Annotated in this window: 96 protein-coding genes and 1 riboswitch (1 of these 97 only partly in view); of the genes, 49 read left to right on the forward strand and 47 right to left on the reverse strand. The window is 72.8% G+C overall.

What is annotated here, in order from left to right; all coding sequences use genetic code 11:
- Nucleotides 1–269: 269 nt before the first annotated feature.
- Nucleotides 270–1094 carry a Bax inhibitor-1/YccA family protein gene (locus ACGFI1_RS07615; RefSeq protein ID WP_364549640.1) on the forward strand — a complete coding sequence of 275 codons (825 nt, stop codon included), beginning with the start codon at nt 270–272 and terminating at the stop codon, nt 1092–1094.
- Between the two features lie 142 nt (nt 1095–1236).
- Here the strand turns inward: ACGFI1_RS07615 and ACGFI1_RS07620 are convergent, their stop codons facing one another.
- From ACGFI1_RS07620 to ACGFI1_RS07630, 3 genes are all read right to left on the reverse strand, one after another.
- On the reverse strand, nt 1237–1464 hold the full coding sequence (locus ACGFI1_RS07620; RefSeq protein WP_089325573.1) for a DUF4287 domain-containing protein: 228 nt from the start codon (nt 1462–1464) through the stop codon (nt 1237–1239).
- Between the two features lie 190 nt (nt 1465–1654).
- Nucleotides 1655–2875 (reverse strand): acetyl-CoA C-acetyltransferase, encoded by a 1221-nt coding sequence (locus ACGFI1_RS07625; RefSeq protein WP_392783981.1) that lies wholly within the window; start codon nt 2873–2875, stop codon nt 1655–1657.
- A 338-nt stretch (nt 2876–3213) separates the two neighbouring features.
- Nucleotides 3214–4326, reverse strand: coding sequence for an SGNH/GDSL hydrolase family protein (locus tag ACGFI1_RS07630; protein WP_392783983.1), 1113 nt, complete (start codon nt 4324–4326; stop codon nt 3214–3216).
- Nucleotides 4327–4509: 183 nt separating this feature from the next.
- Here ACGFI1_RS07630 and ACGFI1_RS07635 point away from each other — a divergent pair, with 183 nt between their 5' ends.
- On the forward strand, nt 4510–5886 hold the full coding sequence (locus ACGFI1_RS07635; protein ID WP_364549645.1) for a cystathionine beta-synthase: 1377 nt from the start codon (nt 4510–4512) through the stop codon (nt 5884–5886).
- Between the two features lie 142 nt (nt 5887–6028).
- On the opposite strand, the gene ACGFI1_RS07640 is transcribed toward ACGFI1_RS07635, so the two are convergent.
- Nucleotides 6029–8194: an MMPL family transporter gene (locus ACGFI1_RS07640; protein WP_386872724.1), complete on the reverse strand. Its 2166-nt coding sequence runs from the start codon at nt 8192–8194 to the stop codon at nt 6029–6031.
- A gap of 152 nt (nt 8195–8346) precedes the next feature.
- Between ACGFI1_RS07640 and ACGFI1_RS07645 the strand changes: the two genes are divergently transcribed.
- Both ACGFI1_RS07645 and ACGFI1_RS07650 read left to right on the forward strand, forming a co-directional pair.
- Nucleotides 8347–9495, forward strand: coding sequence for a cystathionine gamma-synthase (locus tag ACGFI1_RS07645; protein ID WP_392783986.1), 1149 nt, complete (start codon nt 8347–8349; stop codon nt 9493–9495).
- A 91-nt stretch (nt 9496–9586) separates the two neighbouring features.
- A complete protein-coding gene (locus tag ACGFI1_RS07650) occupies nt 9587–10726 on the forward strand; it encodes an alpha/beta hydrolase (protein ID WP_240807884.1) in 1140 nt (379 codons plus the stop codon).
- A 40-nt stretch (nt 10727–10766) separates the two neighbouring features.
- On the opposite strand, the gene ACGFI1_RS07655 is transcribed toward ACGFI1_RS07650, so the two are convergent.
- Genes ACGFI1_RS07655 through ACGFI1_RS07665 form a run of 3 tightly spaced genes read right to left on the reverse strand, consistent with a single transcriptional unit; the run spans nt 10767 to nt 14925 of the window.
- Complete coding sequence (locus tag ACGFI1_RS07655; protein WP_387069702.1) at nt 10767–11306, reverse strand: hypothetical protein; 540 nt, start codon at nt 11304–11306, stop codon at nt 10767–10769.
- Nucleotides 11307–11333: 27 nt separating this feature from the next.
- The gene (locus ACGFI1_RS07660) at nt 11334–13433 is read right to left on the reverse strand and encodes a vWA domain-containing protein (RefSeq protein WP_392783987.1); all 2100 of its coding nucleotides are present in this window, start codon (nt 13431–13433) and stop codon (nt 11334–11336) included.
- A gap of 58 nt (nt 13434–13491) precedes the next feature.
- Nucleotides 13492–14925, reverse strand: coding sequence for a sigma 54-interacting transcriptional regulator (locus tag ACGFI1_RS07665; protein WP_301177672.1), 1434 nt, complete (start codon nt 14923–14925; stop codon nt 13492–13494).
- A 243-nt stretch (nt 14926–15168) separates the two neighbouring features.
- Here ACGFI1_RS07665 and ACGFI1_RS07670 point away from each other — a divergent pair, with 243 nt between their 5' ends.
- The 3 genes from ACGFI1_RS07670 to ilvA are packed head-to-tail and all read left to right on the forward strand — an operon-like array spanning nt 15169 to nt 18568.
- Nucleotides 15169–16371, forward strand: a complete 1203-nt coding sequence (locus tag ACGFI1_RS07670) for an FIST signal transduction protein (protein ID WP_386872716.1) — start codon at nt 15169–15171, stop codon at nt 16369–16371.
- Nucleotides 16368–17318 carry an ROK family protein gene (locus tag ACGFI1_RS07675; RefSeq protein WP_392783989.1) on the forward strand — a complete coding sequence of 317 codons (951 nt, stop codon included), beginning with the start codon at nt 16368–16370 and terminating at the stop codon, nt 17316–17318. The genes ACGFI1_RS07670 and ACGFI1_RS07675 overlap by 4 nt, the downstream gene beginning before the upstream one ends.
- A 26-nt stretch (nt 17319–17344) precedes the next feature.
- Entirely contained in the window at nt 17345–18568 is a 1224-nt protein-coding gene (ilvA, locus tag ACGFI1_RS07680; protein ID WP_387069696.1) for a threonine ammonia-lyase, read from the forward strand.
- An 18-nt stretch (nt 18569–18586) separates the two neighbouring features.
- Here ilvA and ACGFI1_RS07685 read toward each other — a convergent pair whose 3' ends face one another.
- The 5 genes from ACGFI1_RS07685 to hppD form a co-directional block, all read right to left on the reverse strand.
- Nucleotides 18587–20011, reverse strand: a complete 1425-nt coding sequence (locus ACGFI1_RS07685; RefSeq protein ID WP_392783990.1) for a M1 family metallopeptidase — start codon at nt 20009–20011, stop codon at nt 18587–18589.
- Between the two features lie 134 nt (nt 20012–20145).
- The gene (locus ACGFI1_RS07690; RefSeq protein WP_387069693.1) at nt 20146–21756 is read right to left on the reverse strand and encodes a M1 family metallopeptidase; all 1611 of its coding nucleotides are present in this window, start codon (nt 21754–21756) and stop codon (nt 20146–20148) included.
- A 61-nt stretch (nt 21757–21817) separates the two neighbouring features.
- The gene (locus tag ACGFI1_RS07695; protein WP_392783992.1) at nt 21818–22774 is read right to left on the reverse strand and encodes an RDD family protein; all 957 of its coding nucleotides are present in this window, start codon (nt 22772–22774) and stop codon (nt 21818–21820) included.
- Nucleotides 22775–22851: 77 nt separating this feature from the next.
- On the reverse strand, nt 22852–23700 hold the full coding sequence (locus tag ACGFI1_RS07700) for an RDD family protein (protein WP_387069690.1): 849 nt from the start codon (nt 23698–23700) through the stop codon (nt 22852–22854).
- A 119-nt stretch (nt 23701–23819) separates the two neighbouring features.
- Complete coding sequence (gene hppD / locus ACGFI1_RS07705; protein WP_392783994.1) at nt 23820–24911, reverse strand: 4-hydroxyphenylpyruvate dioxygenase; 1092 nt, start codon at nt 24909–24911, stop codon at nt 23820–23822.
- Between the two features lie 134 nt (nt 24912–25045).
- Here hppD and ACGFI1_RS07710 point away from each other — a divergent pair, with 134 nt between their 5' ends.
- On the forward strand, nt 25046–25522 hold the full coding sequence (locus ACGFI1_RS07710) for an Lrp/AsnC family transcriptional regulator (RefSeq protein WP_392783996.1): 477 nt from the start codon (nt 25046–25048) through the stop codon (nt 25520–25522).
- Between the two features lie 71 nt (nt 25523–25593).
- Here ACGFI1_RS07710 and greA read toward each other — a convergent pair whose 3' ends face one another.
- Entirely contained in the window at nt 25594–26094 is a 501-nt protein-coding gene (gene greA, locus ACGFI1_RS07715; RefSeq protein WP_138637015.1) for a transcription elongation factor GreA, read from the reverse strand.
- Between the two features lie 211 nt (nt 26095–26305).
- Nucleotides 26306–26689 (reverse strand): DUF4307 domain-containing protein, encoded by a 384-nt coding sequence (locus tag ACGFI1_RS07720; RefSeq protein ID WP_138637014.1) that lies wholly within the window; start codon nt 26687–26689, stop codon nt 26306–26308.
- Nucleotides 26690–26865: 176 nt separating this feature from the next.
- Between ACGFI1_RS07720 and mca the strand changes: the two genes are divergently transcribed.
- The 3 genes from mca to ACGFI1_RS07735 all read left to right on the forward strand — a co-directional run bounded on the left by mca (nt 26866) and on the right by ACGFI1_RS07735 (nt 28709).
- Nucleotides 26866–27729: a mycothiol conjugate amidase Mca gene (gene mca, locus ACGFI1_RS07725; RefSeq protein ID WP_392784558.1), complete on the forward strand. Its 864-nt coding sequence runs from the start codon at nt 26866–26868 to the stop codon at nt 27727–27729.
- Complete coding sequence (locus ACGFI1_RS07730; RefSeq protein ID WP_386872706.1) at nt 27729–27965, forward strand: hypothetical protein; 237 nt, start codon at nt 27729–27731, stop codon at nt 27963–27965. Before mca ends, ACGFI1_RS07730 begins: the two co-directional genes overlap by 1 nt.
- Before the next feature lie 78 nt (nt 27966–28043).
- Complete coding sequence (locus ACGFI1_RS07735; protein ID WP_392783998.1) at nt 28044–28709, forward strand: hypothetical protein; 666 nt, start codon at nt 28044–28046, stop codon at nt 28707–28709.
- A gap of 29 nt (nt 28710–28738) precedes the next feature.
- On the opposite strand, the gene ACGFI1_RS07740 is transcribed toward ACGFI1_RS07735, so the two are convergent.
- The gene (locus ACGFI1_RS07740; RefSeq protein WP_240807680.1) at nt 28739–29212 is read right to left on the reverse strand and encodes a pyridoxamine 5'-phosphate oxidase family protein; all 474 of its coding nucleotides are present in this window, start codon (nt 29210–29212) and stop codon (nt 28739–28741) included.
- An 80-nt stretch (nt 29213–29292) separates the two neighbouring features.
- Between ACGFI1_RS07740 and ACGFI1_RS07745 the strand changes: the two genes are divergently transcribed.
- The 4 genes from ACGFI1_RS07745 to ACGFI1_RS07760 all read left to right on the forward strand — a co-directional run bounded on the left by ACGFI1_RS07745 (nt 29293) and on the right by ACGFI1_RS07760 (nt 35036).
- Entirely contained in the window at nt 29293–30246 is a 954-nt protein-coding gene (locus ACGFI1_RS07745) for a ribonuclease Z (RefSeq protein ID WP_392784001.1), read from the forward strand.
- A gap of 7 nt (nt 30247–30253) precedes the next feature.
- The gene (locus ACGFI1_RS07750) at nt 30254–31612 is read left to right on the forward strand and encodes a dihydrolipoyl dehydrogenase family protein (protein WP_392784003.1); all 1359 of its coding nucleotides are present in this window, start codon (nt 30254–30256) and stop codon (nt 31610–31612) included.
- A 42-nt stretch (nt 31613–31654) separates the two neighbouring features.
- Nucleotides 31655–33640, forward strand: a complete 1986-nt coding sequence (locus ACGFI1_RS07755; protein ID WP_392784005.1) for a thioredoxin domain-containing protein — start codon at nt 31655–31657, stop codon at nt 33638–33640.
- Nucleotides 33641–33845: 205 nt separating this feature from the next.
- Nucleotides 33846–35036, forward strand: a complete 1191-nt coding sequence (locus ACGFI1_RS07760; RefSeq protein WP_392784007.1) for a C40 family peptidase — start codon at nt 33846–33848, stop codon at nt 35034–35036.
- Between the two features lie 185 nt (nt 35037–35221).
- Here ACGFI1_RS07760 and ACGFI1_RS07765 read toward each other — a convergent pair whose 3' ends face one another.
- Together ACGFI1_RS07765 and ACGFI1_RS07770 are read right to left on the reverse strand one after the other, a co-directional pair.
- On the reverse strand, nt 35222–35860 hold the full coding sequence (locus ACGFI1_RS07765; RefSeq protein ID WP_240807677.1) for an acyl-CoA-like ligand-binding transcription factor: 639 nt from the start codon (nt 35858–35860) through the stop codon (nt 35222–35224).
- Complete coding sequence (locus ACGFI1_RS07770; protein ID WP_240807675.1) at nt 35841–37379, reverse strand: MFS transporter; 1539 nt, start codon at nt 37377–37379, stop codon at nt 35841–35843. Before ACGFI1_RS07770 ends, ACGFI1_RS07765 begins: the two co-directional genes overlap by 20 nt.
- A gap of 116 nt (nt 37380–37495) precedes the next feature.
- On the opposite strand from ACGFI1_RS07770, the gene ACGFI1_RS07775 reads away from it, so the two are divergent.
- The 4 genes from ACGFI1_RS07775 to ACGFI1_RS07790 all read left to right on the forward strand — a co-directional run bounded on the left by ACGFI1_RS07775 (nt 37496) and on the right by ACGFI1_RS07790 (nt 42030).
- A complete protein-coding gene (locus tag ACGFI1_RS07775) occupies nt 37496–38017 on the forward strand; it encodes a hypothetical protein (RefSeq protein WP_138637007.1) in 522 nt (173 codons plus the stop codon).
- A 181-nt stretch (nt 38018–38198) separates the two neighbouring features.
- Nucleotides 38199–39086, forward strand: a complete 888-nt coding sequence (locus ACGFI1_RS07780) for an isoprenyl transferase (protein WP_138637006.1) — start codon at nt 38199–38201, stop codon at nt 39084–39086.
- A 75-nt stretch (nt 39087–39161) separates the two neighbouring features.
- A complete protein-coding gene (locus ACGFI1_RS07785) occupies nt 39162–40574 on the forward strand; it encodes a PhoH family protein (protein WP_138637005.1) in 1413 nt (470 codons plus the stop codon).
- A 526-nt stretch (nt 40575–41100) separates the two neighbouring features.
- Complete coding sequence (locus ACGFI1_RS07790; protein ID WP_392784011.1) at nt 41101–42030, forward strand: aggregation-promoting factor C-terminal-like domain-containing protein; 930 nt, start codon at nt 41101–41103, stop codon at nt 42028–42030.
- Between the two features lie 67 nt (nt 42031–42097).
- On the opposite strand, the gene ACGFI1_RS07795 is transcribed toward ACGFI1_RS07790, so the two are convergent.
- From ACGFI1_RS07795 to ACGFI1_RS07810, 4 genes are all read right to left on the reverse strand, one after another.
- Nucleotides 42098–43519, reverse strand: a complete 1422-nt coding sequence (locus tag ACGFI1_RS07795) for a class II fumarate hydratase (protein ID WP_392784013.1) — start codon at nt 43517–43519, stop codon at nt 42098–42100.
- A gap of 138 nt (nt 43520–43657) precedes the next feature.
- On the reverse strand, nt 43658–44920 hold the full coding sequence (locus ACGFI1_RS07800; protein ID WP_138641983.1) for a serine/threonine-protein kinase: 1263 nt from the start codon (nt 44918–44920) through the stop codon (nt 43658–43660).
- 166 nt (nt 44921–45086) lie between these two features.
- The gene (locus tag ACGFI1_RS07805; protein ID WP_301178082.1) at nt 45087–46727 is read right to left on the reverse strand and encodes a fumarate hydratase; all 1641 of its coding nucleotides are present in this window, start codon (nt 46725–46727) and stop codon (nt 45087–45089) included.
- Nucleotide 46728: 1 nt separating this feature from the next.
- Complete coding sequence (locus tag ACGFI1_RS07810; protein WP_138641981.1) at nt 46729–47670, reverse strand: EamA family transporter; 942 nt, start codon at nt 47668–47670, stop codon at nt 46729–46731.
- A gap of 113 nt (nt 47671–47783) precedes the next feature.
- On the opposite strand from ACGFI1_RS07810, the gene pdxR reads away from it, so the two are divergent.
- On the forward strand, nt 47784–49337 hold the full coding sequence (pdxR, locus tag ACGFI1_RS07815; RefSeq protein ID WP_392784014.1) for a MocR-like pyridoxine biosynthesis transcription factor PdxR: 1554 nt from the start codon (nt 47784–47786) through the stop codon (nt 49335–49337).
- Nucleotides 49338–49366: 29 nt separating this feature from the next.
- Complete coding sequence (locus tag ACGFI1_RS07820; protein WP_387069667.1) at nt 49367–49597, forward strand: hypothetical protein; 231 nt, start codon at nt 49367–49369, stop codon at nt 49595–49597.
- A 101-nt stretch (nt 49598–49698) separates the two neighbouring features.
- Here ACGFI1_RS07820 and ACGFI1_RS07825 read toward each other — a convergent pair whose 3' ends face one another.
- The 3 genes from ACGFI1_RS07825 to ACGFI1_RS07835 form a co-directional block, all read right to left on the reverse strand.
- Nucleotides 49699–50928: an MFS transporter gene (locus ACGFI1_RS07825; RefSeq protein ID WP_392784016.1), complete on the reverse strand. Its 1230-nt coding sequence runs from the start codon at nt 50926–50928 to the stop codon at nt 49699–49701.
- 93 nt (nt 50929–51021) lie between these two features.
- Nucleotides 51022–51822, reverse strand: coding sequence for an ABC transporter permease (locus ACGFI1_RS07830; protein ID WP_387069664.1), 801 nt, complete (start codon nt 51820–51822; stop codon nt 51022–51024).
- Complete coding sequence (locus ACGFI1_RS07835; protein WP_392784017.1) at nt 51819–52772, reverse strand: ABC transporter ATP-binding protein; 954 nt, start codon at nt 52770–52772, stop codon at nt 51819–51821. Before ACGFI1_RS07835 ends, ACGFI1_RS07830 begins: the two co-directional genes overlap by 4 nt.
- Before the next feature lie 85 nt (nt 52773–52857).
- On the opposite strand from ACGFI1_RS07835, the gene ACGFI1_RS07840 reads away from it, so the two are divergent.
- Nucleotides 52858–53472 carry a DUF1707 SHOCT-like domain-containing protein gene (locus ACGFI1_RS07840; RefSeq protein ID WP_392784018.1) on the forward strand — a complete coding sequence of 205 codons (615 nt, stop codon included), beginning with the start codon at nt 52858–52860 and terminating at the stop codon, nt 53470–53472.
- Between the two features lie 9 nt (nt 53473–53481).
- Here ACGFI1_RS07840 and glpX read toward each other — a convergent pair whose 3' ends face one another.
- Nucleotides 53482–54516, reverse strand: coding sequence for a class II fructose-bisphosphatase (glpX, locus tag ACGFI1_RS07845; RefSeq protein ID WP_138639172.1), 1035 nt, complete (start codon nt 54514–54516; stop codon nt 53482–53484).
- 194 nt (nt 54517–54710) lie between these two features.
- On the opposite strand from glpX, the gene ACGFI1_RS07850 reads away from it, so the two are divergent.
- Together ACGFI1_RS07850 and ACGFI1_RS07855 are read left to right on the forward strand one after the other, a co-directional pair.
- Entirely contained in the window at nt 54711–55376 is a 666-nt protein-coding gene (locus tag ACGFI1_RS07850) for a TetR/AcrR family transcriptional regulator (protein WP_392732945.1), read from the forward strand.
- A gap of 20 nt (nt 55377–55396) precedes the next feature.
- Nucleotides 55397–56251, forward strand: coding sequence for a DUF4245 domain-containing protein (locus ACGFI1_RS07855; RefSeq protein ID WP_392784019.1), 855 nt, complete (start codon nt 55397–55399; stop codon nt 56249–56251).
- 37 nt (nt 56252–56288) lie between these two features.
- Here the strand turns inward: ACGFI1_RS07855 and ACGFI1_RS07860 are convergent, their stop codons facing one another.
- Both ACGFI1_RS07860 and xseA read right to left on the reverse strand, forming a co-directional pair.
- Nucleotides 56289–56522, reverse strand: coding sequence for an exodeoxyribonuclease VII small subunit (locus ACGFI1_RS07860; protein WP_392732942.1), 234 nt, complete (start codon nt 56520–56522; stop codon nt 56289–56291).
- A gap of 10 nt (nt 56523–56532) precedes the next feature.
- Nucleotides 56533–57747, reverse strand: coding sequence for an exodeoxyribonuclease VII large subunit (gene xseA / locus ACGFI1_RS07865; protein WP_392732940.1), 1215 nt, complete (start codon nt 57745–57747; stop codon nt 56533–56535).
- 40 nt (nt 57748–57787) lie between these two features.
- Here xseA and ACGFI1_RS07870 point away from each other — a divergent pair, with 40 nt between their 5' ends.
- Nucleotides 57788–58213: a MarR family winged helix-turn-helix transcriptional regulator gene (locus tag ACGFI1_RS07870; protein ID WP_338072601.1), complete on the forward strand. Its 426-nt coding sequence runs from the start codon at nt 57788–57790 to the stop codon at nt 58211–58213.
- Between the two features lie 72 nt (nt 58214–58285).
- Here the strand turns inward: ACGFI1_RS07870 and ACGFI1_RS07875 are convergent, their stop codons facing one another.
- A complete protein-coding gene (locus ACGFI1_RS07875; RefSeq protein ID WP_392784020.1) occupies nt 58286–59299 on the reverse strand; it encodes a hypothetical protein in 1014 nt (337 codons plus the stop codon).
- A 155-nt stretch (nt 59300–59454) separates the two neighbouring features.
- Here ACGFI1_RS07875 and ACGFI1_RS07880 point away from each other — a divergent pair, with 155 nt between their 5' ends.
- Nucleotides 59455–60420, forward strand: a complete 966-nt coding sequence (locus ACGFI1_RS07880) for a 4-hydroxy-3-methylbut-2-enyl diphosphate reductase (protein WP_392784022.1) — start codon at nt 59455–59457, stop codon at nt 60418–60420.
- Nucleotides 60421–60446: 26 nt separating this feature from the next.
- Here ACGFI1_RS07880 and ACGFI1_RS07885 read toward each other — a convergent pair whose 3' ends face one another.
- Nucleotides 60447–60932, reverse strand: a complete 486-nt coding sequence (locus ACGFI1_RS07885; RefSeq protein WP_301177711.1) for a DUF6542 domain-containing protein — start codon at nt 60930–60932, stop codon at nt 60447–60449.
- A 125-nt stretch (nt 60933–61057) separates the two neighbouring features.
- Nucleotides 61058–62455: a DNA recombination protein RmuC gene (locus tag ACGFI1_RS07890; RefSeq protein WP_392784024.1), complete on the reverse strand. Its 1398-nt coding sequence runs from the start codon at nt 62453–62455 to the stop codon at nt 61058–61060.
- A 143-nt stretch (nt 62456–62598) separates the two neighbouring features.
- On the opposite strand from ACGFI1_RS07890, the gene ychF reads away from it, so the two are divergent.
- The 10 genes from ychF (at nt 62599) to ACGFI1_RS07940 (ending at nt 76784) form a co-directional block, all read left to right on the forward strand.
- Nucleotides 62599–63690 (forward strand): redox-regulated ATPase YchF, encoded by a 1092-nt coding sequence (ychF, locus tag ACGFI1_RS07895; protein ID WP_138639179.1) that lies wholly within the window; start codon nt 62599–62601, stop codon nt 63688–63690.
- Nucleotides 63691–64164: 474 nt separating this feature from the next.
- The gene (locus ACGFI1_RS07900) at nt 64165–65190 is read left to right on the forward strand and encodes a conjugal transfer protein (RefSeq protein ID WP_301177713.1); all 1026 of its coding nucleotides are present in this window, start codon (nt 64165–64167) and stop codon (nt 65188–65190) included.
- A gap of 60 nt (nt 65191–65250) precedes the next feature.
- Entirely contained in the window at nt 65251–65535 is a 285-nt protein-coding gene (locus ACGFI1_RS07905) for a hypothetical protein (RefSeq protein ID WP_386872674.1), read from the forward strand.
- 42 nt (nt 65536–65577) lie between these two features.
- Entirely contained in the window at nt 65578–68763 is a 3186-nt protein-coding gene (locus ACGFI1_RS07910) for a TcpE family conjugal transfer membrane protein (RefSeq protein ID WP_392784026.1), read from the forward strand.
- A 223-nt stretch (nt 68764–68986) separates the two neighbouring features.
- Nucleotides 68987–71476, forward strand: coding sequence for an ATP-binding protein (locus tag ACGFI1_RS07915; protein ID WP_138636887.1), 2490 nt, complete (start codon nt 68987–68989; stop codon nt 71474–71476).
- Nucleotides 71473–73875 carry a type IV secretion system protein gene (locus tag ACGFI1_RS07920; RefSeq protein WP_392784028.1) on the forward strand — a complete coding sequence of 801 codons (2403 nt, stop codon included), beginning with the start codon at nt 71473–71475 and terminating at the stop codon, nt 73873–73875. Before ACGFI1_RS07915 ends, ACGFI1_RS07920 begins: the two co-directional genes overlap by 4 nt.
- Nucleotides 73875–74513 carry a hypothetical protein gene (locus ACGFI1_RS07925; RefSeq protein ID WP_392784030.1) on the forward strand — a complete coding sequence of 213 codons (639 nt, stop codon included), beginning with the start codon at nt 73875–73877 and terminating at the stop codon, nt 74511–74513. The genes ACGFI1_RS07920 and ACGFI1_RS07925 overlap by 1 nt, the downstream gene beginning before the upstream one ends.
- Nucleotides 74510–75574 (forward strand): C40 family peptidase, encoded by a 1065-nt coding sequence (locus tag ACGFI1_RS07930; protein ID WP_392784032.1) that lies wholly within the window; start codon nt 74510–74512, stop codon nt 75572–75574. Before ACGFI1_RS07925 ends, ACGFI1_RS07930 begins: the two co-directional genes overlap by 4 nt.
- 56 nt (nt 75575–75630) lie before the next feature.
- Nucleotides 75631–76392, forward strand: a complete 762-nt coding sequence (locus tag ACGFI1_RS07935) for a Mut7-C RNAse domain-containing protein (RefSeq protein WP_392784034.1) — start codon at nt 75631–75633, stop codon at nt 76390–76392.
- 5 nt (nt 76393–76397) lie between these two features.
- The gene (locus ACGFI1_RS07940) at nt 76398–76784 is read left to right on the forward strand and encodes a (deoxy)nucleoside triphosphate pyrophosphohydrolase (RefSeq protein WP_392784560.1); all 387 of its coding nucleotides are present in this window, start codon (nt 76398–76400) and stop codon (nt 76782–76784) included.
- Nucleotides 76785–77272: 488 nt separating this feature from the next.
- Here the strand turns inward: ACGFI1_RS07940 and ACGFI1_RS07945 are convergent, their stop codons facing one another.
- On the reverse strand, nt 77273–78286 hold the full coding sequence (locus ACGFI1_RS07945) for a C40 family peptidase (protein WP_301175223.1): 1014 nt from the start codon (nt 78284–78286) through the stop codon (nt 77273–77275).
- A gap of 7 nt (nt 78287–78293) precedes the next feature.
- Nucleotides 78294–78438, reverse strand: a riboswitch (cyclic di-AMP (ydaO/yuaA leader).
- A 192-nt stretch (nt 78439–78630) separates the two neighbouring features.
- Between ACGFI1_RS07945 and typA the strand changes: the two genes are divergently transcribed.
- Nucleotides 78631–80484 carry a translational GTPase TypA gene (gene typA, locus ACGFI1_RS07950; RefSeq protein WP_392784036.1) on the forward strand — a complete coding sequence of 618 codons (1854 nt, stop codon included), beginning with the start codon at nt 78631–78633 and terminating at the stop codon, nt 80482–80484.
- A gap of 79 nt (nt 80485–80563) precedes the next feature.
- Here typA and ACGFI1_RS07955 read toward each other — a convergent pair whose 3' ends face one another.
- On the reverse strand, nt 80564–80956 hold the full coding sequence (locus ACGFI1_RS07955; RefSeq protein ID WP_067632796.1) for an FHA domain-containing protein: 393 nt from the start codon (nt 80954–80956) through the stop codon (nt 80564–80566).
- 42 nt (nt 80957–80998) lie between these two features.
- Between ACGFI1_RS07955 and ACGFI1_RS07960 the strand changes: the two genes are divergently transcribed.
- Nucleotides 80999–82015 carry a hypothetical protein gene (locus ACGFI1_RS07960; protein WP_392784575.1) on the forward strand — a complete coding sequence of 339 codons (1017 nt, stop codon included), beginning with the start codon at nt 80999–81001 and terminating at the stop codon, nt 82013–82015.
- On the opposite strand, the gene ACGFI1_RS07965 is transcribed toward ACGFI1_RS07960, so the two are convergent.
- The 5 genes from ACGFI1_RS07965 to ACGFI1_RS07985 are packed head-to-tail and all read right to left on the reverse strand — an operon-like array spanning nt 81919 to nt 88590.
- Entirely contained in the window at nt 81919–82668 is a 750-nt protein-coding gene (locus tag ACGFI1_RS07965) for a 4Fe-4S single cluster domain-containing protein (RefSeq protein ID WP_138636895.1), read from the reverse strand. The two genes, ACGFI1_RS07960 and ACGFI1_RS07965, sit on opposite strands and share 97 nt — an antisense overlap.
- Complete coding sequence (locus ACGFI1_RS07970; RefSeq protein ID WP_138636896.1) at nt 82665–84572, reverse strand: AAA family ATPase; 1908 nt, start codon at nt 84570–84572, stop codon at nt 82665–82667. The genes ACGFI1_RS07965 and ACGFI1_RS07970 overlap by 4 nt, the downstream gene beginning before the upstream one ends.
- Before the next feature lie 41 nt (nt 84573–84613).
- Nucleotides 84614–85744 (reverse strand): response regulator receiver protein, encoded by a 1131-nt coding sequence (locus ACGFI1_RS07975; RefSeq protein WP_392784037.1) that lies wholly within the window; start codon nt 85742–85744, stop codon nt 84614–84616.
- Nucleotides 85741–88101 carry a protein kinase domain-containing protein gene (locus tag ACGFI1_RS07980; RefSeq protein WP_392784039.1) on the reverse strand — a complete coding sequence of 787 codons (2361 nt, stop codon included), beginning with the start codon at nt 88099–88101 and terminating at the stop codon, nt 85741–85743. The genes ACGFI1_RS07975 and ACGFI1_RS07980 overlap by 4 nt, the downstream gene beginning before the upstream one ends.
- A 12-nt stretch (nt 88102–88113) precedes the next feature.
- Complete coding sequence (locus ACGFI1_RS07985) at nt 88114–88590, reverse strand: DUF4282 domain-containing protein (protein WP_392784041.1); 477 nt, start codon at nt 88588–88590, stop codon at nt 88114–88116.
- Nucleotides 88591–88911: 321 nt separating this feature from the next.
- Here ACGFI1_RS07985 and ACGFI1_RS07990 point away from each other — a divergent pair, with 321 nt between their 5' ends.
- Nucleotides 88912–89532, forward strand: a complete 621-nt coding sequence (locus ACGFI1_RS07990; protein WP_392784043.1) for a prepilin peptidase — start codon at nt 88912–88914, stop codon at nt 89530–89532.
- Between the two features lie 6 nt (nt 89533–89538).
- Here the strand turns inward: ACGFI1_RS07990 and ACGFI1_RS07995 are convergent, their stop codons facing one another.
- Nucleotides 89539–90858: an LCP family protein gene (locus tag ACGFI1_RS07995; protein ID WP_392784045.1), complete on the reverse strand. Its 1320-nt coding sequence runs from the start codon at nt 90856–90858 to the stop codon at nt 89539–89541.
- A gap of 718 nt (nt 90859–91576) precedes the next feature.
- On the opposite strand from ACGFI1_RS07995, the gene ACGFI1_RS08000 reads away from it, so the two are divergent.
- Entirely contained in the window at nt 91577–92434 is an 858-nt protein-coding gene (locus ACGFI1_RS08000; RefSeq protein ID WP_301175230.1) for a serine/threonine-protein kinase, read from the forward strand.
- Between the two features lie 13 nt (nt 92435–92447).
- Here the strand turns inward: ACGFI1_RS08000 and ACGFI1_RS08005 are convergent, their stop codons facing one another.
- From ACGFI1_RS08005 to ACGFI1_RS08015, 3 genes are read right to left on the reverse strand one after another with little or no spacing between them, the layout of a single operon-like run.
- The gene (locus ACGFI1_RS08005; RefSeq protein WP_392784048.1) at nt 92448–94037 is read right to left on the reverse strand and encodes an OmpA family protein; all 1590 of its coding nucleotides are present in this window, start codon (nt 94035–94037) and stop codon (nt 92448–92450) included.
- Nucleotides 94038–94091: 54 nt separating this feature from the next.
- Nucleotides 94092–94649 (reverse strand): OmpA family protein, encoded by a 558-nt coding sequence (locus tag ACGFI1_RS08010; RefSeq protein WP_392784050.1) that lies wholly within the window; start codon nt 94647–94649, stop codon nt 94092–94094.
- Between the two features lie 5 nt (nt 94650–94654).
- The gene (locus ACGFI1_RS08015; RefSeq protein ID WP_138638107.1) at nt 94655–95215 is read right to left on the reverse strand and encodes a hypothetical protein; all 561 of its coding nucleotides are present in this window, start codon (nt 95213–95215) and stop codon (nt 94655–94657) included.
- Between the two features lie 98 nt (nt 95216–95313).
- Between ACGFI1_RS08015 and ACGFI1_RS08020 the strand changes: the two genes are divergently transcribed.
- The 6 genes from ACGFI1_RS08020 to ACGFI1_RS08045 all read left to right on the forward strand — a co-directional run bounded on the left by ACGFI1_RS08020 (nt 95314) and on the right by ACGFI1_RS08045 (nt 101987).
- Nucleotides 95314–95937, forward strand: a complete 624-nt coding sequence (locus ACGFI1_RS08020; protein ID WP_240807917.1) for a hypothetical protein — start codon at nt 95314–95316, stop codon at nt 95935–95937.
- A gap of 351 nt (nt 95938–96288) precedes the next feature.
- Nucleotides 96289–97119, forward strand: coding sequence for a hypothetical protein (locus tag ACGFI1_RS08025; protein ID WP_301175235.1), 831 nt, complete (start codon nt 96289–96291; stop codon nt 97117–97119).
- Nucleotides 97120–97130: 11 nt separating this feature from the next.
- Nucleotides 97131–99143, forward strand: coding sequence for a fumarate reductase/succinate dehydrogenase flavoprotein subunit (locus ACGFI1_RS08030; RefSeq protein WP_392784053.1), 2013 nt, complete (start codon nt 97131–97133; stop codon nt 99141–99143).
- Entirely contained in the window at nt 99140–99910 is a 771-nt protein-coding gene (locus tag ACGFI1_RS08035; RefSeq protein WP_138638110.1) for a succinate dehydrogenase/fumarate reductase iron-sulfur subunit, read from the forward strand. Before ACGFI1_RS08030 ends, ACGFI1_RS08035 begins: the two co-directional genes overlap by 4 nt.
- A gap of 344 nt (nt 99911–100254) precedes the next feature.
- Nucleotides 100255–100962, forward strand: a complete 708-nt coding sequence (locus ACGFI1_RS08040) for a Crp/Fnr family transcriptional regulator (protein ID WP_138638111.1) — start codon at nt 100255–100257, stop codon at nt 100960–100962.
- 44 nt (nt 100963–101006) lie between these two features.
- Nucleotides 101007–101987, forward strand: a complete 981-nt coding sequence (locus ACGFI1_RS08045) for a LysR family transcriptional regulator (RefSeq protein WP_138638112.1) — start codon at nt 101007–101009, stop codon at nt 101985–101987.
- 3 nt (nt 101988–101990) lie between these two features.
- Here the strand turns inward: ACGFI1_RS08045 and ACGFI1_RS08050 are convergent, their stop codons facing one another.
- The 5 genes from ACGFI1_RS08050 to ACGFI1_RS08070 all read right to left on the reverse strand — a co-directional run bounded on the left by ACGFI1_RS08050 (nt 101991) and on the right by ACGFI1_RS08070 (nt 107806).
- Nucleotides 101991–102734, reverse strand: a complete 744-nt coding sequence (locus ACGFI1_RS08050) for an arginase family protein (protein ID WP_392784055.1) — start codon at nt 102732–102734, stop codon at nt 101991–101993.
- A 178-nt stretch (nt 102735–102912) separates the two neighbouring features.
- On the reverse strand, nt 102913–103665 hold the full coding sequence (locus ACGFI1_RS08055; protein WP_138638114.1) for a succinate dehydrogenase/fumarate reductase iron-sulfur subunit: 753 nt from the start codon (nt 103663–103665) through the stop codon (nt 102913–102915).
- A 20-nt stretch (nt 103666–103685) separates the two neighbouring features.
- Nucleotides 103686–105623: a fumarate reductase/succinate dehydrogenase flavoprotein subunit gene (locus ACGFI1_RS08060; RefSeq protein ID WP_301175253.1), complete on the reverse strand. Its 1938-nt coding sequence runs from the start codon at nt 105621–105623 to the stop codon at nt 103686–103688.
- Nucleotides 105624–105625: 2 nt separating this feature from the next.
- Nucleotides 105626–106315 (reverse strand): succinate dehydrogenase cytochrome b subunit, encoded by a 690-nt coding sequence (locus tag ACGFI1_RS08065; RefSeq protein ID WP_387069629.1) that lies wholly within the window; start codon nt 106313–106315, stop codon nt 105626–105628.
- 258 nt (nt 106316–106573) lie between these two features.
- A complete protein-coding gene (locus ACGFI1_RS08070; RefSeq protein ID WP_392784057.1) occupies nt 106574–107806 on the reverse strand; it encodes a PP2C family protein-serine/threonine phosphatase in 1233 nt (410 codons plus the stop codon).
- Nucleotides 107807–108116: 310 nt separating this feature from the next.
- Here ACGFI1_RS08070 and ACGFI1_RS08075 point away from each other — a divergent pair, with 310 nt between their 5' ends.
- Both ACGFI1_RS08075 and ACGFI1_RS08080 read left to right on the forward strand, forming a co-directional pair.
- Complete coding sequence (locus tag ACGFI1_RS08075) at nt 108117–109862, forward strand: ABC transporter transmembrane domain-containing protein (protein WP_392784059.1); 1746 nt, start codon at nt 108117–108119, stop codon at nt 109860–109862.
- On the forward strand, nt 109859–111583 hold the full coding sequence (locus ACGFI1_RS08080; RefSeq protein WP_392784061.1) for an ABC transporter ATP-binding protein: 1725 nt from the start codon (nt 109859–109861) through the stop codon (nt 111581–111583). The genes ACGFI1_RS08075 and ACGFI1_RS08080 overlap by 4 nt, the downstream gene beginning before the upstream one ends.
- An 80-nt stretch (nt 111584–111663) precedes the next feature.
- On the opposite strand, the gene ACGFI1_RS08085 is transcribed toward ACGFI1_RS08080, so the two are convergent.
- Nucleotides 111664–113745 carry a S9 family peptidase gene (locus tag ACGFI1_RS08085; protein ID WP_392784063.1) on the reverse strand — a complete coding sequence of 694 codons (2082 nt, stop codon included), beginning with the start codon at nt 113743–113745 and terminating at the stop codon, nt 111664–111666.
- A gap of 172 nt (nt 113746–113917) precedes the next feature.
- Between ACGFI1_RS08085 and ACGFI1_RS08090 the strand changes: the two genes are divergently transcribed.
- Nucleotides 113918–114573: the 5' end (the start) of a serine/threonine-protein kinase gene (locus ACGFI1_RS08090; RefSeq protein ID WP_138639861.1), read on the forward strand. It continues 799 nt past the right edge of the window; 656 of the gene's 1455 nt are visible here — the first part of the coding sequence; it begins with the start codon at nt 113918–113920; its stop codon lies beyond the right edge, outside the window.

Genomic DNA, 114573 nt, shown 5'->3' on the forward strand with positions numbered 1-114573 from the left:
TCCCCCCCCCCTACGGCCACAGAGTATATAAACCCGCCCGCGGGCCCCCCCCCCAAACCCCCCCCCCCCCCGGCGGGACGTGCGGCCTCCGGGCGCTAGGGCGCCCTCCGGCCGCACGTCCCGTGTTCCTGTGGCCGGGGTTCGAGCATTGGATGTGTTCGGGATCGGCTTTGTGCGTTTCGGGGTGGTGTGGGGGCCATCCACCCTGATCATGCGGGGGGTTCGGCGTTTACACTGGAGGGCCACCTCGGCCGAAAGTGGAGACTCTGATGGAGAGTAGAAACCCCGCGTTCCGGGGGAACGCCTTCGATCAACGGGGCGCGGCGTACGGCGCTGCCGGATATGGAGCGCCCGCGTACGGGGCGCAGCAGTACGGGGCGCCCCCGGGTTACCAGGCGCCCGGGTATGCGCCGCCGGCCACTCGGCCGATGACCATGGACGACGTCGTCGTCCGCGGGTTCCTCAGCCTTGCCGTTCTGGTGCTCGCCGCGGCGGTCTCGTGGGTCGCGGTTCCCACCTCGATCGCGGTCCCGGTTCTGGTGCTCGCGCTCGTCGCCGAGCTCGGGATCTGGGCGTTCATCACGTTCGGCCGCAAGGCGAACGCGCCCCTGGTGCTGTCGTTCGCCGCGGTCTACGGGGTCGCGGTCGGCATCATCAGCCACTCCTACAACGACCTGTACCACGGCGTGGTCTTCCAGGCCGTGATCGGTACGGCGCTGGCGTTCGCCGCCACGCTCGCCGCGTACGCGCTGCGCATCGTCCGGGTCACGCCGAAGTTCGCCAAGTTCGTCATCGCCGCGGGCGCCGCGCTCATCGGGCTGATGTTCATCAACCTGCTCGTGCACCTGTTCGGCGGCGACCAGGGCATCGGCATCCGCGACCCGGGCAGCCCGCTCGCCTACGTCTTCAGCGTGGTCGCGATCCTCGTCGGCTGCTTCTTCCTGCTGCTGGACTTCGACGCCGTCGAGCAGGGCGTCCGCCAGGGGGCGCCGGAGAAGTTCGCCTGGTACTGCGCGTTCGGCCTGGTGCTGAGCCTGGTGTGGATCTATCTGGAGATCCTGCGGCTGCTCAGCTACTTCAGCGGGCGGGACTAGCCCGCGCAATGATCAGCCCCGCGCCGGACGGTGCGGGGCTGATCCGTGTGGGGATCTCTGCGCCGAGGTCGTGGCGGACGATGCGGCACGACTGCGGGGGCATCCGCCGGCGGGACCCCACCGGGTCCGAGGGTGTGCTTCGTCAGTAGTGGCGCGCGCGCCGGGTGCGCTCGTGCTCGCGCACCAGGGCCGCGGCGTAGCCGTGCGAGAGGTTGTGCTCCTCGGCCAGCCAGGTGCTGCGCTCCTCGCAGCGGGTGAACGAGGGGCCGTTCTCGATGGCGGTGAACCACTCGGGGATGTCACGTCCTGTGACTTGCGGAATCCGGGCGATCAGCTTGCTGTGCGTCTCCGGCGAGTGGTTCAGTGACAATTGGCACCTCCAGGTCGCGGGGCTCTTCCTGCTGACTCTGCAACACCTCTCCGCATGTGACAAGACCCTAACGGGGACCTATCTTTTGCGTTACGTAGATCATTTGTAACGGGGATATTCCCCGGAAAAGCGCAGGTGGCCCGCGTGCCCGCCCCATGGGGGCGTGCCGCACGGGCCACCCGGAGAGTGACTAGGAGAGGCGCTCCAGAACCATCGCCATGCCCTGGCCGCCGCCCACGCACATCGTCTCCAGACCGAACTGCTTGTCGTGGAACTTGAGCCCGTTGATGAGCGTGGAGGTGATGCGGGCGCCGGTCATGCCGAACGGGTGGCCGACCGCGATCGCGCCGCCGTTCACGTTCAGCTTGTCGTGGTCGATGCCGAGGTCCTCGGCGGACGGCAGCACCTGCGCCGCGAACGCCTCGTTGATCTCGACGAGGTCGATGTCGCCGATCGTCATGCCGGCCTTCGCGAGGGCCTTGCGGGACGCCTCGACCGGGCCGAGGCCCATGATCTCGGGGGACAGGCCGGTGACGCCGGTCGACACGACCCGGGCCAGCGGCGTGATGCCGAGCTCGGCGGCCTTGGTGTCGCTCATCACGACGACCGCGGCGGCGCCGTCGTTCAGCGGGCAGCAGTTGCCCGCGGTGACCGTCCCGTCCGGGCGGAACACCGGCTGGAGCTGCGACACCTTCTCGTAGGTGGTGCCGGGCCGGGGGCCGTCGTCCGTGGCCACGACGGTGCCGTCCGGCAGCGTCACGGGGGTGATGTCCTTCTCCCAGAAGCCGTTGGCGAGGGCCTTCTCGGCGAGGTTCTGCGAGCGGACGCCGAACTCGTCCTGCGCCTGCCGGCTGACGCCGCGCAGCCCGGCCACGTTCTCGGCGGTCTGCCCCATCGCGATGTAGATGTCGGGGAGCGTGCCGTCCTCGCGCGGGTCGTGCCACACCGGCGCGCCGCCCTCGCCCGCCGTGGCGGTGCGGGCCTGCGCGTCCGCGAACAGCGGGTTCTGGGTGTCGGGGAGGCCGTCGCTGCTGCCCTTGGCGAAGCGGCTGACGGTCTCCACCCCGGCCGAGACGATCACGTCGGCCTCGCCGGCCTTGATCGCGTGCAGCGCCATCCGGGTCGTCTGGAGCGAGGACGAGCAGTACCGGGTGATGGTGGCGCCGGGCACGTTGTCCCAGCCCAGCAGGACGGACACGACGCGGGCCATGTTGTAGCCCTGCTCGCCGCCGGGCAGCCCGCAGCCGAGCAGCAGGTCGTCGATCTGGTCCGGGCCGAGCTGCGGGACCTTCGCCATCGCGGCGGTGATCATCTGGGCGGTGAGGTCGTCGGGCCGGATGTCCTTGAGCGACCCCTTGAACGCGCGGCCGATGGGCGAGCGCGCGGTCGCGACGATGACTGCCTCGGGCATAGCGGGTCTCCTGTCTCAGCGGCCGTAACGGTGTCAACTTACTCACCGGTCACCCGGTCAATCTAACCGCTGGCGACCGCCCCGTACACGGCGGCCCCCGGGCTTAGTCGACGGCGCGTCCAATAAGTGTCGACTTACCCCGGTGCGGCGAATCCCGGCGCCGCGGTGACGGCCGCCCCATGCGCCCGGGACGTGCATCGTCCGAGGCTGTGAGCCGTGCCACCGGCCGGGCCGCCGCAAGCGCGGGCGGTGGGCCGGCCGGACGGCGCTCCGCGGCGCCGGGGCCCGCCTACCGGTGACCGGGCGGGCTCCGGTCGGCTCAGCCACCGCAGGCCGTTTCAGCCACCGCCGGTCTCCGTGACCGGGCGCCGCGCGCGGCGGTCCCGCAGGCGCTGCCGGGCCTGGGCGATGCCGGTCGCGCAGCGCGCCAGCCGGCGCGCCGGAGCGACGGCCGCGAGCGCGGCGGCGCCGGTCGACAGCGGGCGGACCAGCGCCCGCCGCAGCGGGCGGTGCAGCGGGTACCGCAGCGTCGCCCAGCGGCCCCGCGGGCCCCGGTCGTCGCCCGCGACGGAAGCGCCGCTGACCTCGGTACCGGCCCGTTCGGCGGCCTCGGCGGCGGCCTGGGCGACCGGGCGGGCGGCCGCGCCGGGCAGGTCCGGCTCCAGGCCGAGCGCCGCCGCCATCGACGGCAGGACGGCCGCGGCCGCGGCGGCGTAGCCGCGGGCGGACGGGTGGTAGCGGTCCTCGCTGAACATCGACAGCGGATCCGCGGCGAACTCGCGCCCCAGCAGGTCGCCGAGGGAGACCGACCGGCCGCCGTGCTCGACGACGGCGATGGTCTGCGCGGCGGCGAGCTGGCGGCAGGCGCGCCGCGCGAACCAGCGGAGCGGCTGCATCAGCGGTTTCACCGAGCCGAGGTCGGGGCAGGTGCCGACGACGACGTGGGCGCCCGCGGCGCGCAGCCGCCGGACGGCCTCCGCCAGGTGCCGGACGGACTCGGCGGGCCCGATCCGGCCGGTCACGTCGTTCGCGCCGATCATGATGACGGCGAGGTCGGGGCGGGTCTGCAGGGCCCGGTCGACCTGGCCGTGCAGGGCCTGCGACCGGGCGCCGGAGAGGGCCACGTTGGTCAGCCGGACGGGACGTCCCGCCGCGGCGGCGAGCCAGCCGGCGAGGAGGGCGGCGGGCGTCTCGGCCGGGGTGTGGACGCCGAGGCCGGCGGCGGTCGAGTCGCCGAGCATGACCAGCGACAGCGGGTCGCCGCCCGCCTGCGCGCCGTAGAGGCCGTCGGCGGCGGGCGGGTCGCCGTTGGGCGTCGCCTGGATGATCCGGCGGGCGAGCCTGGCCTCGACGACGATGAGGCCGAAGGTCATGCCGCCGAGGGCGGTGATGCCACCGCCGCCGTAGGCCGCGGCCGCCGCGATCCGGCGCGCGGTGAATGCTCTCAACATGCTGCCTTGACCCTCCGTGATCATCTTTCTACCCGCGCGATGACGCTTTGATGCCTGCCCGCTGGATCTCGGCTAACGTCGGAAACGGGAAACCTTCCGGAGCCGCGCCCGCTCCGCCGCGTTACCGGCGGCGCGACCGAGGCGCGGCGCTCAGATCAATCACTGAACGACAAGGATGTCGCGGTGCACGTACACGACTCGCTCGTCGAACTGATGGGCAACACCCCGCTCGTTCGGCTGCGCAAGGTGACGGGGGACCTGCGGCCGCAGGTGCTCGCCAAGGTGGAGTACTTCAACCCGGGCGGGTCGGTGAAGGACCGCATCGCGGTCCGCATGATCGACGCGGCGGAGCAGTCCGGCGAACTGCGCCCGGGCGGCACGATCGTCGAGCCGACCTCCGGGAACACCGGGGTGGGCCTCGCCATCGTGGCGCAGGAGCGCGGCTACCGCTGCGTCTTCGTCTGCCCCGACAAGGTCGGCAAGGACAAGATCGACGTGCTGCGCGCGTACGGCGCCGAGGTCGTCGTCTGCCCGACGGCGGTGAACCCCGAGCACCCCGACTCCTACTACTCGGTCTCCGACCGGCTCGCCGCCGAGATCCCCGGCGCCTGGAAGCCGAACCAGTACACCAACCCGCAGAACCCGCGGTCGCACTACGAGACGACCGGGCCGGAGCTGTGGGAGCAGACCGAGGGCCGCATCACCCACTTCGTCGCGGGCATCGGCACCGGCGGCACGATCAGCGGCACCGGCCGGTACCTCAAGGAGGTGTCCGGCGGCCGGGTGCAGATCATCGGCGCCGACCCGGAGGGCTCGGTCTACTCGGGCGGCTCGGGTCGCCCCTACCTGACCGAGGGCGTCGGCGAGGACATCTGGCCCGAGACCTACGACCGCGACATCTGCGACGACGTCATCGCCGTGTCCGACAAGGACTCCTTCCTGATGACCCGGCGGCTCGCCCGCGAGGAGGCGCTGCTCGTCGGCGGGTCCTGCGGGATGGCGGTGGTCGCCGCGCTGCGCGTCGCCGAGAAGGCCGGCCCGGACGCGGTGATCGTGGTGCTGCTGCCGGACGGCGGCCGCGGCTACCTCGGCAAGATCTTCAACGACGGCTGGATGGCCGACTACGGGTTCCTCACCCCGAACACCGAGGAGGCCCGGGTCGGCGAGGTGCTCACCCGCAAGGGCGGCACGCTGCCGGAGTTCGTGCACGTCCACCCGCACGAGAGCGTGCAGACCGCGATCTCCATCATGCGCGAGTACGAGGTGTCGCAGGTCCCGGTGATGAAGGAGGAGCCGCCGGTGATGGCGGCCGAGGTGGTCGGCTCGGTCGGCGAGAGCGACCTGCTCGACATCATGGTGAAGGGCGAGGCCAAGATGTCCGAGCCCGTCGAGCTGCACATGGCGGCGCCGCTGCCGACGCTCGGGTACGGCGAGCCGGTGAGCAAGGCCGTGGGCGTGCTGGAGAAGTCCGGCGCGGCGGTCGTCCTCGTGGACGGCAAGCCCAAGGGCCTCGTCACCCGCCAGGACCTGCTGTCCTTCCTGGCGTCCTCCACCGGCTGACAGACCGCCGACGGAACGCCGAAGGCCCGGAGACCTCGACGGTCTCCGGGCCTTCTCTTTTCTTGCGGGGTGTCGGATTGCGGAGCCCGACCGGTGGGCGGCGTTTCGGGCCGGGCTCCGCAACCCGACGATCTGGGGGCTCCTACTGGCGGAACCCGGACGGGACGAAGTCCTCGCGCGTGTCGGCGGGGCCGACCGGCTTCTTCTGCTTCTTCGCCACGTCGCCGTGCCCCGGCCACCAGGCCCGGTGGCCCAGCAGCGCGGTGAGGCCCGGCACGAGGAAGATCGCCATGACGAAGGCCGACAGCGCGATGCCGAGCGCGATGGAGAAGCCCATCTGCTGGAGCATCGAGACCTTCGCCAGCAGCATCACCGAGAACGTGCCCGCCAGGATCAGCCCGGCCGCGGCGACCGTCGGGCCGCCGTGCTCGACCGCCAGCGCGGCGGCCTTGCGCGGCTCGTGGCCCTCCTTCGCCTCCTCGCGGAGCCGCGCGGTCATCAGGATGTTGTAGTCGGTCCCGATGGCCAGCACGAACAGGTACAGCATGATCGGCAAGTGGAAGATCTCACCGGGTTCGCCCATCAGCCCCTGGAAGACGTACACCGCGGAGCCGAGGGTCGCGGCGAAGCCCAGCAGCACCGCCGGGACCAGGTACAGCGGGGCGACCACCGAGCGCAGCAGCATCAGCAGGATCAGCGCGATGAGCACGCCGGCGACCGGCAGGATGACCGACAGGTCCCGGTTCACCACCCGGTTGATGTCGCTGTAGATCGCGGTCTCGCCGCCCACGTACAGCTGGGTGCCCTCCGGCGCGATCTTGTGGACGGCCGGCCCGAGATCGTTCTTCACCAGGTTGATCGAGTCGTTGTCGCGCGGGTTGCCGTTCAGCACCAGGTCGACGCGGCCGAGCTTCGGGTCCTTGCCGAGCTCGGCGGGCTGCACGCCGCCGACGCCCGGCAGCGACTTGGCCTGCTGCCCGAACGCGTCCAGCTTCTCCTTGGTGAGCGGCTGCCCGTCGGTGGAGCGGACCATGACCTGCACCGGCACGGTCTGCCCGGCCGGGAAGCCCTTCTGCAGGTCCTTGGTGGCCTGCGCGGACTCGGTGTCCTGCGGGAAGCTGGACTGGAAGTCGTAGTCGGACTTGAAGCCGAGCGCGCCGGAGGCCAGCGCCACCAGCAGCGCGCCCGCGCCGAGGGCGACCAGCGCCGGGCGGGCGCCGACCATCCGGCCGAGCCGGTTGGACACGGTGGCCTTGGGCTGCTTCTTCCAGGACTTGGACGGCCAGAAGACCGCCGGGCCGAGCAGCGACAGGATCGCCGGGAACAGCGTCAGCGAGGTGACGCCCATCACCAGCACGCCGATGGCGAGGGACGGGCCCCACGCGGCGAAGATGCCGAACGACGCGAGCATCAGCACCAGGAACGTGACCGCGATGGCGGCCGCGGCGGAGGTGATGACCTCGCCGACCCGCTCGACCGCCGAGATGAGCGCGGTCTTGCGGTCCTCGCCGGCGCGCAGCCGCTCCCGGTAGCGGAACAGCAGGAACAGGTAGTAGTCGGCGCCGATGCCGAACAGCACGATGGTCAGGATGATCTGCAGGCTGTCGTCGCCGGAGAAGTCGAGCAGCTTGGACGCGGCCCCGATGAGGCCCATCGACACCTGCTCGGTGGCGATGATCACGATGATCGGCAGGATCGCCGCGAGCGGCGCCCGGAAGATCAGCAGGATCAGCCCGATGATCAGCGCGAAGGTGGCGACGGTGATGAGCGCGAAGGACTGGGTGAAGGAGTCCTCGTTGTCGACGAACGCGGCGACCTCACCGCCGACCTTGGCCTCCAGGCCGCCGCCCAGCTCCTTCGGCAGCTGGGTGCGGATGTCCTTGATGGCCTGGCTCTGATCCTTGGCCGCGTCGCCGGTCGCCTGCTCCATCGGCACGGTGATCAGCTGGATGGACTTGTTGGGCGCCACCGCCTGCGGGCCCGTCACGAAGCCCTGGACCGTCGGGTACTTCTTGGCCGTCAGGTTCTTGGCCGCCGCCGCCACCTTGGTGCTGTCCGCGGGGGTGATCTTCCCGCCGTCGGACCGCTGCACCACGATCAGCGCGGACAGGTCGGCCTGCTCCGGAAACGCCTTCTCCGCCAGCTCGGCCGCCTGGACGGACTCGTACTTCGACGGCAGGAACTCGCCCTGGTCCGACTCGGTGGTCAGCTTGGGGGAGAAGGCGATGATCACGACCGCGGCGGCGAGCCACGCCACGATCGTCCACCACGGGTGTCTCACGACGAAGCGCGCGAGCCGAGCGAACATGGGCTTCCTTAATCAAGGTCGTTGGGATACCTCTAAAACGGTAGAGATCGCGAAGCCCGATGGGGTCACCCGCTGCGCTGAAATGGGGGCTGATACCTCCGGGGGAGTGCCTCCTCCTCTAGGAGGGGCGGCGGGTGGATAGCCTCGTACCCATGGACAACGAGGTTCAGCACGGGTTCGAGACCCTGGCCATCCACGCCGGGCAGGAGCCCGACCCCGCGACCGGCGCGGTCGTCCCGCCGATCTACCAGGTCTCCACCTACAAGCAGGACGGCGTCGGCGGCCTGCGCGGGGGCTACGAGTACTCCCGGTCGGCCAACCCGACCCGTACCGCGCTGGAAGTATGCCTGGCCGAGATCGAGGGCGGCGCGCGAGGACTGGCGTTCGCGTCCGGGCTCGCCGCCGAGGACGCGCTGCTGCGCGCGGTCTGCAAGCCCGGCGACCATGTGATCATCCCGGACGACGCTTACGGCGGCACCTACCGGCTGTTCGCGAAGGTCGCCGAGCCGTGGGGCATCGCGTTCGACCCGGTGCCGCTCGGCGACATCGCCGCGGTGCGGGCCGCGGTGCGCCCCGAGACGAAGATCATTTGGGTGGAGACGCCGACGAACCCGCTGCTCGGCATCGCCGACATCGCGGCGCTCGCCGCGGTCGCGCACGACGGTGGCGCGCTGCTCGTCGTCGACAACACCTTCGCCTCCCCGTACCTGCAGCGCCCGCTGGACCTCGGCGCCGACGCCGTCGTCCACTCGACCACCAAGTACATCGGCGGGCACTCCGACGTCGTCGGGGGCGCGCTCATCACTGCCGACCCGGCGCTCGGCGAGCGCCTCGCCTTCCACCAGAACGCCATGGGCGCCGTCGCCGGGCCGTTCGACTCCTGGCTCACCCTGCGCGGCATCAAGACGCTCGGCGTGCGGATGGACCGGCACTGCGCGAACGCCGAGCGGATCGTCGAGATGCTGACCCGGCACCCGGCCGTCCGGCAGGTCCTCTACCCGGGGCTGCCCTCCCACCCGGGCCACGACATCGCCGCCAAGCAGATGAAGGCGTTCGGCGGCATGGTCTCGTTCCGGATGGAGTCGGAGGAGGCCGCCGTCCAGGTGTGCGAGCGGACGAAGCTGTTCACGCTCGGCGAGTCGCTCGGCGGCGTCGAGTCGCTGATCGAGCACCCGGGCCGGATGACGCACGCGTCGGCCGCCGGATCGCCGCTGGAAGTGCCCGCCGACCTGGTGCGGCTCTCCGTCGGGATCGAGGACGTGCACGACCTGCGGCGCGATCTGGAGCAGGCGCTCGGCTGAACGCCGGCTGAGAGTCCCCCGCCCGTTCCCGCCCCCACTTGATCAAAACATCTATACTCAGCGCGCCAGGTTCGTAAAGGAGGGGCCCGGGGTGCGCAAAGTACTGGTCTGTGGGGCGGCGTTCGCCGCGGCGTGCGTGTCCGCCGTCGCGATCCCCGGGGGCGCCCATGCGAACGCCCCGGCGCCGACACCGTCCGTGGACGTCCCGTCGGCGCCGCCGGGCGGCCCCTCCGCGGGCACCGGCTCCGGCGGCACCGGGAGCGGGTCGCCGTCGGCGCCGTCCACCGCGTCGCCCGGCGACGGCGCGACCGGGCAGGACGGGGAGCCCGACGACGCGACCGCCACGGCGCACGCGGTCATGGTCACCCCGGAGCTGCCGAAGTTCCGCACCTACGCCTACGGAACCGACACCGCGCAGAAGATCGACGCCTACTGGCGCGACAAGGGCGCGGGCGCCGAGGCGCGCCCGGTCGTGCTGTTCCTGCACGGCGGCTACTGGCTGCACGGCGACAAGGGCGGCGGCTGGAAGTACGTCGCGCGGCGGCTGACCGAGGAGGGGTTCGTCGTCCTGTCGGCGAACTACCGGCTCGCCCCGCGCGCGCACTGGCCCGCGCAGCGCGACGACGCGCTGTCCGCGCTCGACTTCATCCGCAAGCACGCCCGGCTGTGGAACGCCGACCCGTCCCGCGTCGCGGTGATGGGCTCGTCCGCCGGCGGGCAGCTCGCGACCCAGCTCGGCACCCTCGGCAAGGGCACCCAGCGGGTGCGCGGCGTGGTCGCGCTGTCGCCGCCGAACAACCCGTTCCTCGCCTTCAAGGACGGCGCGAAGCCCGGCGCCACCGCCACCCAGCGCAAGTTGCGGCGGGCCGTGGTCGACCTCCTGGACTGCACGCCGGGCGCCGCGCCCGGCACCGGCGCCGAGACCGAGACCGGTCCGGGCGCGGAGCCCGGCGGCGAGCCCGGCACCGGCACGGACTGCTGGCCGCGGGTGGACGACGCGAGCACGCTCACGCACGTCTCGCGCGGGGACGCGCCGATGCTGCTGATGCACGGCTCCGGCGACTTCGTCCCCGTCACCCAGAGCACCGGGCTGGCGTCCGCGCTGCGGGCGGCGGGCGTCAAGACGACGGTGAAGACGGTGGACGGCCGGCTGCACGCCTCGCAGCTGCTGACCGACCCGGACACCTACCCGACGATCGTGAGCTGGCTCAAGAGCCACCTGAAGAAGTAGCGGGCGGGCCGCCCCGGAGCGGGCGGCCGTTCCGGGCGGCTCAGCCGTTCCAGACCATCAGCACGAGGATCACCAGCCACAGCAGCGCGACGACCCCGGAGAGGGCGGCCAGCCGGCCGCGCTCCACCTGCGCGATCTCGCCGCCCGCCGCGGCCGCCGGGGCGGGGGACGCGCCGTCCGCCTCGGGCTCGCTCTTCTCCGCCTCGGCCTCCGTCGCGGTGGCGGGCTGCGGGGCGGGCGCCGTGCCCGCGCCACCGGCCGCCTCCTCCAGCAGATGCGCCGCCTTCCGCTGGTCGCGCTCGATGATCAGCAGCAGCGCCAGCGCGACGATGAACAGCGTCATCGACACCGTCAGCCACGCCTGCGCGAAGTTCCCCTCCGCGAGCCCCAGCCCGAACAGGAAGATGCCCAGCGTCGCGAGGCCGTAGACCCGGGTCGTCCAGTTGAGGAACCGGACCACGGGCGCGTTCCGCTTGCGGATGTAGCGGGGCGTGGACATGGTCGCGGCGGTCAGCGGGCCCAGCGTGAAGATCGCGAAGCCGATGTGCAGGATCAGCAGGATGCGATCGGAAGTCGACATGACGCCGACCCTAGCCCCTGCCCGCGGTCAGCGGCGGCCCCGCCGCACCCGGAGGTAGTCGCTGACGACGTACTCGCCGAGCCGGTCGGCGTCGGGCGCGAACACCCGGCCGCCGTTGCGCCGCGCGACCTCCTCCACGAACGACACGAGCCGCCGGTCCTCGGCGAGCATGAAGAAGTTCATGCCGGCGCCGCGCCGGGTCATCTTGTCGACCTCGGCGAGGGTGAGGACGAGCGTGTCGGTGGACGGCGGGTAGTCGAACAGCGAGCTGCCGTCCGGGCGCAGGTGCGCGGTCGGCTCCCCGTCGGTGACGACGAGCACGATCGGCTCGAAGTCGGGGTGCCGGTCCAGATGCCGTCCCGCGATCATCAGCGCGTGGTGCAGGTTCGTGCCCTGCACCATGTCCCAGTCGAGGCCGGCCATCTCCTCGGGGTGCAGCACCCGCGCGTAGTTGGAGAACCCGATGATCTGGATCGCGTCCTGCGGGAACTTGCTGGTCACGAGCGTGTGCAGGGCGAGCGTGGTCTGCTTGGCGACCGCCCACGTGCCGCGCAGCACCATCGAGTACGACAGGTCGACCAGCAGGCAGACCGCCGCGCCGGTGCGCCGCTCGGTCTCGTGCACCTCGAAGTCGTCGACGCCCAGCCGGACCCCGTTCGGCCGCGGGCCCGCGGCGGTGCCGGCGCCGGCGCCGGTGATCTCGGCGACGTCGGCGGTGCCCGGTTCGACCAGACCCGGCTCGGCGGGCGCCGGCTCGACGACGCGCGCCGTCGCCGCTGGACGCGTCACGAGGCCCGTGCCGCCCTCCATGGCGCTGCGCCGGATCGCGTTGCTCACCGTCCGGACGACGTCGAGGGGCTGCTCGTCGCCGAACCGCCACTCCCGGCTCGCCCCGGTCAGCTCGCCCGCCTGGCCCGCGTCGCGCTGGTCGTGGTCGCCCGGCCGGCCCGAGGCGAGCTGGGAGAACACCCGGCGCAGCGCGGTCTCGCCGAGGCGGCGCACCGCCTTCGGGGTGAGCTCCAGCTTGCCGCGGTTGCGGCGCAGGTAGCCCTGCCGCTCCAGCTCCTTCTCGATGCGGCGCAGCGCGTCCAGGTCGTCGACGGCCTGCCGGCCGAGCGCCCGCCGGACGGCGTCCTCGTCGATGTCGTCGAGCCGGGCGCCGGGGTAGTCCTGGCCGAGCGCCGCCTCCAGCTCGCTCAGGTCGGCCAGCTCCGCGAGCGCGGTGGTGGCGTCGCCCATCCCGAGCGGGTCGTCGCCGGTCATCTGCTCGGGCCGCCCCCAGCCGAGGTCGGGGCGGCGGGTGCGCAGCGCGTCGCCGAGCCGGGCCATCTCCATGGCGAGGCCCGCGTCCTGCATGGCCTGCTCCATCAGCCCGCCCAGCTCGGCGCGCTGCTCGGGGCTGAGCGAGGCGAGCAGCCGGTCCATCGCGGCGGCGCGGCGGGCGAGGGAGTCGACCAGCTCCTCCAGGTCGCGCGGCTCGTCGGGGAACATGTCCCCGTACCGCTCCATGAAGCGGTCGAAGTCCTCCTGGGTGTGCTCGCCGCGGGCGTCGCGGTCGAGCATCCCGTTGAGCTCGGCCATCATGTCCTTGACCCGCTGCATGGCGGCCGGGTCCTGGTTCTCCAGGGCCTGCTTCATGCCCTGGAACTGCGCGTCCAGCACCTCGCGGCGCAGCAGGTCCTTCAGCTGCTCGAAGGTGCGGCGGGCCGCGCCGGACCGCCAGTCGTAGTCCGACAGCCGGCGGATCGCCTGCGCGGTGTCGGACGGCAGCGTGTCCAGCTCCGCCTCGCGGAGCCGCGCCTCGTCGCCCGGGTCGGGGAACAGCTCGGCCCGCTCCTGGCCGATCGCGGTGTCGAGCAGCGCGCGCGCCTGCTCCAGGGTGCCGTCGAGGCGGCCCCGGTCGCGCAGCGCGCGGCGCCGCTCCCGCACCTGGCGGAGCAGGTCGTCGAGCCCGCGGCGGTTCCGCGCGCCCGGCAGGCCGCGCCGCAGCAGCTCGCGCAGCGCGTCGTCGGCCCGGGTGCCCTCCAGCACCGAGTCGCCCAGCGCGTCCAGGGCGTCGCGGACGTCGTAGGGCGGGGCGAGCGGGTCGGGCCCGTCCTCGTAGGCCCCGTAGCGATATCGGCTCATCGATGTTCCTTACGCGTGGAGACCGGCTGAGCGGACGACCGGGTCGAGGGGCTCGGGGTCAGGTGCGGTAGGTGGCCGTCCCGTCGGGCCGGCCCTCGGCGACGTCCTTGGACAGCCGGCGGGTGAGGAACAGCCCCTCCAGGGCGAACTCCAGCGCGGCCGCGGCCTGCCCGGGGGACTCCCCGCTGAGGCCGAGCCGCTCCATGATCTTGGCGAGGCCGGGGACCTGGCCGACGCGGCGCAGCAGCTCCGCCGCCGGCACCAGCTCGCCCGACTCGACGCGCTCGCCGGAGTCGAACTTGTCGAGCAGGCCGGTCAGGTCGGCGGCGCCGAGCGTGCGCCGGTAGGTCTCGGCGATCGCGCGGCGCAGCAGGTGCTCCAGCACCTCCTGCTCGCGGCCCTCCTCGCTGACCTCGAACTCGACCTTGCCCATCAGCGACGGGACGACCGCGGGCAGGTCGCAGACCCGCGCGACGGCGTGCTCCTCGCCGGTGAGCGCGGCGCGGCGCACCGCGCCCGCCGCGACGGTCTCCGCGCCCGCGAGCGCGAACCGCGCCGACACGCCGGACCGCGCGTCCACCGCCGTCGACTCCCGGACGAGCCGGGTGAACCGGCCGATCACCTCGATCAGGTGGTCGGGCACCTCGGCGGGCAGCCCGGCGAGGTCGGCGAAGTCGGACTCCTGCCGGATCAGCGCGAGCTCGGCGTCCAGTTCGAGGGGGTAGTGGGTGCGGATCTCGGCGCCGAAGCGGTCCTTCAGCGGGGTGATGATGCGGCCCCGGTTGGTGTAGTCCTCGGGGTTGGCGGACGCGACGAGCAGCACGTCCAGCGGCAGCCGCAGCGCGTAGCCGCGGATCTGGACGTCGCGCTCCTCCAGCACGTTGAGCAGCGCGACCTGGATGCGCTCGGCGAGGTCGGGCAGCTCGTTGATGGAGAAGACGCCGCGGTTGGTGCGCGGGACGAGCCCGAAGTGCACGGTCTCGGGGTCGCCGAGGGTGCGGCCCTCGGCGACCTTGATCGGGTCGACGTCGCCGATGAGGTCGCCGACGCTGGTGTCGGGGGTGGCGAGCTTCTCGCCGTAGCGGTCGTCGCGGTGCAGCCACCCGACCGGGAGCTCGTCGCCGAGGTCGGCGGCGAGCCGGCGGCAGCGCACGCACACCGGCGCGTACGGGTGGTCGTTGATCTCGCAGCCGGCCACCACCGGGGTCCACTCGTCCAGCAGCCCGGCCAGGGTGCGGATCAGCCGCGTCTTGCCCTGGCCGCGCTCGCCCAGCAGGACCAGGTCGTGCCCGGCGAGCAGGGCGCGCTCCAGGTGGGGGAGGACGGTGTCGTCGAACCCCAGGATGCCCGGGAAGCGCGGCTCGCCGGATCGCAGCCGGTCGAGGAGGTTGCGGCGGATCTCGGCCTTCACGGAGAGCTGGACGTGGCCGCCGGCGCGCAGCTCGCCCAGTGTTGTCCCAGAGGGAGTGGTTTCACGGGTGGATGGACGCACGAGATCGACACTACGTCGCAGTCGCCGGGACTCGCACCCTCGCCCCGCGGATTCCCGCCGGACCGCGGATCGGCCTGCGGATCCGCCCGGAATCCTCCCGGAAGGGCCTGGAATGCGGCCGAGGGCGAGCCTGGGGAATCGTCCCGCCATGCCCGTCCCGCCGGTGTTTGGGTGGACGGCGCGCCGCGGGGGACACTGGGAGTGTGAACGGAGCCGGTGAATGCGGTGAGGGAGGCGGCGCCGATGGCGCGATTCGGTGATGGCCTGGCCCTCGGACCCGATCTCTCCAGCGCCGCCGCGTCGGCGGTCGAGCAGGCGCTCGCCCCGCTGAGCGCGGCGCCCGACCTGGTGTGCGTGTTCGTCACCGGGGACGACCCGGACGAGATCGAGGCGGCGGTCGTGGCCGCGGAGCAGGCGGCGGGGCCGACGATGCTGCTCGGGTGCAGCGCGTCCGGGGTGATCGGCGCCGGGCGCGGGGTGGAGGAGCGCGGCGCGGTGAGCGCCTGGGCGGCGGTGCTGCCGGGCGCCCGGCTCGACGCGTTCCGGCTGGAGACCCTCAAGGCCGACGACCGCCTCGTCGTGGTCGGGATGCCCGAGGGCCAGGACGACGACGTGGTCGGCGTCCTGCTGGCCGACCCCTACAGCTTCCCGGTGGACGCGTTCGTCGAGCGCTCCGACGAGGCGCTGCCGGGCCTGCCGCTGGTCGGCGGGCTCGCCGAGGGCGGCGGCCCCGGCGACGGCGGGCAGGGCGACGCGCGGCTGTTCGTCGGCGGCGAGGTCTACCGGGACGGCGCGGTCGGCGTGGTGATCGGCGGGTCCGTCGCCGCCGCGACCGTGGTCAGCCAGGGCGCCCGCCCGATCGGGCCCGACATGGTGGTGACCAAGGCCGAGGAGAACGTCCTCTACGAGCTGGCGGGCGTGCCCGCGCTGGAGAAGCTGGAGCAGATCGTCCTCGGGCTGCCGGAGGAGGAGCAGGAGCTCGCCGGGCGCGGGCTGCTGATCGGCGTCGCGATGGACGAGTACGCCGACGAGCACGAGCACGGCGACTTCCTCGTCCGCGGCGTGGTGGGCGCCGACCCCGACAGCGGCGCCATCGCGATCGGCGACGTGGTCGACGTGGGCCGCACCGTCCGGTTCCAGGTCCGGGACGCGGGCGCCGCCGAGGAGGACCTCGCCGCGCTGCTCGAACGGTTCGACCTGACGCCGGTCGAGGGCGCGCTGCTGTTCTCCTGCAACGGGCGAGGGCAGGCGATGTTCCCCGACTCCGACCACGACGCGAAGGTCCTCGACCGCGCGTTCGGCCCGGCCGGGGTGGGCGGCTTCTTCGCCGCCGGCGAGATCGGCCCGGTCTCGGGGCGCAACCACGTGCACGGGTTCACCGCGTCGATCCTGGCGTTCGGCCGCGCCGGGGACCGGCTGGGCGACCGGGTGGAGGACGCCCGATGACCGCGGGCCCCGTGCTCGCGGTCGACATCGGCGGGACGAAGCTCGCCGCCGCCCTCGTCGACCCGGACGGGCGGGTCACCGCCCACGACCGCGCGCCGACCCCGAACGCGCCCGGCGTGGACGGCGAGGAGCTGTGGCGGGCGCTGGACGCCCTGCTCGGCAAGCTCGTCGCCGGCGCCGGGAACCCGCCGCTCGCGGGCGTCGGCGTCGGCTGCGGCGGCCCGATGACGTGGCCAGCCGCCGAGGTGTCCCCGCTGAACATCCCGGCCTGGCGGGGGTTCCCGCTGCGCGAGCGGCTGCGCGCCCGCCATCCGGGGCTGCCCGTCCGCGTCCACAACGACGCGATCTGCGTGGCGGTCGGGGAGCACTGGCTCGGCGCCGGGCGCGGGCACGGCAACGTCCTCGGGATGGTGGTGTCCACGGGCGTCGGCGGCGGGCTGATCCTGGACGGCCACCTCGTCGACGGCGCCAGCGGCAACGCCGGGCACATCGGCCATGTCGTCGTCGAGCCGGACGGGCCGCCGTGCGCCTGCGGCGGCCGCGGCTGCCTGGAGGCGATCGCGCGCGGCCCCGGGCTGGTCGCGTGGGCGCGGGAGCAGGGGTGGCGGCCCGGCGACGGCGCCGCCACCGGCGTGGAGCTGGCCGCCGACGCGCGCCGCGGCGACCCGGTCGCCGGGTCGGCGATGCGGCGCGCCGGGCGCGCCATCGGGATCGCGCTCGCGTCCGCGACGCACCTGTGCGACCTGGAGGTCGCCGCGATCGGCGGCGGCCTCTCGCAGGCCGGGCCGCTGCTGTTCGACCCGATGCGGGCGGCGTTCGCGGCGCACGCCCGGATGGAGTTCGCGACCCGCGCCCGGATCGTCCCGGCGGCGCTCGGCCAGACCGCGGGGCTCGTCGGCGCCGCCGCGCTGATCCACGAGCAAGATCGTTACTGGAGTGCGGACTGAGGGGCGGGGGGTGCGAGGATCGGACCATGACCTCCGTCAGCGTCGACGACGTCCGTGCCGCCCGCGAGCTGCTGCGCGCGGTGGCCGTCCCCACCCCCCTCATCCCCTCCCGGGTCCTGTCGGAGCAGCTCGGCGGGCCCGTCATGCTCAAGTGCGAGAACCTGCAGCGCACCGGATCGTTCAAGATCCGCGGCGCGTACGTGCGGATCGCCCGGCTCAGCGAGGCCGAGCGGGCCGGCGGCGTGGTGGCGGCGAGCGCCGGCAACCACGCGCAGGGCGTCGCGCTCGCCGCGTCCATGCTCGGCTGCAAGGCCACCGTGTTCATGCCGACCGGCGCCCCGCTCCCCAAGATCGCCGCGACCCGGGGCTACGGCGCCGAGGTCGTGTTCCCCGGCCCGACCGTCGACGACTGCCTCATCGCCGCGCAGAAGTACGCCGACGAGTGCGGCGCGGTGTTCATCCACCCGTTCGACCATCCCGACGTCGTCGCCGGGCAGGGCACGATCGGGCTGGAGATCATGGAGCAGTGCCCGGCCGCCCGGACCATCGTGGCGCCGGTGGGCGGCGGGGGCCTGCTGTCCGGCATCGCCGCGGCGGCCAAGGGCGTGCTGAAGGAGGCCGGCGGCCGGGAGGTCAAGATCCTCGGCGCGCAGGCCAAGCGCGCGGCGGCGTTCCCGCCCTCGCTCGCCGCCGGCAGGCCCGTCCAGGTCGAGATCGAGCCGACCATGGCGGACGGGATCGCCGTCGGCCGCCCGGGCGACCTCACCTACGACCTGTTCACGGGCCTCGTGGACGCCGTCGTCACCGTGACCGAGGAGTCGATCTCGCAGGCGCTGCTGCTCTGCCTCGAACGCGCCAAGCAGGTCGTCGAGCCGGCCGGCGCGGCGGGCGTCGCGGCGATGCTGGAGCACATGTACGCGTTCGAGCCGCCCGTCGTGGTGCTGCTGTCCGGCGGCAACATCGACCCGCTGCTGCTGTCGAAGGTGCTGCGGCATGGCCTCGCCGGCGCCGGCCGGTACCTCGTCGTCCGCTGCCGGCTCAAGGACCGTCCCGGCGCCCTCGTTACGCTGCTGAGCGAACTCGCCGAGCTGGGCGTCAACGTCCTGGACGTGATGCACGAGCGCGTCGCCGCCCGGCTGCACGTCGAGGAGGCCGAGGTGCTCATGCACCTGGAGACGCGAGGGGCCGACCACTCCGAAGACGTGATCGGCCGCCTGCGCGAGAAGGGCTACACGCTCACCCTGAGCTGAGCCCGGACGGGGCCCGGCTCACAGGGCCGGCTTGCCCTCGGAGTAGAGCCACGCCTTGGCCCAGCCGTCCAGGTTCTCTCCGGACAGCCGCGCGGCGAAGCGGACGAAGTCCGCCGTGGAGGCGTTGCCGTCCCGGTGGGCGGCGGGCCACGCCTTCAGCAGCCGGAAGAAGTCGCCGTCGCCGATGGTCGTGCGCAGCACGTGCACCGCCATCGCCCCGCGGTCGTAGACGAGCCCGTCGAAGATGTGGTCGCGGCCCGGGTCGGCGACCCTGCCCTTCCACAGGCCGTCGTCCGCCGGGGTCGCGTACACGCCGTCGAAGCTCTTCTGGACGGGCACGCCGTCGGCGTGCTCGGACCACATCCACTCGGCGTAGGTGGCGAAGCCCTCGTTCAGCCAGATGTCGGCCCACTTCGCCGGGGACACCGAGTCGCCGAACCACTGGTGGCCCAGCTCGTGCGCGAGGAGGGTGCCGCTCGGGATGCTGCCGGGCCGGCGCCCCAGGTCGTACACGGGGCGGCCCTGCGTCTCCAGCGCGTAGCCGACGCCGGCCTTGACCACGATGCCGCCCGTGGAGGTGAACGGGTAGCGCCCGTAGACCGACGCCTGGAAGTCGGTGACCTGGGCGGTCTGGTCGTGGAACTTCTTCGCGTCCGCCGGCTTGATCGCCATGGCCTGGTCGGTGGCCGTCAGGTTCGGGATGCCCGACCCCGTCCGGCCCTTGAGCACGTCGTACCTGCCGATCGCGAGCATGGACAGCTCGCTCGCCATCGGGTTGCGGACGTCCCAGCGGGTGGTCGTCCAGCCGCCCTTGGCCCAGGTGCCGCGCAGGTCGCCGTTGGCGAGCGTGTTGAGGCCCTTGGGCGCCGACAGGGTGAAGGTGTACGTCGCCTTGTCGGTCGGGTGGTCGTTCACCGGGAAGACGGTGGCGGCGCCGAACGGCTGGTTCAGCATGACCGCGCCGTCGGGCGTCGGCACCCAGCCGGACGTGCCCAGCGTCGCGTCGTCGATCGTCTGCGGGACGCCCGAGTACGCGACCGTCACGGTGAAGTGGCGGTGCTTGCGCAGCCCCTTGGGCGGCGTGATGACCAGCTCCTGCGCGCCGGCGCGCGTGAAGGACGCCTTGCGCCCGTCCACCGTCAGCGACGAGATCTTCAGCGGGCCGAGGAAGTCCAGGTCGAACCGGGACAGGTTCTGCGTCGCCTTCGCCTTGATCTTCGTGACGGCCTGGATCCCCTTCGTGGCGGGGTCGTACTTCAGCCCGATGTCGTAGTGGGCGACGTCGTAGCCGCCGTTGCCCATGTCCGGGAAGTAGGGGTCGCCGGCCCCGGGCGCGCCCGGGGTGAAGCGCGCGGCGGCGGCGCCCGCGGGCGCCGCGGTCACCGCGAGGCTCGCGGCGACGCCCAGCGACACGGCGGCCAGGGCTCGTGGAGTTCTGCTCATCGACCTCGTCCTCGGTTACCTCGGTAAGCCGTCACTACCGTGATCAAGACTTTCTCGCGAGGTGGGCCGGGGCAAGCGCGATTTGGTATCGAATTCGCCTGATCATGGCCGATCCCGTGGCCGGGACCGGCCGTTCACTTCGCCGGGCGGCCCTTCTTGTACAGCCAGTCGTCGAAGAACGCGTCGAGCTTCTTGCCCGACACCCGGTTCGCCAGCGCGACGAACTGCTTCGTCGTCCCGCTGGAGTGGGCCCGCTCCTTCGTCCAGGTCTGCAGGATCTTGTAGAAGACGTCCTCGCCGACCCGGTTCCGCAGCGCGACCAGCGCCATGCCGCCCCGGTCGTACACCGAGCGGCCGAACATCTGCTTGCGGCCGGGGTCGCCCGGCGGGACGTTCCACAGCTCCTGCCCGCCGATGCCCTCGTAGGCCTCGTCGAAGTGCTCCTGGACGGTCTGGCCGCCCGTCTTCTCGTCCCACAGCCACTCGGCGTAGGTCGCGAAGCCCTCGTTCAGCCAGATGTCCTGCCAGCGGGTGAGGCTGACGCTGTCGCCGAACCACTGGTGCGCCAGCTCGTGCGCGACGATCGTCGGCTGCAGCCCGAACGCCCCGTACACCGGGCGGGTCTGCGTCTCCAGCGCGAAGCCGACCTCGGCGTTGTCGATCAGGCCGCCGGTGGAGGAGAACGGGTAGGGGCCGAAGAGCCTCGACCACTCCTCGGTGATGTCGCCGTTCAGCTTGTGGAACTGGTCGATGCTGACGCCGGGCAGCGTCGGGTCGACCGCGGTGATGACCGGGATCCCGCTCGGCGTCTTGCCCGTCCGCACCGCGAACCGGCCGACGTCCACGGTCGCGAGGTAGGTGGCCATCGGCTTGTTCACGCGCCACTTCGACGTCGTCATCGCGCGCTTGGCCGTGCCGTGCCAGGCGACCGGGTCGATCCCCGGGCCGCCGTCGCCGGGGCCGCCCGAGCCGGGGCCGCCGCCGGGCGGCACGCCGGGCGCCGTGGGCGCACCCGGCGCACCGGGCGTCCCGTCCGTGCCGGTGACCGGCGACTCGGGCTCGCCGTTGGCGATCGCCGTCAGCCCCTGCGGCACCGTGATCTCGAAGTCGAAGGTGGCCTTGTCGCTCGGATGGTCGTTGCTCGGGAACCAGGTGTGCGCGCCGCTCGGCTGGCACGCCACGAACACGCCGTCCCGGGTGCGGATCCAGCCGTAGGTGCCGAGCACCGGGTCGTTCGTCGGCTCCGGGGTGCCCGAGTACTCGACGACCGCGGTGAACTCCGCGCCCTTCGCCAGCGGCTTCGCCGGGGTGATCTCCAGCTCCTCGCCGCCGCGCTGGTGCCGCGCGGCCGCCCCGTTCACCTTGATGGACGCGACGTCCAGGCCGGTGAGGTCGAGGTTGAAGCGGGCGAGGCGCTCGGTCGCGGTCGCGGTGATCGTCGCGGTGCCGGCGAGCTGCTTCGGCCCGTCCGGGGTGATGGTGAGCTTCAGCCCGTAGTGCTTGACGTCGTACCCGCCGTTGCCGTCGCCCGGCACGTAGGCGTCGCCCGCGGTCGTCGGGCCCGCCGGCCCGGTCACGGCGCCCGTCGGCGAACCGCCCGGCCCGCCGGGGTCGTCGCCGCCGAGGGGGCCCTGGCAGGCTGCGGTCAGCGACCCCGCGACGGCGAGGGCGGCCAGTCCCGCGGCACCGCGGACGGCCCGCGACCCGTGAGGGCGGGGACTGGGGGAGTTTCCGGCCGTATGCACGCGCCCAGCCTGCCCGTAGCGAAGCCCGCCGGGCAACTCGGACGCCCGCCCCGGACCCCGGTCAGCGGAAGTCGTAGGGGTTGGGCGCGTGCGGTTCGGCCTTGACGACGACGGTCTGCGCCACCTTGCAGTGCAGCGCCTGCTTGCGCTGGTCGAACAGGATCCACAGGATGTCGATGAGGCCGATGCAGCCGCAGATGCCGCCGAGCACGCTGTAGAACGCCGAGCGTCCGACGGCCTGGCCGGTGGTGATCGCCTGCCCGTCGTCGGCGCGGACGACGCGGATCCGCAGCAGCATCTTGCCGAGCGTCTGCCCCCACTTGGCGTGCATCAGCCAGAAGTAGAGGAACGCGAGCACGACGCTGACGGCGTTCGTCCCGACCTGGGCGCCGTTGTAGAAGGACGAGCCGGGCTCGGGGTCGACGACGCGGTCCCAGTCGATGAACGGGATGGAGACGAGCCCCGCCACGATCCCGATGATGATGAGGTCGAGGATGCCGGCGCCGAGCCGCGCCCACCGGCTCGCCAGCTCGGCCGGGGCCCCGTAGCCGCCCCCGCCGTACCCCGGCACGCTCCCGTACCCGGCCTGGCCCCCGTAGGGCTGCTGCCCGTAGGACGGCTGGCCGTAGGGCTGATGCCCGTACTGCTGCTGCTCGCCGTAGGGCTGCTGGCCCGGCTGGCCCTGCTGCCCGTAACCCTGCTGCTGGCCATAGCCCTGTTGGCCGTAGCCCTGCTGTTGCCCGTAACCCTGTTGGCCGTAGCCCTGCTGTTGCCCGTAACCCTGCTGGCCGTAGCCCTGCTGTTGGCCGTAGCCCGGCTGCTCCCAGCCCTGCTGCTCGCCCTGGCCCTGCTGCTCTCCGTACGGTCGCTGCCCCTCCTGGGGCTGCTCCCCGTACCGCGGGAGGCCGCCGTAGGGACCCCCTTCGTACGGTCCCGGCCGTCCGGGCTCCTCGTGCCCCTGCGGCCGGTCGTCCTCCGGCTCTCCCCCGGACGCGGGGTCTCTCGGCGGTTGCGTCATGTCGTCAGCGTGGCCACGCGACCGCCGTCCAAACATCGTCGCGTCCGGGAGCGCCCGAAACGTTCACCTTCAGATGATCAAAACTTGCCGGGCGGCCGCGCGTACGGGTTCGGCGTCCACGGCGTCGCCTTCATGACCATCGTCCCGGCGACCTTGTCGTGCACGGCCTGCCGCCGCTCGTCCCACAGGATCCAGGCGTTGTCGAGCAGGCCGACGAGGCCGAGGATGCCCGCGGCCGGCGTCAGGAAGTTGAGCACCAGCGTGACGATCGCGATGGCGTAGACGAAGCCCTGCCGGGCGAACGCCTGGCCCCAGGTGATCGCGGAGCGGTCGGACGCCTGCACCACCCTGATGCCGAACGCCTTCTTGCCGAGCGTCTGGCCCCACTTCACGTGCAGGACGGTGTAGTACGCGAAGCCCACCACGAAGACGACCGCGTACCCGGCCAGCAGCACCGGGATGTTGTAGAGGTCCATCGGGTTCGTGATCGGCTCGCCGGAGTCGATGGACTCCTGCATCTTGTCCCAGCGGATGGCGGCCAGGGCGGCGGGCATGGCGAGGATGCCGAGCAGGATGCTGTCCAGGATGCCCGCGCCGAGCCGCGCGAGGCGTCCGGCGAGCTGCTCCTGGGGGCCGCCGGGGACGCCGTAGCCGGGCAGGGGCGGCGCCTGCGGCAGCGGCCCGCCGGGCACGCCCTGGCCGTAGCCGGGCTGGGGCGGGCCGTAGCCGGGCGCCGGCGCGCCGCCGGGCGGTGCGAAGCCGCCCGCCGGGGGAGGCGGGGCCGCGCCGGGCTGGGTGCCGTACGTGCCCTGGTAGGGCGGCGGACGCTCGGGGGAGGGAGGCGCTTCCGGAGCCTGCGCGTCCGGTGCGCCCTGCGCGGGTGTCTCCTCGTCCGGGGGCTGGGGGTTCTGTGGTGGTTCGCTCATGGCCCCACAGTGTGCCCGCTGGTGGTCACGTCCAGGACACCGGAAAGCCCGGGGCCGGTCCCGTCCGCTCTCCCGGAGCGGGCGGAACCGGCCCAGGACCCCCGAGTCCGGAGCGGGCGTCACAGGTTGCCGCGGCGCTCCTGCTCCCGCTCGATCGCCTCGAACAGGGCCTTGAAGTTGCCCTTGCCGAACCCGAGCGAGCCGTGCCGCTCGATCAGCTCGAAGAAGACGGTCGGACGGTCCTGGACGGGCTTGGTGAAGATCTGCAGCAGGTAGCCGTCCTCGTCCCGGTCCACCAGGATGCGGCGCTTCTGCAGCTCCTCGATCGGCACCCGCACCTCGCCGATCCGCTCGCGCAGCGCGGGGTCCTCGTAGTAGGAGTCCGGGCTCTCCAGGAACTCCACCCCGGCGGCGCGCATCCGGTCCACCGACGCGAGGATGTCGCCCGTGGCGAGCGCGATGTGCTGCACGCCCGGCCCGCCGTAGAACTCCAGGTACTCGTCGATCTGCGACTTGCGCTTGCTCTCCGCCGGCTCGTTCAGCGGGAACTTCACCTTGCGGCTGCCGTCCGCGACGACCTTGGACATCAGCGCCGAGTACTCGGTCGCGATGTCGTCGCCGACGAACTCGGCCATGTCGGTGAAGCCCATGACGCGGTGGTAGTAGTCGGCCCACTCGTCCATGCGCTCGACGTTGCCGACGCAGTGGTCGACGGCCTGGAAGAAGCGCTTCTCTGGCGGCGCGACGATCGGGTCGGCGGCGGCGAACCCGGGCAGGTAGGGGCCGGAGTAGTTGGAGCGGTCGACCAGCGAGTGCCGGGTCTCGCCGTAGGTGGCGATCGCGGCGATCGTCACCTTGCCGTGCTCGTCCGCGAGGACGTGCGGCTCCTCCAACCCGGTGGCGCCCTTGGCGAGCGCGTGCCGGTAGGCGTGCTCGACGTCGGGCACCTCGATCGCGAGGTCGACGATCCCGTCGCCGTGCGCGGCGATGTGCCGGCCGATCTCCGTGCCCGCCTTCACCGGGCCGCGGAACACGAACCGGGCGCTGCCGGACTCCAGCACGTGCACCGCCTCGTCGGGGCTGCCGTTCTCCGGGCCGCGGTAGGCGACCCGGCGCATCCCGAACGCGGTCGAGTAGTAGTGGGCGGCCTGTTTGGCGTTGCCGACGGCGAAGACGACGGCGTCCATACCCTTGACCGGAAACTCATCCATGCCCACCAATCTCGGCATACGACTACAAGGTGCGCAAGAGTGGTGCGAATCACTGGACAATCTGTATAGTGACCCCCCGAACTGGCCGGTAATTCTGTGCAGGGTGACCACGGTCACGGACGACGGGAGGCGCGGTGGCGATCGACGAGCTGGACGCCCGCCTGATCGAGATGTTCACCGCCGAGCCGCGCGTCGGCGTCCTGGAGGCCTCCCGCCGGCTCGGCGTCGCGCGCGGCACCGTCCAGGCGCGGCTGGACCGGCTGGCCCGGGACGGCGTCGTGGCGGGGTTCGGCCCGGAGATCGACCCGGCGGCGCTCGGCTACGGGGTGACCGCGTTCGTCACTGTGCAGCTGCGGCAGGCGGGCGGGCACGACCCGGTGGCCGCCCGGCTCGCGCAGGTCCCCGAGGTGATCGAGGCGCACACCATCACCGGCCCCGGCGACATGCTGTGCCGCATCGTCGCCCGCAGCAACACCGACCTGCAGCGCGTCATCGACGTCATCGTGGACGTCGCGGGCGTGGAGCGCGCCTCCTCGGTCATCTCCCTGGCCACCCAGATCCCGTACCGGACCCTCCCGCTGGTCAAGGCGGCCGCCGCGCAGCGGGGCTAGCGCAACGAAAAACCGCCGGGCGGATCGCTCCGTCCGGCGGCTCTCACCTCCGCAGTGGCCCGGCCGGGGGGCTACGCGCCCCCGTACGGCGTCGCGTCGAGGATCTCGACGCTCATGGAGCGCCCGTTCGGCAGGGTGTAGCTGGCCTTCTCGCCGACCTTCTTGCCGTCGATGGCGGCGCCGAGGGGCGACTTGGGCGAGTAGACGTCGATCGGGGCGCCGACCTCCTCGCGGGAGGCGAGCAGGAACGTGACCTCCTCGTCGTCCCCCTCGAAGGAGATCGTGACGGTCATGCCGGGACCGACCACGCCCTCCGTGCGCGGGGCCTCGCCGACGCGCGCGTTCTCCAGGATGCTCTGGAGCTGGAGGATACGGCCCTCGATCTTGCCCTGTTCCTCCTTGGCCGCGTGGTAGCCGCCGTTCTCGCGCAGGTCCCCCTCCTCCCGCGCCGCCTCGATCTTCTGAGCGATCTCGATGCGGCCCGGGCCCGACAGGTGGTCCAGCTCGTTCTTGAGCCGGTCGTACGCCTCCTGGGTGAGCCAGGTGACGTTGTCAGCGCGGGTCTCGGTCACGGGTACTCCTCATCCACATGTTGCGATCCTCACCCGCCCACAGCGGGTGGGTGTCACATCTACATGAAGTGCGGCCGGGTGAAACCTCTAGCCTATCCGGTGTGTGCGGGTAAAGGTTCCCTGAACTCGGCGTCCGCAATCCGCCAATCGCGGTTCGCCGCTCACCCGGCGCGCCGGGCGGCCGGCCGGGCGTCCGCCGGTCCCGGCCGGGTCATTCCTTGACGCAGTCGTGGATCCGGGCGCCGGTGGCCCGCCGCGGCGTCGTCAGCGTCTCCGTCCCCGAGACGCCGGACTTCCCGGCCGGGGCGGAGACCGTCGTCTCCGCCAGGATCGCGAAGTCGGTGTCGTAGGCGTCGACCGTGCAGCGGACCGCGTCGCCCTTCCCCTTGGCCACCGTGTAGTTGATCTTCACCGAGGTGTCGGTGATGTCGTAGGAGACGGTCTGCGGGACGATCCCCGGAGTCTGCCCCGAGTGCATCGCGAGAACCCCGATGCCCACCGCCATCAGCGCCGCCAGGAGCCCGGCGACCACCATTCCGGCGCGGCCGCGCCGGGGCTCGGCCGGGGCCGCGGGTTTCGACACGCTCGTCGTCATGGCGGGGAATCTCCGTGCGGTGTGCGGACGTTGTCAGGGACAATTCTCGTCTGTGCTGGCGCATGCCTCGAACCGGGGGCCGCCAAGAGTCCGGAGAGGGAGATCCCCACGTGTCCGAGGTCATCGACGGTACGACGCTCGACCGGCCCTGCGGCGGCGACGAGCCGCTGCGCCTCATGGCGGTGCACGCCCACCCCGACGACGAGTCCAGCAAGGGCGCGGCCACGATGGCGCGGTACGTCGCCGAGGGCGTCGAGGTGCTGGTCGTCACCTGCACGGGCGGTGAGCGCGGCGACATCCTGAACCCGGCGATGGACCGGCCGGAGGTCAAGGCCGACATCGGCAAGGTCCGCGAGGCGGAGATGGCGCGGGCCCGCGAGATCCTCGGGGTGGAGCAGCGCTGGCTCGGCTTCGTCGACTCCGGCTTCCCGGAGGGCGACCCGCTGCCGCCGCTCCCGGAAGGCTGCTTCGCGCTGGAGTCGCTGGAGACCGCCGCCGAGCCGCTGGTGCGCGCCGTCCGCGACTTCCGCCCGCACGTGATCCTCACCTACGACGAGAAGGGCGGCTACCCCCACCCCGACCACGTGAAGTGCCACGAGGTGTCGGTGGAGGCGTTCGAGGCCGCCGGCGACCCGGAGCGCTACCCCGGCGCGGGCGAGCCCTGGCAGCCGCTCAAGCTCTACTACCACATGACCTTCAGCAAGGAGCGCATCCTCGCCCTGCACACGGCGATGGAGGACGCCGGCCTGGAGTCGCCTTACGGCGACTGGATGAAGCGCTTCGAGGACGGCGACGACACCCGCGCCACGTGGGAGGTGACCACGCGCGTCGAGTGCGCCGACTACTTCGAGACGCGGGACCGCGCCCTGCTCGCCCACGCCACCCAGATCGACCCCAACGGGTTCTGGTTCGTCGTCCCGATGGACGTCCAGCGCGAGGCATGGCCGACCGAGGACTACCATTTGGCCAGGTCCCTCGTCGACACCGAGGTGCCGGAGGACGACCTGTTCGCCGGCATCCGGGAGAAGGTGTGTCTGTAATGCCTCCCCTCTACGCCATGCCGCTGAACGATGACACGGTCAGTCCCGGCGTCCTCGGCTTCGTGGTGTTCCTCGCCCTGGTGGCCGCGACGGTCTTCCTGATCCGCTCGATGGGCAGGCAGATGAAGAAGATCCAGGCGCCCAGCGAGGCCGACCTGAAGCAGCAGGCGTGGGAACGCGCGCAGGCGGCCGACAGCGCCCCGGCGGCGAAGTCCGCCGCCGACGACGACGCCTGAGCGGGCGGCGGGCGCCGCGCCCGAGCGCGGCGCCGCCTCCCCGGTTCGATCCGGTCGCGGCCGGGGAGGACCCTCGACGTGCGCGCGAACTTCGAGGACGCCTACCGGGAACTCGCTCCGGCGGCGGCCCGGCTGCTCAGGCTGCTGAGCCTGCCGCCCGGCGACGACATCGGCCCGGCGGCGGCCGCCGCCCTCGCCGACATGCCGGAGAGCCAGGCGCGCGGGCTGCTGGAGACGCTGGCCGCGCACGGCCTCGTCGCCGCGTCCGGTGACCGGTTCCGGCTGCCCGGCCCCGTCCTCGGCTTCGCGCGGGAGCGGGCCGAGCACGAGGAGACCGAGGACGCCCGCAACGCCGCGCTGCGCCGCCTCCTCGACCACTCCCTCGTCCAGGCGGGCGGAGCGGCGGAGCCCGGCGGCCTCGGCGCGGCCCTGCTCGACCGCGAGCGCTGGTCGGAGGCCGCCGAGGTGCTGGGGGAGCGGCTGACCGAGGCCGAGGACGAGGCCGAACGCGCGCGCGTGCTCGCCGCGCTCGGCGACGCCTACCTGCGCGCGCACCGGCCCGTCGCGGCGATCAACTTCTTCGGCCAGGCGCTGGACATCGTGCGGCGGCGGGGCGAGGTCGGCGAGCAGGCCGGCATGTTCGTGCACATCGCCGACGCCGCCCGCGAGCGCGGCGACCACGCGGCCGAGGGCGCCGCGCTCGGCCGCGCCGCCGTGCTGGCCCTGGAGGACGGCGCCCCCTAGGGCCTTCCGGTGCCTCCCGGGGCCCGCGGCTACACCTTGCGGTGGTCCCAGCTGACGACGCGGTCGGGCTCCATGACGATCAGGACGCGCTTGGCCAGCGCCTGCTCGATGCCCTCGGCGATCACCGGGTCGACGGGCTCGCCGATCTCCGGGACGGGCAGCCCCGCCATCCGCGAGCCGACGACCATGCCGACCTTGCTGCGCGGCCCGGGGTCCTCGATGACGAGGCCGCGCCCGTAGAGCGCGACGCCGCGCAGCTCGTTGTACTCGACGCCGTCCTCGACCAGGCACGTCATGGTCGGGTCGCGGCGCAGGTTCAGCACCTTCTGCGACGCCTTGTACGTGGTGAAGGCGATCTTGCCGTCGAGCAGCGTGTAGAACATCGTGACGAGGTGCGGCTCGCCGTCCTTGCCCACGGTGGCGACTTGGACCTTGAAGTTGTCCGCGAGGTAGGACGCCACCTCCTCCGGCGTCATCTTGATCTTGTCGCGCTTGCCGGCCAACGGGCCCTCCCTGGGTCGCGTGTATCGCGCACAGAATAACCAAGCGCTTGCACGGCTCCCGCACCCGGCACCATGGGGGCATGTCGGTGCGCGAGTTGATCGTCCTCGGGTCCGCCAGCGCGGTGCCCACCAAGAACCGCAACCACAACGGGTACCTGCTGCGCTGGGACGGCCACGGCGTGCTGTTCGACCCCGGCGAGGGGACGCAGCGGCAGATGTCGCGCGCCGGGGTCGCCGCGAACGACGTGACCTGGATCTGCGTGACGCACTTCCACGGCGACCACTGCCTCGGCGTGCCCGGCGTCGTCCAGCGCATCGCCCGCGACGGCGTCGAGCACCCGGTGGACGCGGCGTTCCCGGCGAGCGGCGCCCCGTACTGGGAGCGGCTGCGGCACGCCGCCGTCTTCCGCGACACCGACGTCGTCCGCGAGCGGCCCGTCTCCGGCGAGCGGATGCGGCTCGACACCGGCGACGCCCCGTTCACGCTGACCGCGCGGCGGCTGTCGCACCCGGTCGAGGCGTACGGGTACCGGCTGGAGGAGCCGGACGGCCGCACCATGCTGCCCGGCGAGCTGGCGGCGCGGGGCGTCCGGGGGCCGCTGATCAGGCGGCTCCAGGAGGAAGGCCGCGTCACCGCGCCGGACGGCCGCACGGTGACCCTCGACGAGTGCAGCGTGCCCCGTCCCGGGCAGAAGGTCGCGTTCGTCATGGACACCCGGCTCTGCGACGGCGTCCGGGAACTGGCGGACGGCGTGGACATGCTCGTCATCGAATCGACGTTCCTGCACGAGGACGCCGCGCTGGCGGCCGAGTACGGCCACCTGACGTCGGCGCAGGCGGGAGCGGTCGCGGCGGAGGCGGGCGTCCGGCACCTCGTCCTCACCCACTTCTCCGAGCGGTACCGCGCCGAGGACGAGCACCGCTTCACCGACGAGGCGTCCGCCCACTTCGGCGGTGACGTCACCCTGGTCCACGACCTGGACCGGATCCCGCTGCCGCCGCGCCGCCTAACAGGACGGGATCAGGGGCAGTAACCACGGCATGGCTGACGAAGTCGATGTCGTGGTGATCGGGCTGGGCCCCGGGGGAGAGGACGCGGCCGGGCGGCTGGCGGAGGCGGGCCTGTCCGTCGCCGCCGTGGAGTCCCGCCTGGTCGGCGGCGAATGCCCGTACTACGCCTGCGTCCCGACCAAGATGATGGTGCGCGCCGCAGGGCTGCTCGAAGAGGCCCGCCGCGTCCCCGGGATGGCGGGGGAGTCGACCGTCACTCCCGACTGGGGTCCGGTGGCCGCCCGCATCCGCGACGAGGCGACCGACTCGTGGGACGACAAGGCCGCCGCCGACCGCCTCACCGGCATGGGCGTGCGGTTGGTGCGCGGTGAGGGCCGCATCACCGCGCCGGGCGAGGTCACGGTGAACGACCAGGTGTTCCGCGCGCGCAGGGGCATCCTGCTCAACACCGGCACGGCCCCGGCCGCCCCGCCCATCGATGGGCTCGCGGACACGCCGTTCTGGACGAACCGGGAGGCCGTCCAGGCGACCGAGGTCCCCGCGTCGCTGATCGTCCTCGGCGGCGGTGTCGTCGGCGCGGAGATGGCGCAGGTCTTCTCCCGGTTCGGCACCCGCGTCACGGTCGTGGAGGCGGCCGACCGGCTCCTGCTCAACGAGGAACCGGAGTCGAGCGCCCTGATCCGGGACGTCTTCGAACGCGAGGGCATCGGCGTCCGCACCGGCGTGGACGTCACCGGCGTCGGCCACGACGGCACCGAGTTCACGATGCGCCTCGGCGACGAGGCCCTGCCCGCCGAACGCCTCCTCGTCGCGACCGGCCGTCGCCCCAACCTGAAGGGCCTCGGCCTCGTGCACGTCGGCCTGGACGAGGACGCCCGCCGGCTCTCCGTGGACGGCCACATGCGCGCCGCCGACGGCGTGTGGGCGATCGGCGACATCACCGGCATGGGCGCGTTCACGCACGTCTCCATGTACCAGGGGGCGATCGCCGTCCGCGACATCCTCGGCGAGGAGGGGCCGCCCGCCGCCTACCGCGCCGTGCCCCGTGTCACCTTCACCGACCCCGAGATCGGCTCTGTCGGCCTCACCGAGGCCCAGGCCCGCGACCAGAACCTGCCCGTCCGCACCGGCACTGCGCGGATTCCCGACTCGACGCGCGGGTGGATCCAGAAGGCCGGCAACGACGGCTTCATCAAGCTCGTCGAGAACCCCGAGTGGGGCACGCTGGTCGGCGCCACCGCGGCGGGCCCGGCCGGCGGCGAGGTCCTCGGCTTCCTGGCCGTCGCCGTGCACACCGAGACGCCCACGGCCGTCCTGCGCGACATGATCTACGCCTACCCGACCTTCCACCGCGCCATCGAGTCCGCCCTGGCCGATCTGTCCGCGTAGGCGGGGGGTGAGGCGCAGGCCGGATCGGGCAGGATCGGGGGCATGAACCGGCTCAAGGACGCGACAAGCCCGTACCTGCTCCAGCACGCCGGCAACCCGGTGGACTGGTGGGAGTGGACCGACGAGGCGTTCGCCGAGGCGCGCCGCCGCGACGTCCCCGTCCTGCTGTCCGTCGGGTACGCCGCGTGCCACTGGTGCCACGTCATGGCTCATCAGTCCTTCGAGGACGACGAGGTCGCCCGGGTCATGAACGAGCTGTTCGTGAACATCAAGGTGGACCGCGAGGAGCGGCCGGACATCGACGCCGTCTACATGGAGGCGACCCAGGCCATGACGGGCCAGGGCGGGTGGCCGATGACGGTGTTCATGACCCCGGAGGGGCATCCGTTCTACTGCGGCACCTACTTCCCGCGCGCTCAGTTCCGGGCGCTGCTGCAGGCCGTCCACAAGGCGTGGACGGAGCAGCGGGACGAGGTGGCCGGGCAGGGGCAGCAGGTCGTCGCGGCGCTCACCTCGCGCGGGTCGGGCCTGGCCGGGGACGAGGCGCCCGGCGAGGAGGCGCTCGCCCGGGCGGTGGCGGCGCTCGACACCGCATACGACCCCGAGCGCGGCGGGTTCGGCGGCGCGCCGAAGTTCCCGCCGTCGATGGCCCTGGAGTTCCTGCTGCGCCACCACGCCCGCACGGGCGGCGAGCGGGCGCTCGAGATGGCGTCGCACACCCTGGAGGCGATGGCCAGGGGCGGCATGTACGACCAGCTCGGCGGCGGGTTCGCGCGGTACTCGGTGGACGCGGGCTGGGTCGTCCCCCACTTCGAGAAAATGCTCTACGACAACGCGCTCCTGGCGCGCGTCTACGCGCACTGGTGGCGGCTCACCGGGACGCCGTTCGCGCGGCGCGTCGCGCTGGAGACGTGCGACTGGATGCTCCGCGATCTGCGAACCACCGAAGGCGGTCTCGCCTCCGCACTCGACGCCGACAGCGAGGGCGCCGAGGGCAAGTACTACGTCTGGACGCCGGCGCAGCTCCACGAGGTGCTGGGCGACGAGGACGGCGCGTTCGCCGAGCGCCTCTTCAACGTCACGGGCACGTTCGAGCACGGCACGTCGGTGCTCCAACTCCTGACCGACCCGGAAGACGCCGACCGTTACGAGCGCATCCGAACGACCCTGCTGGCGGCGCGCGCGCACAGGATCCCTCCCGCGCGGGACGACAAGGTCGTGGCCGCATGGAACGGCCTCGCCATCGCCGCGCTGGCCGAGTGCGGCGCGCTGTTCGACCGTCCCGACCTCGTCCGGGCGGCCGAAGAGGTGGCGCGCCTCCTGATGGACGTCCACGAGCGCGACGGACGCCTGACGCGCACGTCCAAGGACGGGGTCGCGGGCGCCAACTCCGGCGTCCTGGAGGACTACGCCGACGTGGCGGAGGGCCTGATCGCGCTGCACGGCGTCACCGGCGACCCGCACCACGTGCGGATGGCGGGCGAGCTGCTCAACACCGTCCTCGAACGGTTCGCGGACGGCTCCGGCGGCTTCTACGACACGGCCGACGACGCGGAGCGGCTGTTCCGCCGCCCGCAGGACCCGACCGACAACGCGACGCCGTCCGGCCAGTTCGCGGCGGCGGGCGCACTGCTGTCCTTCGCCGCGCTCACCGGGTCGGACTGGCACCGGCAGGCCGCCGAGGCCGCGCTGGCCCCCGCCACGACGCTCGCCGCCGAGCACGCGCGGTTCGCGGGCTGGGGCCTCGCCGTGGCCGAGGCGCGCGCGACCGGCCCGGTGGAGATCGCGGTGATCGGCGACCCGGCCGACGAGCGCACTCGGGAGCTGCACCGCACGGCCCTGATGGCGGTCGCGCCCGGCGCGGTGGTCAGCGTCGGCCCGCCGGACGCGCAGGGCGTCCCGCTCCTGGAGGGGCGCGGAATGGTGGACGGGGTTCCGTCGGCGTACGTGTGCCGCGGTTTCGTGTGCCGCCTGCCCGTGACGACGCGCGCCGACCTGACCCGCGAACTCCGCGGGCAATTGGACTGATGGTCCACTTTGTGGCACTGTGACCTTGATCTCGTGCCCGCTTGGTGTTACCACTGAGTAGCCGGGACGGAACTGACCCGATGCGGCATGACGGGCGAGGATGCCGAGGCGGCGGGCCGGGTATCTGGACGGTGGCCGACAGGCTGATCCATAGTCGTGTCCCGGGGCCGGCGGAGCCGGCAGGGCGACCTCGAGGAGTGTGGCAGTGCGCAAGCCGAACCGCCGGGTCCTACCGACGATCATCGGCGTTTCGGTGCTGACGACCCTCGCCGCGAACGTGGCCGTCCTCGTCGCGCACGACGACGGGCCCCCGGCGCAGGCAAGCCGGACCGAGGAGAAGCGCGCCCGCTACGTGGCCGCGTCCGGCAGCACCACCCTGTCGCCCACGGCGGTCGCGCCGCTCGGCAAGCGGCTCACCCCGCACGTGCTCGTCGCGGCCCCGACGACCCTGCCGGACGACTTCGTCCGCAAGGTCCGCGGCGCCAAGGGCGTGCAGGGCGTCGAGGTCGTGGACGCCGTGCAGGGCATGGTCGCGGGCAAGCGGGTCGGGCTGATGGGCGTGAACCCGTCCACGTTCCGCAACTACACGCCGAAGCCGACCGCGAAGTCGGACGCCCTCTGGCGCAACCTGGCGTCCGGCGACGTCGCGATCTCCTTCACGATGGGCAGCGACGGCGGCGTCAAGCTCGGCAGCCAGGTCCCGGTCGGCGGCACCCGCAGCCAGTCGCAGCTGCGCGTCGGCGCCTACGCCACCATGGGCATCAGCGACGTCGACGCGGTCATCTCGCACACCACCGCGCAGACCCTCGGCATGCCGAGCGGCAACGCGATGCTGATCAGCGTCCCGAAGAGCCAGCCCAAGACGTTCATCAAGAAGCTGCGCAAGCACCTGCCGAAGCAGGCCAAGGCCGTCGCCGTCAACCCGGAGATCGACTTCCCGAAGGCCGGCGACGTCCCCGCCGCCAACGGCCGCGTCATGACCGCCCAGCAGGTCCAGACGGTGATCAAGGCCGCCTACACCCGGCTCGGCTGGCCGTACGTGTGGGGCGGCGAGTCCGAGGCCGAGGGCGGCTACGACTGCTCCGGCCTGATGCAGTACGCCTTCGCCAAGGCGGGCATCCGCCTCCCGCGCGTCGCCGCCGACCAGGCCCGCGCCGGCTGGGTGATCCCCTACAGCAAGGCGCAGCCCGGCGACATGCTCATCTGGGCGAACGACCCGACGGCCCCCGGCTACATCTCGCACATCGCCCTCTACCTGGGCAACGGCAAGATGATCGCCGCCCCGCGCCGCGGCACCGTCGTCCAGGTCCAGAACGTCTACACCCGCAACATGCGCGGCGCGGTCCGAGTGAACCCCCAAACCGCAGCCAAGGTGGCCGGAGCGATAGGCGGCTGAGTTTGTCCAGGGGGGCGACCCCCTGGAACCCCCGTCACGGTCGGCGGGCCGTTTCCCGATCCGCTGGCGCGTCTCGTGAAACAGCCCGCCGACCGGCGGGCAGGCCCGCTGCGCTCGCAGAGCTCGCTCCGCGTGCCTGCCCGTGGCCGGGGGCCGGGCTCCTGGCTTCTTGGGGTGCCTCTGAATTACAACGGGCAGCCTTGGGCTAGAAACTCGAGGTTGTGGTCTATCTGGGCCGGGAGTTCCTCGTAGGTGGTCTTGCCGTCGATCAGGCGGTACAGGGCGGCTTGGAGGACGCCGAGGACCGCCCAGCCGAACGCCTCCACCTCCGGGTCGTCGGCGGCGCGGCCGGTCCGTTCGGCGAAGACTTCGCTGAGGATCTCGAACGTCGCCCGCATCGACTCGAACGTGCGGCCGCGGAGGGAGGGGACGTCGGCGGTGAGCCGCAGCCGGGTCTTCAGGGCTTCCAGGTCGCTCTCGTACAGCTGCGGCAGGATCTCCCGGAGCATGGCGCGCAGCGCCTCGACCGGCGGCATCTCGGGCGGCTGGTCGCGCAGGACCTCCGCCATGATCGGGTCGTACACGTCGGTGACCACGACGTCTTCCTTGGTGGGGAAGTAGCGGAAGAACGTGCTCGGCGAGATCTCCGCCGCCGCCGCGATCTGCTCGACCGTCGTCTCGTCGTACCCCTGCTCGGCGAACATCCGGAGGGCGTGGTCCTGGATCGCCCTCCGGGTCCGCAGCTTCTTGCGCTCCCGCAGCGGCAGCCGGGCCAGCCGGTCCTCCATGCGGTCGATCGCGTGCTCAGGGGACGACGGGCTCATGGTCCGATTGTCGGGCATCGGCGGCGGGGGCCGCATCCTCCCGTCCGCGGCGCGGCATGAACAGCCACAGCAGGACGGCCGCGGCGAGGGAGCCGGCGCCGCACGCGGCGAACACGGCGTCCATGCCCTGGACGTAGGCGTCGCGCGCGGACGCGAGCAGCGCCCCGTCGTCGAGGCGGCCCGCGACGCGGACGGCGCCGCCGATGGAGTCGCGGGCGGCGGCGGCCGCGTCGGCGGGCAGGTGGCCGGTGCCGACGTGGTCGCGGTAGACGGCGGCCAGCAGGCTGCCGAGGCCGGCGACGCCGAGCGTCCCGCCGGTCTGGCGGAGCGTCTGGACGAGCCCGGAGCCGCGTCCGGCCTCCTCGGCGGGGAGGGCCGCGAGCACCGCGTCCATCGCCGGGATGAGGGTGAGGCCGGAGCCGAGCCCGATGACGACGAGCCACGGAACGGTGGTGCCGTAGCCGTCGCCGGCCTCGGTGAACGCGGCCCAGCCGAGCCCGGCGGCCAGCACCAGCAGGCCCGCGACCATGATCGGCTTGTGTCCGGTGCGGGCCGCCGCGCGGTCGGTGGCGACCGCGCCGGCCAGCAGCCCGGCCAGCATCGGGACGATCTTCAGCCCGGTCTCGAAGACGTCGCTGCCCTGGACGGCCTCCAGGTACTGCGGCAGGACGAACAGGAGCCCGCCGAGCAGCAGGTTCGCGGTGACGGCGGCGACCATCGCCCACACGAACGCGCGGTCGCGGAACAGCCGCAGGTTCAGCATCGGCTGCGCGGCCCGCCGCTCCCAGGCCACGAAGCCGGTGAGCAGGAGGGCGGCGAGGGCGAACGCGGCGACCGACACCGGGTCGCCCCAGCCGCGGACGGGCGCCTCGATGACGCCGTACACCAGCGCCACGAGCCCGCCCATCGACAGCAGCGCGCCGGGGAGGTCGACGCGCGGCGCCGCCGGGTCCCGAGTCTCGGGCAGCAGGAAGGCGACCGCGAGGCCGCCGGCCGCCACCACCGGGACGTTGATCAGGAAGATCGAGCCCCACCAGTAGTGCTCCAGCAGCCAGCCGCCGAGCAGCGGGCCGAGCGGCAGCCCGACCGCGTTCGCGGCCGCCCAGATCGCGACGGCCCGGGTCCGCTCCTCCGGCGGGAAGATCGCCGGGAGCATCGACATGGACAGCGGCAGGACGACCGCCGCGCCGAGCCCCATGAACGCGCGGGCGGCGATGACGCCGCCGGTGCCGCCCGCGAACGCCCCGGCGAGCGAGGCGGCGCCGAAGACGGCGAGGCCGGCCAGCAGCAGCCGCTTGCGGCCGAGCCGGTCGCCGAGCAGCCCCGCGGGGAGCAGCACGGCCGCGAAGACGAGCAGGTAGGAGTCGACGATCCACTGCAGCTCGCTGGTGCTCGCGTCCAGCTCCTCCGACAGCGTCGTCAGCGCCACGTTGAGGATCGTCAGGTCGAAGCCGAGCGCCAGCATGCTCAGCGCCAGGGCCGACAGCCCGATCCAGCGCCGGGCGTACCCCACGGACATGAGAGCAACCTCCAAATGAGTCGAACTATGAAATGAGAGTAACTCTCAAAAGAGGTCGCGTGTCAATCGAGGGGAAGGCTGGCGCTCGTCCGGGTATGCGCTGTAATTTTGATTACATGAGTACGAGTGAAGCGGTGGAAGAACTCCGCGGCTGGTTCTCCGGGCGGCTTCCGGACGGGTGGTTCGAAGGCGCGCCCGAGGTCGTCCTCGACCGCGAGGAGGCCAGCGTCATCGGCCGGCTGCCGCTGCCGGCCGCCGCCGCCGCGGTGTCGGGCGCGGAGCGGTCCGGCGTGGTCGCCGGGCACGTCCAGCGCTTCCGCGAGGAGACCCGCGAGCGCCGTATCGGCATCGCGCGGGAGGCCGAGCAGCGCTTCGGCTACAAGGTCTCCTGGGGCGTCGAGTGCGACGGCGAGCGCGAGATGTTCACCCACCTGTCGGTGCCGGTCATGACCCGGCTCCGGCAGCCCGAGCGGCGCGTCCTGGACACGCTCGTGGACGCGGGCGTCGCGCGCAGCCGCAGCGACGCGCTCGCCTGGTGCGTCCGGCTCGTCGGCAAGAACACCGACGCGTGGCTCGCCGAACTGCGCACCGCGCTGCAGCACGTCGAGCGCGCCCGCGCCGCCGGCCCGAAGGCCTGAGACCGCCCGTCCGGCGCGGCCCCGCCGGGCCCGCGCCGGGCCGCGCCGGAACCGGCCACGGCCCGTACCGGACGTGCCGCGCGGCACCCCGGCTTTCCCGTATCGGCGGGAGAACTGTCCCCGCCGGGCCATAATTGAGCGTTCTTCCCGGCAGGGACGGGTCGCTCGGAGGGAAGCCCAGATGGGGGTTCGGCGTACGGGAAATCCGCGGAGCGGGCAGCCGCGCGGCGGGCGCAGCGAGGGCGCGCGCCGCCGTCCCGCCGAGGGCGGGCGGCTCGTCTCCGCGATCCGCCGCAGCGGCCCGTACGGGGCCGTCCGCGACGTCGTCTACCGACTGTACGAGCGCCGCGTCGAGGCCGACCTGCCGACCGACGTCATCCCCCGCCACGTCGGCGTGATACTGGACGGGAACCGGCGTTGGGCCAGGTCGATGGGGCTGGCCGACGTCAACACCGGGCACCAGCGCGGCGCCCAGAAGATCTCCGAACTGCTGCAGTGGAGCGCCGAGGCCGGGGTCGAGGTCGTCACGCTGTGGCTGCTGTCCACCGACAACCTGAACCGCCCCGCGGACCAGCTCGACCCGCTGCTGGAGATCATCGAGAACACCGTCCGCAAGCTCGCCGCCGACGGCTGGCACGTCAAGCCCGTCGGCGCCCTCGACCTCCTGCCCGACAAGACGGCACGTGTCCTGAAAGACGCGGCCGAGACCACATCCGGCGCTCCCGGCCTGATTGTGAACGTCGCCGTTGGGTATGGAGGTAGGCGTGAGATCGCTGATGCGGTGCGCTCACTGCTCATCGAGCAGGCGAGCCGGGGCACCAGCATCGAGGAACTCGCCGAGTCCCTCGACGTGGAGCACATCGCGGAGCATCTCTACACGCGCGGCCAGCCGGACCCGGACCTGGTCATCCGCACCTCGGGCGAGCAGCGGCTCTCCGGCTTCATGCTCTGGCAGAGCGCCCACTCGGAGTTCTACTTCTGCGAGGTCCACTGGCCGGACTTCCGCAAGGTCGACTTCCTCCGGGCGATGCGCTCCTACGCCGCGCGGCACCGGCGCTACGGTACCTGACCGTCCCCAGCGGACCACCGCCCCCTGGGCGGACCTGGGCGCCACCCGTAGGTTCCCCATTCCCAGGGAGATCGAGTGGCCACATCCTCCGCGCGCCGTCCCGGCACGTCCGGGAACTCCTCCGGAACCAAGGTCCCGGGCCTTTCCGGGGGGAGTGGGGGGTCGTCCCCCCACCAGGACCGGGAGCGGCGCACGTACGTCCTCGACACCAGCGTCCTGCTCGCCGACCCCGGGGCGCTGACCCGGTTCGCCGAGCACGAGGTCGTACTCCCCATCGTCGTGATCTCCGAGCTGGAGGCCAAGCGCCACCACCCCGAGCTCGGGTACTTCGCCCGGCAGGCGCTGCGCACGCTGGACGACCTGCGGCTGCGGCACGGGCGGCTGGACGAGGCCGTGTCCGTCGAGGGGCCGCTCGGCGACCAGGGCGGCACGCTCCGGGTCGAGCTGAACCACTCCGACCCGAGCGTCCTGCCGGACGGGTTCCGGCTCGGCGACAACGACACCCGGATCCTGTCGGTGGCCGGGTGGCTCGCGCACGAGGGACGGGACGTCGTGCTCGTCTCCAAGGACCTGCCGATGCGGGTGAAGGCGTCCGCGGTCGGGCTCGCCGCCGAGGAGTACCGGGCCGAACTCGCGGTCGTGGAGTCCGGCTGGACCGGCATGCGCGAGCTGGAGGTGACCGCCGGCGCCGTCGAGGAGCTGTACGACTCGGGAACCGCCGACCTGGAGGAGGCGCGGGACCTGCCCTGCCACACGGGGCTGCGGCTGCTGTCGGAGCGCGGCTCCGCGCTCGGCCGCACGCTGCCGGACAAGTCGGTGAAGCTGGTGCGCGGCGACCGCGAGGTGTTCGGGCTGCGCGGCCGGTCCGCGGAGCAGCGGATCGCGCTCGACCTGCTGATGGACGAGGACGTCGGCATCGTCTCGCTCGGCGGGCGGGCCGGCACCGGGAAGTCGGCCCTCGCGCTGTGCGCCGGCCTGGAGGCCGTCATGGAGCGGCGCCGGCACCGCAAGGTCGTGGTGTTCCGCCCGCTGTACGCGGTCGGCGGCCAGGACCTCGGCTACCTGCCCGGCTCGGAGAACGAGAAGATGTCGCCGTGGGCGCAGGCCGTCTACGACACGCTGTCGGCGGTGACGACGCCGGAGGTCATCGACGAGGTCCTCGACCGGGGGATGCTGGAGGTCCTGCCGCTCACCCACATCCGGGGCCGCTCGCTGCACGACGCGTTCGTGATCGTGGACGAGGCGCAGTCGCTGGAGCGCGGCGTGCTGCTGACCGTCCTGTCGCGGATCGGCGCCGGGTCGCGGGTCGTGCTGACCCATGACGTGGCGCAGCGCGACAACCTGCGGGTGGGGCGGCACGACGGGGTCGCGGCCGTGGTGGAACGTTTGAAGGGCCACCCGCTCTTCGCGCACGTGACGCTGACCAGGTCGGAGCGGTCGCCGATCGCCGAGCTGGTGACCGACATGCTGGGCGACGTGGGCGTCTGATCCGGGCGCCGCGCGCATGAGGAGACCCCGGCGGGCCCGCTGGGGGCCGCCGGGGTCTCGTCGTCTCAGAACACGCGTATCCCTTCCCTACGGAACGTGATCACCAAACCTCGTACCGTAGAATTGTGATTAAGGTCACAGACGCGCCGCCAATAGCGGAGACGCGCAGGCGGGCCGGGCGTTTCGGGGCCGCCGCGGGGGAGTTGACAACGGCGCCGTCGGCGGCATTGGTCTCGTTTCGGTTGCGAAGCCGCCCGCGGCCTCCGGCATTGTGTCTCCTCGTAAGCACCCCGAGCGGTGCCAGGCCGGTGCGCGGCCCCCCGAAAGACGCGCCCCGGACGAGGCGCCGGCCGGGCCCGGAGCCGCGCACCCCGTGGCGGTCCGCCGGGCCGGGGTGGAAACAGCTCGTGCGCGTGTCCATGCGCGTGCGACCGTCGGAAGGACCGCCTTGTACGGAGACCGTCCCGGGTCCCCTAGGCGAGACGATCGACAGAACTTCGACCTCCCGGCCCCCGTCGCGGACGCGATGGCCGCCTTCGAGGCGCCGTCTCCCGCCGCCGGGCAGCCGTCCCCCGCGCAGCCCGCCTTCGAGCAGCCGTCCTTCGAGCAGCCGTCCTTCGCGGGGCAGGCCCCGCGGGCGTCCGCGCCGCACGAGGACGACGTGCGCGTCGCCGGCACCGCCCGCGCCGCCGCTCCCGGCGGCGACACCCTCGGCTTCGACTCCGCCGAGCCGCTGAGCCCCGCGGGCCGCGCCCGCGCCGGGCGCTCCGCCGGGCACGGCGGCGGCTCCGGCGGGCGCACCGGCCTGCGGATCGCCGCCGTCGCGGCGGGCGCCGCCGTGGTGATCGGCGGCGGCGCGGTCGCCGCGCTCGCGTTCACCGGCGGCTCCGGCGACTCCGACGACGGCGCCGCGACCGTCCAGCCGACCCGGCAGCTGGCGGACGCCGCCCCGCCCAAGGTCGACCCGAAGGTGCTGGAGCAGCAGCGGCGCGAGCTGGCCCTGGAGCGCGCGTCCCGCAAGACGCGCGAGGACGACGGCAAGGGCCCGGCCCTGCGGCCCAAGGGCGCCCCGATCCCGACCAAGACGCCGGAGAAGAAGAAGGACGGCGCGGGCGGCGGCGGTGGTGGCCCGGTCGGCGACCCGGTGCCGAAGGGCGAGGCGCAGGAGATCGCCAAGAAGCTCATGCCGAGCTTCGGGTTCACCGGCGACGGCCAGTTCGGCTGCCTGGTGAACCTGTGGGAGCGCGAGAGCGGCTGGAACACCCACGCGGCCAACCCGTCGTCGGGCGCGTACGGCATCCCGCAGGCGCTGCCCGGCTCCAAGATGGGGAGCGCCGGCCCCGACTGGCAGAACAACGCCACCACCCAGATCAAGTGGGGCCTCGGCTACATCAAGGACCGCTACAAGACGCCCTGCGGCGGCTGGTCGCACTTCCAGTCGGTCGGCTGGTACTGATCCCGGCTCGGCGCGTCCCGGCGCCCGTACGGGCCGCTGGGACGCGCGCGGCCTCCCGCCGGCGGCCTCAGCCGCGGGAGCTGGGGCGCCGGCCGCCCGGCGTGCCGGTCATGCCGAGCACGTCGAGCGCCGCGTCGAGTTGCTCGACGGTCAGCTTCCCGTCGTCGACGTAGCCGCGTTCCAGCACGACCTCGCGGATCGTCCGGCGCTCCCTGAGCGCCTGCTTGGCGACCTTCGCCGCCTCCTCGTACCCGATGTAGCGGTTCAGCGGCGTCACGATCGACGGCGACGACTCGGCGTACTCGCGCATCCGGTCGGCGTCGGCCTCGATGCCGTCCACGCAGCGGTCCGCGAGCAGCCGCGACGCGTTGGCCAGCAGCGTGATCGACTCCAGCACGTTGCGGGCCAGCATCGGCAGCATCACGTTCAGCTCGAAGTTGCCGGACGCGCCGCCGAACGCGACCGCCGCGTCGTTCCCGATGACCTGCGCGGCGACCTGCGCCACCGCCTCCGGGATGACCGGGTTGACCTTCCCCGGCATGATCGACGACCCGGGCTGCAGGTCCGGCAGCCGGATCTCGGCGAGCCCGGCGCGCGGCCCGGACCCCATCCAGCGCAGATCGTTGGCGATCTTGGTGAGGCCGACCGCGACGGTGCGCAGCGCGCCGCTCGCCTCGACCAGCCCGTCCCGCGCGCCCTGCGCCTCGAAGTGGTCGCGGGCCTCGGTCAGCGGCAGCCCGGTGACCCGCGCGATCTCCGCGATGACGCGCGCGGCGAAGCCCTCCGGGGTGTTGATGCCGGTGCCGACCGCCGTCCCGCCGAGCGGCAGTTCCGCGAGCCGCGGCAGGACGGCCTCGAGCCGCTCCACGCCGTGCCGCATCTGCGACGCGTACCCGCCGAACTCCTGGCCGAGCGTCACGGGCGTGGCGTCCATCAGGTGGGTGCGGCCCGACTTCACCACGGTCCGGAACTCGCCGGCCTTGCGCGACAGCGCGGCCTCCAGGTGCCGCAGCGCGGGGATCAGCTCGGTCAGGACGGCCCCGGTCGCCGCGATGTGGATCGAGGAGGGGAACACGTCGTTGGACGACTGGGAGGCGTTCACGTGGTCGTTCGGATGGACGGGGCGGCCGAGCCGCTCCTGCGCCAGCGTCGCGACGACCTCGTTGGCGTTCATGTTGGACGACGTCCCGGACCCGGTCTGGAACACGTCGATGGGGAACTGGTCGTTCCAGCGGCCGGCCGCGACCTCCCGGGCCGCCTCGGTGATCGCGGCGGCGACGTCCGCGTCGAGCACGCCCAGCTCGGCGTTGACCGTGGCCGCCGCGGCCTTGATGTGGCCGAGCGCGGCGATGTGCGACGGCTCCAGCGTCCGCCCGGAGATCGGGAAGTTCTCCACCGCGCGCTGGGTCTGCGCCCGCCACCGGGCCGCCGCCGGTACCCGCACCTCGCCCATGGAGTCGTGCTCGACCCGGAACTCCTGCTCGGACATGGAAGCCTCCCCTTCGAACCTTCTGCCGTCCTTCATGGCAGCCTGTCAGGTGGCTCCCGCATTCCCCGGGGTGGGCGTTCTCACTCCCCGCCCGCCCCCGGGTCGCGTGCGGCCGGGGACCGTCCCCCCGGCCCCGGCTCATCCCTTGTTAAGGGTGTAGTTCTTGCGCTCGCCTGGCGCCCCGGGCGGCTTCTGCTCGCCGTTCACCCACACGTCGCAGGCGGACGCGTCGTAGACCACCGCGTTCAGGCGGGGCTGGTCGTAGCGCCGCGCGTCGCCCTTGTGCAGGGTCTCGTCGCTGAGCACGGTCATCGCGTTGCCGGGCACCGACACGAAGATCTTGCACGTGTCGGTGCGGGCCCGCACGACCAGCGTGGCGGACGCGACGCCGGGCGGCGCGGCGGCCTGCGACGAGCCGGCGGGACTGGACGTGGTGGCGGTGGGGGAGGGCCCCGGGCTCTCCCGCATCATGCCGACGATGAGCGCGGTCGCGCCGATCCCGCAGGACGCGACGGTCGCGCCGATCAGCGCGATCACGGCCATCAGCCGGTAGCGGGGCGTCGGCGGGCGGCGGCCGGAGCGCGGCCCGGCGAGGGCCCGCTCCAGCCGGTCGACGGCCCGCGCGTGGCTGAGCCGGCGGGTCGGGTTCTTCTCCAGCAGCCCGGTGATGACGGGCGCGAGCGCGCCCGCGTTCTGCGGGGACGGGGTCGACTCGTTCGCCAGCGCGGACAGCGTCGCCATCACGTTCTCGCGCTCGAACGGGGGGCGGCCCTCCAGCGCCGCGTACAGCGTCGCGCCGAGGGACCACAGGTCCGACCGGGGGGTGGCCTTCTCCCCGGCGGCGACCTCGGGCGCCACGTACGCGGGCGAGCCCATGAAGTGGCCCGTCTTGGTCAGGCTTGCCGAGCCGGAGGAGAACGCGAGCCCGAAGTCGGTCAGCACGACCCGGTCGCCGTCCAGCAGCACGTTGCTCGGCTTGAGGTCGCGGTGCACGATCCCGGCCTTGTGCGCGGTGTTGAGGGCGTCCAGCAGGGCGCGGCCGATGTGCGCGACGCGTTCGGGCGGGAGCGGGCCCGACCGCTCGATGAGCTGTTCGAGGCTCGGCGCCTCGATCATCTCCATCACGATCCAGGGGCGGCCCTGCTCGATGACGACGTCGTACACCTCGACGATGGAGTGCGTGCGCAGCTGAGCGGGCGCGCGCGCCTCCCGCAGGGTGCGGCGGTAGAAGACCACCCGGTCGTCCTCGGAGAGGTCTTCGGGGAGCCGCAGCTCTTTGATCGCCACAGCGCGATCGAGGAGCTCGTCATGCCCTCTCCAGACGATGCCGTTGGCACCCTGACCTATTTCCGAGACCAGCCGGTAGCGCGTCGCTAGAACGAGGCGCTCTGACTGTGACATGGCGGAAAAGATACCGGAGTGGCCAGGCGGTCATCCGGGAGACCTCAGGAGGAACTATATTTTCGGCCCAATACTGTGACCTACTGACGAGAAACCCGGCGGCCGGGCGCCCCGCGGCCTCCCGGACGGCCCTCCCAGCGGACCGCCCGAGAGCCGCAGCCGCGCGTCAGCGCCTGCCGATGCTGAGGACGGGGCCGGTGGTGTCGGCGAAGAAATCCTCGCCCTTGTCGTCCACCACGATGAACGCCGGGAAGTCCTCGACCTCGATCTTCCAGACGGCCTCCATCCCGAGTTCCGGGTATTCGAGGACCTCGACCTTCTTGATGCAGTCCTGGGCGAGGCGGGCGGCCGGGCCGCCGATCGAGCCGAGGTAGAACCCGCCGTGCTCCTTGCACGCGTCCGTGACCTGCTTGGACCGGTTGCCCTTGGCAAGCATCACCAGCGAGCCCCCGGCCGCCTGGAACTGCTCGACGTAGGAGTCCATCCGGCCGGCGGTCGTCGGGCCGAACGAGCCGGACGCGTAGCCCTCCGGCGTCTTGGCGGGCCCCGCGTAGTAGACGGCATGGTCGCGCAGGTACTGCGGCATGGGCTCGCCCGCGTCCAGCCGCTCCTTGATCTTGGCGTGCGCGATGTCGCGGGCCACGACCAGCGGGCCGGTCAGCGACAGCCGCGTCTTCACCGGGTAGCGGGTCAGCTCGGCGCGGATCTCGTCCATCGGCCGGTTCAGGTCGATCCGGACGACCTCGTCGTTCAGGTGCTCGTCGGTGGTGTCGGGCAGGTACTGCGCCGGGTCGGTCTCCAGCCGCTCCAGGAACACGCCCTCCGCGGTGATCTTGGCGAGGGCCTGCCGGTCGGCGCTGCACGACACCGCGATCGCCACCGGGCAGGACGCGCCGTGCCGGGGCAGCCGGATCACCCGCACGTCGTGGCAGAAGTACTTGCCGCCGAACTGGGCGCCGATGCCGAGCTTCTGCGTCAGCTCGAACACCTGCAGCTCCAGCTCCAGGTCGCGGAAGCCGTTGCCGAGCGGGGAGCCCTCCGTCGGCATCGTGTCCAGGTAGTGGGCCGAGGCGTACTTGGCGGTCTTCAGCGCGTACTCGGCGGACGTCCCGCCGACCACGATCGCCAGGTGGTACGGCGGGCACGCGGCGGTGCCGAGCGAGCGGATCTTCTCCTCCAGGAAGGACATCATCCGCTTCGGGTTCAGGACGGCCTTGGTCTCCTGGTACAGGAACGACTTGTTCGCGCTGCCGCCGCCCTTGGCCATGAACAGGAACTTGTAGGCGTCGCCGGGGGCCGCGTACAGCTCGATCTGCGCGGGCAGGTTGGAGCCGGTGTTCTTCTCGTCCCACATCGTGACGGGCGCCATCTGCGAGTAGCGCAGGTTCAGCTTCGTGTACGCGTCGTACACGCCGCGCGAGATGTGCTCCTCGTCGGCCCCGTCGGTCAGGACGTGCTGGCCGCGCTTGCCCATCACGATGGCGGTGCCGGTGTCCTGGCACATGGGCAGGACGCCGCCGGACGCGATGCCCGCGTTCTTCAGCAGGTCCAGGGCCACGAACCGGTCGTTCGGGGACGCCTCGGGGTCGTCCAGGATCCGGCGGAGCTGCGCGAGGTGCGCCGGGCGCAGCAGGTGCGCGATGTCGCGCATCGCGGTCTCGGTGAGCAGCCGCAGCGCCTCCGGCTCGACCTGCAGGAACGTCCGGCCGTTCGCTTCGAACGCGGACACGCCGTCGGAGGTCAGCAGCCGGTAGTCGGTCTCGTCCGGGCCGAGCGGCAGCAGGTCGGTGTAGGAGAATTCAGGCATCTCAGGCAGATCCTCGCGCGATTCCGATGGGGGCCGCCTCACAGGCTACGGGTTCGCGGAGCGCGGGTTCACGGGGGGCGACCCGCGCGCGCAGCCCGGCCACGACGCCCGCCGCGACCAGCGCGGCCCCCGCCAGCTCGGCGGCGCCCGGCCGGCCGAGGCCGAGCACGACCGTCGTGACCAGCGCGCTGACCGGGACCAGCCCCGCGAACAGCCCGGCGCGGTCGGCGCCGAGCCGGCCGATCGCGTCGTACCAGAGCAGGAACGCGACCGTGGTGACGACGACGGTCAGGTAGCCGAAGCCCGCCGCCTCGGCGGCGGTCGGGACGCGCAGCACCGCCGTCCCGTCCGCGAGCAGCCCGGCGGCGAGCAGCATAGGGGCGGCCAGCGCGGCGGAGTAGGCGGACACCCGCAGCGGGCCGAGCCGGGGGAGCAGCGGGACGGCCAGCAGCGAGAAGCACACCTCGCCCGCCAGCGCGCCCAGCGAGAGCAGCAGCCCGCGGACGCTCCCGCCGCCGAGCCCGCCCGCGAGCGCCGCGCCGGCCGCCACCGCGCAGCCCGCCACGATCACCGCCGGGGCCGGCCGGCGCCCCTCCAGCAGCGGCCCGGCGAGCGCCAGCACGATCGGCACCGCCGCGATCACCGTGCCGATCGTGGCCGGGCTGGTGTCCGCGGTGGCCGCCACGATGCAGACGTTGAACGCGACCAGCCCGGTCGCCGCCAGGGCCGCCAGCAGCGCCCAGTCCCGCGCGGACGGCCGCCGCGCGGGACCGCCGGCGAACCGCGCGACGGCGAGCAGGATGAGCGCGGCGACGGCGTACCGGACCGCCTGGCCGCCGAAGACGGGATAGCCGGAGATGGTCGCCGAGACGGCGGTCAGCGTGCCGACGAGGAACATCGCGGACCCCGCGCCGACCGCGCCGCGCCTGTGAGACGTGTTCATGGACGGAACGCTAAGGCGCACTTGGTCCTGTAAACAGAGCCAATCGCCATGCTTGACTATGGACCATTACCGGCCCGGTGACGCTCGGGCTCCCTCTTGGCGCTGAGGGTGATGTGACCGACCTTCACCTTCCCCTGGACCGGTCCGCCGGCCGGCTGGCGGCGCAGATCGCCGCCGGTTTCCGCGCGGCCGTGCGCTCCGGCCGGCTGACCGCCGGGACCCGGCTGCCGTCGAGCCGCGACCTGGCGCGCGACCTGGACGTCTCCCGCGGCGTCGTCGTCACCGCGTACGAGCAGCTCACCGCGGAGGGCTTCCTCATCGCGCGGCGCGGCGACGGCACCCGGGTCGCCCCCCTGGCCCGCCCCGACACGTCCGCCGCCCCGCCGGACGGCGCGCCGCCGCGGCACGGCGCGACACCCCGCCCCGACACGTCCGCGCGGCACGGCGAGACACCGCGGTACGGCGAGACACCGCGGTACGGCGGAACACGGCAGTACGGCGGGACCCCGCTGCAGGACGCGCCCGGACACGGCGCGGCGGCCCGGCCCGGCGACCCGCCGCCCGCGCCGTCCTACGACCTGACCCCCGGCCGGCCCGACCTGTCCGCCTTCCCCCGCGAACGCTGGATCGCCGCCGCCCGCGCCGCGCTGCGCACCCTCCCGAACGACGCCCTCGGCTACCCCGACCCCGGCGGCGTCCCCGCGCTGCGCGCGGAACTGGCGGGCTACCTCGGCCGGGTCCGCGCCGCGCACGCCGACCCCGACCGCGTCGTGATCATGAACGGGGTCGCGCAGGGCCTGTCCGCGCTCCTCGCGCTGCTGCGCGCCGGCGGGCACCGGACGCTCGCGGTGGAGGACCCGACCAGCGCCCGGCAGCTGCCGATGATGGAGTCCGCCGGGCTGCGGCTCGCCCGCGTCCCCGTGGACGGCGAGGGCCTCGACGTCGCGGCCCTCGCCCGCAGCGGCGCCCGCGCCGTCCTGGTCACGCCCGCGCACCAGTACCCGACCGGCGTCGTGCTCTCCCCGGCCCGGCGCGCCGCCCTGATCGCCTGGGCGCGCGACGTGGACGGCCTGATCCTGGAGGACGACTACGACGCCGAGTTCCGCTACGACCGCGACCCCGTCGGCTGCCTCCAGGGCGTCGACCCCGAACGGGTCGTGCTGCTCGGCTCGGTGAGCAAGTCCCTCGCCCCCGCGCTGCGGCTGGGCTGGGCCGTCGCGCCGCCGTCCCTCGTCGGGCGCCTGCGCGAGCACCGCGCCGTCACCGACCTCGGTGCGCCCGTCCTGGAGCAGCACGCGCTGACCGAGTTCCTCCGCAGCGGCGGCTACGACCGGCACCTGCGCACCATGCGGCGCCGCTACCGGGCCCGCCGGGACGTCCTCGCCGCCGCGCTGGCCGAACATCTCCCCGGCGCGAGGGTTCGCGGCGTGTCGGCGGGCATCCACCTCTACGTGGAACTGCCGGACGGAAGCGACGAGGACGCGATCGTCGCCCGCGCGGCCGGCGCCGGCGTCGCCGTCGCGGGCGCCCGCCCCCTGTGGTGGCCCGAGCGCGCCGCCGCCGCGCCGCCCGCGCTCGTCCTCGGCTACGCCGGAATGGGCGAGACACGCCTGGTCAAAGCAGCGGAACTGCTGGGTCAAGCGATTACCCAGGGTGCCGGTGGGTAGGACCGACATCCCTGGAGTAGGAGGTTTGCATGAGTCTGGATGAGGCCGCGCGGCAGCTGAAGATGGCCGGCCACGATGCGCGGGTGGCCTTCGACTGCATCGGCCTGGGCGACCTCGAAAGGGCGCAGGAGCACGCGGTGACCCTCCGCGCCGCCGCGGACGCCGCCGAAGTGGCCCTCAGCCGCGCCCTGACCGACCTGACCCCCGAACAAGCCCAAGCAGAAGGCGAAAAGGCCCTACGCCTCCTAGAGGAAGTCTAAGCCGGACACCGCTCTGCGGGTCGGCCGGCCGGAGGGCGCTCCAGCGCCCGGAGGTCGCCCGGCCCGCGACGGGGTTCAGGGGGTCGCTCCCCTGGGGGAGATCAGACTGTTGGGCGTTGCATTGTGGGGGCGGGCGGAGCGGTGTCCTTCGCCGGGCTGGGGGCGAAGCCCTTGGCGGTGGCGAAGACGACCAGGATCAGGGCCGTGGGGATGATGAAGGCTATGCGCAGGCCGTGGTCGGCGCTCAGGGGCGCTATGGCGCCCACGACCGCGGCGCCCAGGACGAAGCCCACGTAGTTGAAGATGTTCACGCGGGCCACCGCGACGCCCAGGCCGGTCGGGTCGACCCGGCCGGCGGCGGAGAAGGAGACCGGGGCGATCACGCTGAGGCCGAGGCCAGCGAGCGCGAACGCCGCGATGGCGACCGCCGCGTTCGGGGCGGCGACCACGCCGGCCATGCCGACGATGCCGACCAGGCCGCCGATCCGCACCACCCGGACGGCGCCCGAGCGGCGGACGGCGAGGTCGGCGACGGCCCGGCTGACCACCATCGTGATCTGGTAGGCGACGTAGCCGAGCGGCGCGACCCAGTCGCTCGCCGACAGCTCGTCGTCCAGGTACTTGGCGCCGTAGCTGGAGATCGCCGAGTCGGCGAGGTAGGCGACGGCCATCGCGGCGCCGACGATGAGGATCGGGCGCCACGGGACGCTGCGTCCGGCCGCCTTCAGCTCCTCGGCGGTCGGCCCGTCGCCCTCCTCGGCGCGGCGGTAGAGGCGGTGCCCGGTGGCGAGGGACCCGGCGATCCCCGCGGCGGCGGCGATCGCGAAGCAGGCGGACAGCGGCAGGTCGATCTTGTTGGACAGCGACGCCCAGAGGCCGCCGAGGATGCCGGCGACGCTCCACACCGCGTAGAAGCCGGTGATCAGGCTGAGGCCGTAGCGGCGCTCGACGGCGATGGCCTGGGCGTTCATCGAGGCGTCCACCGCGCCGACGAACAGGCCGAACGCGGCGACCGCGGCGTACAGCGCCGCGTCGTTGTCGCCGGTGAGGCCGATCAGCGCGATCACGACCGCGACGGCGGGCTGGGAGACCCGCAGCACCGGGCCGCTGCCGAACCGCTGGAACAGGGCGCCGGACGCGACGCTGCCGACCCCTGCGACGAGCGGCACCATCAGCAGCACCAGCGAGAGCGTGGCGTCGCTGAGGTGGTGGGACTTCTGGATCTGCGGAACCTGCGTCACCAGCGAGGCGAAGCAGAGCCCCTGGACGGCGAACGCCGTGTACGCGGCGGACCGGGCCTGGCGGTCCCGTACGGTGATGCCCTGGGTCATGCGGCCCGACCTCTCTGCGAGGCACAACGTGAATAAGATTCGCGTCAGCGTAGAGACAGGGCGGGCCGCCGGTCAATCGTCTCCCCGGGGCGATCAGTCGATGAGGCGCCTGCGCATCCCCCGGACGGCGATGACCCACATCAGCGCCGCGAACGCCACCAGGCCCGCCAGATGCCCGAGGTCGGCCAGGGGGTGAAGGCCGAACACCGCGTCCCGGACCAGCTCGACGCAGTGGTAGAGCGGGTTCAGGTAGGAGACCTTCTGCGCCCAGCCGGGCAGCGCGTCCACCGGGAAGAACGTCCCGGCGATCAGGAACAGCGGCGTCACCACGCCGGTGATCACGTAGTCGAACGAGTTGATCGACGGGACGACCGAGGACGTCCACATGCCGAACAGCCCGAAGCCGAGCGCGGTGAAGAACGTGATGAACGGCACCAGCAGCATCCCGAGCGCGGGATCCAGGCCGAAGAACAGCGCCACCACGATCGGCGTGCACGAGTACACCGCCGACTTCGCCGCGATCCACAGCGCCTCGGCCGTCACCAGCTCGTGGACGTCCACCGGCGCAGCGAGCATCCCGTCGTAGGTGTGCTGGAACACCCGCCTGATGTAGCCGTTGAACATGCCCGGGAAGACCGACGTGAACAGCGCCGCCGTCCCGACGACGCCGGTCGCGACGAAGTCGAGGTACCGGTAGTCGCCGATGACCGCGACCATCGACCCGAACCCGTAGCCGAACGCGAGCAGGAAGAACGTCGGCTCCACCATCGAGGCGAACGACTGCGACTTCCAGTACCGCTTGTAGAGCGCCAGCTCGTGCCGCCAGATGCCGCGCACCGGCGCGAACTCGAACCGCCGCAGCCGCGGCGCCCGCTCCACTTCCGTCCGGGTCATTCGACACGCTCCCCGGTCAGCACCACGAACACGTCCTCCAGGCTGGCGGCGCGGCGCACGCCGTCCGGGCCCAGCTCGTCCTCCAGTGAGGGCGGGATGGTCTCCGCCTTCAGCACCGACACCGACGGGCCCGTGCGGCGCGTCGGCAGCCCCGCGGCCCGCGCGAGCCGCTCCACCTCCGTCAGCCGGTCGGGCGGCCCGTAGTGCTCGACCACCCGGTCGCCCGCGAACTCGGCCACCAGCGCGGCCGGTGAGCCCCGCGCGATGACCTTGCCGTGCGACATCAGCGCGCACTCGTCCGCGAGGCGCTCGGCCTCCTCGATGTAGTGCGTGGACATCAGCACGGTGGTGCCGCCCGCGCGCAGCCCGTCGATCAGCCCCCACAGCTCCGCCCGCACCTGCGGGTCGAGGCCCACGGTCGGCTCGTCCAGCAGGACGAGGGCGGGCCGGTGCACCAGCCCGCGGGCGATCAGCAGCCGCCGCCGCATGCCGCCGGACAGGTCGTCCACCTTCGTCCGCTGCCGCTCGGTCAGGTGCGCGATCGCGAGCGCGTCGTCCACGGCCTGGCGCCGCTCCTTGCGGGGCACCCGGTACAGGTGCGCGAACACCTCCAGGTTCTCGCGGGCGGTCAGCTCCTCGTCCAGGTTGTCCTGCTGCGGGACGACTCCCATCACGGCCCGCGCGCGCTTGGACTCGCGCGGGACGCCGAAGCCGAGCACCTCGATGCTGCCCTCGTCGGCGATCGCCTGCGCGGTCAGCATCTTCATGGTCGTCGACTTCCCGGCGCCGTTCGGGCCCAGCAGCCCCAGGCAGATCCCGGTGGGGACCTCCAGGTCCAGACCGTCCACGGCGGTGAAGTCGCCGAACCGCTTCACGACGCCCCGCAGGCTGATCGCCGCCGTGCCGGCCCCGTCCCGAGCAGCGGCGATCTGGGCACGTTGCAAGGTCATACCCCTCACAGTAAGGACAGGCCCGGACACATCCCCACAGGTTTTTCGGCGGCCCCCGCGCCGGACGGCGGTTAATCTTCTAGATGTGGACGTTCCCCAGCGCCCGGCCGCGAAGGCCACCAGCGTGCGCGACCTGCGCGCGTCCGACGCCGACCGGGAACGCGTCGTCGCCGTCCTCGGCGAGGCGGTCGCCGACGGGCGGCTCAGCATGGCCGAGCACTCCGAGCGCACCGCCCGCGCCTACGCCGCCCGCACCCTCGGCGAGCTGACCGGCCTCACCGGCGACCTCGGCCCCGAGGAGGCGCAGCCCATCCTCGTGGACGACCGCCCGGTCACGGTCCTCTTCGGCCGCACCCGCCGGGAGGGGCGCTGGGTCGTGCCCGTGAAGCTGCCCGTGCTGGCCCTGTTCGGGACGGTCGAGCTCGACCTGCGCGAGGCCGTCCTGCAGCGCCGGCACATCGTGGTCGACCCGCTGGTGCTCGGCGGCCGGATCCGGCTCCTCGTCCCCGAGGGCGTCGGCGTGCAGGTCACCGGCCGCAGCATCCTCAGCACCCGCGACCTGCGGGCCCGCCCCGCGCAGGACGGGCCCACCGTCGAGGTCTGCGGCACCATGATCTTCGCCTCGGTGCGCGCCCGCGCGCCGAAGCGGTCGCTGCGCACCCGCGTCCGCGACCGCCTCGGCCGGGGCCGCCGCGCCTAGCGCCGCCGGTCAGACCGCCGTGTCGAAGTTGATCGCGCTGTAGGCGCGGAGCTTGGCGAGGTGGTGCTCGCTGGAGATCGTCCGGATCGTCCCGCTGCGGGAGCGCATGACCAGCGAGTGCGTCACCGCCGTGCCCTTGCTGTAGCGGACGCCGTCGACCAGCTCCCCGTCGGTGATCCCGGTGGCGGCGAAGAACACGTCGTCGGACGTCACCAGGTCGTCGGTGGTCAGCACCCGGCCGAGCTCGTGCCCGGCGTCCTCCGCCTTGCGCTTCTCCGCCTCGTCCTGCGGCCACAGCCGGCCCTGGATCACCCCGCCGAGCGCCTTGATCGCGCACGCCGCGATGATGCCCTCCGGGGTGCCGCCGATGCCGAGCAGCAGGTCGACGCCGGTGCCAGGCCGGGACGCCATGATCGCGCCGGCCACGTCGCCGTCCAGGATGAACTTGATCCGCGCCCCGGCCTCGCGGACCTCCTTCACGATGCCCTCGTGCCGCGGCCGGTCCAGGATGCACACGGTCACGTCGTTCGGCGAGGAGCCCTTCGCGCGGGCGATCGCGCGGATGTTGTCGGCGATCGGGCGCTCGATGTCGACGGCGTCCGCCGCCTCCGGGCCGGTCACCAGCTTCTCCATGTAGAACACCGCGGACGGGTCGAACATCGACCCGCGCGGGGCCACCGACAGCACCGCGATCGCGTTGTTCATGCCGAGCGCGGTCAGCCGGGTCCCGTCCACGGGGTCGACCGCCACGTCGCACTCGGCGCCGGAGCCGTCCCCGACCTCCTCGCCGTTGAACAGCATCGGCGCGTGGTCCTTCTCGCCCTCGCCGATCACGACGACGCCGCGCATGGACACCGTGTTGATCAGCTGGCGCATGGCGTTCACGGCGGCCCCGTCGGCGCCGTTCTTGTCCCCCCGGCCGACCCAGCGGGCGGCGGCCATCGCGGCGGCCTCGGTCACCCGGACCAGCTCCATCGCCAGGTTGCGGTCCGGCGCGGACGGCTCGGTCGTGAGCGGGGAGGAAACGGTGGTCTCATCGGACATGACGGGGCAGCCCCTTCGTTCGGTGGTGCCTCGGATTCTCCGGTGACCGGACGGCGGGTCACAAATTGGACCAGACCAGCCGGGAAACGGAGCGTACCGGCACCCACGGTACCGACCGCCCGCGCCACCGGTATTTGACGGTCCCGCGGGCAAGGGATCGTTTCCCCATGGGAGAGGGCGTAATCTCAGGCGTCATGAGCAGCGACATCGACGTCTCGTCCGGCGAGGCGGCCCGCGGCGGGGGCGCGCGGTCCGCCGACTCCCCCGCGCGGACCTCCGACCGCGGCGCCGCCACCCGCGGCGCCCTGCTGGCCGCGGCGAGGGACGTCTTCTGTGCGTCGGGCTTCGCCCAGGCCGCGGTGACCGACATCGTCGCCAAGGCCGGCGCCAGCGTCGGCAGCCTGTACCACCACTTCAACGGCAAGGCGGACCTGTACCTCACGCTGTTCGAGGACTTCCAGGGCCGCCAGCAGGAGCGCACCCGCGACGCGATCAACGCCGTCCGCGAGGCCGGCGAGACCGACCCCATGCGGCAGTTCATCGCCGGCGCGGGCGCCTACCTGAACGGCTGCCTCGACGAGCGCGACGTCGCCCGGCTGTTCATCTCCGGCGACGGCCCGCCCGGGTTCGACCGGGTCATGCGCCAGCGGCTCAACAAGTGGGCGCGGCGCAACGCCGCGCTGTTCCACACCGCAGACGGCGGCGTGGACGAGGCCCTCGTCACCGTGCTGACCGGCGCGATGGCGGGCGCCGTGTCCGAGATCTCGCTGCTGGACGACGAGGTCGCCGCCCGCCGCCTCGCCGACGAGATCATGGGAATCGTCGGCACGATCCGCAACCCCGGTACCGAGCAGCGCTGACCGTGGGGGATCCTGGAGGGGTGACCGACAAGACCCCGTCCCCTGCCCCCGCCACGCCGGAGAGCGCGCCGGAGAGCGCGTCCGAGACCACCGCGGAGACCGCGGGCGGCGCGGCGTCCGCGGCCGAGACCGCGGAGACCGGCGCCCGGGAGGAGCAGGGCGGCCAGGAAGACCACGGCGCCTCGGCGGAGCAGGGCGTCCAGGCGGAGCAGGGTGGCCAGGCGGAGCAGGCCGGCCAGAGCGAGCAGGAGGCGCCGGCGGGGCGTCCCGTCGTCGAGGTCAGCCCCGGCGTGCACAAGCGGCTCACGACCGGCCTCAGCGGCTTCGCGATCGCGATGGCCGCGTGCCTGGTGCTGGTGCTGGCGGTCTACGTGGTGTCGCCGCGCAGCGACGAGGAGGTCCGGCCGACCGTCGACTACAGCTCGCAGCTGTGGGCGATGCGCAACGACGCGCCCTTCACCGTGTGGGCCCCCGAAGGGCTGCCCGCCGGCTGGCGCCCGAACAGCTCCCGGCTCACCGGCCTCGGCGCGGGCGGTGACACGCCCGTCGCGTGGCACCTCGGGTTCGTGACGCCGAGCGACGAGTACGCGGCGCTGGAGCAGAGCGACGAGAAGGCGTCCGAGTACGTCCCGCGCATGGCCAACAGCGGCAAGCCGACCGGGACGCAGCAGGTCGGCGACGTCACCTGGACGAAGTACCACCGCAAGGACAAGAAGGCGAACACCCTCGCCCGCACCCTGCCGGACGGCAGCAGCGTCGTCGTGACCGGCACCGCGTCCTACGAGGAGCTGGCGGTCCTCGCGGCGGCCCTCAAGGCGCAGGCCAAGGGCGGCGCGAAGCTGGCGCCCTCGACGGCGCCGACACCCGGCTCCTGACGGCCGGGCCCGGGGTGGACGCCCGGGCCCGCGCGCCTCAGAACGGGGCGGCGTCGCCGTTCTCCGGACGGTCGAGGGCGGCGGCCAGCCGCGCGCGGGCGCCCTCCAGCCACTCCTCGCAGACCGCCGCGAGCCGCTCGCCCCGCTCCCAGAGCGCGAGGGACTCCTCCAGCGTCAGCCCGCCCGCCTCCAGCCGCTTGACGACCTCGGTCAGCTCGTCCCGTGCCTGCTCGTACGACGGCTTCTCCGCCGTCTCCTCGTCGTCCGCCACCTGCCCCACCCTAAGACCCCTCGCGGCCGGTCACGGTCACGCCGAGACGCCCGTCGGCCAGCCGGACGTGCAGCGCCTCGCCGTCCTTGACCGCGGCCGACTCCCGAACCACCGCGCCGTCGTCGCGCTGGACGATCGCGTAGCCGCGCTCCAGCGTCGCGGCGGGGGAGAGGGCCAGCAGCCGGGCGCGGGTGTGCGACAGCTCGTCCCCGGCCCGGTCCAGCGCCCCCGACAGGCACCGCCGTGCCCGGTCCCGCAGCGCCGCGACCTGCTCGGACTGCCGCTCGATCTCCCGCACCGGGTCGGCCAGAGCGGGCCGCGACCGCACCGCGCGCAGCCACGCCAGCTCCCGCTCGACGGCCCCCGACAGGCACCGCCGCCCCCGGTCGCGCAGCTGCCGGACGAGCTGGAGCTGCTCCCGCACGTCCGGGACGGTCTTCTTCGCCGCGTCCGTCGGCGTCGAGGCCCGCACGTCCGCGACGAGGTCCAGGATCGGGGAGTCCTGCTCGTGGCCGATCGCGCTGACCACCGGGGTGCGCGCCGCCGACACCGCTCGCACCAGCGCCTCGTCGGAGAACGGCAGCAGGTCTTCCATCGCGCCGCCGCCCCGCGCGATGATGATCACATCGATCTCGGGATCGGCGTCCAGCGCCCGCAGCGCCTCCATCACCTCGCCGACCGCGTACGAGCCCTGCACCGCGGTGTTCTCCACCCGGAACGCGACCGCGGGCCAGCGCCGCCGGGCGTTCTGCAGGACGTCGTGCTCGGCGTCGGAGTCGCGCCCGCAGATCAGCCCGATCTTCCCCGGCAGGAACGGCAGCGGCCGCTTGCGCTCCGGCCGGAACAGCCCCTCGGACGCCAGCACCTGCTTCAGCCGCTCCAGCCGGGCCAGCAGCTCGCCGACGCCGACCGGCCGGATCTCCAGCACGCTGAGCGAGAACGTCCCCCGGTTGATCCAGAAGTCCGGCTTGGCGTGCACCACGACGCGGGCGCCGTCGGTCACCGCCGGGCCCGCCGCCTCGACCACGGCGCGCGGCCCGACGACCCGCACCGACATGTTCGCCACCGGGTCGCGGAGCGTCAGGTACACCGTCCCGCCGCGGGCGTTGAGGTCGGTGATCTGGCCCTCGACCCAGATCCGGCCGAGCCGGCCGATCCAGCCGCTCACCGCCTGCAGGACCGTACGCACCGGAACCGGGGATTCGGCCGTGGTCTCCATCGCCATGCAGGAACACTACTGACTACGACCCCGAGGAGAGTGATCCGTGACCGCATCCGACCGCGAGCTCGCCGAGCAGCTCAACCTGCGCCTGCGCCACGTCGTGCTGATGCTGCGGCAGGCCGGAGCCGACCAGCCGGTCACCAGCCAGCAGCTGTCCGTGCTGGGCTCGCTGGAGCACGGGCCGCGCCGGATGACCGAGCTCGCCGCCGAGCACGGCGTCCGGCTGCCGACCATGACCGCCCAGATCAACCGGCTGGAGCGGGACGGGCTCGTCGCGCGCGGCCGGGACGGCGCCGACGCCCGCGTGGTCACGGCGCGGCTCACCGGGGCGGGCCGGGAACTGCTGGCCGCCGGGCGGGAGCGGCGGCTGTCCTTCCTAGCCGACCGGCTCGCGCACCTGTCGGGCGACGAGCGCGCGCGGATCGCCGCGGCGCTGCCCGCCTTCGACAAGCTCTTCACCGGCCCCTGAGACGCCGAGAGCCCCCAGGGCCTGCCCAGGGGCTCGCGGTGCGCTCGTCCGGTGTTCTCGGTGTCCTCGGTGTCAGTTGAGGCCGTTGAGCTTGGCGATGCGGCGCTCGTACATGCGGATGATGTCCTCGCGCGCTGCGTGCTGGCGCTCGTACTCGCGCAGCAGCTTCACCTGCTCGACCGTCAGGCCGCGCAGGCGCGCGCGCAGCTGCGGCAGCGTGGCGGCGTCGTAGTCGGGCACGGGCAGGTCCGCGGCGATGTGCTCCACCTCCGCCGGGGCGGCGGGCTTGGTCTCCGGCTTCGGCTCGAACGCCTTCTCGTCCTTGGCGACGGCCTCGGCGGTCGTCTCGTCGGACGCCTCCGCGGGCGCCTCCTCGGACTTCGCGGGCTTCGCCGGCTTGGCGGACTTCGCCGGCTCGGCGGGCTTCGTGCCCGGCGCGGGCTCGGCGGCCTCCGGGCTCGGCGCGGGCTTGGCCTGCGGCGCGGGCTCGGGCGCCGGCTCCGCGGGCTCGGGCGACGGGGCCGGCTTCGCGAGCGGCGCCCGCTCGTCCGCCGGCGCCTCCTCCGCGGACTTGGCGTGCCGCCGGCCCAGCGCGCCGGGCTTCGCGGGCTTCGGCGGCGGGCCCGGACGGGCGTGCTTCGGCCGGTGCCGCGTGCCCGTCTCGGCCTCGGTCTCCGCCTTCGGCTCGGCCTTGGGCCTGGTCGCGGCCCCGGGCTTGCCGACGGAGATCTCCGCGCCGGCGGTGCGGGTGCCCTCGCCGCGCGCGGCGGCCGTCCGCCCCGCGGGCCGGGTGCGGCGGACCGGCTCGGGCTCGGGCTCCGGCTCCTCGCCGCGCACCCGCTCGACGACGCGCTCGACGACCTTCTCGGCCGTGCCCTGCACGTCGTCGCGCAGCCGCCCGAGCACCGGCTTCACGCCGCCGCCCTGGGTGATCTCCTTGTAGTCCCTGGTGACCCGGTCGCCGAGCAGCAGGGCCCGGCCGACGCCGAACATGGCCAGGCGGACGGCGTGCAGCGGGAGATCGCGAACCTGCTCGCCCACCGTGTCCCGGACCTGCTCCTTGAGGCGGCGCGGCGATTTCGTCATCGACTCTTCCTCTTCCTGCCTCGTCTGGTGAACTTCACTCTGCCCCACGGGTGCGATCGCGGTCACCCCGGGTTAGTGGATTTCTGTCCAAAGACACCGTGGAGTCGGTCACAGCCAGGTCACTCCCACGATCCGGTGACTCGTACGATAGGGGCATGACCGCCAACAGCCAGCGCCGTGTCCTGCTCGCCAAGCCGCGTGGTTACTGCGCAGGCGTCGACAGGGCCGTCCAGACGGTCGAGATCGCCCTGGAGAAGTACGGGGCGCCGATCTACGTCCGCAAGCAGATCGTCCACAACGTCCACGTCGTCAAGACGCTGGAGGAGCGCGGCGCGATCTTCGTGGACGAGACCGAGGAGGTGCCCGAGGGGGCGATCGTGGTGTTCTCCGCGCACGGCGTCGCGCCCGCCGTGCACCAGGAGGCGGCGGGCCTGAACCTGCGCACGATCGACGCGACCTGCCCGCTGGTCACCAAGGTCCACAAGGAGGCGGTCCGCTTCGCCGCCGACGACTACGACATCCTGCTCATCGGCCACGAGGGCCACGAGGAGGTCATCGGCACCACCGGCGAGGCGCCCGACCACATCCACCTCGTGGACGGCCCCGACGACGTCGCCAACGTGACCGTCCGCGACCCCGACAAGGTCGCGTGGCTCTCCCAGACCACGCTGTCGGTCGACGAGACCATCGCCACCGTCGAGAAGCTCCGCGAGCGGTTCCCCAACCTGATGGACCCGCCGTCCGACGACATCTGCTACGCCACCCAGAACCGGCAGGTCGCCGTGAAGGAGATGGCGGCGCAGGCGCAGCTCGTCATCGTGGTCGGGTCGACGAACTCCTCCAACTCCGTGCGGCTCGTCGAGGTCGCCAAGGAGCACGGGGCCGACAACGCCCACCTCGTCGACTACGCCGAGCACATCGACCCCGCCTGGCTGGAGGGCGTCACCACGGTCGGCGTCACGAGCGGCGCCTCCGTCCCGGACGAACTCGTCCAGGAGGTGCTCGCCTGGCTCGCCGAGCGCGGCTTCGGCGAGGCGGAGGAGATCGAGTCCGTCTCCGAGCACATGCGCTTCTCCCTCCCGAAGGAGCTCCGCAAGGACCTCCGCATCACGCCCGTCTAGACGCGGCATCGCGCGGCGGGCGCCGCTCAGTCCACCTCGCCGTGGTGGAGGCGGCGCTCGCCCGTCGTCACGGGGGACTCGTCCCACCGGACGGGGTTCTCGTTCTCCTCCTTCTCGAACAGGCGCATCCCGGCGAGCTTGTCGCGCAGCTCGCGGACGTTCGTCATCAGCCCCCGCGCCAGGCAGATCACGAGGACCAGCAGCGTCCCGAAGAACAGCCACGGCGCGGTGGCCGCCAGCGCGGTCAGCACCCCGACCGTGACGCCGCGCAGCAGCGAGCCGTCGCCGAGCGCGGTGGCGAACACGACCGTGAACGTCGCCGCGAAGAACACCAGCGGCGGGCTGACGACGAGCGTGAGCAGGTCGGCCGGGCGCGTCGCGAACGCGGCGAGCGCGCAGCCGATCGCGAACCCGGCGCCGGCGAGCAGCGGCACCCCGAACCAGCGCGACAGCAGCCCGCACAGCACCCCGGCGGCGAACATCACGACGATGCCGCCGCGGCCGGTCAGCATGACCGGGCTTCCGGCGCCGGCCGAGCGCGCGCGCGAGCGCGGTGCCGCGGCGCCGTGCTGACGTCCCACTGCACCCTCCGGAGCCGGCGGGGCGCCGCCTTGCGCACCGCGTACCGTCGATGAACTCATCGCCACCCCTTCGCTCCGGGGAACCGGCGCCCCGCACCGCCCGGTTCGCCCCGCTCGTGCGCGTCGCGCCGGTCGGCCTGCTCGGGAATGGCCTGTGAGCCGAAACCTACCGCTTCGGGCGCCGGGGCGGGCTGAGCACGCTCGTCCTTCCGGAGGTCGTCCTCCAGGGGGTCGTCCTCCAGGCGGTGCTCCTCGGCGGTCAGTTCCGCTGCGGAGAGCGCGCGGGGGCTCTCCTCCACGGGACGGGGCCCTTCCAAGCCGTCCTCGACCACGCCCAGCTCGTTCAGCTTGCGGGCGCTGACGAGGACGCGCGTCTCCAGCGAACCGACCGTCCGGTTGTAGGACTTGATGGCCCCGGTCAGGGCGCGCCCCAGTTCGTCGACGTGCTGGCCCATCGTGCCGAGCCGCTCGTACAGCTCCTTGCCCAGCTCGAAGACCGCGCGCGCGTTCTTTGAGAGGGCGGCCTGCTGCCACGCGTAGGACGCCGTCCGCAGCATGGTGATGAGGGTGGTCGGCGTGGCGATGTGCACCCGCCGCCGCATCGCGTACTCCAGCAGGCCCGGGTCGCGGTCGAGCGCGGGGGCGAGGAACGCCTCCCCGGGGATGAACAGGACGACGAACTCCGGGGCCGGGCTGAACGCCTGCCAGTACGACTTCGCCGCCAGCCGCTCGACATGGTCGCGCAGGTGGCGGGCGTGGGCGTCCAGCCGGACCGGGTCGCCGCTCTCGGCGGCCTGCAGGTACGCGGCCAGCGAGACCTTGGAGTCGACGACGATGCTCTTGCCGCCGACCAGCCGCACGACCATGTCGGGACGGACCGTCCCGTCGGCCGTGACCGCGCTCGCCTGCTCGTCGAAGTCGCAGTGGTGCGCCATGCCCGCCAGCTCCACGACCCGGCGGAGCTGCAGCTCGCCCCACCGGCCGCGCGCCTCGGGCCGCTGCAGCGCCCGGACCAGCGACTGGGTCTCGCGGCGCAGCTGGTCGGAGCTCTGCCGGACGAAGTCGACCTGCTTGGCCAGCATCGCGTGCGACTCCCGGCGGCCCGTCTCCACCTCCCGGAGCTGCTCCTCCACCTTGGCGAGGGTCTCCTTGAGCGGCGCGACCAGGTGCTCGACGGCCTGCTGGCGGCGCTGCAGCTCGCCCGCCGCCTCCACGCCCGCGGCCCTGAGCCGCGCGTCCGCCAGTTCGAGGAACCGCTGGTTGCTGGCGTCCAGGGCCTTCGCGGACAGGTTCTCGAAGTGCTCGGCCATCCGGTCCTCGGCGTAGGCGAGCTTCTCCTCGGCGGCCCGCGCCCGCGCGATCAGCGCGCCCTGCCGGCCCGTCGCGAGCGCGTACCCGGCGACGGCGCCGAACACGGCGCCGAGGAGCAGGCCGGCGAACAGCGCGAGGTCCATCCGCTCATCGTGACAGCGCGGCGCCGAAGCGCGATCGCGACGCGCCGGGATGCCGCGGGACGCCCCGTCCCGGACATTCGGCGGAACCCGCGGACGTTCCGGGCAGTACGCGGCGCGCCCGGGCGCCCATAAACTTGACCGCCGTGAGCCTCTCCATCGGAATCGTCGGGCTGCCCAACGTCGGCAAGTCCACCCTGTTCAACGCGCTGACCAAGAACGACGCGCTGGCCGCCAACTACCCGTTCGCGACCATCGAGCCCAACGTCGGCGTGGTCGGGGTGCCCGACCCGCGCCTGCACACGCTGGCGGAGATCTTCGGCTCGCAGAAGGTGATCCCGGCGACGATGGAGTTCGTCGACATCGCGGGCATCGTCAAGGGCGCGTCCGAGGGGCAGGGGCTCGGCAACAAGTTCCTCGCCAACATCCGCGAGACCAACGCGATCTGCCAGGTCATCCGCGCCTTCGAGGACCCGGACGTCACGCACGTGGACGGCGACGTCGCCCCGTCCCGCGACATCGAGACGATCAACACCGAGCTGATCCTGGCCGACCTCCAGACGATCGAGAGGGCGCTGCCGCGCCTCGACAAGGAGGCCCGCACCAAGAAGGACAAGGACAAGCTCGCCGTCGTCGACGCCGTGAACGCCGCGCAAAAGCTGCTCGACGACGGCGTGACGCTCTTCGCGGGGGCGGAGAAGGCCGGCATCGACCTGGCACTGCTGCGCGAGCTGCACCTGCTCACGGCCAAGCCGTTCCTCTACGTCTTCAACCTCGACGAGAGCGAGCTGACCGACGAGGCCCTGCGCGCGCGCCTGCGCGACCTGGTGGCGCCCGCCGAGGCGATCTTCCTGGACGCCAAGATCGAGGCGGAGCTGATCGAGCTGCCGGACGACGAGGCCCTCGAACTGCTCCAGGGCATGGGGCAGGAGGAGTCGGGCCTGTCGCAGCTCGTCCGCATCGGGTTCGGCACGCTCGGGCTGCAGACGTACCTGACGGCGGGCCCCAAGGAGGCGCGCGCCTGGACGATCCGGAAGGGCGACACCGCCCCGGAGGCCGCCGGCGTCATCCACACCGACTTCCAGCGCGGCTTCATCAAGGCGGAGGTCGTCTCGTTCGACGACCTCGTCGAGGCCGGCTCCATGGCCGCCGCCCGCACCGCCGGCAGGGTCCGGATGGAGGGCAAGGAGTACGTGATGCAGGACGGCGACGTCGTGGAGTTCCGCTTCAACGTCTGACCGGCCCGGTGGAGGGCGCGTCACGGTCCGGCAAGGGCCGTGACCAGTGTGATTTTGGCAACAGCCGGTCTCCGTGGTGCCATTGGGGCGGACGAGGCCGGTGAGCTGCCGTTTTGCTGTGTGATGTCGCGTATCGGCCAGTTTGTCGGTTTCTTTCGGGAATGGATTGCGGCCGTCACCGCCACCCGGTCACCAAGCAACGACCGAGTCGCGCCGCTTGTCCGGAACCTGGACCTGCGCACTCTTCGGAGCCTTGGATAGGGGATCGTCACCGTTTGGCAATCTTCCCCGTTCCTGTTGAGGTGGATTGCATTATCCACAACCGCGTGCCGGGGCTGTGCTTCGCTGCGATGCGCTGGAACAATTGACGCCCGTGGTTACCCTGGGCCCGAAGGTGGGTTCGGAAAAGCCACCGGAACATGACCAGGCACACAGGACCGCGCCGACCGGGGGCGAGGCGCGAGCGGAGGCAGGATGGCTCGCAGGTCGGCCGTGGGACGCGGCCGTGACACCGCCGTAGTCGAGGAGACCGCGGCGCCCGCCCGGGCGCTCGCGTCCTCCGTCGACCCCTCGTGGGACCTGTCCGAGCGGGACGGTCGCCGCGGCGGGTCCGGCGCCGGCGGCCCGCGGGGCGGCCGCTGGGGCGGGTCCGGCGGGCGCTGGTGGGTTTGGGTCGGGCGCGCCGTGCTGTGGGCGCTGATCCTCGTCATCCTCGTCAACGGCGTCCGCGCCCCCTTCGAGCGCTTCACCGCGGGCGACTCCGGCGGCGGCGCCGCGTCCCCGTCCAAGCCGCCGCGCAGCGCCGGGTTCCCCAGCAGCGCCGCGGGCGCGTTCGCCATCCAGTTCGCCAACGTCTATCTCAACTACGACCAGAAGACCGCGCCCGCCCGCGAGGCGCAATTGCGCACCTTCCTGCCCGACGGCGCCGACGCGCAATTCGGCTGGAACGGCGTCGGGAAGATGCAGGTGCAGTCCGTCCAGGTCGCCGGAGTCGACGCCCGCGACGCCAACAACGCGACCGTGACGCTGCTCGCCCGCACCGCCGACCGGTGGCTGCGGCTCGCCGTTCCCGTCTACGCCGACAAGAGCGGCTCCCTGGTCGTGTCCGCCCGCCCCGCCCTGCTTCCCCCGCCGACCAAGGCGCAGCTTCCCCAGGGCGGCCTCGACGACCGCGACACCGCGCTCGAGAACGAGCTCAAGCCCTTCCTCGGCACCTTCTTCCCGGAGTACGCGTCCGGCAACCAGGAGGCCCTGTCCCGCTTCTCCGCCGGGACGACCATCACCGGCCTCGCCAAGTCCGTCACGTTCGTGCAGGTCAAGGAGGTCATCGCGCCGAAGGGCGCCCAGGGCGAGCGGTCCGTCACCGCGACCGTGGTGTGGCAGCCCGCCGGAGGCGGCGGCGGCGAGCTGGAGCAGAGCTACCAGCTCACCATGGTCAAGAAGGGCACGACCTGGCTCGTGCGCGACATTCGCGGCAGCACCGAACCGAACGCGTCATGAGAGGCCGCGAATTGAAGAACCGAACCCCCGCATCCGCCGACCGAGGAAGGTAGAACATCGATGCTGCATCACCTCATGGCGTCGATTCCGCTCGATCTCCTGGCGGCGCCCGACGACGAACTCAAAACCGACCAGCTGGCCGATTGGCTCCGCCAGATATTCGGCCCGCTGTTCCTCGTGATCGTCTCCATTGTGGCGATCTTCTTCCTGTTCACCCGCGAGATCACGCGATTCGTGCAATTCATCGTGCTGGCGATCGGCATCGGAGTGATCTTCTACGTGCCGAAGATCATCGAGACCACGGCCAAGGCGATCGCCACGGCCCTCGGTGTGGACGTCTCCTGACCCGGGGAGGCTCGGCGCTCGCGCAGGGAGGGGAGTAGGGGCGTGGATCTGCCCACGTACACGAACATCTGGCGCATCGAGAAGCGGCTGTACAAGCTGTACGACCTGCGGCTGCCCATGCCGCTGCCGCTCGTCCAGATCGGCGTCTTCCTCGGCGTGTTCGTGCCCTGGATCCTGCTGCTCAGGCTGGTCGGCGTCCCGTTCGAGTCGCCCTGGCACGTGCTGTACATCGTCCCACCGGGCGTCCTGACCTGGCTGGCGACGCGCCCCGTCATCGAGGGCAAGCGCCTCACCGAGCTGCTGCTCTCGCAGAGCCGCTACCTCGCCGAGCCCCGCACCTGGTGCCGCCTCACCCCGATCCGCGAACCCCGCGAAGTGGTGATCGTCGCCCGCGTCTGGCGCCGCGCCGAGGGCCCCGCCCCGGTCGCCGCGGCGGAACGCGCCGCGATCAAGACCCGCCGCAAGCGCCGGCACGCCGACCCCGAGCCCACCCCGCTCCCGGCCCGCCCGCCCCGCCCCGCGACCGCGGCGACGCCCCCGCCCCTCGTCGAGTACGCCGCCCAGCAGGAGCAGCCCGCCGCGGCCCCGCCCAAGCCCTGGCGGCGCACCACCCGCGACAACTTCCACGAGGACGACGTCCTGCCCCTCCCCACCGCCGACATGGAACGCCCCCCGGCGACCCCCCAGCTGGAGACCCCGGCGGGCTCCGGCAAACGCGCCCTGGCCTCCGGCGTCCGCCGCCCCGGCGCCCCCGCCGAGATCTGGCAGGCCGCCCCCGCCACCCGCCCCGACATCCCCCAGCAGCACCCCGCCGACATCCGCCGCGCCGCCGAAGAGATAGCCAACGGCCCCCGCGAGCCCGCACACCCCCCCACACCGCCCCGGCACGCCCCGGCCCCACCCGGAAGCGCAACACCCACGCCCAACGCCCCTACCGCCGACCCCTCAGCACCGAACACGCCTCCCCAGCAGACGACACCGCCCGCAGCAACACGACAGCCGGGCTCCACCCCCGCAACAGGCGTCCCGGCGACAGGCCGCGCAACAGCAGGCGGCCCCGCCCCGCACACAGCGCCCCCCGAACCAACACGGCAGCCGGGCCCCCCACCCGCGACCAGCGTCCCAACGCCAGTCCGCCCCGCCCCCGGGGCAGCGCCGCCCGAGGCAACGCACCAGCCGGGTTCCACCCCCGCGACCGGTGTTCCGGCGGCAGGCCGCACTGGCCCCGCCTCAGAGACGCCGCCCGAAGCAACGCGGCAGCCGGGCTCTACCCCCGCGGCCGGTGTTCCGGCGGCAGGTCGTGCTGCATCAGGCGGTCCTGCCCCGGAGACAGCGCCGCCCGAGGTAACTCGGCCGGGCTCCACCCCCGCGACCGGTGTTCCCACGGCCGGTGCCGGTGCGGCGAGCGGGGCTTCGCCGGAGTCGGCGCCGCCTGAGGCGACGCGGCAGCAGAGCCCTACGCGTCCCATCCGCGCGACCGGTGTTCCGGCACCCGGCCCTGCAGCCGCGGGCGGGCCTATGCCAGAGCCGGCGTCGTCCGAGCGGACGCGGCAGCCGAGTAACACCGATCCGACCGGCGTTCCTGCGAGCGGGGCTTCCCCGGCGCCGACGCTGCCTGAGGCGACGCGGCAGCAGAGCTCTACGCATCCCATCCGCGCGACTGGTGTTCCGGCACCTGGCCCTGCTGCAACGGGCGGGTCTACGTCAGAGCCGGCGTCGTCCGAGCGAGCGCAGCAGTCGAGCAGCACCGATCCGACCGGCGTTCCCGCGTCGGGGACGGTGCCATCTGAAGGGACGCGGCAGTCCGGCCCCGCGCAGCCTGGCCGTCCGACTGGTGTTCCGGTGGCCGGTCCTGCTGCGGGGGCTGCGTCGGCGTCGGGTCCTGCGGACGGTTCCGGTGTGGAGTCCGGGCGGCGGGCCCAGGAGACGGCTTCCGGGGGCGGTGCGTCCGGTGGGGAGCCGGGGGACAAGAAGGTCGCCGGGCCGCGGGCGCCGGTGCCTCCGCCGCCGCCTTGGGCGCCGCCCGTGACGCGGCCCGATGTGCCGATGGTGCCCGGGGCGTTCGGGGCGCCGCCCCGGGCGGTGCCGCCCGCACCGAGGCGCGAGCCGCCTAAGCCGTGGTCGGAGGGGCTGTCCCGGCCGCAGCGTCCGGCCGCCGAGACCCCGGCACAGCCTGTCGAGCCTGCGGCGGCGCAGCAGGTGCCGCCGCCCGCGCCGCCTGTGGAGGAGCAGGCGCCGCCGCGTGAGGTGCGGTCGCAGCCGGCCTCGCCCGTGCGGCCGCGCCCGCTGCCGCCGCCGCCCGCGCCGCCGCCGTCCGGTCCGGCGATCACGCCGCCGGGGCCGGAGCACGAGGTCAGCACCGGCGGGTTCCGGCGGCTCATCCACGCCGTCGGCGGCGGGCACGGCGAGGCCGACGCCGAGTACCAGCAGCGGCTCCAGCAGCCGTTCCACGGGACGCGGCACGTGGTCGTCCTCGGGTGCACCGGGGGCGCGGGGCAGACCGTCACCGCGCTGATGCTCGGGCACACATTCGCGCAGCACAACGGGGAGCCCGTCGTCGCGATCGACGTGAACCCCGGGCCGGGCGCGCTGGCCCGCCGGACGCGCAGCGACACCAACGAGACGCTGACCGGGCTCATCACGCGCGCCGACCAGGTCGGCAGCCTCACCGCGATGCGCCGGTACACCTCGCAGGCCAAGTCCGGGCTCGACGTGATCGCGGCGGGCAAGAACCCGCTGCAGGCGCTCGACGACCGCGACTACGCGCTCGCCATCCGCACGATCGACAAGTTCTACTCGGTGACGCTGCTGGACGCGGCCGCCGCCGTCGTCGCGCGGGTCCTGCCGTACGCCGACCAGATCGTGCTGGTGGCGCCGGCCAGCGCCGACGCGCCGCGCGCCGTCGCGATGACGTTCGAATGGCTGGACGGCCACGGCTACGAGGAGTTGCGGTCCCGCGCCGTGACCGTCATCAACGGGGTGAGCCGCCGCAGCATGGACGACGTCGAGCAGGCCGAGGCCGTGGCGCGCGGCAGGTGCCGGGCCCTGGTGCGCATCCCGTGGGATGATCACCTCAGCATGGACCGCGCGCCGCGCAACGAGCTGAAGTCGTTGCGGACGCCGACGCGGCGTGCCTACCTTGCCTTGGCCGGTGTCGTCGCCGGCGGCTTCACCGTCATGCCCGAGCGTTACCAGGAGCTTCAGCAGGAGCAGGAGGCCACCCGATGAGCGCCCCTCGCGGGCATCGAGCGGAGACCCTAGTGAAACGGGCATCCCTGGCGGACGGGCTTGACGTTCATGACCGTCCGGACCGTGAACACTCTCCCGGGCAGCCCTGCACGGCCGCCCGGGCGCCGGGAGAATCAGTGAGTGCTCCTCGTCCGGGACGGCGTGCGCGCGGCGGTCCGGCCGAGCGGCGCGCACCGGTCGGGGCCGAGGGCGGGAGGACGGCATGAGCAAGTCCAGCCGGCTGGCCGTCCGGTACTTCGACGACCGGGTGCTGTTCACCGACAGCGCCGCCTGGGCGTACTTCCGGCTCCCCACGGTGTCGTACGAGTTCACCACCGGGGAGGAGCGCGAGGCGCTCGCCACGAACATCACGATCGCGCTCGCGGGCATCCGGATGCAGGACGCCGAGATCCACCTGCGGATCGCGCACCGGACGTACCCGGCGGCCGAGTGGGCGCTCGCCCTGGACCGGACGTCGGACGGCGGGCCCGGATGGCGGGAGTACCTGGAGGAGACCTACGCGCACGTGTGGGCGAAGGACTTCTGGACCAAGGAGGTCTACCTCGGGGTGCGGCTCGGGCCGCGCGGGATGGGCGCGCAGCTGTCCGGCGGCGTCCTCGCGCAGCTGCTCGGGTTCTACAAGCGCAGCGAGAGCGTCCTCGGCGTGCACGACGACGCGATCGACAAGAAGGAGATCGCGCGCTGGACGGAGCAGGCCGAACGGGTCGGGCGCGCGCTCGGCGGGTCCGCCCTGTACGCCAGGCACGCCACCTCGACGGAGGTCGCGTGGCTGTTCCAGCACGCGGTCACGGGGTCGCTGGCGGATCCGCCGCCGTCCGCCGTCCCGCGCCGGACATGGGGCAAGGGCGAGATCGAATCGCTGGTCGAGGGCGCCATCCACAACGGCCGCTCCTACCTGCGGATCGAGCAGCCGAACTTCACGGGCGCGGGCGGGGGCGCGACGGCCGCGTCGTACGTCGCGTACCTGTCGTTCGCCCGGTTCCCCGACATGATGCCGTTCCCGGACGGAGAGCCCTGGTTCCACTACTCCGACTCGCTGCCGTTCCCCGTCGAGATCAGCGCGCGGATGAAGCTGATCCCGCCGGCGAAGGCGTCCAAGGACGTCTCCCGCAAGCTCGCGCACGCCCGCGACATGGACCAGCACATCCGGGAGGCGGGCGCGGAGGCGCCGATCGCGCTCGCCGAGCAGATCGACGCGGCCCGGATGCTGGAGCACGGCATCACCAAGGAGCGGCTGCCGTTCGTGTACGGCTGGCACCGGCTGATCGTGTCCGCGCCGACCGAGGAGCTGCTCGCCCAGCGGGTGGACGCGGTCGTCGAGCACTACCGCGACATCGGCATCGACGTCGTCAACTCGACCGGCGACCAGTTCTCGCTGTTCCTGGAGTCGCTGCCCGGCGACCAGATCCGGCTGAACGCCTACGCGCAGCGGCAGCCGCTGCGGACGATCGCGGGCGGCATGCCGGTCGCGACCGTCGACCTCGGCGACCGGCCGGACGACGAGCAGGAGGGCTGGATCGGCCCCTACATCGGCGAGACGCTCGGCCGGGCCCGGTCCATCGTGCACTTCGACCCGCTCGTCGCGGCGGCCCGCAACCGGCCGACCGCGGTCGCGATCACGGGTGAGCCGGGCGGCGGCAAGACGACGCTGGCGCTGCTGCTGATCTACCAGATGGCGCTGCGCGGCGTGACGATCGCGGCGATCGACCCGAAGGGCGACGCCGAGTCGCTCGTCGAGCTGCTGAAGGCGCGCGGGCGCAAGGCGCGCATCCTGCCGCTCGGCTCGGCGGCGCCCGGCCTGCTCGACCCGTTCTCGTTCGGCGACGACCTCGCCACGATGAAGACGATGGCGACCGAGACGCTGCGGCTGCTGCTGCCGCGGATGTCGGAGGAGCGCGAGTCCGCGATGATCCAGGCGGTCGGCGCGGTCGCCAACGCGGAGCGGCCGTCGCTCGGGCGCGTCGTCGACCATCTGGAGGCCGCGGCCGACCCGGCGTCCAAGAACCTCGGCGCGGTGCTCCGGTCGATGTCGGAGATGCGGCTCGCGCGGCTGTGCTTCGACCCGTCCGGCGGGGAGCGCATCGACACCGAGGGCTGGACGACCGTGTTCACGCTCGGCGGCCTGACGCTGCCCGACGTCGCCATCTCGCGGGAGGACTACTCCTACGAGCAGCGGCTTTCGGTGGCGCTGATGTACCTCGTGTCGCAGTTCGCGCGGCGGCTCATGCACGGCCTCGACCGGCGGCTGCCGAAGGCGATCTTCCTGGACGAGGCGTGGGCGATCACCTCGACGCCCGAGGGCGCGAAGCTGGTGCCGGAGGTGTCCCGCATGGGACGCTCCCGGAACACCGCCCTGATCCTGGTCTCCCAGAACGCGGGGGACCTGCTGAACGAACAGGTGACGAACTGCCTGTCGTCGGTGTTCTCGTTCCGTTCCACCGAACGGGTCGAGGTCGGCAACGTCATGTCGCTGCTCGGCGTCGAGGCGTCCGACGAGCACAAGGCCGTGCTGCGCAACCTCGGCAACGGCGAATGCATCTTCCGTGACCTCGACGGCCGAGCGGGGCGCATCGGCGTCGACCTGATCTCCGAGGAACTGCAGCGTTGGCTGGACACCAACCCGACCCGGTCCCGTCCGGGCACGTCCGAACTCACCGCCGCGGGGGCCGAGGCCGAGGAGGTCACCCGATGAGGAGTCCCCGCCACGGGACGGCGCGCCTGCAGCGTTCGCCCGGCGAAGGGCTCGACCGCGCCGTCCTCGACCGCCCCGGCCGCCGCCGGCGCCGTCCGCGCGCCCGCCGCTCCGCGGTGGTGCTGCTCCTGATGGCGCTCTTCACGGTCGGGCTGTCCCCGATGGCGGGCGCCAACCCGATCTTCCCGTCGCCCAACGACGCGTGCCGTCCCGCGGACAACCCGCCCCCCGAGCAGTACGGGTCGGGGACGGACGGCATGATCAAGCCGCCCGACTACCCGAACGAGAAGCTGCAGAAGACACCGGTCGAGCAGCTGACCTACTACGACCGGTACGGCACGGCAGGCCAGACCTGGTACGCGGTCGACATGGGCTGCTCGGACGGCATGGCGCTGATGGGCAACGCCCTCGCCAACACCACGTTCACCATCGTCCGGGCCATCGACCGGACGACGATCAGCGTCTACCAGGCGGCGGCGTCCGACTCGCTGCTCGGCTGGCTGAAGGACACCGTCGACGGCGTCATCAGCAACATCGGCAAGACGTTCAACGCGCGGTACTGGTCGTGGGTGGTCATCCTCGGCGCGATGTGGCTCGCGTGGTGGGGGCTGGTCCGCAAGCGGGCCAGCAAGGTCACCGAGGGCGTGATCTGGATGGTCGCCGCGATGGTGGCGCTCGTCTGGCTGATCGCGCGTCCGGCGGACTTCACCACGCTCGGGACGAAGACGTCCGAGGCGACCAGCGCCGCCTTCAACGCGGCACTGCCCCAGAGCGACACCAAGGGCGGGACCTGTATACCGAGGCCGGACGGCAAGCCCGATCCGGCGACCTCCCAGAACCTCGACGCGACGACGCGCAACGCCAACGGGCTGTGGGTGGCGCTGGTCTGCAAGCCGTGGCTGCAGGGCGAGTTCGGCACGACCGACCCCAACGCGAAGATCGTCAAGGAGAACGCCGACAAGCTGCTGTGGTCGCAGGCCGTCGACCTGCCGGAGACGTACGGCGGCAACAAGGTCGACCTCGGCAAGAAGGCCGACGCCTACAAGGACGTCACGAAGAACATCAAGGACAACTACCCGCAGTCCTATTCGCTGTTCCAGGGCAAGAACTGGCAGAACCGGCTCGCGGTCGCGTTCGGGGGGCTGTTCGCGGCACTGGTCGCCGGGCTCCTCATCATGGTCATCGCGATCGCGCTGATCGTCGTGAAGATCGCGTTCCTGCTGCTGCTCGTCGCCGGGCCGATCTTCCTCGGGATCGGGATACATCCGGGCATCGGACGGGTCATCGCCGTCCGATGGCTGGAACTCCTGCTGTCGATGCTGCTGAAACAGGCGGCGCTGATCGGTGTGCTGTCGCTGCTGCTGTGGGCGTACAGCCTGATCCTCGGCGAGACGCTGCCGTGGGGCCTGCAGGTGCTGCTCATCGCGCTGGTGACGTTCGCGGCGTTCATCTACCGCAAACCGTTCCAGCACCTGTTCTCGGCGGTCGGGTACTCGGCCGTCGGGTCGCGGGAGAAGAGCGAGGCGCAGCTCAACAAGTCGGTCACGGAGGCGCGCCGCAGCACCACCGGCGTCGCGGCCGCCGTCGTGCCGGGCGCGGCCGGGTACCGGCTGGGCAAGTGGGCGAAGCGCGAGGCGACGTCCGAGGCCGTCGCCGGGGCGCAGGGCGATGCCGCGACCGGCACCGCGGTCGCCGTCGCCGACCGGCGGACGGGTGCGGGTGCGGGCGAGGGCCCGTCGCCGGAGGAGGCACCGGTGCTCGCGGCGAAGCCGCGCGGCGCGGGCGGGGCCATCGCGGCCTCGCAGGGACGCTCCCGGCGCGGCGCGCCGCCGCTGAACCTGCCGACCCGCGCGGGCGCGCTCGGCGACCGCACGGCGGACGGCGGCGGGAACTCGGGCGGCGTCTCCGCCGCGAAGCCCGGAGCCGGCGCGGCGGCGGGCGGCGGGAAGCCGTCGTCCGGCACGGGCCCCGGCACGGGCACGGTCCGGCCGACCTCCTGGTCGGGACGCGGCGGCAGTGGCGGCGGCGTCAGCGGTGGCGGCGGTAACGGCGGCTCGGGCGGCGGCAGCGGTTCCGGTGGGGGCGGCGGCTGGTTCGCCGGCGCCGGACGCGGCCGCTCCGGCGGCGGTTCCAACGGCGGCAGCGGCGGCTCCGGCGGTTCGGGCGGCGGCTCCGGCGGCTCCGGGGGCGGCGCGCCCGCGGCGAACATCCCGCGGCAGCGCGGCGCCGGTGCCGGCGACGGCGGCTCGAACGGTGCGCCGCCGGCCCAGGGCCCGGGCGGGCGGCAGCAGCCGCCGCCGCTGTGGGGCGGCCGGCGCGGCTCCGGGGAGGGTCCGCCGATCCCGTTCTGGCTGCGCCCGGTGGACCGTCCGTCAGGTGAGGCGGATCGGGACGAGTGATGAACCTGAACGACCGCCGGCGCAAGCTTCTCTTCGCGGGGCTCGTGGTGGCGCTCGCCGCCGTCGGCATCTACCTGACGGTCGCGGCGCCCGAGCACGGCGACGACCGGCCGGAGGCGCGTCCGAGCGCGACGCCAACGGCCGGTCCGCCCGGCCCGCAGTCCCCGCCGCCCGGCATCCAGAACGCCGTTAACCCGGGCGATTTCGACATCTACCGGCTGCTGCCGTTCTCCCGGCAGGAGTTCGCCACGGCGGCGGACATGGCCCAGCGCTTCGTCGCCGCCTACGAGACGTACCGCTACGACGAGACCCCCGACGCCTACATGGGGCGCCTGGCCGGCTTGACCACCGACGACCTGCGGCAGCGCCTCGGCCGGGACGCGGGCACGCCCGGCCTCCTGGAGGAGCGCCGCCGCGAGCAGGTCGTCGCGCAGGGGTCGGCGACCATCGACCAGGTCCGCAACATCGAGGACAACTCGCTCATCTTCCTCGTGACGGGCCGGCAGCAGCTCACCAAGGGCGGCAAGCGGAGCAGCGAGAGCAGGCAGTACGCGGTGACGGTCGCGCGGGACGGCGGGTCGCTGAAGGTGTACTCCTTCCAGCCGGCCGGCACCGGTCAGGCGGGTGACACCGGATGAGCCCGCGCCGGTTGCTGCTCGTCGGCGCGCTCGGCGTCGCCGCGACCCTGTTCGTCGCGCTGGTGTTCGTTCCGATCCTGTTCGGCGCCAGCCAGTTCATGTTCGGCGGCGGGGTCGGCGGCGGTGACTGCGTGGACGTCGCCGGCGCCGACGCGCAGCCCGTCGCGGCGAACGACGCGAAGGCCGTCCCGGCGAACTACCTGAAGCTCTACCAGGAGGCCGGCAAGAAGTACGGCATCCCGTGGAACGTCCTGGCGGGCATCGGCAAGGTCGAGACCGACCACGGCCGGTCGACGCTGCCCGGCGTCAGCAGCGGGGAGAACTACGCGGGCGCCGGCGGGCCGATGCAGTTCCTGAAGCCGACGTTCGACGCGTTCGGCGTCGACGGGAACAAGGACGGCCGCAAGGACCGCTACGACCCGGCCGACGCGATCCCCTCCGCGGCCGCCTACCTCAAGCACAACGGCGCCCCGCAGCGGATGCGGACCGCGATCTTCCAGTACAACCACTCGTCCGACTACGTGGACCTCGTCCTCGACTGGGCGAAGCGCTACGTCGGCGGCGACTTCAAGGTCGTCCAGGCGAACGGCGTCAACTGCGAGGACAACGAGCTCCCCGCCAACGTCGGCGCGCTGGTCCAGAAGATCATCGAGTTCGCGATGGCGCAGCGCGGCAAGCCGTACGTGTTCGGCGCGAACGGCCCGGACGCCTGGGACTGCTCCAGCCTCCTCCAGGCCGCCTACCGGCAGGCCGGGCTGGACATCCCGCGCACCACGTTCGAGCAGTGGCCGTTCGGCGTGCGGATCTCCAAGGGCAAGGAGCAGCCCGGCGACCTGGTGTTCTTCGACTCCGGCCCGGGGACGTCGGCGAACAATCCCGGCCATGTCGGGATGGTCATCGGCAAGGGCAAGATGATTGTGGCGAGCTGCTCGACGTGCGTGCCCGCGATCGGCGTGAAGTCCTACAAGCGGTCGGACTGGGTCGGCGTGACCCGCCCGCTCGCGCGGCCCGACTTCAAGAAGAAGGTCGCCGAACTCGCCGCCCCCCGGCCCGGCGGCTGACCGGCGGCGCGCCTCGCCGAGCAATAATCCGAGGAACACCACCGGGCTCGCGTGGCATGCTGATCGGCGTGGAGCCCGAGATAACGATCCGAGTCGCCGACGAGCTGCTGATGTTCCTGCCCGCCGCCCGCAGGCAGACCGCGACCCGGGTGCCCTCCGATGGGACGTCCACGCTGGGGCACCTCGTCGAGTCGCTCGGCGTGCCGCTGCCCGAGGCCGGGCCGATCACCGTCAACGGCGCGCCGGCGGAGCCGTCCGCCCGGCCGGAGCCCGGCGACGAGGTGCGGGTGGCGGCGGTGCCGCGCCCCCAGCCCGTCCCGCTGGAGCCGGGCCAGGACGCGCCGCGCTTCCTGCTGGACGTGCACCTCGGCACGCTCGCGCGCCGGATGCGCCTCATCGGCCTCGACACCGCCTACCACAACGACATGGACGATCCGGCGCTGGTCGTCCAGGCCAACGCCGAGCGCCGCGTCCTGCTCACCCAGGACCGGGGCCTGCTGCGCCGCCGCGCGCTGTGGTTCGGCGCCTACGTCCGCGGCGCCCGCCCGGACGACCAACTCCGCGACCTCCTCGACCGGTTCGCGCCCGTCCTCCGGCCGTGGACGCGGTGCACCGCCTGCAACGGCGAGCTGGTCCCGGTCGACAAGACCGAGGTCGAGGACGGCCTGGAGGCGGGGACGCGCCGCAGCTACGACGTCTACGGCCGCTGCGCGGACTGCGGCCAGGTCTACTGGCGCGGCGCGCACGGCGATCATCTGGAGGAGATCGTCCGGGAATCGACGCGGCAGGTCGAGGCCGCCGCGACGGAGAGGAGCTGATCGCGATCGACCTCGTGGTGGTGGGCGCGGCGATCATCGCGGACGGCCGGCTGCTGACCGCGCAGCGGGCCGAGCCGCCGCACATGGCGGGCGGCTGGGAGCTGCCCGGCGGCAAGGTCGACCCGGGGGAGTCCGACGAGGACGCCCTGGTCCGCGAGTGCGCCGAGGAACTGGCGGTCAAGGTCCGCCTGGGCCGCCGCATCGGCACCGACTGGCGCCTCAGCGACAAGGCCGTCCTGCGCGTCTGGACCGCCGAGATCATCGAGGGCACCCCCCAGCCCCTGGAACACCTGGCCCTCCGCTGGCTGACCCCTCACGAGCTCTACGACGTCGACTGGCTCCCAGGCGACCGCCCAGTAATAGACGCCATCGCAGACGCCCACCTGATCTAACCCCCCACACCGCGCGCCCCGCCCAGCCTCTCCAAGTTGCTCACCTGGGCCTTTGCCAGTAAATGCCGCTCGCGCCGCGAACCACAATGATCGCCCGCGAAGCCGGGTTCAAAGCGAAAGCGAGAAGCCACCGGTGCCGCGAGCCGCAAGGCGAGCGAAAGCGCGCGCCGGGGGAAGCCTGTCTCGACGACCTCAGCCCCAGCCGCACCACGCGCGAACCCTGAGGTACACGTCCGTAAGCCCAGCTTGCGACAAGGGTCACGTTGCGATCGCGTGCGAAGCCAGGTTCAAGCGAAGCGAGAACCTGATCGCGCAGCGAGCCGCAAGGCGAGCCGGAGCGATGCAGCGATCGCCGGTTTGCCCGTGGAAGGAAGGCGCCCCAGCGCCTGACGCCGAGGGCAAAACAATAAACCCGCCGGGGGCTTCCTACCGCGCCGCAGGAAGCCCCCGACGACCGAGGGGGCCGCGTTTCGCGGCCCGGAGGGGGGTCAGGAGATGCGGTTGGCGCCCGCGTAGTCGGAGCGGTCCGACAGCTTGGAGATCTTCACCACATCGCCGGTGCGCGGGGCGTGCAGGTACTTGCCGCCGCTGAGGTAGATGCCCATGTGGTGGAGGTTGCCGCCGAAGTAGACCAGGTCGCCGGAGCGCAGCTGGGACCGGGGGACCTTGGTGCCGAGCTGGTAGAGGTCGCCGGTGTAGTGCGGCAGGCCGGGCTTGCCGACCTGGGCGTAGGCCCAGACGACGAGGCCGGAGCAGTCGAAGCTGCTCGGTCCGGCGGCGGCCCACACGTAGGGGGAGCCGAGCTTGCCGTAGGCCTTGCGGGCCATCTTGGCGGGCAGGTCGGAGCCCTTGATGGTGGCGGTGAGGCCGGTGCGGGGGTCGCTGGCGTGCGTGGTGGACAGCTTGTCGAGGCGCTTCATCACCTCGGTGACCTTGGCCTTCGCCTCGGCGCGCGCCTTCTTGGCGTCCTCCCAGGCCTTCTTGACCTGGGCGGTCTTGGCCTTCGCGTCGCGTTCGGCGGCTTCGGCCCGGTCGATCTGCTTCTGCAGGGCCCGGACGGCGTGCGCCTGGTTCTGCACGAGGTAGGCGCTGTCGGACAGCCCGTCGGGGGAGCCGGTGGCGCCGAACAGCGCGTCGGGGGAGCCGGCGATGTAGTTGGCGGCGGCCATCCGGCCGAGGCGTTCGCGGGCGGGCGCGGCCTGGGTCCGGAGGGTCTGCGCGGTCGTGGTGGCGGCCTGCTCGGCCTTCTGTGCGGCCTTCAGGTCGACGCGGGTCTTGTTGTACTTCTCGGTGAGGATCTCGGCCTCTTCGTTCAGCGCGTCGAGGCTCTTGCGCAGGCCCTTCTCCGTCGTCGGAGTCGGGCTCGGCGTCGCCGCGGCGGCGAGCCCGAGCGGTGCGGCGTGCGCGGCGACGGGCGCGGTGGCGCCGAGGCCGACCAGGAGCAGGGCTGCCGCGGTGGCGGTGGGCGTGACGCGCCGCCGCCGGTGGGGGTCCGGTGCCAAGCCGGTGCTCTCCTCTCCACGCACGCCTACCGGGTTAGCTGACGGGTTCGGGCCAGGAGTCGCCCTACGGCGCGCGTGTCGCGCGCCGATTCACCCCGGGGGTGTGGGTCCCCGGTTCTCCCGCCGGGCGGGAGATTCGGCGTTCCGGTCGCAGCCCCGGGGGGTGGGACTCCGGACGACCGGATCTCGGGAAGATTACAAAGGATCGGCAAAGTTGGCCAATCGGGCGGGCGCGCGGCCCGGTGCGGCCCGCTCGGGAATGCGGGAGGGGCCGCGGAGCGTAGAATGGAGTGCTGCCGTGTTTCTGCGGCGACTCTCCTGAAACCTCACGCAAGGTAACCCGCATGCCCATCTCCACGCGCGACGACCTCCGGAACGTCGCGATCGTCGCCCACGTCGACCACGGAAAGACGACGCTGGTCGACGCCATGCTCTGGCAGTCCGGGGCCTTCCGCGAGAACCAGGACGTCGACGACCGGGTCATGGACTCCAACGACCTGGAGCGCGAGAAGGGCATCACCATTCTCGCGAAGAACACCGCGGTCAAGCACAACGGGCTGACGATCAACATCATCGACACCCCGGGCCACGCCGACTTCGGCGGCGAGGTCGAGCGCGGGCTGTCCATGGTGGACGGCGTCGTCCTGCTGGTGGACGCCAGCGAGGGCCCGCTCCCGCAGACCCGGTTCGTGCTGCGCAAGGCCCTCGCCGCGCGGCTCCCGGTGATCCTGGTGGTGAACAAGACCGACCGTCCCGACGCCCGCATCGACGAGGTCGTGGACGAGACCTACGAGCTGTTCATGGACCTCGACGCCGACGAGGACCAGATCGACTTCCCGATCGTGTACGCGTCGGGCCGGGCGGGGCGCGCCTCGCTCGACAAGCCCGCCGACGGCAGCATGCCCGGCAGCGACGACCTGGAGCCGCTGTTCAAGGTCATCACCGAGACGATCCCGGCGCCGTCCTACGACCCGGACGCACCGCTCCAGGCGCATGTGACGAACCTGGACGCCTCCAGCTACCTCGGCCGGATCGCGCTGTGCCGGATGCACGCCGGGACGATCAAGAAGGGCCAGCCGGTCGCCTGGTGCCGCCACGACGGCAGCATCGAGCGGGTCAAGATCACCGAGCTGCTGATGACGGACGCGCTCACCCGCAAGCCCGCCGAGGAGGCCGGGCCGGGCGACATCATCGCGATCGCCGGCATCCCGGACATCATGATCGGCGACACCATCGCCGACCCGGACGACCCGCGCCCGCTGCCGCTGATCACGGTGGACGAGCCGGCGATCTCGATGACGATCGGCACCAACACCGGGCCGATGGCGGGCCGCGAGAAGGGCACCAAGGTCACCGCGCGCATGGTCAAGGACCGCCTCGACCGCGAGCTGGTCGGCAACGTGTCGCTCAAGGTGCTGCCGACCGAGCGGCCGGACGCGTGGGAGGTGCAGGGCCGCGGCGAGCTGGCCCTCGCGATCCTCGTGGAGAACATGCGCCGCGAGGGCTACGAGCTGACCGTCGGCAAGCCGCAGGTCGTCACCCGCGAGATCGACGGCAAGCGGCACGAGCCGGTCGAGCGGCTCACCGTCGACATCCCCGAGGAGCACCTCGGCGCGGTCACGCAGCTGATGGCGGTCCGCAAGGGCCGCATGGAGCAGATGACCAACCACGGCACCGGCTGGGTGCGGATGGAGTTCCTCGTCCCGGCCCGCGGCCTGATCGGGTTCCGCACCGAGTTCATGACGGAGACGCGCGGCACCGGCATGGCGCACCACGTGTTCGAGGGCTACGAGCCGTGGTTCGGTGAGCTGCGCACCCGCCCGTCGGGGTCGCTGGTCGCCGACCGCGCCGGCGCCGCCACCGCGTACGCGATCACGAACCTGCAGGAGCGCGGCACGTTCTTCGTCGGGCCGACCACCGAGGTGTACGAGGGCATGATCGTCGGCGAGAACTCCCGCGCCGACGACATGGACGTCAACATCACCAAGGAGAAGAAGCTCACGAACATGCGGTCGTCCACCGGCGACGAGCTGGAGCGGCTCACCCCGCCCCGCCTCCTGTCGCTGGAGGAGGCGCTGGAGTTCTGCCGCGAGGACGAGTGCGTCGAGGTGACGCCGGCGAACGTCCGCATCCGCAAGGTCGTGCTGGACGCCAAGGAGCGCGAGCGCATGCGCGCCCGCACCAAGCGCGCCGGCTGAGACCGGCCCGCCCCGTAGTGCGAAAGAGGGCGGCCCCGCGGTTCCGAGAACCGCGGGGCCGCCCTTCTTCGTGCTCAGCTCACTTCAGCTGGACGGTCCCGGTGACGTCGGCGGCCAGGCGGAGCTGGTCGCCGTCGCGCAGGGGCGCCTCCACGCCGCGGGGCAGCCGCTCGCCGTTGACGAACGTCCCGTTGGTGGAGCCCTCGTCCCGCACCCAGGCGGTGCCTGACGGGTCGAGCCAGACCGTCGAGTGGCGCCGCGACACGTTGTCGTACTGCGTGAACGTGGCCGCCACCGGCGACTGCCCGGCGTCCCGGCCGAGCACGAGGTGCTGGCCGACGGACACCTTCAGCTCGCCCGTGGGGAACTGCACCCGCAGGACGGGCGTGCCCTGCTTCGGCAGGGGCCGCAGGCACGAGTCGCATTGCGCGGCGCCCGGGTTGCTCAGCACCGCCTCGCAGTACGGGCACATGAACGCCGTGCTGTCGGGGGCGGGGGGACGCTGGCCCTGGTCGTGCGGCAGCAGCGTCGCCTCGCGGCCGTGCGGCGGCAGCGGCGGCTGGCCCCCGTGCTGGGGACCGCCGTGCTGGGGACCACCGTGCTGGGGACCACCGTGCTGGGGACCACCGTGCGGGGGGCCGCCGTGCTGAGGGCCGCCGAGGGGCGGCTGCCCGTGCGGCTGCGGCGGCGGGCCGAACTGGTGGTCGGCCGGCTGCGGGGCGCCGTACTGGTCCTGCTGCGGTGCGCCGCCGTACTGGTCCTGCGGAGCCCCGTACTGGTCTTGCGGGGCACCGTATTGGTCCTGCTGGGGCGCGCCGTACTGGTCCGGCTGAGGGGCGCCGTACTGGTCTTGCTGGGGGGCGCCGTACTGGCCCTGAGGAGCGCCGTACTGGTCCTGCGGGGGCTGGTACTGCGGCTCGCGCTGCTGCTGGTACTGGTCGGACGGCGGCTGCGGCGCGCCCCACTGGTCCTGCGGCTGCTGCGGCTGCTGGGGCATGCCCCACGGGTCCGCGGGCTGCTGCCCGGGAGCCTGGCCCCCGTGCGGCGGGCCGCCCTGGTGGGGGCCTCCCTGCTGCGGAGCGCCGTGCTGCGGCTGCCCGTACTGGCCGGGCGACTGCTGCTGCCCGGGCGGCGGACCCCACTGGTCCGGCTGCGGCGGCTGCGGCGGGCCCCACTGGTCGGGCTGCTGCCCGGGCGGCGGGCCCGGCTGGTGCTGCGGGGACTGCTGCCCGTACGGATCGTGCGGCTGCGGCGCGCCGTACTGCGGCTGGCCGTGCTGCGGGCCGCCGCCGTACTGGCCGCCCTGCGGCTGCTGGTCGTCGTACCCGCCCGGCCCCTGCCGGTGGGCGCCGCCTCCGCCGCGCGCCAGATTGGCCCCGCAGTTCATGCAGAGCAGGTCGCCCTGCTGGTGCGGCTCACCGCAGACAGGACAGTTCAAGGTCGCCATGACACATCCCCCGAGCGCACCCCGGCGCGGTCGAGCCTCGACGTCAGGTGCTCCATGTCACCCCTTCGCGGGATCCCGATGTAGTACACCCGCCTTCCCTCCGGCCCTTCGTCCACGGACACCTGCACTCGGGGCCCTGTTCCTTCTCCAGTGTTCCCGACGTCGGCCAGTGCCCCGTACCGCCGCCGTCCGAGCGGAGACAGCGGGACGACGCGCTGGTTCGCCGACCCCCTCCAGAGTAGGGAGCCGTCGCCGGAGTGTCGCCCCCCCGGATTGAGCCGATCGACGTACGGTCCGGTGATCACCGCGTCGCACATGTCGAGGATCTCGCGCGTCTCACCGCCTCGGCAGAGCCGAGAGTAGACATATCCGCTGTATACCAATATGTCCAATGCAATCGTCTCACGGTCGAGGGTGTCCCGCCACGCGTGGATACCGCGCAGCAGGGCCCCCAGCGCGGCCGGCTGCTGGAACGGCTCACCACCGGAGATGGTGACGCCGTCGACCGGTCCGGGCAGGGACGCGAGCCATCCTAAAACGGTCTCGACGGGCACCGCGCGCCGCGGGTCGGCGTCCCAGGTGTCCCTCGACAGGCAGCCGTGACAGTGCAGCGTGCAGCCCTGCGTCCAGATGCCCGCGCGGATTCCGGGGCCGAGTGTGGTCACGGGATAGTGCGCCTTGGCGAGCAGGAGCGTCTCGCCGGCGCCACCCGCGCCGGCGCCGCCGTCCCCGGTCACTGGAGGTCCAGGTGGACGATGCTTCCCTCGCGCCGGATCGCCGTCACGGTGACCTTCTCGTCCGGCACGAGTTCCCGGTCGAACAGCGCGCGCGCCAGCGGGTTGACGAAATGCGACTCCAGCGCCATGCCGATACCGCGCCCGCCCTTGTCCAGCTCCTCGGTGCACCATTCACGGAGCGTCGTCAGAGCCTCGCCCTTGACGGCCAGGGAGAGGCGGTGCTCCTCGGTGACCCGGCGGCAGATGTTCGCGAATTGCAGGTCGAAGATCTTGTGCGCGGCCTCGGCGGAGATGAAGTCGAACACCACGATGTTGTCGCCGAACCGGTTGAGCAGCTCCGGCCGGTTGAGCACCTCGGTGAAATGGTCGGCGACCGCGCCCTTGATGCGCTGCTCGACCTCGTCGTACGACATCCCGGGTGTGATGTTCTGCACACGGTCGGCCGAGGCGAGGGGGAACGCGTCCCGGGTCGTGAGGTCCCGCCCCGGGACGTACATCCCGAGGTTCGAGGTGAAGATCAGGATCGACTCGGAGAAGTGCACGGTGTTGCCGCGGCCGTCGGTGAGCCGGCCGTCCTCCAGGATCTGCAGGAACTTGTCCAGGATCCGCGGGTGCGCCTTCTCGATCTCGTCGAACAGGATGACCCGGAACGGGTCCTCGCGGACGGCGTTGGTCAGCTCGCCGCCCGCCTCGTGCCCGACATAGCCGGGCGGCGACCCGATCAGCCGGTCGCCGGACCCCTCGCCGGAGAACTCGCTCATGTCGAAGCGCAGGTAGGCGGACTCGTCCCCGAACACCAGCTCGGTGATCGACTTCGCCAGCTCCGTCTTGCCGGTGCCGGTCGGGCCGGCGAAGAACAGCACGCCGCGCGGCCGGCTGCCGGACCGGGTCGCCTGCGCCCCCGACAGGCCCAGCACCGCCCGTTTCAGTATGTCGAGGGTCTTGGTGACGGCCTGCGGCTGCCCGATCACCCGCTCCGGGACGCGCTTCTCGCCCTCCAGCACCCGGCGGCGCAGATGGCCGCGGCTCCACGGGTTGTCGAGCACGCCGAGCTTGTAGGTGCGCACCGCGTCCGGCAGGTCGGTGAGGCCGACGCCCCGCTCCTTCGCCAGCCGCGTCACCTCGATCATCGACTGCAGGGTCAGCCCGTCGGCCTGCTCGGCGAACGCGTCGCAGGCCGCCGCCGCGGCCTCGTCCGCCCCGATGTCGGTGACCCCGAACGCGCGGGCCAGCAGCCGCGCCGTCTCCTGCCGGTCGCCGAGGTGCGGCCGCGGGATCGTGATCTCGCGGATGTTCTCGTTGTCGGCGGTCAGCCACGGCGGCAGGTCGCCGGGCCGCTCCACCAGCCACAGGATCGGGTTGTAGAGCGGCTTCGGGCGCGGCCCCGACACCCGGACCGGCCGCGCACCGCGCGACAGCTTCGCGCAGAACCGGAAGAAGTCGCGCTCGGCGGGCTCCAGGTCGGTGGGCGTGCGGGCGATCCGGGACGCCGAGTCGATCACGAACGCGGCGCGGACGTCCTCCTTCGGCCGGGCCACCGCCGCCAGGTACCGGGTCAGACCCTCCAGCGACGGCTTGTCGTCCGCCTTGATCTTGCCGAGCAGCCGCTCGGCGGCGCGCATCGAGTCCTCGTCGCCGTCGCCGGGAATGATCTGCAGCCCGTCCACCGGGTCGTAGACGGCCATGAAGGACGCGCCGCTGGAGCGCAGCGCCTCCCACAGCAGGGCGCGCAGCGGGAGCAGCCCCGTCGGCGCGCCGCCCTCCGCCGGCGGCGTGAGGAAGCTGTCGTACAGGTTCCCCGACAGGACGTACTGGGAGTGCACGGAGAGGGTCGCGTCGAGCTCGCGGATGAACGGCGGCCAGCCCTGCAGCCGGCCGCCGAGAGTCGGCGAATCAATGCTCATGTTCTGGTGCGCCCCCACTCCGTTCCAGGCCCCCGGACATCTCAGGTATGACGCTCGCGGTGGCGCTCGCGTTGCCCGGCTCGCCCCCTAGTCTGCCGTGACCGCGCCGAAACCGGCAGCTCACGCACCCCGGGCTCCAGCCGCCACGCCACCTCGGAGCGGATCCCCGCGTCCGCCAGCCGGGCCCGCGCCGCCTCGAACGCCGCGCACCACTCCTCCTCGCGCTCGACGTCCAGCCGCCGGTCGTCCTCGCTCTCGGCGGGCCGCTCGCGCACCATCGACGCGCGGACGTGCGCCGCGTCGTCGACCCGCATCCGGACGCTGTGGTCGGGCCAGGCGCCCTTCGTCAGCGTCACGGTGCCGTCCTCGGCGGTCAGCGTCTCGAACCCGGCGTGGACCTCGTACCCCATGTCCTCGAACGCGGCGGTGATCGAGTCGAGGACGTACCGGCGCTCCGCCTCGGCCTGCGCGGCGGCGTCGCGTTCGGCGGCCAGGCGCCGCTCCTCGGCCCGCAGCTCCTCCGTGCGGCGGTTGGCGGCCTGGATCCGGAGCCGGACCTCCTGCAGGACGCCCTCGGCCTCCTCGGCCGTCCCGGCCCCGGCGAGCAGCGCCGCCGCCTCCGCCACGGCCCGCCGCTCGGCGTCCGCGGCGTCCGGCAGCAGCCGCGCCATGATCCTTTCGAGGTTCCGCCGGACGTCGTCGCCGGTGGCGGGCGGCGGCGCGCTTGGCGCGGCGTCGGTCGCCAGGCCCTCGGCGGGGGCCGCGAAGATCTGGGTGCTGACCTGCGCGGCCAGATGCTCGGACAGGTGCCGCTCGGCCTCGTCCAAGGCCCGGTCAGTGGCCGCGCACCACGCGGTCAGCTCCGCGGTGCTCTGGTGCTCGTTCGGCACTAGCTGCTCGGGCAGCGGCACCTCCGCGCCGAGCTTCGCGCGGGTCTCGGCGAGCGCGGCGATGCGCGCGTTGCGCTCCACGACCTCGCGCAGCGCGCGCTCCTGCGACTCGACCTCGGCGAGCGCCGCCGCCCGCGCCTCGGCCCGCCCGGCGGCCAGCGCGGCGAGCGCCTCCGCGCCCCGCCCGGCCAGCCCGGCGCCGCGCCCGAGCACCCGGTTCATGCCGAGGCTGAGGACGACGGCCGCGTCCAGCGCGATGTCCGCGTCGATCCCGCTGCTCACGAAGCTCCTCCTGCGATGGTGCGTGCCTGCCGCCAGCGGTGCAGCCGGACCCCCGCCGCCACGGCGTGCGCGGCGGGGCCGGCGATGAGGACCATGAGCCACAGCAGGCTCGCGACGGACGTCAGCGCCGCGAGCAGGAGCAGCAGGAGGAGCAGCGGCACCGTCGCCGCGAGCAGCAGCAGACCGCAGCCGCGCCGCCCGGTCTGCCGCGCGGCGCCCGACATCGTCTGGGACGCCTTCGAGAGCCCACGGCCGCTCGCCCCCAGGACGCCCGACACCATCGCCCACGGCCCGTGGGGGAGGTAGTCGCCGCCCTGCGCGCGCGCCAGGAGCACTTCGCTGCAGCACTGCACCGCCCAGGCGAGGACCGACACGACGGCCAGCGCGCCGAAGGAGATGCCGGCAGACGAGCCGTGCAGGCCGACGGACGTGGTGCCGTCGTCGGAGCTCCCACCGGAGAGCGAACCGATCACCCAGCTGCCCGCCAGCCAGAAGAGCAATACGGGCAGCGTCCATAGGACGGCCTTGGCCGTGGCTGCATTGCGTCCTGCGAGACGCTGCCGTTCCCGCTCTGCCCACTGCGCCTTGAGCGCCTCGTTCCGCTGCTCGGCGGTGTACCGGTCGCGCGTCCGGGACTCGCTCTCCGCGACGGCCTCGGGGGCGGCGCGCGTCACCGCGAGGAGACGCAGCGGATCGTCGCCCGCGCCGTCCGCGATCCAGGTGAACCACGGCGCCGGATCCGTCACCGCCGCGCGCGCCCGCGCCGCGCCCTCCGCGATCAGCCGGTGCGCCTCCGCCGGACGCGCCGCCAGCGCGAGCAGCGTCAGCAGCATGGCGGGCGGTTCCTCCGCCTCGGCGTCCGGCAGCCGCCGCGCGGCCCCTGCCGGTGTGGCCTCCTGCTCGCGCAGCCAGCGGACGAGGTCGTTCCACGCCGCGACATGGGCGCGCCACTGGTCGTCGACCCGCGCCAGCTCCGCCGCGCCCTCGAAGCCGGCGCACACCGGGAGCAGGCGGTGCTCCCACAGCGCCCGGCCGATGAGGCAGGCGGTGCGGTGGTCGCGGTGGCGGGGGTCGCCGGCCAGTGCGGCGAGGCCCGGCAGGTCGTCGGCGGTCACCCGGCGGCCGAGGAAGTGCGGGGGGAGCGCCGGATCCAGCCACCGCACCAGGTGCAGCAGCTTCACGTCCGGCGGCAGGCGCGTCATGAGGTAGCCGTCGACCAGATCGATGCGGCTGTCGTCCGGTGCGTCCGCGAGCCACTCGCGCAGGCTCCGCCACGCCTCGCCCGACTCGCCGCGTCCGAAGAAGTACTGCGCGGCGTGATCCCAGTTCTCGACGAGCGCGCGCGCCAGCTCGTCCCTGCGCGTGTAGCGGCGGCCCTTGAAGGGGAGGCCGTCGCCCGGTTCGGTCTGCGCGCTCTCCTCGGCGACCGGCGGCGAGGCCCCGTCCAGCCACTCCTGTACCTGCGTGCCCGTCCACCTCTTGCGCGGATCCCGGGTCAGCAGCCCGCGGCACAGCAGACGCAGTCTCGGGTCGGGGACATCGTCGGCGCTGACGGGACGCGTGGCCAGATGGTCGACCACCACGGTCTCGCTCAGCCCCTGGAACGGTGCCCGCCCCGTCGCGACCTCCTTGACGATCATGCCGAGCGACCACCAGTCGCGGGCCGGCGACACCTGCCCCGACAGCGACTCCGGGGCCGCGTAGGCGAGCGTCCGCGACGACGACGCGAACACCACGCTCTGGTCGAGGACCTTGCTCAGCCCGAAGTCGGCGATCGCCAGCCGCAGCGGCTCGACCCCCAGCACGAGGACGTTCTCGGGCTTGAGGTCACGGTGCACGATCCCGGCCCGGTGCAGCGCCGTGAGGCCCGCCGCGAGCTGCGCCGCCACATCGGCGGCGGCGTCGCCGGGCAGCGGCCCCGCCTGCATCAGCGCCCTTAGGTTGCCGTCCGGGACGTACGGGGTGATCTCGTAGTCGCGCCCGTCCGCGTGCCCGGTCTCCAGGATCCGCAGGACGTGCGGCGAGTCCAGCGCGGGCAGCTTCGCCCACACGTCCCGGTCGGCGCGGTAGCCGCGGCGGAAGATCTTCACCACGTACTCGTCGCCGGCGCCGTCCCGCACGAGCAGCAGGTCGGACTCGGCGCCCTGCACGGGCAGCTCCGCCACCGTCGCGTACCGCTCGCCGAGCACCGCCGGCAGCCGCATCAGCGACTTGCCGGCCGCCGCCCCGTCCCGCCGCGTCTCGCCCGGCGGCCGCGGCCCGGGCACCCGCGCGTCGTCGCGCCGCGTCGCCCCGGCGTCCCGCCGCGTCTCACCCGGCGCACCGCCGCCGGGGCCCGCCCCGTCGAACTCGCCCACCAGCCGTCCCGTCTAGACCTTGTCCTTGATGACCCGGAGATACTCGGCCTGCTTGAACCGCACCACCACCGCCTCCATGAAGATGCGGACGAGCAGCATCTGCACCAGCCAGAGCACCGGCGTCGCGACGATGAGGATGAGCCCGCCCAGCCAGAACTCCGTGGAGACCAGCACCCAGAGGCCGAACAGGAGGATGCCGAGACATTCCAGGGAGATCAGCAGCAACGACAGGACATAGGACGTCTTGGCGAGCTTCGGGGTCACCAGGGCGTTGAAATCGGTGTCCAGGAGCGCGCCCAGCAGGCCCTTCTCACCGGATTCGGCCGGGGCCCACGGCTGCGGGGCCGCGCCGGGGACGCCGGGCGCCGGCTGGCGCGGGCCGGGGACGGGCGCCGGCTGCTGCGGACCGGGCGGTGGACCGTACGGTCCCCCCGGCGGGCCGGGGGCCTGCGAGCGCGGTGGGTGACCGGGGTCCGAAGGATTCGTCATTCGCCGTCGTCTCCAGTGTGGGGCCTACAGACAGACTCTAGAGCCTGACGCGGCCGCCCGCCCGGGACGGAAGGCACGCCTCACCGGGCGTGCCGCGCCTCTCCCGGACACCGCCGCCGCGCCCGCCGCAGGATGACCACGTCGCGAGCGGGAGCACCAAGGCCGGTAAACGGCGGAACCGGGAGTTCAGCACCACCTCGGGCGGCCCCTGGCCGAGCACGGAACGGTGCTCGCCTCTATCCCGGGCCGACAGGGCGGGGGCGCTCCGGGCGCGTTATCGTGCCCGAGGCTCCCGATGAGCGCCGGAATGGGCGAGGTGCGATGGTCGCGTTGGTGTTGCTCCTGGTCGGCCTCGCCGCCGGCGTCCTCTTGGCCCCCATGGCGGTGCCGTTCACCGGCCCCGTCGACTGGACGCGGCGGACGGCGCTCGGTGCCGCCACCGCCTGCGTCTTCGGAGCCATCGGATGGCGGATCGGAGCGGAGCCCGTCCTCGGCGCGCTGCTCTACCTCGCGGCGGTCGGCGTGCTCCTGGCGTTCATCGACATCAGGGAGAAGCGGCTGCCGGACCGCTTCACCCTCCCGTCCTACGGCATCGCAGCCGCGCTGCTGGCCGTCGCCGTCCCGTTCACCGACGACGGCCTGCGGCACTTCACGCACGCGCTCATCGGCATGGCGGCGCTCTTCGCGCTGTTCGCCCTGCAGGCGCTCGCCGTCCCGTCCGGCATCGGGCTCGGGGACGTCAAGCTGTCGGGCGTGCTCGGGCTCTGCCTCGGATGGTTCGGCGGGCGCGCCTGGATCACCGGCCTGCTGGTGATGTACCTGATCGGCGGCGTCATCGCCGTCGGCGTGCTGATCGTCCGCCGGACGCGGAAGGGCGAGTTCCCGTTCGGCCCGGCGATGCTCGCCGGGACCCTCGCGGCGGTGCTGGCGGCCACCGGATGAACCCGGTCACGCGCAGGGGTTCTTCCGGCCGGCCTTGACCCCTCCTCCGATCTTGTTGATGGCGGGCGGGGTGAAGCGGCCACCCGCCTTGCCGAGGACGAGACGGACACCGCCCGCGGGCGCGCCGCCGTCGGCGGTGAGGACCGCGTCTGGGAGCGCACGGGCAAGCACAGACGCCTGCGCCTCGGCGGACGGGGCGTAGACGAGCCGGGTCTCCGCGGCGGGGGCCGCCTTCCCGACCGTCTTGGCGACCTTGAAACCGCGCTCCCGGAGCCGGCGCACCGCGTTGTCGACCGCCTTCTTCGGGGCGCCCGCGGCCACGACGGTGACGTTCACCTGCCCGGGCGCGGGCAGGGCCTGCTGGGCGGGAGCGGGCGCGGCCGGCTCCGCGGGCAGGTCGTCGTCGCGGCGGACCGCCTCGAACAGCGCCTGAGCCCGCTCCCGGTTCCACTGCACGCGGTTGGGGTCCGGGGCGTAGCGCTCGACGGGCACGGTCACGAACCGCACCTGCCCGGCGTCCATCCCCTTCAGGCCGTCCGCGATCTTCTTCATGGTCGTCAGGTTCAGGTCGTCGTCGGTCGTCATCGACTTGGTCGCGGCCTTGAGGAACTTGTAGGTCTTGGCCGGGTCGGTGAGCATCGAGCCGCTGGTGGCCTTGTCGACGACGGCGGCCATGAACTTCTGCTGCCGCTGGATGCGCTCCAGGTCGGAGCCGTCGCCGAGCGAGTAGCGGGCCCGCACGTACCCGAGCGCCTGGGTGCCCTTCACCGTCTGCTTGCCGGCCTTCAGATACAGCTGGGCCCGCGGGTCGTTGACGGGCCGGTCGACGCAGATCTCGACGCCGCCGAGCGCGTCCACCATCCGCTTGAACCCGGAGAAGTCGATCTGGACGAAGTGGTCGATGTGGATGCCGGTGAGGCCCTCCAGCGTCTTCCACGTGCAGGTCGGCCCACCGAACGCGAACGCCGAGTTCAGCATGCCGAACTGCGCCGGGACGGTGCCGCCGCCCTCCTTCTCGCACTTGGGCATCTTCACCATCGAGTCGCGGGGGAAGCTGATGCCGACCGCCTGGTCGCGGTTGGGCGACAGGTGCAGCAGGATCGTGGTGTCCGACCGCGCCCCGGTCACACCGTCCGCGTACTCGGAGTTGTCACCGGCCCGCGTGTCGGACCCGAGCAGCAGGATGTTGAGCGACTTGTTGAGCTTCTTCGGACGGTCCGGCCCGAGGCGCCCGCCGACATGCTTCTGATCGATGCCGCCGACGATGTCGTGATAGAGCCACGCCGCCCCACCACCACCGAGCAGCACGACGGCCAAGACCCCCACCGCCGCCCACCGCAAAACCCGCCGCCGCCGAGCCCGCCGCCCCGACCCACGACCCTCAGCACCCGTGCCCTCCGCCCGCGTGCCTTCCGCGTCCGTGGCTCCTACGCCCGCGCCTCCCGCGACCGCGCGCTCTGCGTCGGCCCCTTCCGCGTCGTTGGCTTCCGGCCCTGTGCCCTTCGTGCTCGTGGCTTCCGAACTGGAGCGTTCTACGGCCGCGCCTTCCACGTCCACGCGCTCGGCATCGGCGTCCTTCGTATCCCCGGCCTCGGCGGTGCCGGCTTCCGTGCGCGTGGGCTGCGCACTGGTGGCCTCTGCCTCTGCACTGCCCGCGTTCGTGTGCTCGGTGTCCGCGTCCTCCGCGTTGCCTGCTTCCGCGCTGGTGGCTTGTGTGCCCGTGGCTTTCGCGCCCGTGGCTTCAGCGCTCGTGCGGTTCGTGGGTGCGGGTGGCGTTTGGGGGACGGGGGTGTTTGCGGCTTCCTGCGTGGTGTTGCTGTGGGCGGCGGTGTCCCCCGCGAGATCTTCGCGGCCGGGCTCTTTGTCGCTCATTTGTCCAGTTTCGGGCAGGCCCTGTCCGGGGCGCGTGGTTTGGGGAGATCGTCAGTCTATGGAGGAAGCGGGGAGGTGTGGGGCTCTCCCTGTTCGATGCGCGGTCCCTGCTTTCGGTTGACCGCGCTCGACCCATCCGTCTGGGGGCGGCGGATTCCGTACGATCTGTCCCGTGGACGGAGGGTGGGTGATCGGCGGTCGGTTCACCATGCTCGACCGGATCGGTGCGGGCGGAACGAGCCGGGTGTGGCGTGCCTACGATCACGCGGAGCGGCGCTACTGCGCGGCGAAGCTCATCCGGTGGCAGGGGCGGACGATGCTGCTGCGGGCGATCCGGGAGCAGGCGCTGCGGCTGGCGCATCCGCATGTGGTGACCCCCTACGCGTCGTGCATGGCGGGCGATGACGTCCTGCTGGCGATGGACCTGATGACCGGCGGGTCGGTGGAGACGCTCCTCGGGGACTACGGGCGGCTGCCGCCGGACTACGCCGCCGAGATCCTGGATCAGGTGCTGGCCGCGTTGAGCCGCATCCATCGGGCCGGGATCGTCCACCGTGATGTGAAGCCGGCGAACCTGCTGATGGAGCCGAGTGCGGTCGGTGCGCCGCATGTCCGGCTCGCGGACTTCGGGATCGCGCTCGGGGACGACGGGCTCCGGTTCACCACGACCGGGTTCGTTGTCGGGACGCCCGGCTACCTGGCGCCCGAGGCGCTCGACTGGAACCGGCCCGCGCCGCGGCAGGACCTGTACGCCGCCGGGATGGTCGGCTGGCGGATGCTCACCGGCGCGGGCGACCCGGAGCCGAACCAGCGCATCGGCGAACCGCCCGCGGGGGTGCCGCCGATGCTGTGGACGGTGCTGTCCCATCTGTGCGACCCCGATCCCGCGCGGCGCTTCGCCGACGCGGACGCGGCGCGGCGGGCGCTGGGGTCGTGCCGCCGGGATCTGCGGTTCCCCGCCCGGACCCTGGACGGGGAGCTACTGCAGATCTTCGACCAGTTGGGGTCGCCTCCTCCTCATCGGAGGTAGGTGGGCAGGGTTCTCAGCGGATGGGGACGTTCGGGATCTTGCCGAAGGGGCCCGCGTCGAAGGTGACCGCTGTGACGGACGGCGGGGGAGCGGGGACGTAGAAGAAGCCGCGGTTCGCCGTGCCGGGCTCGGTTCTGAAGACGGCCCATCCGGGGTCGACGAAGCGCAGGTTCACCCTGATCTCTTCGGTGGGGCCCATGCGGACGCCGCGGTAGGCGGTGTTCGTGGCCGGGTCGATGACGGAGAACGCGCCGAACCGGCCGTAGGAGCCGTTCTCGCCCATGTAGCCGTCGGTGGGGAGCAGGTCCTGGGAGCCGACGTTCACGATCTCGAAGACGGCGACGAGGTAGGCGCCGTCGCGGTAGAACGGCTTGACGTCGATGCGCCGCTTCTGGCCCGCGATCCTGCCGATCTCGGCCGTGCGGCTCGCGACGGTCGGGCCGTCCGGGTGGAACGCGGCGGGGGCGCCGGTGCCGGTGCCGGGCTTGTCCTGCGGGGCGGTCTCGGTGGTCGTGGTCGTCTCGGTCGTCTGCTGCTTGATCTGGTAGGAGATCTCGACGCGGCGGTTCTTCTGGCGGGCCTTCTCGTCGTCGGCGCCGCCCTCCTCCGCCACCGGTTCGGTCTCGCCCTTGCCTTCGGCCTTGTACTGGTAGGCGGTGCCCAGGCGGGCCTGGAGCTCCTTCAGGACGACGTCGGCGCGGCGCTGTGACAGGGGCAGGTTGTAGTCGCCGGTGCCCTTGCCGTCGGTGTGCCCGGTGATGAGGATCGGCGGTTTGGCGGGGTCGGCCTTCGCCTTGGTCTCGGTCGCGACCTGGTCCAGGATGGCCTTCGCGCGGGCGGAGAGCGTCGCCTTGTCGAAGTCGAACAGCACGTCGGTGCGCAGCCCGATGGTCTGCTCGCTCGCGCTCGTGCTGGTGGACTGCACCTCGCCCTCGGTGAGGCTGTAGAGGTCGTAGGTCCGGCCGGCGGCGTTGCCGTTCTGCTCGCGTGTCTTGAACGCCACCGTGGCGCCGGGGCTCGGGGGCGTCGCGTCGTCCACGACGGGTGCGGTGGGGCCGCCCTCGCCCTTGCCGTCGACGACCGGGACGCCGGTGAACTCGCCGGCGGTGGTGGGGGTGATCACCGTGATGGTCCGCACCGACTCGGGGAGGCGGGGAAAGGCGACCACCGTCTCGTAGCGGACGCCGGGCCGGACCGTGGTGAAGCGGAGGTCGCTGCCGACCGTGTTGCCCTGGCCGTCGCGGTCGTAGAGCGGGCCGTACGCCTTGTGGCCGACCGGGTCGACGAGCGTGAAGTTCAGCTCGCCGAACGCCGTCCCCGCCGCCGAGGTCGCGAACGAGTACGACTTCGGTTCGCGCTCCGGGTTGGTCAGGTATAAGCGCAGCACCGACCGGTCGCGATGACGCTCGACGGCCCGCACCTCGATCCGCGAGTGGCCGCCGCCGACCGCGGACCAGGCGTCCTTGATCGCCGGCCCGGAGTGGGGGCGGCCGGTCTCCGCGGTGCCGCGGCTCACGGGGGATTCGCCGCCGGAGTCGCAGGCGGCGACGAGGACCAGCGGGATGGCGGTGAGGGCCGCGAGCGCGCCCCGGATGCCTGTCATCGGGATACCTCTTTCCTGTTCGACGGTCAGGCTGAGCGGGGTGACGAGCGGGTCTCAGACCTTCTCGTAGGTGATTTCTACACGGCGGTTCTTCGCGCGGCCTTCGGGATCGTCCTTGCCGCCCTGCTCGTTGGGGGCGACGGGCTTGGTCTCGCCGTAGCCCTTCGCCTGGACGCGCAGCCCGGCCCCGCCGAGGGCGTCCTGCAGGGCGGCCTTGACCGCCTCGGCGCGCCGCCGGGACAGGGCGAGGTTGGAGGCCGGGTCGCCGATGGAGTCGGTGTGCCCCGCGACCTCGACGGCGCCCTTGGCGTCGCGCAGCCGCGGCGCGAGGGCGGCGATGCGGCGGCGGGCGGTGCCGGTGAGGGTGGACTCGCCGAAGTCGAACAGGACGTCCGCCGAGATGCGGACGGTGACCTGCTCGCCGTTGGCGTGCTCCTCTTCCAGCGGGACCACGGCCCTGGAGAGGTCGATGTCGCGAACGGCGGCGCCGGCCTCGATGGGTAGGACGCTCTTGGCGAGGTTGTCGTCGGGCACGCCGGGGTCGGCCCCCGCGGCGGCGGGGACGGCGAGCAGCGTCGCGAGGGCGGCCGCGATCACGGTCGTGCGGCGCATGCGGCTCACCGCTCGACCGGGATGTTGCGGAACGTGGGCCACGACCCGATCTGCACGTCGATGGACTTCACGTTCTCGGGCGGGGCCGCGAACGTGAAGAAGTGGGACGTGGGCTGGTCGTTCGTCATGTGCGTGAAGATGTCGTCGGTCTCCAGCTCCTTGCCGCCGGAGTCCTTCACGACGACGTAGCGCTTGAGGTTGACCGGGTCGATGAGCGAGGTGCCGAGCCCGCGGTCGCCGTTGAGCCCGTAGGCGTTGATCCGGCGGGGCTCGGCGCCGGGGACGTGCGGCGTGAACTGCACGGTCAGCGTGGCCAGCTTGCCCTTCGCCTTCAGCCCCATGATGGCGATGTCGACCTTGGCGCCCACCGCCGCCGGGCTGTCGAAGGTGCCCTGCACCACCGGCTTCGCGGTGTTGTCGAAGCCCGCCTCGCCCGCCTGCACGTCCGCGCCGGCGGCCGACGACTGGGCACCGGACGATGAGGCGTCGTCGCCGCCGACCGCCGAGCAGCCGGCCAGGGTCAGGACCGCGGCGGTCGCGACCACCAGGCGATGGGTCAGGCGCATGGTCGATCCTTCGGTTCGTCGCATATGCAAAGGCTTCCGTGGCACCATGGCATCAGGAGCCACGACAGAGTGTGCGGACGTGAATATAGCGTTTGCATTTGCGAATCGTCAAGGGGGTGGACGGGGTGAGCGTCGCCGAGGACACGGTCGCCCGGAACCGCGCGCTGCAGATCGAGTGGTACGGCGAGCCGCTCGGCGATCGCGTCCGGCCGCTGCTCGACCGGCTCGGGCTGTCGCAGTCGGGCCTCGCGGGCGTGCTCGGGCTGTCCGCGCCGATGCTCTCCCAGTTGATGTCCGCCCAGCGGGCCAAGATCAGCAATCCGGCCGTGCTGCACCGGCTGATGGCGGTGGAGGAGTTCGTCGCCGATCCCGCGTTCGCTGCGCTGCCGCCGGCGACGATCAAGGCGCGGCTGGAGGAGATCAGGGGAGAGGCGGCACCGACCACGTCCGGGCTCCGCATGGCCGCCGACGGCGCCCCCGAGGAGGCCGCCCCAAAGGACGCGCGGGCCCAGGAGCGCGGGACGGCGGAGCCGGCGCGGCTGGTGCAGGCCCTCCTGCGCGAGGTCGCGTCCGCCGCGGAGATCGACGCCGCCGCCGACCTCATCGCCGACCGCTTCCCCGAACTCGCGGAGGTCCTCCGCGTGTACGGGACGGGACGCACGAGCGAGGCCGAGGCGCACTTCGCTCGTACCGTACTCGGCCGGATGCTCGGCGACCGCTAGGTCATTCCTAGGCGTGCTCGTCTCGATTCCCCTGCGCCATAACGACTGGTTATGGAACACGGGCGGTGCGATGGGGGCGCAACCGGGCTAAAGTCTGTGGTCAGGCTCACATACGGGTCTCCCTGTTATGTATGTCACAGCTCGTCAAGTGTGGCGTAGGGTCGCTTCGCTGGAAGCGCACACGAGGCGTCACCGCCCGCATGCGGCACGGCCTCCGGCCGCCCGCCGGGGAGCCATGCCCGGTGGTTCGGCGCGACGGCGCGAGGGAGGCCGCGGGCGGGCGCGACGGCAAACCGGTGCGCGCGGACCGTGGTACGGGGACACGACGACCCGAGCTCAGGAGAGCGATCGATGAGCACTGTGGAGGCGCCCGTCAAGACGCGCGCCCAGATCAAGGAAAGAACGCTCCGCAAGGACAACTGGCGGCTGTATCCCGTCACGACCTTCGTTATCTTCACGGCCTGGGTGGTGTACGCGACGGTCCGGGCCTTCTGGGGCGCGGCGTTCTACGTGCCGGAGTTCCACTACCTGACGCCGTTCTACTCGCCGTGCCTGAACGAGATCTGCAACAACGTGACGGTGAACGGGCACACCGGCGACGCGGCGGAGTTCGGGACGTTCCTGCCGGCGGGCACCCGCGGCTGGATCCCCTTCGCGGCCATCTCGCTGCCGTTCCTGCTGCTGTTCCGCCTGACCTGCTACTACTACCGCAAGGCGTACTACCGCTCGTTCTGGGCGTCGCCGTCCGCGTGCGCCGTCCGCGAGCCGCACGGCAAGTACACCGGGGAGCGCCGCTTCCCGCTGATCGGCCAGAACCTGCACCGCTACTTCTGGCTCGCGGCCGTGCTCATCTCCCTCATCAACACCTACGACGCGATCCGGGCGTTCCACGGCAAGGACGGCGGCTTCGGCATCGGGCTCGGCACGCTCATCCTGGTGGCGAACGTCGTGCTGCTGTGGCTCTACACGCTGTCGTGCCACTCGTGCCGGCACATCGTCGGCGGGCGGCTGAAGAACTTCTCCAAGCACCCGTTCCGGTACCGGATGTGGGGCTGGGTGTCCAAGATCAATGAGCGGCACGGCATGTACGCGCTGATCACCCTGGGCTCGCTGGTGGTGGCGGACGCCTACATCGCGTTCGTCGCCGGCGGCGTGTTCGACGACCCGCGTATCTTCAACTGAGGCCAAGGAACATGACTGAGATCGAGAGGCACTCGTACGACGTCGTGGTGATCGGCGCCGGCGGCGCCGGGCTGCGCGCGGCGATCGAGGCGCGCCTCCAGGGCAAGAAGACCGCGATCATCTCCAAGTCGCTGTTCGGCAAGGCCCACACGGTGATGGCCGAGGGCGGCGCAGCCGCCGCGATGGGCAACGTCAACGCCAACGACAACTGGATGGTCCACTTCCGCGACACCATGCGCGGCGGCAAGTTCATGAACAGCTGGCGGATGGCGGAGCTGCACGCCAAGGAGGCCCCGGAGCGGATCTGGGAGCTGGAGCTGTGGGGCGCGCTGTTCGACCGCACCAAGGACGGCAAGATCAGCCAGCGCAACTTCGGCGGGCACGAGTACCCGCGGCTGGCGCACGTCGGCGACCGGACCGGCCTGGAGCTGATCCGCACCGCGCAGCAGAAGATCGTCGCCCTCCAGCAGGAGGACAAGGCCGAGCACGGCGACTACGAGGCCAACCTCAAGGTGTGGGCCGAGACGACGGTCACCCGGCTGCTGAAGGACGCCGACGGCAAGGTCTGCGGCGCGTTCGGCTACGTCCGCGAGACCGGCAAGTTCGTCGTGTTCGAGGCGCCCGCGGTGGTGCTGGCGACCGGCGGCATCGGCAAGGCGTTCAAGGTCACGTCGAACTCCTGGGAGTACACCGGGGACGGGCACGCGCTGGCGCTGCTCGCCGGCGGGGCGCTGCTGAACATGGAGTTCGTGCAGTTCCACCCGACCGGGATGGTCTGGCCGCCGTCGGTCAAGGGCATCCTCGTGACCGAGTCGGTCCGCGGCGACCGCGGCGTCCTGCGCAACAGCGAGGGCAAGCGGTTCATGTTCGACTACATCCCGGAGGTCTTCAAGGACCAGTACGCCACCTCCGAGGAGGAGGGCGACCGCTGGTACGACGACCCCGACAACAACAAGCGCCCCCCTGAGCTGCTGCCTCGCGACGAGGTGGCCCGCGCGATCAACTCCGAGGTCAAGGCGGGCCGGGGATCGCCGCACGGCGGCGTGTTCCTCACCGTCGTCGACCGGATGCCGGGCGGCGCCGCCGAGATCGTCAAGCGGCTGCCGTCGATGTACCACCAGTTCAAGGAGCTGGCGGACGTCGACATCACCAAGGAGGCGATGGAGGTCGGCCCGACCTGCCACTACGTGATGGGCGGCGTGGAGGTCGACCCGGACACGGGCGCGGCGAAGGTGCCCGGCCTGTTCGCGGCGGGCGAGGTGTCCGGCGGCATGCACGGCTCGAACCGGCTCGGCGGCAACTCGCTGTCGGACCTGCTGGTGTTCGGGCGCCGCGCCGGCCTCGGCGCGTCCGAGTACGTGGACGCGCTGCCCGCGCGTCCCGCCGTCCCGGACGCGGAGGTCGAGGCGGCGACGGCGGAGGCGCTCGCGCCGTTCGAGCGGGAGGGCGGCGAGAACCCGTACGCCGTCCACGCCGAGCTGCAGCAGACGATGAACGAGCTGGTCGGCATCATCCGCAAGGAGGAGGAGCTGAAGCAGGCCATCGAGGCCCTCGGCAAGCTCCGCGAGCGGGTCGCGAACGTCAGCGTGGAGCCGGTCGCGGTCAACGACGGCCGCGGCTACCACCCGGGCTGGCACCTCGCGCTGGACCTGCGCAACATGCTGCTGGTGTCGGAGGCGGTCGCGAAGGCGGCGCTGGAGCGGCAGGAGAGCCGCGGGGGCCACACCCGCGACGACTACCCGCAGATGTCGGCGGAGTGGCGGAAGATCAACCTGGTCTGCGCGCTCGCCGGAGACCCGTCCGCCCCGCACGTCGAGCTGACCCGGCAGCCGCTCGTGCCGATGCGCGAGGACCTGCTCGAGCTGTTCGAGAACGACGAGCTGAAGAAGTACCTGACCGCCGAGGAGCTGCCGAAGGGGCTGGCCGAGGAGGTCGAGACGGAGCGGGCGGAGGCCGCGGCCGGCTCGGGCGCGACGGCCGCCGGCGCCGCCGGCGCCGCGGACGACGAGGAGGACGACCGATGAGCTACGAGGCCAAGTTCAAGGTCTGGCGCGGCGACGACGGCTCCGGCGAGCTCGCCGACTACACGGTCGAGGTCAACGAGGGCGAGGTCGTCCTCGACATCATCCACCGGCTGCAGGCCACGCAGGCGCCCGACCTCGCCGTCCGGTGGAACTGCAAGGCGGGCAAGTGCGGCTCGTGCTCGGCCGAGATCAACGGCATGCCGAAGCTGCTGTGCATGACGCGGATGTCGACCTTCGACCCGGACGAGACGGTCACCGTCACCCCGATCCGCACGTTCCCCGTCATCCGCGACCTCGTCACGGACGTCTCGTTCAACTACGAGAAGGCGCGGGAGATCCCCTCGTTCGACCCGGGCGACGCCAAGCCCGGCGAGCTGCGCATGCAGCAGGTGGACGTGGAGCGGTCGCAGGAGTTCCGCAAGTGCATCGAGTGCTTCCTGTGCCAGAACGTCTGCCACGTCATCCGCGACCATGAGGAGAACAAGGAGAGCTTCGCCGGCCCGCGCTTCCTGATGCGGATCGGGGAGCTGGAGATGCACCCGGCGGACCAGGCCGACCGGCGCAACATCGCGCAGGACGACCACGGCCTCGGCTTCTGCAACATCACCAAGTGCTGCACCGAGGTCTGCCCCGAGCACATCAAGATCACCGACAACGCGCTGATCCCGATGAAGGAGCGGGTCGTCGGCCGCAAGTACGACCCGGTGGTGTGGCTCGGCAGCAAGCTCGGCATCGTGAAGAAGGGCCAGGACACCCCGTCCGCCTGAGCGAGGCTCCCGGACGCCCGGCGTCCGGGGTTTTCGCGAACGTCCCCCGCCGCCCCGCGCGACGGGGGGCGTTCGCGTTTCCGCCGCTCTCCACCGCGGGGGCGGCGCTCTGGCATGCGGCGCTCCCGAGGTACGGCGGGCGGCGTGCCCCCGGACCGCCGCCCGCCGTCCCGCCGTTCCCCGTGGACGCCGTGGACGCCGCTACGGCCCTCCGGTCGCGCACGCCGGGATCCACCCTGACGCACATCCGTCCCCCGGAGTAGGGAATAGTGCACAGAGCGCGTGATTGAACCGTGATTCCCTCCCGGGGGGCGGGCGCCCCCGGATCCCTTTAGCGTTATGGCGTGACCGCTCTCGAACCGGGCTCGTTCCTCGCCGATCTCACCGCGGCGGAGCGCGCGGATCTGGAAGCACGCTCCCGCGTCCGCGAGTTCGAGCGGGGCGACACGCTCTTCTCCGAGGGGGAGGAGCCCGGCTGGGTCGCCGTCCTGCTGCGGGGACGGGTGAAGGCGTTCTCCTACCGCGAGCAGGGCGGCGAGGCGCTGCTGGCGGTGCGCGGGCCGGGCGCGCTGCTCGGGGAGGTCGCCGCGATCGACGGGCTGCCGCGGTCGGCGTCGGTCGCCGCGCTGGAGCCGGTCCAGACCCTCGCGATCGGCGCCGACGAGTTCATGGCGTTCCTGCAGGCGCACGGCCGCGTCTCGATCCTCATCATGCGGATGCTGTGCCAGCGGTGGCGCGACGCCGACCGCAAGCGCGTCGAGTTCGGCATGTTCGACGCGACCGGGCGGGTCGCGCAGCGGCTGGTCGAGCTGGCGGAGCGGTTCGGCGTGCCGTACGTCCCGCGCGGCGGCGCCGACGAGGCCGGGACGGGCGGGGAGAGCGTGCGCATCACGCTGAACCTGTCGCAGGAGGAGCTGGCGGGCTGGGTCGGCGCGTCGCGGGAGGCGGTGAGCAAGGCGCTGCGGACGCTGCGCCGGCACGGCTGGATCGAGACGGGCCGCCGGCGGCTGATCGTCCACGACCTCCAGGCCCTCCGCCGCCACGCGCGGTAACCCGGGTCGCCCGGCGCGGACGCGCTGGCCGTACTCTGTGCAGGATGCAGCTACAGCAGCTCGCCTACTTCGTCGCGGTCGCGGAGGTGCGCCACTTCACGCAGGCCGCGGAGATCCTGCGGGTGGCGCAGCCGTCGCTGTCCAAGCAGATCCGGGCGCTGGAGAGCGAGCTGAACGTCTCCCTGTTCCGGCGCGCGCGCGGCAACATCACCCTGACGCCCGCAGGTGAGGCGCTGCTGCCCCTGGCCAAGCGCATCCTGGCGGACGTCGACACCGCGCGCCTGGAGGTGCAGGAACTCGCCGGCCTCAAACGCGGCCGGGTGCGACTCGGCGCCACGCCGTCCCTCTGCGCGGGCCTGCTGGCGGACGTCCTGCGCCGCTTCCACGACACGTACCCGGGCATCCAGCTCATCGTGGAGGAGGGCGGCTCCCGCGACCTCGTCCGGGAGCTGACGCGCGGCTCGCTCGACCTCGCCCTGGTCATACTCCCGCTCCAGGGCGATCCACCGCTGGACACGACCCCGATACTGCGCGAGTACCTGGTGGTGGCGTCCCCGGCGGGGACGGGGACGCCCGCGCAGCTGCCGCGCCGCTCGTACCTGCGCATCGAGGACCTGCAGAACCGCCCGCTGGTGATGTTCCGTCCCGGATACGACCTGCGGGAGGCGACGATCAGCGCGTGCCGGGCGGCGGGGTTCGAGCCGAAGTTCGCGGTCGAGGGCGGCGAGATGGACGCCGTGCTGCGCTTCGTCGAGGTCGGCCTCGGCATCGCGGTCGTCCCGAGCATGGTCCTCGCGGGGCGTCCCGGCCTGCGCGGGACGCCGCTCGTCCTGGCCGACGAGGAGGCGCGGCGGGGGCGCCACGGTCCCGGCCTGCTCCGCACCATCGCGCTCGCCCACCGCAAGGACGTCGAGTTGACCCACGCCGCGCGCGCCTTCCAGGAGACCTTGGAGGTCTTCCTCGCGGAGGCCGCCGAGGCGGGAACGCTCCCCGCGGGCGTCGAGAACCTGGTCGACGCCAAGTAGCGGTCAGGCGGTCAGGATGTCGCGCAGGACGCGGCCCCGGACGGCGTTGTCATCGCCCTCCGGAAGGTGCCAGGGGCAGGCGATGTCCAGCGCGGCCACGCGGCCGGTCGCGATGACCCGGCGGACGGACGCGATCACCGCGTCGTAGGACGGGCCGCCGCCCACGGGGAACTTCATCCCCGGCAGGTCGTCCTTGTCGATGACGTCCAGGTCGATGTGCAGGAGCAGCGGGCCGTCCGGCAGGACGACGTCGTCCACCGGGCACTGCCGCACCCGCGACGAGGCGAGGAACTCGGCCTCGGCCGGGTCGAGGTCGCGGGCGTCCACGAGGACGACGCGGTCCTCCGGCAGCGGGCGCAGGCCGAGCCGGTCGGGGAGCAGCGCGGTGTCGGTGCCGATGATCTGCCGCAGCGGCATGCCGCCGATGTAGCCGGAGGTGGAGCTCTCCGCCGAGTGGATGTCGCCGTGCGCGTCGTACCAGACGACGGACGCGTCCACCCCGGCCTTCTGCAGCCCGGCGAGGACGGCCTCGGCGAGCAGGCAGTCGCCGGAGACGACCGCCGGACGGGTGCCGCCGGCGACCTGGTCGGCGACCTCGGCCGCGACCGGCTCGCACAGCGCCGCGACGCGGTCCCACACGTCGCCGTCCGGGAGGTCGCGGGTCACCGGGATCAGGTCGAACCCGTCCAGGGGGAAGGACGTGTCGGGGAGCCGTTCATCCTGGTGGTACGGAACAAAAGTGATCACGTGACCACAGTAGAGCAGTAGTACGGCCCCGCCCGGTACTCCGAGCGGGGCCGAGATCAGGGGCCGGTCGGGCCGGCCGGATCGGACCGAAGCGGGTCAGTGCTCTTTTCTGGGGGGCGACCCCCAGCCCCCCGGCAAGGGCCGCTGCGCGCTCCTTCGCTGGCGCTCAGTCGACGCGTCAGCGCTTCTTGCCGCCGGCGGTCGCCTTCAGGTAGTCGCCGTTGAGGCGCCCGATGACGTCCAGCGGGATCTCCTTCGGGCAGGCCGCGGTGCACTCGCCGGTGTTGGTGCAGCCGCCGAAGCCCTCCTCGTCGTGGGTCTCCAGCATGGACACGACGCGGTCCCAGCGCTCCGGCTGCCCCTGCGGCATCAGCCCCAGGTGGGTGATCTTGGCGCCGAGGAACAGCGCGGCGGAGCCGTTCGGGCAGGCCGCGACGCAGGCGCCGCAGCCGATGCACTCGGCGGCCTCGAAGGCGCGGTCGGCGTCCGGCTTCGGCACCGGCGTCGAGTGCGCCTCCGGCGCGGTGCCGGTCGGAGCGGTGATGTAGCCGCCGGCCTGGATCATCCGGTCGAACGCCGACCGGTCGACGACCAGGTCCTTCACCACCGGGAACGCCTTGGCCCGCCACGGCTCGACGTCGATGACCTCGCCGTCCTTGAACTTGCGCATGTGGAGCTGGCACGTGGTGGTGGCGCGCTCCGGGCCGTGCGGGGTGCCGTTGATGACCAGCGAGCACATCCCGCAGATGCCCTCGCGGCAGTCGTGGTCGAACGCGACCGGCTCCTCGCCGTCGGCGATGAGCTTCTCGTTGAGGACGTCCAGCATCTCCAGGAACGAGGCGTCGGGGGAGATGTCGTCGAGCTTGTACTCGACCATCCGCCCCTTGTCCTGGGGGCCGCTCTGGCGCCAGACGCGCAGTGTGAGCTTCATGATTACCTGTCCGACCTCTGCTACTTGTACGACCGCTGCGTCGGCTTGACGTATTCGAAGTCCAGGGCCTCCTTGTGGAGGACGGGCTGCTCGCCCTCCCCGGCCCATTCCCAGGCGGCGACGTGGGCGAAGTTCTCGTCGTCGCGCTTGGCCTCGCCGTCCTCGTCCTGGCTCTCGGCCCGGAAGTGGCCGCCGCAGGACTCGGTGCGGTGCAGCGCGTCGATGACCATCAGCTCGGCCAGCTCGAAGAAGTCGGCGACGCGGCCGGCCTTCTCCAGCTGCTGGTTCAGCTCCTCGCCCTTGCCGGTGACCTTGACGCGCGTCCAGAACTCCTCGCGCAGCGCCGGGATGAGCTCCAGGGCCTTGCGCAGGCCCTGCTCGGTGCGCTCCATGCCGCAGTACTCCCACATGATGTGGCCGAGCTCGCGGTGGAAGGAGTCGACGGAGCGGTCCCCGTCGATGGAGAGCAGCTTGTCGATCCGGGTCCGCACCCGCTCCTCGGCCTCGCTGATCGCGGTCTCGGCGACCGGCCCGAACGCGTTGCGGGCGATGTAGTCGCCGATGGTGTTCGGCAGGACGAAGTAGCCGTCGGCGAGCCCCTGCATCAGCGCGGACGCGCCGAGCCGGTTCGCGCCGTGGTCGGAGAAGTTCGCCTCGCCGATCACGAACAGGCCGGGGATCGTGGACTCCAGGTCGTAGTCCACCCAGAGGCCGCCCATCGTGTAGTGGACGGCGGGGTAGATGCGCATCGGCGTCTCGTACGGGTTCTCGCCGGTGATGCGCTCGTACATCTGGAAGAGGTTGCCGTACTTGGCCTCGACCTTGTCGCGGCCGAGCCGCTCGATGGCGTCGGCGAAGTCGAGGTAGACGCCGAGGCCGCCGGGGCCGACGCCGCGCCCCTCGTCGCAGACGTTCTTCGCCGCGCGGGACGCGATGTCGCGCGGGACGAGGTTGCCGAACGAGGGGTAGATGCGCTCCAGGTAGTAGTCGCGCTCGTCCTCGGGGATGTCGTACGGCTTGCGCGTGTCGCCGGCCTTCTTCGGCACCCACACGCGGCCGTCGTTGCGCAGCGACTCCGACATGAGCGTCAGCTTGGACTGGTGGTCGCCGCTGACCGGGATGCACGTCGGGTGGATCTGCGTGTAGCACGGGTTGGCGAACAGGGCGCCGTGCCGGTGGGCGCGCCAGGACGCGGTGACGTTCGAGCCCATCGCGTTCGTGGACAGGAAGTACACGTTGCCGTAGCCGCCGGACGCCAGCACGACCGCGTCCGCGGTGTAGTGCTTGATCTCGCCGTTGATCAGGTTCCGGACGACGACGCCGCGGGCCCGCCCGTCCTCCATGATCAGGTCGAGCATCTCGTGCCGCGGGTACAGCTCCACGTTGCCGGCCTCGACCTGCCGCATCAGCGCCTGGTAGGCGCCGAGGAGCAGCTGCTGGCCCGTCTGGCCGCGGGCGTAGAAGGTGCGGGAGACCTGGGTGCCGCCGAACGAGCGGTTGTCGAGCAGGCCGCCGTACTCGCGGGCGAACGGGACGCCCTGCGCGACGCACTGGTCGATGATGTTCCGGGAGATGTCGGCGAGCCGGTACACGTTCGACTCGCGGGAGCGGAAGTCGCCGCCCTTCACGGTCTCGTAGAACAGCCGGTAGACGCTGTCGCCGTCGTTGCGGTAGTTCTTCGCGGCGTTGATGCCGCCCTGCGCGGCGATCGAGTGGGCGCGGCGCGGCGAGTCCTGGAAGCAGAACTGCTGGACGTGGTAGCCGGCCTCGCCGAGCGTCGCGCCGGCGGAGCCGCCGGCCAGCCCGGTGCCGATGATGATGATCTTCTTCTTGCGCTTGTTGGCCGGGTTGACCTGCTTGGCCTCGAACTTGCGCGTCGTCCAGCGGTCCTCGATGGGGCCCTTGGGCGCCTTGGTGTCGGCGATCGGCTCGCCGGACTTGTAGAAGCTGTCGGTCATGGTCAGCTCACCCATCCGAACGTGATGGAGACGGGGACCGCGATGAAGCCGAGCGTGATCAGCGCGGCGGTGGTCGCGGCCAGGCCCCGCAGGGCGTTGTGGCTGCGCGGGCTGCGCAGCCCGAGCGTCTGGAACGCGCTCCAGATGCCGTGGTTGAGGTGCAGGCCGACGAGCAGGACGGCGACGACGTACCAGAGGGTGATGTACCAGCGGGACGGGTCGAAGTCGGCGACCATCCGCTCGTAGGGGGTGGCGTCGGCGCCCTTGGGGTTCACGACGAAGAACGTGAGGTCCAGCAGGTGCCAGATGATGTAGAAGGCGATGATGACGCCGCCGTACCGCATCGTGCGGACGGCGTAGCCCTGCGCGTTCGACTTCTTCTTCGACTGGTACTTCACGGGGCGCGCGTGGGCGGCGCGCTTGCCGAGGGACACCGCCGACCACATGTGCAGGATCACCGAGACGCCGAGCACGACCTCGATGAGGGTCAGGACGGTCCGGCGCGGTACCGCGGGCTCACCGATCGTGCGCAGCCAGTGCGCGTAGTGGTTGAAGTCCTCCGCGCCCATGAAGATCTTCAGGTTCCCGACCATGTGCGCGACCAGGTACAGCACGAGGATGCCGCCGGTCACCGCCATGACGGCCTTCTTGCCGACGGTCGATCGGTAGATCGCAGGTATCGCTATAGCCACGACCTGCACGTTATGTCCGGATCGGAGAATAGTTCCAAGTCATCAGCGCACTCATGGCGATAGCCGCAGGCTATGGAAGCACGCCGGGCGGGCGTTGTAGCCGTTCCGTGACGTTCCGCCTGGTGAGTGACTTCACAGCGGGTCCGGGAACTCCGCGATCACGTGATCCACAAGACATTGACCGAGGTCAGGGGCCTGTGGTTAGGCACCTGACCACAGCCGCGACGCGCTCGGAAAGCCGTGCCCCGAACGCCGCGCTCAGGAACCGTTGAGTTCGCGTCCGGGCTGGCGGGACAGCAGCAGCACGGCCAGGTCGTCGGTCAGGGCGTCGCCGTTGAGGTGCTCGACCTCGGTCACCAGGTCGTCGATCAGGGCGCGCCCGGTGGCGCCGCTGCCGCGCGCCTTGCGCGCCAGCCCGACCAGGCCGTCGGTGCCGAGCCGGTCCGAGCCGGGGCCGACCTTCCCCTCGATGAGGCCGTCGGTGTAGAGCATCAGGCCCCAGGAGTCGCCGAGGTCGATCTCCGTCGTCGGCCACTCGGCGCCCGGCAGCAGGCCGAGCGCCGGCCCGTGCGCGTAGTCGGGCAGCGCCGCGACCTCGCCGTCCTCGCCGAGGACGCCGTGGAACAGCAGCGGCGCGGGGTGCCCGGCCAGGTGCATCCGCGCGGTCCGCCGGGACGGCGCGATCGTGATCATGCAGAGCGTGGTGAAGATCTCCTCGCTGCGCCGCTCGTGGCCGAGGACGGTGTCGAGGGTGCCGAGCAGCTGCTCGCCGGTGTGCCCGGCGAGCACGAGCGTCCGCCACGCCATCCGGAGCTGGACGCCGAGGGCCGCCTCGTCCGGGCCGTGCCCGCACACGTCCCCGATCATCAGGTGGACGGCGCCGCCCTCGGTCTGCACGGTGTCGTAGAAGTCGCCGCCGAGCAGGGCGCGCCGCCGGCCGGGCCGGTAGCGGGTGTGGTGCCGCAGCGACGCGTCCTCGATCAGCGGGACGGGCAGCAGCCCGCGCTCCAGCCGGGCGTTCTCGCGGCCGAGGATGCGGGCCTCGACGAGCCGCCGCTCGGTCTCCTCCGAGCGCTTGCGCTCGATGGCGTAGCGGATCGCGCGGGCCAGCAGCGGGGCGTCGACCTCCTGCTTGACCAGGTAGTCCTCGGCGCCGGCGGCGACGGCCTGGACGCCGAGGTGGGCGTCGTCGAGGCCGGTCAGCACGACCACGGCGGCGGTCTCGGACAGGGCCAGCACCTGGCGCAGCCCGTCCAGCCGGTCGATGCCGGGGGTGGACAGGTCGACGAGGATGCACTGCGTGCGGCGGGTCAGCGACCGCCGGGCCTCGGCGAGGTCGGACGCGACGGCGATGGCGGCGTCCAGGCCGCTCTCGGCGAGCATCTTCTCGACCATGAGGACGTCGGAGGGGTCGGCGTCGATGAGGAGCAGGTCGGTCCTGTCCTCGGCCCCCGGTGCGAAGGGGTACGTCTGATGGCTGATTGTGCTCACAGGGCTTCCGGAAGTCGGGCTGACGGCACTGGCAACGGCCGGTTGAGCCTCGCTTATTCCCGTGGGTGCGGGAGGGCGCGGCGGGCCGCGCCGGGGCAGCGGCATCGGCCTAGCCGCCAGGGTCCCGGCTCAAGGAGCGGAGGAAGCGTCGCTCCGTACGCCCCGACCTTAGCGTGCCGCCGCGGCCCGGCGCACCTCCCGCGCGCGTCCCGATCACGATTTGCGGGCGGTCCGAAAGTCGTCCGAGCCGCGTCCGGCCAGGTGAAAAACCAGTCGAACTCGCGGGGCCCCGCTGCATAACCTTCGTCAGGTGAAGCCGCTGCCGGAGAAAAATCCTGGCACGCCCGACCACGTCCTCCGCCGAGGCAGAGCCTCCCGCGGCGCCCGCAGCGGCGCCGGCGGAGCATCCGCGCGCTACCTGCTGTGGCTGGCGCGCGTCCAGTGGCGCAGCATCGCCGCGGGCGCGCTCCTCGGCGTGGTCTGGATGCTCAGCCAGGCATTGATGCCCGCCGCGATCGGCCGCGCCATCGGCGACGGCATCGCGGCGCGGGACGAGCGCGCCCTGCTGGCGTGGTCCGGTGTGCTGCTCGGCCTCGGGGTCGTGCAGGCCGTCACGGGCGCCGTCCGGCACCGGTTCGCCGTCTACAACTGGCTCGCCTCCGCCTACCGGACGGTCCAGCTCGTCACCCGGCAGTCGACCCGCCTCGGCGGGACGCTGCCGAAGCGGCTGAGCGCGGGCGAGGTGGTGAGCATCGGGCTGTCCGACGTGTCGCACATCGGCGACACGATCGACATCCTCTCCCGCGGCTCGGGCGCCGTGGTCGCGATCGTCGCGGTGGCCGCGATCCTGCTCAGCACCTCGCCCCCGCTCGGCCTGATCGTGCTGGTCGGGGTGCCGCTGATCCTGGCGATCGCGGCGCCGCTGCTGCGCCCCTACCGCGACCGCGAGCTGGCGCACCGCGAGCTGGTCGGCGAGCTGAGCTCGCACGCCACCGACCTCGTCGCGGGCCTGCGGGTGCTGCGCGGCATCGGCGGCGAGACGCTGTTCTCCGGCCGCTACCGCGCCGAGTCGCAGCGGGTGCGCGCGGCCGGGGTGGCGGTCGCGCGGGCCGAGACCCGGATGAACGGCGCCGAGGTGCTGCTGCCCGGGCTGCTGATCGCGCTGGTCACCTGGGTCGGCGCCCGGTTCGCCGCCGAGCGGACGATCAGCGTCGGGGAGCTGGTCGCCTTCTACGGGTACGCGGTGTTCCTGATCGTGCCGCTGAAGACGCTCGGCGAGGCCGCCGGCAAGATCACCAAGGGGCTCGTGGCGGCGGGCCGGGTGACCGCGCTGCTGGAGATCGACCCCGAGCTGCCGGCCGCCGGGACGGCCCGCCCGGCGGCGTCCGCCGAGCTGGTCGACATCGCGTCCGGGCTGGTCGTGCGGCCGGGGCGGGTGACCGCGGTCGCCGCGGCCGACCCGCGCGACGCGCAGGCCGTCGCCGACCGGCTCGGCCGGTACGCCGACGGCGACGTCGACTTCGGCGGCATCCCGCTGCACGCGGTCGCGGACGTCCGGAAGCGGATCCTGGTCGCCGTCAACGAGGACCGCCTCTTCTCCGGGCCGCTGGCCGAGTCGCTGGCACCGGACGCCGACGAGGCGGTACTGAAGGAGGCCGTCTACGCGGCCTGCGCCGAGGACGTCGTCGCCTCCGTCGGGCTGGACGCGCATGTGGCCGAGGCCGGACGGGAGTTCTCCGGCGGCCAGCAGCAGCGCCTGCGCCTTGCGCGGGCGCTCGCCGCAGACCCCGACGTCCTCATCCTGGTGGAGCCGACCAGCGCGGTGGACGCGCACACCGAAGCACGCATCGCCGACAGGCTCGGCCAAGCGCGCGCGGGCCGCACCACCGTGGTGTGCACGACCAGCCCGCTGATGCTGGACCGCGCAGATCACGTCGTATTCATCCAAGACGGAATGGTCGTCGCAGAAGGAGCACATCGCGACCTCCTGGAGGCAGAGCCGCGCTACGCGGCCACCGTCACCAGGGGAGCGACCGCGGAAAGGGCGGAGGCATGAGCACCGAGACGCTGCCGGTCGCGACGTCCGCGCAGGTGCGGGCGTACGCGCGGCGGCTCGTGCTGCGGCACCCCCGCGCCCTCGCCGGGGTGCTCGGCCTGCACGCGCTGGCCGCCGTGGCGGGCCTGGTCACGCCGCGGCTGCTCGGCGCGCTCGTCGAGGACGTCCGCGACGGGCACGCCGCCATCGACACCGCCGGCCTCGCCATCGCCGGGTTCGTGATCGCGCAGGGCGTGCTGATCCGGTACGCCTACCTGGCGTCGGCGAAGCTCGGCGAGCGGGTGCTGGCCGAGCTGCGCGAGGAGTTCGTCGACCGGGTGCTGGCGCTGCCGCTGTCCACGGTCGAGCGGGCCGGCACCGGCGACCTGGTCACCCGCGCGTCCCGCGACGTGGACACGCTCAGCACGTCCGTCCGGTACGCGATGCCGGAGACGCTCGTCGCGATCGTCGTCGGCGCGTTCACGTTCGGCGCGCTGCTGCTGAACGGCCCGCTCGTCGCGCTGCCCGCGCTGGTCGCCGTGCCGTTCCTGGTCGCGGTGATGCGCTGGTACCTGCCCCGCGCCCACGTCGGCTACCTGCGGGAGAACGAGGCGTGGTCGCGGATCGCCGGCAGCCTCACCGAGACCGTCCAGGGCGCGCGGACCGTCGAGGCGCTCGGCCTCGCCGACCGCCGCCACCGCCGCGGCGACGACGACATCGCGGTCTCCTACAAGGCCGAGCGGTACACGCTGCGGCTGCGCATGTTCCTGTTCCCGGTGGCCGAGCTGAGCTTCGTGCTGCCCGTGGTGTCGACCCTGTTCGTCGGCGGCCTCCTCTACATGCACGACATGGCGACGCTCGGGCAGGTGACCGCCGCGACCCTGTACGCGCAGCTGCTCATCGAGCCGGTGGACACCATGCTCTCCTGGCTGGACGAGCTGCAGCTCGGCGGCGCGTCGCTGGCCCGCCTGCTCGGCGTCGGCAACGTCCCGCCCGACCGGGCGCCGGGCGACGCCCTGCCCGCCGGCGACCGGCTCACGGCGCGCCGCGTCCGCTACCACTACCGACCGGGCAAGGACGTCCTGCACGGCGTGGACCTCGACCTGCGGCCCGGCGAGCGGCTCGCGATGGTCGGGCCGAGCGGCGCCGGCAAGTCCACCCTCGGCCGGCTGCTCGCCGGGGTGGACGGCCCGCGCGCGGGCGCCGTCACCGTCGGCGGCGTCCCGCTGGTGGAGCTGCCGCTGGACGGCCTGCGCCGCGAGGTCGCGCTGGTCACGCAGGAGCACCACGTGTTCCGCGGCACGCTCCGCGAGAACCTCGCGATGGCCCGCGAGGACGCCACCGACGAGGAGATCCGCCGGGTCCTCGCCGCGGTCGAGTGGGACGGGCCGGACCTCGGCACCGTCGTCGGCTCCGGCGGCGCCTCGCTGACGCCCGCGCAGGCGCAGCAGCTCGCGCTGGCCCGGCTCGTCCTCGCCGACCCGCACACCCTGGTGCTGGACGAGGCGACGTCGCTGCTCGACCCGCGCGCCGCCCGCCGCCTGGAGCGCTCGCTCGCCGCCGTCCTGGACGGCCGGACCGTCGTGGCGATCGCGCACCGCCTCCACACCGCCCACGACGCCGACCGTGTGGCGGTGGTGGAGGACGGGCGCATCACCGAGCTCGGCACCCACGAGGACCTACTGGCCCAGAAGGGCTCCTACGCGGCCCTGTGGGCGTCCTGGCACGGCTCAGCCGGCTAGCACCGCGCGGCTCAGCGGGTCAGCACCGCGCGGCTCAGCGGGCCAGCACCGCGCGGCTCAGCGGGCCAGCACCGCGCGGCTCAGCGGGTCAGCACCGACTTCAGGTAGTCGACCTGGATGTGGAGGAGGTTCTCCGCGACGACCTCCTGCGGGGTCATGTGGGTGACGCCCGACAGCGGCAGCACGGTGTGCGGGCGCCCGGCGGCCAGCAGCGCCGACGAGAACCGCAGCGTGTGCGCGGCCACCACGTTGTCGTCCGCGAGCCCGTGGATGACCATCAGGGGCCGCTTCAGGTCAGCGGCCCGCTCGATGAGCGAGTTCGCGGCGTAGAGCTCCGGCTCCTCGTCCGGGTGGCCGAGGTACCGCTCGGTGTAGTGGGTGTCGTACAGCCGCCAGTCGGTGACGGGCGCGCCCGCGATGCCCACGTGGAACACGTCCGGCCGCTCCAGGACGGCGAGGCCCGCGAGCCAGCCGCCGAACGACCAGCCGCGGATGCCGACCCGGTCGAGGTCGAGCGCGGCCGGGTGCTTGCGCGCCGCCTCGATCAGCGCGGTGATCTGGTCGTCGAGCACGGGCCCGACGAAGTCGCCGTGCACCGAGCGCTCCCACGCCGGGCCGCGCGCGGGCGTGCCGCGGCCGTCCGCGATCACGACGGCGAAGCCCTGGTCGGCGAGCCACTGCGGCTCGCAGTACATGCGCTGCACGGCGAGGACGCGCTGGGCGTGGGGCCCGCCGTAGGGGTCCATGAGGACGGGCAGCCGCCCCTGGTCGGGCTCCCAGCCGGTGGGCAGCAGCACGGCGGTGCGGATCTCCCGGTCGCCGGCCCGCAGCAGCTCCACCTTCGGGGTGATCACCGGGGTCTCGGCGAACGAGGCGACCGGGTGCGTCCCGGCGGGGGTGCGCACCTCGGTCTCCGAGCCGGGGCGGTCGAGCCGCGCGCCCGTCACGACGGTGATCCCGCCGGACCGGATGCCGCCGAAGACGCCCGCCCCCTCGGTCAGCCGGGTGGTCTCGCGGCTGGCATAGGAGTACAGGTGGACCTCGGTGGGCTCCTCCGAGCCGGTGAACAGGATCGACTCGCCGTCCACCCCGAGCACCGACCGGACCTGCAGCCCCACGGGCGTGACCGGCTTGCCGCCGACGGTGATGCGGCGCGTGTCGGCGTCGCGGTCCTCGGTGGTCCAGACGAGGTCGCCGGAGGCCGTCCGGACGGGCAGGCCGGGGACGATCTCCGTCCACACCGGGTCGTGCTCGGTGTGCAGGAGGGACGTCGCGCCGTTGGTCGGGTCGACGCTCAGCACCCGCTGCGAGCGCTGGTCGCGCGGCTGCACGACGATCAGCAGGCCGTGCCGGTCCCAGGAGGCCGCCACGAAGTAGGGGAACATGCCGCGGTCCCAGGCGACGGCGGTGCGCCGGCCGTCCACCTTCAGCAGCACGAGCGAGACCAGCGCGTTCGGCGTGCCGGCCGCCGGGTAGGCGATCTCGGACGGCGGCCGGTCGGGGTTGGCGGGGTCGGCGATGTGCCAGCGCTGCACCGGCGTCTCGTCCACCCGCGCCGCCAGCAGCGTGCCGCCGTCGGGGGACCACCAGTGGCCGCGCATCCGGCCCATCTCCTCCGCCGCGACGAACTCGGCGAGGCCGTAGGACACCTGGTCGGACTCCGGCTGGACGAGCGCCCGGTCGTCGGTGCCGTCCATCTCGATGACGCGCAGCGTCCGGCCCGACACGTAGGCGATCCGCCGCCCGGCCGGGTCGGGGCGCGGGTCGAACACGGGCGTCCGCGCGGGCAGCTCGCGGACCAGCGCGGTGCCGAGGTCGACCGCGTACAGCCGCCCGGCCAGCGTGAACACCGCCTGCCGCATGCCCTGGTCGGTGGCGTAGCCGACGATGCCGCCCGCCTGCTCGCGGGCGCGCTCGCGCCGGGCCCGCTCCTCGGCGGGCAGGTCCTCCTCGCCGGGGACGTCCAGCGCCGCCGGGTCGGCGACGCACTCCTCCTCGCCGGTCGCGGTGTCCAGCGTCCACAGGCAGGTGACCGGATCGTCGCCCGCCCTGGTGCGCAGGAACGTCACGCGCGACTCGTCCGGCGCGATCTGGAAGGCGCGCGGAACGCCGAGGCTGAACCGGCGGGTGCGGGCGCTCTGCCGCGGATAGCTGATGCTCATGGCACCCGAGTCTGCCAGGATGCCCGGGAAGTACGGCGCACGGCGGTCTCCTGCCCTCTATGATCACGGGTCGTCGCGTGGTGGCCGGGGAACGTCCCGTGCCCGGGTCCGCGCTCGCGTAAGCTCAAAGCTTCCCCAAGCACTTTTTTCGTCGCGGGCTGAGGAGTGGTCAATGCCGGAGCTGCAGCCGGGAGATCCCCGGCGGCTTGGCTCGTACGAGATCGTCGAGCGGCTCGGCGAGGGCGGCCAGGGCGTCGTCTACGCCGGGGTCGACGCCTCCGGGAACCGCGCCGCGATCAAGCTGCTGCGCGCCGACCTCGCCGGGGACACGATGGCGCGCACCCGGTTCGTCCGGGAGGCGCAGGCCGCCAAGCAGGTCGCGCGGTTCTGCACCGCGCAGGTCCTGGAGGCCGACGTCGCGGGCGACCAGCCCTACATCGCCAGCGAGTACGTGCCGGGCCCCTCGCTCTACAAGCAGGTCACCGAGACCGGCCCGATCGGCGGCGCGGCCCTCGACCGGCTCGCGATCGGCACCGCGACCGCGCTGGTCGCGATCCACCAGGCCGGCATCGTGCACCGCGACTTCAAGCCGCACAACGTCATCATGGCGCCGGACGGCCCGCGGGTGATCGACTTCGGCATCGCGCGCGCCCTGGACACCGGGCAGACGAACGCGACGAAGGCGATCGGCACGCCGTCCTACATGGCGCCGGAGCAGGTGGCGGGCGCCACCCTCACCGAGGCCGTGGACGTGTGGGCGTGGGCGACGACGATCGTGTTCGCCGCGACCGGCCACCCGCCGTTCGGCGACGACACCGTGGTCGCGGT

It is taken from the genome of Actinomadura geliboluensis (assembly GCF_043197915.1).
Classification (GTDB): Bacteria; Actinomycetota; Actinomycetes; order Streptosporangiales; family Streptosporangiaceae; genus Spirillospora; species Spirillospora geliboluensis.

Bases quoted from the DNA above. Each gene is read 5' to 3' on its own strand.
- ACGFI1_RS07615 (WP_364549640.1), top strand. From the start codon at position 270: ATGGAGAGTAGAAACCCCGCGTTCCGGGGGAACGCCTTCGATCAACGG.
- ACGFI1_RS07625 (WP_392783981.1), bottom strand. From the start codon at position 2,875: ATGCCCGAGGCAGTCATCGTCGCGACCGCGCGCTCGCCCATCGGCCGC.
- ACGFI1_RS07630 (WP_392783983.1), bottom strand. From the start codon at position 4,326: ATGTTGAGAGCATTCACCGCGCGCCGGATCGCGGCGGCCGCGGCCTAC.
- ACGFI1_RS07640 (WP_386872724.1), bottom strand. From the start codon at position 8,194: ATGTTCGCTCGGCTCGCGCGCTTCGTCGTGAGACACCCGTGGTGGACG.
- ACGFI1_RS07645 (WP_392783986.1), top strand. From the start codon at position 8,347: ATGGACAACGAGGTTCAGCACGGGTTCGAGACCCTGGCCATCCACGCC.
- ACGFI1_RS07655 (WP_387069702.1), bottom strand. From the start codon at position 11,306: ATGTCGACTTCCGATCGCATCCTGCTGATCCTGCACATCGGCTTCGCG.
- ACGFI1_RS07660 (WP_392783987.1), bottom strand. From the start codon at position 13,433: ATGAGCCGATATCGCTACGGGGCCTACGAGGACGGGCCCGACCCGCTC.
- ACGFI1_RS07670 (WP_386872716.1), top strand. From the start codon at position 15,169: ATGGCGCGATTCGGTGATGGCCTGGCCCTCGGACCCGATCTCTCCAGC.
- ACGFI1_RS07675 (WP_392783989.1), top strand. From the start codon at position 16,368: ATGACCGCGGGCCCCGTGCTCGCGGTCGACATCGGCGGGACGAAGCTC.
- ilvA (WP_387069696.1), top strand. From the start codon at position 17,345: ATGACCTCCGTCAGCGTCGACGACGTCCGTGCCGCCCGCGAGCTGCTG.
- ACGFI1_RS07685 (WP_392783990.1), bottom strand. From the start codon at position 20,011: ATGAGCAGAACTCCACGAGCCCTGGCCGCCGTGTCGCTGGGCGTCGCC.
- ACGFI1_RS07695 (WP_392783992.1), bottom strand. From the start codon at position 22,774: ATGACGCAACCGCCGAGAGACCCCGCGTCCGGGGGAGAGCCGGAGGAC.
- ACGFI1_RS07700 (WP_387069690.1), bottom strand. From the start codon at position 23,700: ATGAGCGAACCACCACAGAACCCCCAGCCCCCGGACGAGGAGACACCC.
- hppD (WP_392783994.1), bottom strand. From the start codon at position 24,911: ATGGATGAGTTTCCGGTCAAGGGTATGGACGCCGTCGTCTTCGCCGTC.
- ACGFI1_RS07720 (WP_138637014.1), bottom strand. From the start codon at position 26,689: ATGACGACGAGCGTGTCGAAACCCGCGGCCCCGGCCGAGCCCCGGCGC.
- mca (WP_392784558.1), top strand. From the start codon at position 26,866: ATGGCGGTGCACGCCCACCCCGACGACGAGTCCAGCAAGGGCGCGGCC.
- ACGFI1_RS07730 (WP_386872706.1), top strand. From the start codon at position 27,729: ATGCCTCCCCTCTACGCCATGCCGCTGAACGATGACACGGTCAGTCCC.
- ACGFI1_RS07745 (WP_392784001.1), top strand. From the start codon at position 29,293: ATGTCGGTGCGCGAGTTGATCGTCCTCGGGTCCGCCAGCGCGGTGCCC.
- ACGFI1_RS07750 (WP_392784003.1), top strand. From the start codon at position 30,254: ATGGCTGACGAAGTCGATGTCGTGGTGATCGGGCTGGGCCCCGGGGGA.
- ACGFI1_RS07755 (WP_392784005.1), top strand. From the start codon at position 31,655: ATGAACCGGCTCAAGGACGCGACAAGCCCGTACCTGCTCCAGCACGCC.
- ACGFI1_RS07765 (WP_240807677.1), bottom strand. From the start codon at position 35,860: ATGAGCCCGTCGTCCCCTGAGCACGCGATCGACCGCATGGAGGACCGG.
- ACGFI1_RS07770 (WP_240807675.1), bottom strand. From the start codon at position 37,379: ATGTCCGTGGGGTACGCCCGGCGCTGGATCGGGCTGTCGGCCCTGGCG.
- ACGFI1_RS07775 (WP_138637007.1), top strand. From the start codon at position 37,496: ATGAGTACGAGTGAAGCGGTGGAAGAACTCCGCGGCTGGTTCTCCGGG.
- ACGFI1_RS07780 (WP_138637006.1), top strand. From the start codon at position 38,199: ATGGGGGTTCGGCGTACGGGAAATCCGCGGAGCGGGCAGCCGCGCGGC.
- ACGFI1_RS07790 (WP_392784011.1), top strand. From the start codon at position 41,101: ATGGCCGCCTTCGAGGCGCCGTCTCCCGCCGCCGGGCAGCCGTCCCCC.
- ACGFI1_RS07795 (WP_392784013.1), bottom strand. From the start codon at position 43,519: ATGTCCGAGCAGGAGTTCCGGGTCGAGCACGACTCCATGGGCGAGGTG.
- ACGFI1_RS07800 (WP_138641983.1), bottom strand. From the start codon at position 44,920: ATGTCACAGTCAGAGCGCCTCGTTCTAGCGACGCGCTACCGGCTGGTC.
- ACGFI1_RS07805 (WP_301178082.1), bottom strand. From the start codon at position 46,727: ATGCCTGAATTCTCCTACACCGACCTGCTGCCGCTCGGCCCGGACGAG.
- ACGFI1_RS07810 (WP_138641981.1), bottom strand. From the start codon at position 47,670: ATGAACACGTCTCACAGGCGCGGCGCGGTCGGCGCGGGGTCCGCGATG.
- ACGFI1_RS07820 (WP_387069667.1), top strand. From the start codon at position 49,367: ATGAGTCTGGATGAGGCCGCGCGGCAGCTGAAGATGGCCGGCCACGAT.
- ACGFI1_RS07825 (WP_392784016.1), bottom strand. From the start codon at position 50,928: ATGACCCAGGGCATCACCGTACGGGACCGCCAGGCCCGGTCCGCCGCG.
- ACGFI1_RS07830 (WP_387069664.1), bottom strand. From the start codon at position 51,822: ATGACCCGGACGGAAGTGGAGCGGGCGCCGCGGCTGCGGCGGTTCGAG.
- ACGFI1_RS07835 (WP_392784017.1), bottom strand. From the start codon at position 52,772: ATGACCTTGCAACGTGCCCAGATCGCCGCTGCTCGGGACGGGGCCGGC.
- glpX (WP_138639172.1), bottom strand. From the start codon at position 54,516: ATGTCCGATGAGACCACCGTTTCCTCCCCGCTCACGACCGAGCCGTCC.
- ACGFI1_RS07850 (WP_392732945.1), top strand. From the start codon at position 54,711: ATGAGCAGCGACATCGACGTCTCGTCCGGCGAGGCGGCCCGCGGCGGG.
- xseA (WP_392732940.1), bottom strand. From the start codon at position 57,747: ATGGCGATGGAGACCACGGCCGAATCCCCGGTTCCGGTGCGTACGGTC.
- ACGFI1_RS07875 (WP_392784020.1), bottom strand. From the start codon at position 59,299: ATGACGAAATCGCCGCGCCGCCTCAAGGAGCAGGTCCGGGACACGGTG.
- ACGFI1_RS07880 (WP_392784022.1), top strand. From the start codon at position 59,455: ATGACCGCCAACAGCCAGCGCCGTGTCCTGCTCGCCAAGCCGCGTGGT.
- ACGFI1_RS07885 (WP_301177711.1), bottom strand. From the start codon at position 60,932: ATGCTGACCGGCCGCGGCGGCATCGTCGTGATGTTCGCCGCCGGGGTG.
- ACGFI1_RS07890 (WP_392784024.1), bottom strand. From the start codon at position 62,455: ATGGACCTCGCGCTGTTCGCCGGCCTGCTCCTCGGCGCCGTGTTCGGC.
- ACGFI1_RS07900 (WP_301177713.1), top strand. From the start codon at position 64,165: ATGGCTCGCAGGTCGGCCGTGGGACGCGGCCGTGACACCGCCGTAGTC.
- ACGFI1_RS07905 (WP_386872674.1), top strand. From the start codon at position 65,251: ATGCTGCATCACCTCATGGCGTCGATTCCGCTCGATCTCCTGGCGGCG.
- ACGFI1_RS07915 (WP_138636887.1), top strand. From the start codon at position 68,987: ATGAGCAAGTCCAGCCGGCTGGCCGTCCGGTACTTCGACGACCGGGTG.
- ACGFI1_RS07920 (WP_392784028.1), top strand. From the start codon at position 71,473: ATGAGGAGTCCCCGCCACGGGACGGCGCGCCTGCAGCGTTCGCCCGGC.
- ACGFI1_RS07925 (WP_392784030.1), top strand. From the start codon at position 73,875: ATGAACCTGAACGACCGCCGGCGCAAGCTTCTCTTCGCGGGGCTCGTG.
- ACGFI1_RS07930 (WP_392784032.1), top strand. From the start codon at position 74,510: ATGAGCCCGCGCCGGTTGCTGCTCGTCGGCGCGCTCGGCGTCGCCGCG.
- ACGFI1_RS07935 (WP_392784034.1), top strand. From the start codon at position 75,631: ATGCTGATCGGCGTGGAGCCCGAGATAACGATCCGAGTCGCCGACGAG.
- typA (WP_392784036.1), top strand. From the start codon at position 78,631: ATGCCCATCTCCACGCGCGACGACCTCCGGAACGTCGCGATCGTCGCC.
- ACGFI1_RS07955 (WP_067632796.1), bottom strand. From the start codon at position 80,956: ATGTGCCCGTACTGCGAGGCGGTGCTGAGCAACCCGGGCGCCGCGCAA.
- ACGFI1_RS07970 (WP_138636896.1), bottom strand. From the start codon at position 84,572: ATGAGCATTGATTCGCCGACTCTCGGCGGCCGGCTGCAGGGCTGGCCG.
- ACGFI1_RS07985 (WP_392784041.1), bottom strand. From the start codon at position 88,590: ATGACGAATCCTTCGGACCCCGGTCACCCACCGCGCTCGCAGGCCCCC.
- ACGFI1_RS07990 (WP_392784043.1), top strand. From the start codon at position 88,912: ATGGTCGCGTTGGTGTTGCTCCTGGTCGGCCTCGCCGCCGGCGTCCTC.
- ACGFI1_RS08005 (WP_392784048.1), bottom strand. From the start codon at position 94,037: ATGACAGGCATCCGGGGCGCGCTCGCGGCCCTCACCGCCATCCCGCTG.
- ACGFI1_RS08010 (WP_392784050.1), bottom strand. From the start codon at position 94,649: ATGCGCCGCACGACCGTGATCGCGGCCGCCCTCGCGACGCTGCTCGCC.
- ACGFI1_RS08015 (WP_138638107.1), bottom strand. From the start codon at position 95,215: ATGCGCCTGACCCATCGCCTGGTGGTCGCGACCGCCGCGGTCCTGACC.
- ACGFI1_RS08025 (WP_301175235.1), top strand. From the start codon at position 96,289: ATGAGCACTGTGGAGGCGCCCGTCAAGACGCGCGCCCAGATCAAGGAA.
- ACGFI1_RS08030 (WP_392784053.1), top strand. From the start codon at position 97,131: ATGACTGAGATCGAGAGGCACTCGTACGACGTCGTGGTGATCGGCGCC.
- ACGFI1_RS08035 (WP_138638110.1), top strand. From the start codon at position 99,140: ATGAGCTACGAGGCCAAGTTCAAGGTCTGGCGCGGCGACGACGGCTCC.
- ACGFI1_RS08045 (WP_138638112.1), top strand. From the start codon at position 101,007: ATGCAGCTACAGCAGCTCGCCTACTTCGTCGCGGTCGCGGAGGTGCGC.
- ACGFI1_RS08055 (WP_138638114.1), bottom strand. From the start codon at position 103,665: ATGAAGCTCACACTGCGCGTCTGGCGCCAGAGCGGCCCCCAGGACAAG.
- ACGFI1_RS08060 (WP_301175253.1), bottom strand. From the start codon at position 105,623: ATGACCGACAGCTTCTACAAGTCCGGCGAGCCGATCGCCGACACCAAG.
- ACGFI1_RS08080 (WP_392784061.1), top strand. From the start codon at position 109,859: ATGAGCACCGAGACGCTGCCGGTCGCGACGTCCGCGCAGGTGCGGGCG.
- ACGFI1_RS08085 (WP_392784063.1), bottom strand. From the start codon at position 113,745: ATGAGCATCAGCTATCCGCGGCAGAGCGCCCGCACCCGCCGGTTCAGC.